This is a genomic window from Spongiimicrobium sp. 3-5 (genome assembly GCF_046557915.1).
GTDB lineage: Bacteria > Bacteroidota > Bacteroidia > Flavobacteriales > Flavobacteriaceae > JBHEBG01.
Map to the genome: position 1 here is coordinate 453,365 of NZ_JBHEBG010000001.1, position 115,343 is coordinate 568,707.

The 115,343-nt window shown below is 40.5% G+C and carries 97 protein-coding genes and 1 tRNA gene (1 of these 98 cut by a window edge); 50 read left to right on the plus strand and 48 right to left on the minus strand.

Features of this window, described 5'->3' with window-relative positions:
* Positions 1-559: 559 nt before the first annotated feature.
* Positions 560-1,168: a superoxide dismutase gene (locus ACEQ81_RS02125; protein WP_411029193.1), complete on the minus strand. Its 609-nt coding sequence runs from the start codon at positions 1,166-1,168 to the stop codon at positions 560-562.
* A gap of 120 nt (positions 1,169-1,288) precedes the next feature.
* On the opposite strand from ACEQ81_RS02125, the gene ACEQ81_RS02130 reads away from it, so the two are divergent.
* The 4 genes from ACEQ81_RS02130 (at position 1,289) to ACEQ81_RS02145 (ending at position 9,883) form a co-directional block, all read left to right on the plus strand.
* On the plus strand, positions 1,289-4,402 hold the full coding sequence (locus ACEQ81_RS02130) for a UvrD-helicase domain-containing protein (protein ID WP_411029194.1): 3,114 nt from the start codon (positions 1,289-1,291) through the stop codon (positions 4,400-4,402).
* 13 nt (positions 4,403-4,415) lie between these two features.
* Positions 4,416-5,609: a glycine C-acetyltransferase gene (kbl, locus tag ACEQ81_RS02135; protein ID WP_411029195.1), complete on the plus strand. Its 1,194-nt coding sequence runs from the start codon at positions 4,416-4,418 to the stop codon at positions 5,607-5,609.
* 113 nt (positions 5,610-5,722) lie between these two features.
* Positions 5,723-7,093: an OmpA family protein gene (locus ACEQ81_RS02140; RefSeq protein WP_411029196.1), complete on the plus strand. Its 1,371-nt coding sequence runs from the start codon at positions 5,723-5,725 to the stop codon at positions 7,091-7,093.
* Between the two features lie 63 nt (positions 7,094-7,156).
* The gene (locus ACEQ81_RS02145) at positions 7,157-9,883 is read left to right on the plus strand and encodes a PD-(D/E)XK nuclease family protein (RefSeq protein ID WP_411029197.1); all 2,727 of its coding nucleotides are present in this window, start codon (positions 7,157-7,159) and stop codon (positions 9,881-9,883) included.
* Between the two features lie 2 nt (positions 9,884-9,885).
* Here ACEQ81_RS02145 and ACEQ81_RS02150 read toward each other — a convergent pair whose 3' ends face one another.
* A complete protein-coding gene (locus tag ACEQ81_RS02150) occupies positions 9,886-10,596 on the minus strand; it encodes an SDR family oxidoreductase (RefSeq protein WP_411029198.1) in 711 nt (236 codons plus the stop codon).
* Between the two features lie 130 nt (positions 10,597-10,726).
* Here ACEQ81_RS02150 and ACEQ81_RS02155 point away from each other — a divergent pair.
* The 3 genes from ACEQ81_RS02155 (at position 10,727) to ACEQ81_RS02165 (ending at position 14,053) form a co-directional block, all read left to right on the plus strand.
* Positions 10,727-10,800: transfer RNA gene (locus ACEQ81_RS02155), tRNA-Ala, on the plus strand.
* Between the two features lie 591 nt (positions 10,801-11,391).
* Entirely contained in the window at positions 11,392-12,909 is a 1,518-nt protein-coding gene (locus ACEQ81_RS02160; protein ID WP_411029199.1) for a M20/M25/M40 family metallo-hydrolase, read from the plus strand.
* Positions 12,902-14,053: a DUF819 family protein gene (locus ACEQ81_RS02165; RefSeq protein WP_411029200.1), complete on the plus strand. Its 1,152-nt coding sequence runs from the start codon at positions 12,902-12,904 to the stop codon at positions 14,051-14,053. Before ACEQ81_RS02160 ends, ACEQ81_RS02165 begins: the two co-directional genes overlap by 8 nt.
* Positions 14,054-14,116: 63 nt before the next feature.
* Here ACEQ81_RS02165 and ACEQ81_RS02170 read toward each other — a convergent pair whose 3' ends face one another.
* From ACEQ81_RS02170 to ACEQ81_RS02195, 6 genes are all read right to left on the minus strand, one after another.
* Positions 14,117-14,530 carry a VOC family protein gene (locus ACEQ81_RS02170; RefSeq protein ID WP_411029201.1) on the minus strand — a complete coding sequence of 138 codons (414 nt, stop codon included), beginning with the start codon at positions 14,528-14,530 and terminating at the stop codon, positions 14,117-14,119.
* Between the two features lie 563 nt (positions 14,531-15,093).
* A complete protein-coding gene (locus ACEQ81_RS02175) occupies positions 15,094-15,393 on the minus strand; it encodes a hypothetical protein (RefSeq protein WP_411029202.1) in 300 nt (99 codons plus the stop codon).
* A 2-nt stretch (positions 15,394-15,395) separates the two neighbouring features.
* Positions 15,396-16,370 (minus strand): deoxyhypusine synthase family protein, encoded by a 975-nt coding sequence (locus ACEQ81_RS02180; RefSeq protein WP_411030361.1) that lies wholly within the window; start codon positions 16,368-16,370, stop codon positions 15,396-15,398.
* Positions 16,360-17,298: an agmatinase gene (gene speB / locus ACEQ81_RS02185; protein ID WP_411029203.1), complete on the minus strand. Its 939-nt coding sequence runs from the start codon at positions 17,296-17,298 to the stop codon at positions 16,360-16,362. The genes ACEQ81_RS02180 and speB overlap by 11 nt, the downstream gene beginning before the upstream one ends.
* A 12-nt stretch (positions 17,299-17,310) precedes the next feature.
* Complete coding sequence (locus ACEQ81_RS02190; RefSeq protein ID WP_411029204.1) at positions 17,311-18,762, minus strand: arginine decarboxylase; 1,452 nt, start codon at positions 18,760-18,762, stop codon at positions 17,311-17,313.
* Positions 18,763-19,502: 740 nt separating this feature from the next.
* Entirely contained in the window at positions 19,503-19,712 is a 210-nt protein-coding gene (locus ACEQ81_RS02195; RefSeq protein ID WP_411029205.1) for a hypothetical protein, read from the minus strand.
* Positions 19,713-19,861: 149 nt separating this feature from the next.
* On the opposite strand from ACEQ81_RS02195, the gene ACEQ81_RS02200 reads away from it, so the two are divergent.
* Positions 19,862-20,281 carry a DUF3995 domain-containing protein gene (locus ACEQ81_RS02200; RefSeq protein ID WP_411029206.1) on the plus strand — a complete coding sequence of 140 codons (420 nt, stop codon included), beginning with the start codon at positions 19,862-19,864 and terminating at the stop codon, positions 20,279-20,281.
* Positions 20,282-20,479: 198 nt separating this feature from the next.
* The gene (locus ACEQ81_RS02205; RefSeq protein ID WP_411029207.1) at positions 20,480-21,793 is read left to right on the plus strand and encodes an amidohydrolase; all 1,314 of its coding nucleotides are present in this window, start codon (positions 20,480-20,482) and stop codon (positions 21,791-21,793) included.
* Positions 21,794-21,882: 89 nt separating this feature from the next.
* Here the strand turns inward: ACEQ81_RS02205 and ACEQ81_RS02210 are convergent, their stop codons facing one another.
* The gene (locus tag ACEQ81_RS02210; protein ID WP_411029208.1) at positions 21,883-22,683 is read right to left on the minus strand and encodes a universal stress protein; all 801 of its coding nucleotides are present in this window, start codon (positions 22,681-22,683) and stop codon (positions 21,883-21,885) included.
* Between the two features lie 55 nt (positions 22,684-22,738).
* Here ACEQ81_RS02210 and ACEQ81_RS02215 point away from each other — a divergent pair, with 55 nt between their 5' ends.
* The 6 genes from ACEQ81_RS02215 (at position 22,739) to ACEQ81_RS02240 (ending at position 27,379) form a co-directional block, all read left to right on the plus strand.
* The gene (locus ACEQ81_RS02215) at positions 22,739-23,239 is read left to right on the plus strand and encodes a GNAT family N-acetyltransferase (protein WP_411029209.1); all 501 of its coding nucleotides are present in this window, start codon (positions 22,739-22,741) and stop codon (positions 23,237-23,239) included.
* Positions 23,240-23,250: 11 nt separating this feature from the next.
* Positions 23,251-24,585, plus strand: coding sequence for an MATE family efflux transporter (locus ACEQ81_RS02220; RefSeq protein ID WP_411029210.1), 1,335 nt, complete (start codon positions 23,251-23,253; stop codon positions 24,583-24,585).
* A 21-nt stretch (positions 24,586-24,606) separates the two neighbouring features.
* Positions 24,607-25,374: an enoyl-CoA hydratase/isomerase family protein gene (locus ACEQ81_RS02225; protein ID WP_411029211.1), complete on the plus strand. Its 768-nt coding sequence runs from the start codon at positions 24,607-24,609 to the stop codon at positions 25,372-25,374.
* 237 nt (positions 25,375-25,611) lie between these two features.
* The gene (locus ACEQ81_RS02230; protein WP_411029212.1) at positions 25,612-26,037 is read left to right on the plus strand and encodes a hypothetical protein; all 426 of its coding nucleotides are present in this window, start codon (positions 25,612-25,614) and stop codon (positions 26,035-26,037) included.
* 67 nt (positions 26,038-26,104) lie between these two features.
* The gene (locus tag ACEQ81_RS02235) at positions 26,105-26,554 is read left to right on the plus strand and encodes a 6-pyruvoyl trahydropterin synthase family protein (protein WP_411029213.1); all 450 of its coding nucleotides are present in this window, start codon (positions 26,105-26,107) and stop codon (positions 26,552-26,554) included.
* Between the two features lie 57 nt (positions 26,555-26,611).
* Complete coding sequence (locus tag ACEQ81_RS02240) at positions 26,612-27,379, plus strand: UDP-2,3-diacylglucosamine diphosphatase (protein ID WP_411029214.1); 768 nt, start codon at positions 26,612-26,614, stop codon at positions 27,377-27,379.
* Here ACEQ81_RS02240 and ACEQ81_RS02245 read toward each other — a convergent pair.
* The 3 genes from ACEQ81_RS02245 to ACEQ81_RS02255 are packed head-to-tail and all read right to left on the minus strand — an operon-like array spanning position 27,376 to position 29,207.
* Positions 27,376-27,732, minus strand: coding sequence for a hypothetical protein (locus ACEQ81_RS02245; protein ID WP_411029215.1), 357 nt, complete (start codon positions 27,730-27,732; stop codon positions 27,376-27,378). The genes ACEQ81_RS02240 and ACEQ81_RS02245 overlap by 4 nt on opposite strands.
* A gap of 1 nt (position 27,733) precedes the next feature.
* On the minus strand, positions 27,734-28,297 hold the full coding sequence (locus ACEQ81_RS02250; RefSeq protein ID WP_411029216.1) for an FMN-binding protein: 564 nt from the start codon (positions 28,295-28,297) through the stop codon (positions 27,734-27,736).
* Positions 28,281-29,207, minus strand: coding sequence for a DUF6607 family protein (locus ACEQ81_RS02255; protein WP_411029217.1), 927 nt, complete (start codon positions 29,205-29,207; stop codon positions 28,281-28,283). The genes ACEQ81_RS02250 and ACEQ81_RS02255 overlap by 17 nt, the downstream gene beginning before the upstream one ends.
* 101 nt (positions 29,208-29,308) lie before the next feature.
* On the opposite strand from ACEQ81_RS02255, the gene ACEQ81_RS02260 reads away from it, so the two are divergent.
* Entirely contained in the window at positions 29,309-31,402 is a 2,094-nt protein-coding gene (locus ACEQ81_RS02260; protein WP_411029218.1) for a TonB-dependent receptor plug domain-containing protein, read from the plus strand.
* Between the two features lie 10 nt (positions 31,403-31,412).
* Positions 31,413-32,045 carry an HmuY family protein gene (locus tag ACEQ81_RS02265; RefSeq protein WP_411029219.1) on the plus strand — a complete coding sequence of 211 codons (633 nt, stop codon included), beginning with the start codon at positions 31,413-31,415 and terminating at the stop codon, positions 32,043-32,045.
* Between the two features lie 108 nt (positions 32,046-32,153).
* On the opposite strand, the gene recJ is transcribed toward ACEQ81_RS02265, so the two are convergent.
* On the minus strand, positions 32,154-33,848 hold the full coding sequence (recJ, locus tag ACEQ81_RS02270) for a single-stranded-DNA-specific exonuclease RecJ (protein ID WP_411029220.1): 1,695 nt from the start codon (positions 33,846-33,848) through the stop codon (positions 32,154-32,156).
* A gap of 12 nt (positions 33,849-33,860) precedes the next feature.
* A complete protein-coding gene (locus tag ACEQ81_RS02275; RefSeq protein ID WP_411029221.1) occupies positions 33,861-34,283 on the minus strand; it encodes an OsmC family protein in 423 nt (140 codons plus the stop codon).
* Positions 34,284-34,346: 63 nt separating this feature from the next.
* Here ACEQ81_RS02275 and ACEQ81_RS02280 point away from each other — a divergent pair, with 63 nt between their 5' ends.
* Together ACEQ81_RS02280 and ade are read left to right on the plus strand one after the other, a co-directional pair.
* Positions 34,347-34,937: a carboxymuconolactone decarboxylase family protein gene (locus ACEQ81_RS02280; RefSeq protein WP_411029222.1), complete on the plus strand. Its 591-nt coding sequence runs from the start codon at positions 34,347-34,349 to the stop codon at positions 34,935-34,937.
* A complete protein-coding gene (ade, locus tag ACEQ81_RS02285) occupies positions 34,938-36,560 on the plus strand; it encodes an adenine deaminase (protein ID WP_411029223.1) in 1,623 nt (540 codons plus the stop codon).
* A gap of 14 nt (positions 36,561-36,574) precedes the next feature.
* Here the strand turns inward: ade and ACEQ81_RS02290 are convergent, their stop codons facing one another.
* From ACEQ81_RS02290 to ACEQ81_RS02305, 4 genes are read right to left on the minus strand one after another with little or no spacing between them, the layout of a single operon-like run.
* Positions 36,575-37,153 (minus strand): uracil-DNA glycosylase family protein, encoded by a 579-nt coding sequence (locus ACEQ81_RS02290; protein WP_411029224.1) that lies wholly within the window; start codon positions 37,151-37,153, stop codon positions 36,575-36,577.
* Positions 37,150-37,824 (minus strand): 16S rRNA (cytidine(1402)-2'-O)-methyltransferase, encoded by a 675-nt coding sequence (gene rsmI, locus ACEQ81_RS02295; RefSeq protein ID WP_411029225.1) that lies wholly within the window; start codon positions 37,822-37,824, stop codon positions 37,150-37,152. Before rsmI ends, ACEQ81_RS02290 begins: the two co-directional genes overlap by 4 nt.
* Positions 37,825-37,833: 9 nt before the next feature.
* A complete protein-coding gene (locus ACEQ81_RS02300) occupies positions 37,834-38,190 on the minus strand; it encodes a DoxX family protein (protein ID WP_411029226.1) in 357 nt (118 codons plus the stop codon).
* 52 nt (positions 38,191-38,242) lie between these two features.
* The gene (locus ACEQ81_RS02305; protein WP_411029227.1) at positions 38,243-38,929 is read right to left on the minus strand and encodes a hypothetical protein; all 687 of its coding nucleotides are present in this window, start codon (positions 38,927-38,929) and stop codon (positions 38,243-38,245) included.
* A 111-nt stretch (positions 38,930-39,040) separates the two neighbouring features.
* Here ACEQ81_RS02305 and ACEQ81_RS02310 point away from each other — a divergent pair, with 111 nt between their 5' ends.
* The 7 genes from ACEQ81_RS02310 to arfB all read left to right on the plus strand — a co-directional run bounded on the left by ACEQ81_RS02310 (position 39,041) and on the right by arfB (position 44,273).
* A complete protein-coding gene (locus ACEQ81_RS02310) occupies positions 39,041-39,685 on the plus strand; it encodes a thymidine kinase (RefSeq protein ID WP_411029228.1) in 645 nt (214 codons plus the stop codon).
* Positions 39,678-40,781 carry an alanine racemase gene (alr, locus tag ACEQ81_RS02315; RefSeq protein ID WP_411029229.1) on the plus strand — a complete coding sequence of 368 codons (1,104 nt, stop codon included), beginning with the start codon at positions 39,678-39,680 and terminating at the stop codon, positions 40,779-40,781. The genes ACEQ81_RS02310 and alr overlap by 8 nt, the downstream gene beginning before the upstream one ends.
* A 101-nt stretch (positions 40,782-40,882) precedes the next feature.
* Positions 40,883-41,287: a large conductance mechanosensitive channel protein MscL gene (gene mscL / locus ACEQ81_RS02320; RefSeq protein ID WP_411029230.1), complete on the plus strand. Its 405-nt coding sequence runs from the start codon at positions 40,883-40,885 to the stop codon at positions 41,285-41,287.
* Positions 41,288-41,478: 191 nt separating this feature from the next.
* Positions 41,479-42,468, plus strand: coding sequence for an aspartate-semialdehyde dehydrogenase (locus ACEQ81_RS02325; RefSeq protein ID WP_411029231.1), 990 nt, complete (start codon positions 41,479-41,481; stop codon positions 42,466-42,468).
* 6 nt (positions 42,469-42,474) lie between these two features.
* A complete protein-coding gene (locus ACEQ81_RS02330; protein ID WP_411029232.1) occupies positions 42,475-42,777 on the plus strand; it encodes an antibiotic biosynthesis monooxygenase in 303 nt (100 codons plus the stop codon).
* 114 nt (positions 42,778-42,891) lie between these two features.
* Positions 42,892-43,863 carry an ABC transporter ATP-binding protein gene (locus ACEQ81_RS02335; RefSeq protein ID WP_411029233.1) on the plus strand — a complete coding sequence of 324 codons (972 nt, stop codon included), beginning with the start codon at positions 42,892-42,894 and terminating at the stop codon, positions 43,861-43,863.
* Positions 43,864-43,868: 5 nt separating this feature from the next.
* A complete protein-coding gene (gene arfB / locus ACEQ81_RS02340; protein ID WP_411029234.1) occupies positions 43,869-44,273 on the plus strand; it encodes an alternative ribosome rescue aminoacyl-tRNA hydrolase ArfB in 405 nt (134 codons plus the stop codon).
* A gap of 5 nt (positions 44,274-44,278) precedes the next feature.
* Here the strand turns inward: arfB and ACEQ81_RS02345 are convergent, their stop codons facing one another.
* The 4 genes from ACEQ81_RS02345 to ACEQ81_RS02360 all read right to left on the minus strand — a co-directional run bounded on the left by ACEQ81_RS02345 (position 44,279) and on the right by ACEQ81_RS02360 (position 48,394).
* Positions 44,279-44,695 (minus strand): 3-oxoacyl-ACP synthase, encoded by a 417-nt coding sequence (locus ACEQ81_RS02345; RefSeq protein ID WP_411029235.1) that lies wholly within the window; start codon positions 44,693-44,695, stop codon positions 44,279-44,281.
* Between the two features lie 121 nt (positions 44,696-44,816).
* On the minus strand, positions 44,817-45,473 hold the full coding sequence (locus ACEQ81_RS02350; protein WP_411029236.1) for a hypothetical protein: 657 nt from the start codon (positions 45,471-45,473) through the stop codon (positions 44,817-44,819).
* 205 nt (positions 45,474-45,678) lie between these two features.
* On the minus strand, positions 45,679-47,031 hold the full coding sequence (locus ACEQ81_RS02355; RefSeq protein WP_411029237.1) for a sensor histidine kinase: 1,353 nt from the start codon (positions 47,029-47,031) through the stop codon (positions 45,679-45,681).
* The gene (locus ACEQ81_RS02360) at positions 47,021-48,394 is read right to left on the minus strand and encodes a sigma-54-dependent transcriptional regulator (protein WP_411029238.1); all 1,374 of its coding nucleotides are present in this window, start codon (positions 48,392-48,394) and stop codon (positions 47,021-47,023) included. The genes ACEQ81_RS02355 and ACEQ81_RS02360 overlap by 11 nt, the downstream gene beginning before the upstream one ends.
* A 202-nt stretch (positions 48,395-48,596) precedes the next feature.
* Between ACEQ81_RS02360 and ACEQ81_RS02365 the strand changes: the two genes are divergently transcribed.
* The 7 genes from ACEQ81_RS02365 (at position 48,597) to ACEQ81_RS02395 (ending at position 60,027) form a co-directional block, all read left to right on the plus strand.
* On the plus strand, positions 48,597-49,934 hold the full coding sequence (locus tag ACEQ81_RS02365; protein ID WP_411029239.1) for a TolC family protein: 1,338 nt from the start codon (positions 48,597-48,599) through the stop codon (positions 49,932-49,934).
* A gap of 16 nt (positions 49,935-49,950) precedes the next feature.
* Positions 49,951-51,201: an efflux RND transporter periplasmic adaptor subunit gene (locus ACEQ81_RS02370; protein WP_411029240.1), complete on the plus strand. Its 1,251-nt coding sequence runs from the start codon at positions 49,951-49,953 to the stop codon at positions 51,199-51,201.
* Between the two features lie 64 nt (positions 51,202-51,265).
* Positions 51,266-51,961, plus strand: coding sequence for an ABC transporter ATP-binding protein (locus tag ACEQ81_RS02375; RefSeq protein ID WP_411029241.1), 696 nt, complete (start codon positions 51,266-51,268; stop codon positions 51,959-51,961).
* Positions 51,962-51,996: 35 nt separating this feature from the next.
* Complete coding sequence (locus tag ACEQ81_RS02380) at positions 51,997-54,408, plus strand: ABC transporter permease (RefSeq protein ID WP_411029242.1); 2,412 nt, start codon at positions 51,997-51,999, stop codon at positions 54,406-54,408.
* A gap of 20 nt (positions 54,409-54,428) precedes the next feature.
* The gene (locus ACEQ81_RS02385) at positions 54,429-56,861 is read left to right on the plus strand and encodes an ABC transporter permease (protein ID WP_411029243.1); all 2,433 of its coding nucleotides are present in this window, start codon (positions 54,429-54,431) and stop codon (positions 56,859-56,861) included.
* Positions 56,862-56,890: 29 nt separating this feature from the next.
* Positions 56,891-59,320, plus strand: a complete 2,430-nt coding sequence (locus ACEQ81_RS02390) for an ABC transporter permease (RefSeq protein ID WP_411029244.1) — start codon at positions 56,891-56,893, stop codon at positions 59,318-59,320.
* 44 nt (positions 59,321-59,364) lie between these two features.
* Complete coding sequence (locus tag ACEQ81_RS02395) at positions 59,365-60,027, plus strand: ABC transporter ATP-binding protein (RefSeq protein ID WP_411029245.1); 663 nt, start codon at positions 59,365-59,367, stop codon at positions 60,025-60,027.
* Here ACEQ81_RS02395 and ACEQ81_RS02400 read toward each other — a convergent pair.
* The 7 genes from ACEQ81_RS02400 to pdxA form a co-directional block, all read right to left on the minus strand.
* A complete protein-coding gene (locus ACEQ81_RS02400; protein WP_411029246.1) occupies positions 60,024-61,136 on the minus strand; it encodes an NAD(P)/FAD-dependent oxidoreductase in 1,113 nt (370 codons plus the stop codon). The two genes, ACEQ81_RS02395 and ACEQ81_RS02400, sit on opposite strands and share 4 nt — an antisense overlap.
* Before the next feature lie 43 nt (positions 61,137-61,179).
* Positions 61,180-62,532 carry an acetyl-CoA carboxylase biotin carboxylase subunit gene (gene accC / locus ACEQ81_RS02405; RefSeq protein ID WP_411029247.1) on the minus strand — a complete coding sequence of 451 codons (1,353 nt, stop codon included), beginning with the start codon at positions 62,530-62,532 and terminating at the stop codon, positions 61,180-61,182.
* An 83-nt stretch (positions 62,533-62,615) separates the two neighbouring features.
* Positions 62,616-63,107, minus strand: a complete 492-nt coding sequence (accB, locus tag ACEQ81_RS02410; RefSeq protein WP_411029248.1) for an acetyl-CoA carboxylase biotin carboxyl carrier protein — start codon at positions 63,105-63,107, stop codon at positions 62,616-62,618.
* A gap of 28 nt (positions 63,108-63,135) precedes the next feature.
* On the minus strand, positions 63,136-64,131 hold the full coding sequence (locus ACEQ81_RS02415; protein WP_411029249.1) for a beta-ketoacyl-ACP synthase III: 996 nt from the start codon (positions 64,129-64,131) through the stop codon (positions 63,136-63,138).
* Positions 64,132-64,305: 174 nt separating this feature from the next.
* On the minus strand, positions 64,306-64,503 hold the full coding sequence (gene rpmF / locus ACEQ81_RS02420; RefSeq protein WP_411029250.1) for a 50S ribosomal protein L32: 198 nt from the start codon (positions 64,501-64,503) through the stop codon (positions 64,306-64,308).
* Between the two features lie 8 nt (positions 64,504-64,511).
* On the minus strand, positions 64,512-65,042 hold the full coding sequence (locus ACEQ81_RS02425; protein ID WP_411029251.1) for a YceD family protein: 531 nt from the start codon (positions 65,040-65,042) through the stop codon (positions 64,512-64,514).
* Positions 65,043-65,193: 151 nt separating this feature from the next.
* A complete protein-coding gene (pdxA, locus tag ACEQ81_RS02430) occupies positions 65,194-66,240 on the minus strand; it encodes a 4-hydroxythreonine-4-phosphate dehydrogenase PdxA (protein ID WP_411029252.1) in 1,047 nt (348 codons plus the stop codon).
* 51 nt (positions 66,241-66,291) lie between these two features.
* Between pdxA and ACEQ81_RS02435 the strand changes: the two genes are divergently transcribed.
* Positions 66,292-66,885 carry a riboflavin synthase gene (locus ACEQ81_RS02435; protein WP_411029253.1) on the plus strand — a complete coding sequence of 198 codons (594 nt, stop codon included), beginning with the start codon at positions 66,292-66,294 and terminating at the stop codon, positions 66,883-66,885.
* Positions 66,886-66,900: 15 nt separating this feature from the next.
* On the opposite strand, the gene ACEQ81_RS02440 is transcribed toward ACEQ81_RS02435, so the two are convergent.
* Entirely contained in the window at positions 66,901-67,989 is a 1,089-nt protein-coding gene (locus ACEQ81_RS02440) for an acyltransferase family protein (RefSeq protein ID WP_411029254.1), read from the minus strand.
* A 4-nt stretch (positions 67,990-67,993) separates the two neighbouring features.
* Positions 67,994-69,805, minus strand: coding sequence for a sodium:solute symporter family protein (locus ACEQ81_RS02445; RefSeq protein WP_411029255.1), 1,812 nt, complete (start codon positions 69,803-69,805; stop codon positions 67,994-67,996).
* A gap of 76 nt (positions 69,806-69,881) precedes the next feature.
* On the opposite strand from ACEQ81_RS02445, the gene ACEQ81_RS02450 reads away from it, so the two are divergent.
* Positions 69,882-70,637, plus strand: a complete 756-nt coding sequence (locus ACEQ81_RS02450) for a sulfite exporter TauE/SafE family protein (protein WP_411029256.1) — start codon at positions 69,882-69,884, stop codon at positions 70,635-70,637.
* Positions 70,638-70,645: 8 nt separating this feature from the next.
* Here ACEQ81_RS02450 and ACEQ81_RS02455 read toward each other — a convergent pair whose 3' ends face one another.
* The gene (locus ACEQ81_RS02455) at positions 70,646-71,377 is read right to left on the minus strand and encodes a phosphatase PAP2 family protein (protein ID WP_411029257.1); all 732 of its coding nucleotides are present in this window, start codon (positions 71,375-71,377) and stop codon (positions 70,646-70,648) included.
* 372 nt (positions 71,378-71,749) lie between these two features.
* Here ACEQ81_RS02455 and ACEQ81_RS02460 point away from each other — a divergent pair, with 372 nt between their 5' ends.
* Positions 71,750-72,130 (plus strand): Dabb family protein, encoded by a 381-nt coding sequence (locus tag ACEQ81_RS02460; protein WP_411029258.1) that lies wholly within the window; start codon positions 71,750-71,752, stop codon positions 72,128-72,130.
* Positions 72,131-72,156: 26 nt separating this feature from the next.
* Here the strand turns inward: ACEQ81_RS02460 and ACEQ81_RS02465 are convergent, their stop codons facing one another.
* Entirely contained in the window at positions 72,157-73,197 is a 1,041-nt protein-coding gene (locus tag ACEQ81_RS02465; RefSeq protein ID WP_411029259.1) for a helix-turn-helix domain-containing protein, read from the minus strand.
* Between the two features lie 94 nt (positions 73,198-73,291).
* Here ACEQ81_RS02465 and ACEQ81_RS02470 point away from each other — a divergent pair, with 94 nt between their 5' ends.
* Together ACEQ81_RS02470 and ACEQ81_RS02475 are read left to right on the plus strand one after the other, a co-directional pair.
* The gene (locus ACEQ81_RS02470) at positions 73,292-73,999 is read left to right on the plus strand and encodes a hypothetical protein (protein WP_411029260.1); all 708 of its coding nucleotides are present in this window, start codon (positions 73,292-73,294) and stop codon (positions 73,997-73,999) included.
* A 26-nt stretch (positions 74,000-74,025) separates the two neighbouring features.
* Entirely contained in the window at positions 74,026-74,721 is a 696-nt protein-coding gene (locus tag ACEQ81_RS02475; RefSeq protein WP_411029261.1) for a hypothetical protein, read from the plus strand.
* 7 nt (positions 74,722-74,728) lie between these two features.
* Here ACEQ81_RS02475 and ACEQ81_RS02480 read toward each other — a convergent pair whose 3' ends face one another.
* On the minus strand, positions 74,729-75,484 hold the full coding sequence (locus tag ACEQ81_RS02480; RefSeq protein WP_411029262.1) for a DeoR/GlpR family DNA-binding transcription regulator: 756 nt from the start codon (positions 75,482-75,484) through the stop codon (positions 74,729-74,731).
* A 194-nt stretch (positions 75,485-75,678) separates the two neighbouring features.
* On the opposite strand from ACEQ81_RS02480, the gene ACEQ81_RS02485 reads away from it, so the two are divergent.
* From ACEQ81_RS02485 to murQ, 5 genes are all read left to right on the plus strand, one after another.
* Entirely contained in the window at positions 75,679-78,765 is a 3,087-nt protein-coding gene (locus tag ACEQ81_RS02485) for a SusC/RagA family TonB-linked outer membrane protein (protein ID WP_411029263.1), read from the plus strand.
* Between the two features lie 9 nt (positions 78,766-78,774).
* On the plus strand, positions 78,775-80,082 hold the full coding sequence (locus ACEQ81_RS02490; protein WP_411029264.1) for a RagB/SusD family nutrient uptake outer membrane protein: 1,308 nt from the start codon (positions 78,775-78,777) through the stop codon (positions 80,080-80,082).
* A 124-nt stretch (positions 80,083-80,206) separates the two neighbouring features.
* Positions 80,207-81,394 (plus strand): DUF1343 domain-containing protein, encoded by a 1,188-nt coding sequence (locus tag ACEQ81_RS02495; protein WP_411029265.1) that lies wholly within the window; start codon positions 80,207-80,209, stop codon positions 81,392-81,394.
* Between the two features lie 38 nt (positions 81,395-81,432).
* The gene (locus ACEQ81_RS02500; RefSeq protein WP_411029266.1) at positions 81,433-82,884 is read left to right on the plus strand and encodes a sodium:solute symporter; all 1,452 of its coding nucleotides are present in this window, start codon (positions 81,433-81,435) and stop codon (positions 82,882-82,884) included.
* Positions 82,885-83,712 (plus strand): N-acetylmuramic acid 6-phosphate etherase, encoded by an 828-nt coding sequence (murQ, locus tag ACEQ81_RS02505; RefSeq protein WP_411029267.1) that lies wholly within the window; start codon positions 82,885-82,887, stop codon positions 83,710-83,712. It abuts the gene before it with no gap.
* 18 nt (positions 83,713-83,730) lie between these two features.
* Here the strand turns inward: murQ and uxuA are convergent, their stop codons facing one another.
* The 5 genes from uxuA to ACEQ81_RS02530 all read right to left on the minus strand — a co-directional run bounded on the left by uxuA (position 83,731) and on the right by ACEQ81_RS02530 (position 89,774).
* Positions 83,731-84,912 (minus strand): mannonate dehydratase, encoded by a 1,182-nt coding sequence (gene uxuA, locus ACEQ81_RS02510; RefSeq protein WP_411030362.1) that lies wholly within the window; start codon positions 84,910-84,912, stop codon positions 83,731-83,733.
* A gap of 30 nt (positions 84,913-84,942) precedes the next feature.
* Positions 84,943-85,764 (minus strand): SDR family oxidoreductase, encoded by an 822-nt coding sequence (locus ACEQ81_RS02515; protein WP_411029268.1) that lies wholly within the window; start codon positions 85,762-85,764, stop codon positions 84,943-84,945.
* Between the two features lie 103 nt (positions 85,765-85,867).
* Entirely contained in the window at positions 85,868-87,043 is a 1,176-nt protein-coding gene (locus tag ACEQ81_RS02520; RefSeq protein WP_411029269.1) for a Gfo/Idh/MocA family protein, read from the minus strand.
* A gap of 10 nt (positions 87,044-87,053) precedes the next feature.
* Positions 87,054-88,382: a Gfo/Idh/MocA family protein gene (locus tag ACEQ81_RS02525; protein ID WP_411029270.1), complete on the minus strand. Its 1,329-nt coding sequence runs from the start codon at positions 88,380-88,382 to the stop codon at positions 87,054-87,056.
* Between the two features lie 3 nt (positions 88,383-88,385).
* Positions 88,386-89,774 (minus strand): DUF1080 domain-containing protein, encoded by a 1,389-nt coding sequence (locus ACEQ81_RS02530; RefSeq protein WP_411029271.1) that lies wholly within the window; start codon positions 89,772-89,774, stop codon positions 88,386-88,388.
* Positions 89,775-89,987: 213 nt separating this feature from the next.
* Between ACEQ81_RS02530 and ACEQ81_RS02535 the strand changes: the two genes are divergently transcribed.
* Complete coding sequence (locus ACEQ81_RS02535; RefSeq protein WP_411029272.1) at positions 89,988-91,028, plus strand: substrate-binding domain-containing protein; 1,041 nt, start codon at positions 89,988-89,990, stop codon at positions 91,026-91,028.
* Between the two features lie 290 nt (positions 91,029-91,318).
* Here ACEQ81_RS02535 and ACEQ81_RS02540 read toward each other — a convergent pair whose 3' ends face one another.
* The gene (locus ACEQ81_RS02540; protein WP_411029273.1) at positions 91,319-92,566 is read right to left on the minus strand and encodes an OmpP1/FadL family transporter; all 1,248 of its coding nucleotides are present in this window, start codon (positions 92,564-92,566) and stop codon (positions 91,319-91,321) included.
* The gene (locus tag ACEQ81_RS02545) at positions 92,559-93,902 is read right to left on the minus strand and encodes a DUF4270 family protein (RefSeq protein WP_411029274.1); all 1,344 of its coding nucleotides are present in this window, start codon (positions 93,900-93,902) and stop codon (positions 92,559-92,561) included. Before ACEQ81_RS02545 ends, ACEQ81_RS02540 begins: the two co-directional genes overlap by 8 nt.
* 237 nt (positions 93,903-94,139) lie before the next feature.
* Here ACEQ81_RS02545 and ACEQ81_RS02550 point away from each other — a divergent pair, with 237 nt between their 5' ends.
* From ACEQ81_RS02550 to ACEQ81_RS02565, 4 genes are all read left to right on the plus strand, one after another.
* Positions 94,140-95,135, plus strand: coding sequence for a Kelch repeat-containing protein (locus ACEQ81_RS02550; protein WP_411029275.1), 996 nt, complete (start codon positions 94,140-94,142; stop codon positions 95,133-95,135).
* Between the two features lie 75 nt (positions 95,136-95,210).
* Positions 95,211-95,555, plus strand: coding sequence for a DUF4907 domain-containing protein (locus ACEQ81_RS02555; protein ID WP_411029276.1), 345 nt, complete (start codon positions 95,211-95,213; stop codon positions 95,553-95,555).
* 7 nt (positions 95,556-95,562) lie between these two features.
* Positions 95,563-96,585, plus strand: a complete 1,023-nt coding sequence (locus tag ACEQ81_RS02560; protein ID WP_411029277.1) for a sensor histidine kinase — start codon at positions 95,563-95,565, stop codon at positions 96,583-96,585.
* 10 nt (positions 96,586-96,595) lie between these two features.
* On the plus strand, positions 96,596-97,321 hold the full coding sequence (locus ACEQ81_RS02565) for a LytR/AlgR family response regulator transcription factor (protein ID WP_411029278.1): 726 nt from the start codon (positions 96,596-96,598) through the stop codon (positions 97,319-97,321).
* Positions 97,322-97,337: 16 nt separating this feature from the next.
* Here the strand turns inward: ACEQ81_RS02565 and ACEQ81_RS02570 are convergent, their stop codons facing one another.
* The 7 genes from ACEQ81_RS02570 to ACEQ81_RS02600 form a co-directional block, all read right to left on the minus strand.
* Positions 97,338-98,648, minus strand: coding sequence for a saccharopine dehydrogenase C-terminal domain-containing protein (locus tag ACEQ81_RS02570; protein ID WP_411029279.1), 1,311 nt, complete (start codon positions 98,646-98,648; stop codon positions 97,338-97,340).
* 30 nt (positions 98,649-98,678) lie between these two features.
* Complete coding sequence (locus ACEQ81_RS02575; RefSeq protein ID WP_411029280.1) at positions 98,679-102,008, minus strand: VCBS repeat-containing protein; 3,330 nt, start codon at positions 102,006-102,008, stop codon at positions 98,679-98,681.
* 33 nt (positions 102,009-102,041) lie between these two features.
* Complete coding sequence (locus ACEQ81_RS02580; RefSeq protein WP_411029281.1) at positions 102,042-104,318, minus strand: TIM-barrel domain-containing protein; 2,277 nt, start codon at positions 104,316-104,318, stop codon at positions 102,042-102,044.
* A 165-nt stretch (positions 104,319-104,483) separates the two neighbouring features.
* Positions 104,484-106,004, minus strand: coding sequence for a RagB/SusD family nutrient uptake outer membrane protein (locus ACEQ81_RS02585; RefSeq protein ID WP_411029282.1), 1,521 nt, complete (start codon positions 106,002-106,004; stop codon positions 104,484-104,486).
* Positions 106,005-106,033: 29 nt separating this feature from the next.
* Positions 106,034-109,417 carry a SusC/RagA family TonB-linked outer membrane protein gene (locus tag ACEQ81_RS02590; RefSeq protein WP_411029283.1) on the minus strand — a complete coding sequence of 1,128 codons (3,384 nt, stop codon included), beginning with the start codon at positions 109,415-109,417 and terminating at the stop codon, positions 106,034-106,036.
* A 106-nt stretch (positions 109,418-109,523) separates the two neighbouring features.
* Positions 109,524-110,660 carry a FecR family protein gene (locus tag ACEQ81_RS02595; protein WP_411029284.1) on the minus strand — a complete coding sequence of 379 codons (1,137 nt, stop codon included), beginning with the start codon at positions 110,658-110,660 and terminating at the stop codon, positions 109,524-109,526.
* Between the two features lie 118 nt (positions 110,661-110,778).
* A complete protein-coding gene (locus tag ACEQ81_RS02600) occupies positions 110,779-111,360 on the minus strand; it encodes an RNA polymerase sigma factor (RefSeq protein ID WP_411029285.1) in 582 nt (193 codons plus the stop codon).
* Positions 111,361-111,586: 226 nt separating this feature from the next.
* Between ACEQ81_RS02600 and ACEQ81_RS02605 the strand changes: the two genes are divergently transcribed.
* On the plus strand, positions 111,587-113,629 hold the full coding sequence (locus ACEQ81_RS02605) for an MGH1-like glycoside hydrolase domain-containing protein (RefSeq protein ID WP_411029286.1): 2,043 nt from the start codon (positions 111,587-111,589) through the stop codon (positions 113,627-113,629).
* A 1-nt stretch (position 113,630) separates the two neighbouring features.
* Positions 113,631-115,343, plus strand: the 5' portion of a protein-coding gene (locus ACEQ81_RS02610; protein ID WP_411029287.1) for an aminotransferase class III-fold pyridoxal phosphate-dependent enzyme. 1,329 nt of this gene lie beyond the right edge of the window; 1,713 of the gene's 3,042 nt are visible here — the first part of the coding sequence; it begins with the start codon at positions 113,631-113,633; its stop codon lies beyond the right edge, outside the window.

Sequence of the window (115,343 nt, forward strand, 5' to 3'; positions counted from 1 at the left end):
ACTTACATTTGGAGGACCATAGCATAAGTAGGTTAAGTTCATGGTAAGATTTGGGGAAAAAAGGTGGAGTTATGCTCCACCTTTTTGTTTTTGGTCATTTCCCGAACTCTAGTTTTATGCCTTTTCTTCGAGTTTGCATTTCGTCCGATTATATAGGCGTTGAACTAAAACCTTTTTCCCCGCACACACTTTAACTTACATTTGGAGGACCATAGCATAAGTAGGTTAAGTTCATGGTAAGATTTGGGGAAAAAAGGTGGAGTTATGCTCCGCCTTTTTTATTGCTGAAAATCAAGTCTTTAACATGGTTTATTAGTTTTTAAAAGCAAAAACCAAAGAAGTATTCCTTCTTTAAACCCTAAAATTTTTCAAAATTTCTTTTTTATTTCCCACAATACCAGTAATTTAGTATCGCCATAGCATAAGTAGGTTAAGTTTATGGTAAGATTTGGGACGAAAAGGGTGGAGACTTCTCCGCCCTTTTCTATTTATTAATCCCAGTGCAAAAAAAAACCATCCTGATTTAACAAGATGGTTCTTTGATCGTTAGAAGGAAAGATTATTTGTTGGCAGCATAAAGCGCCGATACCTTATCCCAATTTATTACATTAAAAAACGCATTGATATAATCGGGCCTCCTGTTTTGGTAATTCAAATAATAAGCATGTTCCCATACATCCAATCCCAAAATAGGAAAACCTCCGCAACCGGTATTTGGCATTAATGAATTATCTTGATTAGGTGTAGAGCAAATTTCTACACCTCCGCCTTTATGCACACACAACCAAGCCCATCCGGAACCAAATCGGGTAGCCGCTGCATTGGCAAAGGCATCTTTAAAGCCATCATACGAACCGAAAGCGTCGTTAATGGCACTGGCAAGATCCCCGGAAGGATCTCCTCCTCCATTTGGCGACATAATCTCCCAGAACAGTGCATGGTTATAAAATCCGCCACCGTTGTTGCGTACGGCACCATTGGCCATGTCCAGGTTCTTTAAAATATCTTCTATGGACTTACCCTCAAGATCCGTTCCGGCTATGGCGGCATTCAGTTTTGTGGTATATCCGTTGTGGTGCTTTGTATGATGAATTTCCATGGTCCTTGCATCTATGTTAGGCTCCAAGGCGTTGTAGTCATATGGTAATTTAGGTAGTTCAAAAGCCATAATATAATTGTGTTTTAAGTTAATTATTCTCGTTTCCCAAATTTAAGGTTTTAAGAAACAAATTACATAAATTATTTGTTAAGAACTCCGCTAGATTGTGTATTTTGCAAATAAAACCAGGTGCAAGAGGCCTCATATAGAATCTACAATGCTTCGGCCGGTTCGGGCAAGACATTTACTCTTGTAAAGCAATATTTAAAGATTGTTCTTTCTTCACATTCCTATAAAGGTTTTCAACAAATATTAGCCATCACCTTTACCAATAAAGCCGTTAATGAAATGAAGCAGCGTATTTTAGATAGCCTGTTTCTTTTTGGCAATATTGAAGATCTGGAGCATGCCCCGGACATGTTCATGGACATTTCCAAGGAATTGCATTTAGCTCCCCCAACATTACGGCAAAGAGCCAAAAGAACCCTAAAGGAAATTCTTCACAATTATGCCTTCTTCGATGTTTCTACCATCGATAAATTTACACACAGGCTCATAAGGACCTTTGCCAAAGACTTAAAACTGTCGCAGAATTTTGAGGTGGCCCTAGATACAGATCTGCTGCTAGAGGAAGCAGTGGCAAGCTTAATAAGCAAAGTGGGCAAGGACAATCAGATGACCGATGTACTCCTAAATTTTGCCCTTGCCAAAATTGATGATGACAAGAGTTGGGACATTGCCTATGATCTTAATAAAATTGGCAAACTACTGTTCAATGAGAACCATTCGGCGCATCTTAAAATTTTGGCCAATAAAAGTATCGCCGATTTCCTAGGCCTTAAGCAGCTTGTCCTCGATAAAAAAAAGAAGCTTCAACATAAAGCAATTGAACAGGCCAGAACAGCCGAAACACTAATACAAGAGTATGGATTAAATGCATCGGACTTTCCACGGCAAACGCTCCCCAATCATTTTAAAAAAATTTCAGAGGGTTTGTTAGACCCGGCAAAGCTTTACAACAACAAATTAGAGCAGAGTTTATTGGAAGGCACCATCGTAAAATCGGGTGTTGTTTCGCCATCAACAGATTTCACCTCTAAAATCCAGATGTTGTTCCTAGCGCTTAAAGGTTTAATCTATGAGATATCGTTTTTGGAAAACGTTCACGGGAACATTATACCACTTACCGTTTTAAATTCTATTCAAAAAGAATTGAACACTATCTCACAAGATCGTAATTTGCTTCCTATTTCGTCCTTTAATACCCTTATATCGAACGAAATTAAAGATCAGCCGGCGCCTTTTATATATGAACGCCTGGGGGAAAAGTACCGACATTATTTCATTGACGAATTTCAGGATACTTCCGAAATGCAATGGAACAATTTGATCCCTTTAATTGGAAACGCCCTAGAAAGTGAAAACGAACAAGGAAAGCGTGGCTCACTTTTGCTCGTAGGTGACGTTAAGCAAGCCATTTACCGATGGCGTGGTGGCAAGGCGGAGCAGCTTTTAAACCTCATAAATTCAGAAACAAATCCCTTCGTGGTCTCACCCACAACATACAACTTACCTTCCAATTATAGGAGCTACGATGAGATTATTACATTTAACAATGGTTTTTTTACCGCCACCAGTCCTTTTCTTGGCAGTGCCATTTACAGCAGCCTATTTAAGCAAGGAAACATGCAAAAGACCAATCATAAAAAGGGTGGTCTTGTACAACTTTTGTTTGTTGAGGAAGAAGCGGAAAAAAATGAAGATGAGCAGTACTGCAACAGCGTATTGTCCATACTAAACGAGGTGCTGGAAAAGAGCTATAACTTTAAGGACATTTGTATCCTTACAAGAAAAAGGAAGCATGGGGTAATTCTGGCAGATTTTTTAATGCAGCACAATATTCCAGTAATTTCATCAGAAACCTTGCTGCTCCAAGGTAGTCCAAAAGTAGCCTTCCTTATTAACTTACTAAGACATACCATACAGCCCGAAGATGTGGAAATTATTTATGACATCCTCTACTTTCTTGCCATTGAAACGGATCATAGACATGTCTTTATTAAAAAAAACATAGACAATCTAAACACCTTGTTATGGCAAGAGTATGGTTTTGATCTGGATTATTTGAAGCATTCCTCGCCTTATGATGGTTTGGAATATAGTATAAAACAGTTTCGGTTAGCCCAAGATTCCGATGCCTACCTTACCTTTTTATTGGATGTTGTTTTAGAAGTAGAACAAAAAGAAGGCACAGGAGTATCGCAGTTTTTAAGTTATTGGGAAAGGAAAAAGGAAGTTCTAGGTATTACCGCCAACGAAAAAACCAATGCCATTCATATCATGACGGTACACAAGGCCAAGGGCTTGGAATTTCCCATCGTACTATTCCCTTATGCCAATTCTAACATTTATGAAGAGATTGAACCCAAGCTGTGGCTTCCTGTTCCTCAGGAAACCTTTAAAGGGTTCAAGGAGGTTTTAATAAATAAGAAAAAGGAGGTAATTCATTATAACCAACCTGCAAAAGACATATTTGACGCGGAACAACATAATCTGGAGTTAGATGCCTTTAACCTTTTATATGTAGCACTTACGAGGGCTGTTAATGGCCTTTACATTATTACAAAGAAAGACCTGACGGCCCAAAAAGAGCCTAAAACAAATTACTATTCCGGCATTTTTATAAAATACCTAATCGGTAACGGGCAGTGGGAAGACCACAAACTTAAATACACCTTTGGTTCTTTGGATGAGAAGGTCATGGATAGGGCATTGCACCATAAACAGGAAACTATTTTGTACCGATACTCATCAAAGGACCGTCCTAGTTTTAATATCCTAACCACTTCGGGCATACTATGGGGTTCTGATAGGGAAGAAGCCATTTATAAGGGTAATGTTATCCATTTCTTAATGGAATTGATATTTACCATACACGATGTGGACCACGCAATGGAAACCCTAATTCGCAGTGGTGACATAGCCGACAATGAAATAGGGCCCTTAAGAGCAAAAATCCTGGGCATAATTAACCACCCCAAACTTATATCCTATTATAAGGAAGGGAACTTAGTTAAGAATGAAACGGACATTATTACCGAAAATGGGGTAATTTTACGCCCCGATAGGATAGTGATCAACAAAAACATGGCCACTATCATAGATTATAAAACAGGCAAAGAGAGTTTGGCACACAAGGGGCAACTTTTAGCATATGCCGAAGCATTGGAGAACATGGGTTACGTTGTTGCACATAAGATCATTGTTTATATCGGCGATCAGATCACCCCAAGATTTATATAAAACCAATAATAATATGTACGGTAAAATTGAAAAGCACTTACAACAAGAATTAAAAGATATTGAAGAAGCGGGGCTTTATAAAAAGGAACGCATTATAACTGGCGCACAAGGGGCGGTAATCAAAATTTCCTCTGGGGAAGAGGTGATAAATTTTTGCGCCAACAACTATTTGGGGCTTTCATCGCACCCAGAATTGATACAAGCGGCAAAAGATGCCATGGATTCCCATGGTTTTGGTATGTCATCAGTACGTTTTATTTGTGGCACCCAGGATATACACAAGCAACTAGAGCAAAAAATAGCGGATTTTTATGGTACTGAAGATACCATTCTATATGCCGCGGCATTTGACGCCAATGGTGGGGTCTTTGAGCCTTTGTTAGGTCCGGATGACGCAATTATCTCAGATTCCCTTAACCATGCCTCCATAATTGACGGGGTGCGGTTGTGCAAAGCCAAAAGGTATCGGTATGCCAACAGCGATATGGAAGATTTAGAAAATCAGCTTAAAAAAGCCAATGGGGAGAACGCACGGTTTAAGATTGTAGTTACGGATGGCGTCTTTTCCATGGATGGGTTACTGGCCCCTTTAGATAAAATTTGCGATTTGGCCGAAAAATATGATGCCTTGGTTATGGTAGACGAGTGCCATGCAGCGGGGTTTATTGGCCAAACAGGCAGGGGTACCCTGGAAGATAAGGGGGTGCTCGGCAGGGTTGACATTATAACCGGAACGTTGGGCAAGGCCCTGGGCGGAGCCATGGGAGGCTATACTACAGGTAAAAAGGAAATTATAGAAATCCTTAGACAACGTTCTAGACCTTATCTATTCTCCAATTCCCTGGCCCCGGCCATCGTGGGAGCCTCTATTAAGGTATTCGAAATGCTGGATAAGGATACTTCTTTACGAGATAAGCTCAATTTTAACACTAATTATTTCAAAAAAGGCATGAAAGAGGCTGGATTCGATATTATAAATGGCGACTCGGCAATAGTCCCAGTAATGTTGTACGATGCCAAACTATCGCAACAAATGGCCGATATGTTATTGGAGAAAGGAATTTATGTTATTGGTTTCTTCTTCCCCGTGGTACCAAAGGACAAAGCGAGGATAAGGGTTCAGCTTTCCGCCGCTCACGAAATTGAACATTTAGACCAAGCTATTGAAGCTTTTAAAGAGGTAGGCAAGAGATTAAAAGTCGTTTAAAAGCTACTTTTTCCATATGAAATGCATGAAAAAAAATAAGAAATTGATTTTGTTAATAATTTTTAACAACTTACATTTGCGACTAATAAACACTTAAACTTAAAATTTTGAACATGAAACAGCTTAGCAAATTATTAGTTATTATCCTACTGGTCGTAGGTTTTAATAACATACAAGCACAAGACGAAAACAACCCCTGGCAGATTGCTTTCGGTGTTAACGCAATAGACGTTTTCCCAACAGGCGACGATGAGGCCTTGGCCAATTTTGGATTTGAAACAGGAAGCCTTGGCAGTGAGTTCTTCAATGTAAGTGATCACTGGAACATACTTCCATCTGTTTCTTATGTTTCCGTATCCAAATATGTAGGAGGCGGATTTTCCGTTGGAGCAAGAGGTTCTTTGAATAGAATTGAAAACTTGGGAGATGTTAGCGTTGACGATTTGTCTCATTATGCTGTAGATGGTACTATTAAATATAATTTCCTAAAGAACACCACAATTGATCCATTTGTTGAAATTGGTGGTGGTTATACTTGGGTAGAGGCAATTGGAGCCGGTACCGTAAACGGTGGCCTTGGTATTAACTTTTGGGTTTCCGAAAACATTGGTTTAACTGTACAGTCATCTTATAAGCACGCCTTTGAAGATTACTTGGTTAAGCATTTTCAGCATTTAGCTGGTGTTACTATCAAATTCGGTGGAACCGATACTGACGGTGATGGTATCTACGACAAGGACGATGCTTGTCCAGAAGTTGCTGGTTTAGAAGCTTTCAATGGTTGTCCAGATTCTGATGGTGATGGTATCGAAGATGGTAAGGACGATTGTCCTAACGAAGCCGGTTCTAAAGAAATGAACGGTTGTCCTGATGCTGACGGTGATGGTATCGCTGATAAAGATGATGCTTGTCCTAACGAAGCTGGTTTAGCTGCTTTGGCTGGATGTCCTGATGCTGATGGTGACGGAGTTGCCGATAAAGATGATGAGTGTCCTAGTGAAGCAGGTCCTGCTGAGAACAAAGGATGCCCATGGCCAGATAAAGACGGTGATGGTGTATTGGACAAAGACGATCAATGTCCAGATGTAGCAGGTACTGTTGCTAACAACGGTTGCCCAGAAGTTACTGAAGAAGTTCAAAAACAATTGAACGATTACGCAAGAACTATCTTGTTCGATACTGGTAAGTCTTCAATTAAAGCTGAGTCTACTTCTGTAATGGTAGATATCATTCAGATATTGAACGAATATCCTACTGCTAAGTTCACAGTTGAAGGTCATACTGATAGTGTAGGTAGTTCTAAACTAAACCAATCTTTATCTGAATCAAGAGCGAATGCCGTAAGGGATTTCTTGATCGAAAAAGGAATTGGAGCTGATAGATTAACTTCTATTGGATACGGTGAGGACAAACCTATCGCTACCAATAATACAAGAGCTGGTAGAACCCAAAACAGAAGGGTTGAAATCAACTTGATCAAATAATAAGATCAATAAAACAATAGTAAAAAAAGCTCTGCAAATGCAGAGCTTTTTTTATTTTTAGACATGCAAAGTTTTCTAGAAGACGTTATAAAAGAAATATCCCAAAAACATAGCTCCCTAGAAAATATGGTTTTTTTGCTACCCAATAAAAGGGCCGGAACCTTTCTTAGGAACAGTATCGCCAAAAGCCAAAAAAAAACACAATTCTCCCCAGATATATTAAGCATTGAAACCTTTGTTGAAAAAATATCAGGTTTAGCCTATGCCTCTAACACCCAACAGCTTTTTGAACTCTATAATGCTTATTTAAACACTGAGGAAAAGGAAAAAGATAGTTTTGCCACCTTTTCCAAATGGGGACAGACATTATTACAAGATTTTAACGAAATAGATCGTTTTCTTGTCGACACCACAAAGCTTTTCTCACATCTTTCGGCTATTCAGGAAATAAACCATTGGTATCTTCAAAAAGAACGCACACAGCTCATAGAGGACCATATTCGCTTCTGGAACAACCTAGAATCGTTGTACCAAGAATTTAACAACAACCTATTAGTCCAAGGTTTGGGACATCAAGGACAGATATACCGAAAAGCTTGCAGTACTATTGAAACCTATTTGGAGGCCAACACTTCCAAAAAACATATCTTCATTGGTTTCAATGCTTTGAACGCTGCGGAAACTTACATTATCAAAAAAGTCCTCTCCACTTCCGATGCCGAGATCTATTGGGATATAGACCCTTGCTTTATCGCTGACCCCATACATGATGCCGGATATTTTATCAGAAAACATCTAAAGTGGAGTTATTATACCACAAATTCTCCAAAGGGTTTAAAGACAAATTACCGTACCAAAAAGAACATTCAAATTATTGGAGTGCCAAAAAATGTTTCCCAAGCCAATTACGTAGGTAACCTTTTAGGAGAATTGGATCAGAAAGACCACAACCAATTAAAAAATACTGCGGTTGTACTTGGAGACGAAACATTGCTCAACCCCATTTTAAATGCTATTCCAAAGGAAATAAACAGCGTTAACATTACCATGGGCTATCCGTTGGATAAAACTCCCTTGGCAAATTTATTCTTGGAATACATAGATCTTTATCTAGGTAAAGAACAACAAGGCTGGTTTTATAAAGAACTAATCTCTTTTTTGAACAATTCCTATGTTCAAATTTTATTAACGGATGGTACGTGCAATAATGCCACTTTGCTTGCAAAAAGAATAAGGGAAAGAAACTGGACATATATTGATCCTGAAAAATTAGAAATAATTGGCGGGGACGCAGGGAATATAATAAGCCAGTTATTCTTTAAAGAAGCGCCTTCTACATTATTGTTATTGGAAAAAATTACTGAAATTATTTCCGGTTTGCGGGCAAAATTTCAAGAAACGAAAAATACACTGGGATTGGAATATTTGTACCGGTTTTACAACCTATTCAATCAAATTAAAGCCCTTGTCCCAAAATATCCCTTTTTGAATGACATACGATCACTCCAAAATCTCTTCAAGCAATTATTAACATCGGAAACATTGGATTTTAGAGGAGAGCCATTACAGGGCCTTCAGATCATGGGTATGCTAGAAAGCAGAAACCTAGATTTTGAAACGGTAATCCTCACTTCCATAAATGAAGGCATACTTCCGTCGGGTAAGTCCAATAACTCCTTTATTCCTTTCGATATAAAGTTGGGCTTTCAGATGCCTACCTATAAAGAAAAAGATGCGGTTTACACTTATCATTTTTATAGATTGCTTCAACGAGCCAAGAACATTTACATTTTGTATAACACCGAGCCCGATGTATTGGAAGGTGGGGAAAAAAGTAGGTTGATTATGCAATTGCTCACCGATGAGGATAATACCGCCCAGATTACTGAAATACTTGCCGCCCCATTAACAAGACCCACGATTAAGGCACCCCAAATCGTTGCCAAAGACCCGGAGTTGGTGCAAGCAATCAAATCTCTGATGGGCAATGGTGTATCTCCTACTTCTCTCACTAATTACATCCGCAACCCTATCGATTTCTATAAAAAACACATTTTGAGGATAAGAGAATCTTTGGATGTTGAGGAAACCGTTGCAGCCAATACCTTGGGCACCATTGTACACGATGTTCTAGAACAGTTGTATACCCCTCTGGTGGGCCAATATTTAACTTCTGATAATTTAAAAGCCTTGAAGGTTGACCTCAATACCGTTATAAGGCATCATTTTTCCAAAAACTATTCCGACGGTGATATCTCCAAAGGCAAAAATCTGATTGCCTATAATGTGGTGCTGCGCTACGTAGAAAATTTCATCGATTCAGAGATTAGGGCTACGGAAAAGGCTAAAATTAAAATTTTAGCCCTGGAAAAAAGTTTAGAGGCCATATTGACTATTCCAAACCTAAACTTTCCGATACGCCTAAAAGGTAAATTAGACCGTATAGATGAAGTAGATGGTATTGTTAGGATAATCGACTATAAAACAGGTTCCGTGCTCCCATCGCAGGTAAAAATAAATACATGGGAAACCCTTATAAAAGATTATAACAAAAGTAAAGCCTTTCAATTGCTATGTTATGCCCTGCTATATACTAAGGGAGAAAACACCGGCACGTTCGAAGCGGGAATCATTTCCATTAAAAATCCGGGTAAAGGACTCTTTAAATTTAGCCATGGCAAAAGTACGCTGATAGACCCAGTGATATTATCTAACTTCCATGAAGCGCTAAACGTATTGATTACCGAGATTTGCAATCCGGAAATTGCCTTTGCCGAAAAGGAAGTATAGTATTACTTTTTATCGGGTCTGCTAGGCCTTACCTCAATCTTGCTTGGCAATGTCCGTGGATGCATTCTTAAAAGGTCTGTCACCAGTTCACCAATATCTTCGGGTTGTATTTTCCAAGCATCTTTTTCGGACGGCTCATTATTATTGAAATGTGTAGCAACGGAACCTGGCATTATGGTAGAAACCTTAATATCGTATTTACGCAAATCTAGCATAGCCGCTTGGGTAAATCCGACTACGCCAAATTTTGTGGCGTTATACCCGGCTCCGGAAGCAAAGAAATTGGTGCCTGCCAAACTTGCTATCGTTATGTAATACCCTTTACGCTGCTTTAAAGCGGTTAAGGAAGCTTTAAGGCTGTAGAAAACACCATCTAGGTTAACCCGCATCATTTGTTGCCAATCGGCCTCTGAAAGCTCGTCTACAGGTGCAAAATGCCCCACCCCGGCATTGGCCACAACTACGTCTAACTGTCCCCATTTATCCATTATCTTTTGAACCGCGGTCTTCTCATCATTGAGCTTAGTAACATCGGAAACCACGCCCAGTACATTGTCGCCCCCATCCAATCTTTTCACGGCATCTTCCACGGTATCCAAACTTCTACCGCTAATTGCCACTTTCATTCCTGTTTGTAGCAACTTTAGGGCAACCCCATAGCCAATACCTTTGGTACCCCCCGTAATATATCCTACTTTGTTTTTTATCTGCATTGCTTTTTTTGGTGAAATTAAAATTATGTTGGTGGATGGGGAAAAAATGGGCGTTATTGTTTTCTTAAAAGAAAAGGAATGTTACATTTTGATACTTTCCCAAAAAGTATTTCCTTTGGGCTTCCTAAGAGGGGGATTAGCTCAGCTGGCTAGAGCGCTTGCCTGGCAGGCAAGAGGTCACCGGTTCGACTCCGGTATTCTCCACTCAGTAAACACAGGCCTTCACAAATGTGAAGGCTTTTTTTGTTTTACAAAATGCACAGTTTGTGCACACTTTTAAAATTTCTTTGGACTTTAACATAATTGTTTCAAAACAAGCTCTTTTAAATCAAATAATAACGGTTTTAGGATTGGGTAAATTTTTGGAAAAATAAAAAGAAGCTTGAATCTATGTTGCGAAAATCTCATCGGCATCCTTAAAATTTTTGAACTCCAACATATGTCCATTGAGATCTTGGGGCAAAAACGAAAGATGTTCTTCTTTTTTACTTTGCATAAATGTCGCTTTGTAGTGACTTCCAAATCTATTTGGAATAGCCTTGTATAAAGCTTGTCCCTATTCTATCTACATAGAATTCTTGGTTTCTTCAATTTTCTTACAGGGCAATGCTAGGTAAAACTTGGCGTTCATAATTGTCTTTGCTTTTTTGTTTTCTTACATTGTTCCTAAAATATACATATATGGCCATCCGATTTGATTTATCCATAGAGTCAATTGCTTTCTTCCAATTCAATCAAAATACTGTTTTGAACTTATGTTTTTCTTTCAATTCAAAGATTTAATAAATTTCGTAGATGAAAAAAGCAATAGTATTCCTTATCTCTCTAATATTCTCAATGAGCTTTGGGCAAAGTTTGAAAAGGGAAAAAATTCATCAGTTTGCAGATGAATATTTCGTGGAAGGCATGTTTACGTTAAAAGAGTTTTTGCAACTTCCCAACATTGGATCGAATCCCGATAATATTAACTTAAATCTGTCTTGGTGCGAAAATGCACTTAAAGCTTTAGATTTTAAGATTGAACTGTTGACTTCTGAGGGAGTAAAACATTTACTTGCCGAAAAAACATATCAGAAAAAGGCTCCAACAGTGCTGTTTTACCTTCAGATTGACGGACAGCCTGTAGATTCCTCCAAGTGGAATCAGAAAAACCCATTTGATGCCGTAATAAAAGAATGTGTTGGAGGCGAATGTATCGGTTTATCATGGGAAAAGCTGACTAAAGACTTTGATCCAGATTGGAAGGTTTTTGCTAGATCGGCATCGGATTCCAAAGGACCTGCAATAGCATTTTTACAAACCTTAAGGATTCTTAAGGAGAAGAACATAAATCCTGGTTTTAATATTAAGGTCATCATGGATTTTCAGGAGGAATTGGGTTCACCAACCCTACCTGCACTCGTAAGGAATAATAGGAACGAATTAAGTGCGGATGCGATTTTAATTATGGATGGCACCCGACCACCGAACAATCTTCCAACCCTCACTTTTGGAGCACGGGGTATAGCGACCATGAGGTTAACTGTTTATGGAGCCTATAAAAACTTACATTCTGGTCAATATGGGAACTACGCCCCAAATCCTGTTTTTAGCTTATCAAGGCTATTGGGATCAATGAAAGATGAAGAGGGACGTGTTTTAATTCCCGGTTATTATGATGGCATAAAGCTCATGGGCGACCAAAAGGCCCTGATTAATTCTGTTCCTCAAAATGAAGAAGAATTATTGATGACTTTGGGAATAGCCAAAAGCGAAGCCATTGGAGAAACCTATCAAGAAGCGCTTCAATTTCCTTCGCTGAACGTAAGAGGCTTGAGAGCCGCTTGGGTGGAGAATGAAGTGCGCACCATCATTCCTTCTGAAGCTTTAGCCGAAATAGATATGCGACTAGTTCCCGAAACACCTGCGGAACGACAAATTCAGCTATTGACCAATTTTATAGAATCAAAAGGATTTTACGTTCTTGAAGGAGAACCTTCAGAGGCAGAGCGCCGAAAATATCCAAAACTAATTAAAATCGAATCCCGAATTGGTTCCCGGCCGTTTAGAACTCCACTGGATTCCCAGCTTGGAAATTGGCTAGGGTTGGCCATGACCCGTGTTTTTGGTGAAGGTAACTTTATCCGCATGCAATCCACAGGGGGTTCTCAGCCCATTGCCCCTTTTATTTCTGAACTGGGTATCCCTGCCATTTCGGTACGAATTCCCAATCCCGATAACAACATCCACGCTCCCAATGAAAATCTACGTTTAGGGAATTTCCATGAAGGATTAAAAATGTGCTTGGGTATCTTAACGCAGAAATATGAGTAACATAAGCTTATTGTGGACTGCGACCCCAGTAGTACTGGTCACTGTTTTGTTCGTCCTTTGGATTGGCAAAGTAAATAATAGATGGGTAAAGTTGGTACTTGATTGGTTTCCCGCAATCCTCTTTGCCTATGTACTGCCTGCCGCATTCACGCATATTTCAGGTATTGACCTATCAAAGGTCCTTCTCCACAACCTGAGCAAATCATGGATTATTCCTTTTGCCATTCTCACGGTGATGAGCGCTTTGCACTTAAAGCAGCTTAAAATTGTTGGGGTAAAACCGATTATCGTTTTTGGAGTGGGGTCTTTGGTGATTGCAACTCTACCCGTATTGTTGGTCATTTTTTTTGGGGTTTTCAATGAATCGAATACTGTTCTCTTTATCGCAGAAGGATATTGGAAGGGACTTGTGCCTATTGTAGGTGGCTGGATTGGTGGTAGCACCAGTCAATTAGTTTTAAAGGAACTAGCGGAAACACCTGAAGCACTATTCCTTTCCATTTTGGTGCTGGATAATATTTTGGTCAATATCTGGACGATATTAATGTTTCAATTTATCAAAAGAAGCAACCGCCTTAACGAGTTATGGGGCATTGATTCTAACTTTCCTATCGTTGAGACACCCCAATATTCTGGAAACAACCAACTGTGGGTGGTAAACATTTTAACGGTTGGCACTATTTTGTTAATAATGTTTTTGACTTCTTTTGTTTCGATGTCTTTCTTGGCCAATGTAGTTGTTTTATCAATAGTTGGGTTGGTCTTGGGAAATATTATGCCAATCTGGAACCATAAACTGGTATTAAAGATAGCCGGTTTTTCCATAGTATTAATTATGTCCATTTTAGGTTTAAAACTGAATTTTGACAGTCTATCCCTTCCAGTAATTCTGATTGTTTTGGTGGTGCTTTGGCTCGCACTTCATTTTTTGGCCATGATACTTACTGCACGCCTACTTAAAATCAATATGGCTTGGGTTGCCATTGGGAGTATGGCCAATCTTGGCGGGATTTCCACTGCTCCAGCAGTAACTTCAGCCTACAAAAAAGAGTTAATGCCACACGCCATTGTCTTGGCCATTTTGAGCATGGTAACAGGAACTGGCTGGGGAATGCTAACCATTTTTCTGTTCAGATTACTTTGAATGCGAATTGCTTAGCCTATAAACTGTTACGACTTATGAAACACATGTTCGTTTTGGTTAACTTCAAGTTGTAAAAATATCATCCCCAACCTTGAAGCTCTTAAATTCCAGCATATATCCATTTGGATCCTGGACGAAGAAAGAAAGATGTTCTCCTTTTTTATCTTGCATAAAAGTGGCCTCGGTTGTCACTTCCAAATCCATTTGAAAAAGACGGGTATACAGTTTGCCCCAAAAATCTACCGGGACAATAACTCCAAAATGGAAAGATGGCAATATGTAATCGTCCAACTTGTAATTCTTAAAGTCGAATGTGAATTCTCCGGCTTGCGTAAAGGTCAGCTGGTTACCGAACAAGTTAACGTCCAACCATTTTTGAGTATTCCGTCCTAAACTTGCCCCTATAATATCTACATAAAAAAATTTGGTTTCTTCGATTTCTATACAGGGCAATGCGAGATGAAACTTGGCGTTCATAATTTTCTTTGTTTTTTTCTTTTCTTCCTATGTTCTTGAAATATGCCTTTATGGCCATACGATCTGATTTATGCATGAACTCAATTACTTTCTTCCAATTTAACCAAAGTACCGTTTCGAATTTATGTTTTTCCAAGACCTAGATTTTTTATGGCTTTAAAATGGCATAATAGCAATTTTTGTTTACGATTTCAGTATCCGTTCGTTTAATATGCGACTGGTAAAATTAAATCTGTTCTTTAATCGGTTTCAGTGCTATTTCTTCACCTGTTTCCCTAACAAGGGCTTCTTCTTCGGTTTCTTTCCGCTTTTTTTACCCCTCCGGGCAATGTATATCTAATGGGTTTGGTCTGCCAACCTTTTTAAGTACCATAACCTTAGTTCCACTAACAGCCAATAATCTTGAATTTTTTTCATAATCCTCGTTAGTTGAAAGGAGGCATGAAGAATATCTCGCCCCAAAGGTTTGAGTTAGTTAACCAAATTGTGGTTTGCAATGATATAACCCTTATATTCCTCATCATTTCGTCAATTTCCGTATCTGTCCCTTTTAGTTCAACAACTTATTCCTCTTCAAAATCTTTAGACTCATTAATATCAATTTCACCTTCATCAGATTCATCGACATCATATTCTTCCATGGCGGCTGTAAGTCGCTTGCTCACTTTTACCAAGTACATTGTATCATCAGTTGTGACTTCAACACATTCAACCCACTCTCCTTGAGCATTGCGGAAGCCGATGATATCCTCGCCCCCATACCCATCAGGATATCTTTCTACCAACAAATCCAGCAAGTGAGCGTTGAGTTTTTTATAATCTACAATTACTCTTTTCATATTTCCTGACATACCTTTTTTCATAATTACATATTCAACAAATAGGCAAAAACCAACGGGGCAACGATTGTGGCATCACTTTCTATAATGAATTTTGGAGTACCTATATCCAGTTTTCCCCATGTTATCTTTTCGTTTGGCACAGCTCCGGAGTAAGAGCCATAGCTGGTAGTTGAATCGCTTATCTGGCAGAAGTAACTCCAAAATGGAGTACCAACTTCTTCCAAGTCTTGATATAGCATTGGCACAACGCAAATAGGGAAATCCCCTGCTATACCACCTCCGATCTGAAAAAACCCAATACCATTTTCGCTATTGTTCTTGTACCAATCCGCCAAGAAGGTCATGTACTCAATTCCAGATTTCATGGTGCTTGCCTTGAGCTCGCCTTTGATGACATAACTGGCAAAAATATTCCCCATGGTACTGTCTTCCCATCCGGGAACTACCATGGGCAAATTGGCCTGGGCAGCGGCAAACATCCATGAATCTCGAATATCTATTTCATAATGTTCCTCTAAAACACCGGACAACAACAATCGGTACATGAACTCGTGCGGAAATAAACGTTCCCCATTTTCATCGGCTTGTTTCCATATGTTATGGATATGCTTCTGCAAACGGCGAAACGCTTCTTCCTCAGGGATGCACGTATCGGTAACCCGGTTGAGTCCTCTTTCGAGTAAATCCCATTCATCCTGTGGGGTCAAATCCCTATAATGAGGAACCCTTTTGTAATGGGAGTGGGCCACCAGATTCATAATATCCTCCTCCAAATTAGCCCCAGTGCATGATATGATATGAACTTTTTCAGAGCGGATCATATCCGAAAAAATCTTGCCGAGCTCTGCCGTACTCATTGCTCCGGCCAATGACACCAACATTTTGGAACCTCGTTCCAATTGTGCTTCATATCCTTTTGCTGCATCTACTAAAGACGCTGCATTGAAGTGCAAAAAATGTTTCTCTAAAAACTGGGAAATTTCCCCTTTACTGTTCATCATATTGCTCACCGTTCCTTTCAAATTTTTCAAAATTGTTGGGTTGCTCATATTCATCCTCTATTTCTTCCATGTTCCGTTTGAATTTGTAGCTCAGCATTTTATAGTAAAGCTTTGCGGCCAAAAAATCTGAGGATTTCTCCTTTTTATTGGGACAGAGTTCCACTATATCAAAGCCAACTACATTGCATTCCTCAAAAATCCGTTTTAGAAATTCAAGGGTTTCGTACCAAAAAAGTCCCCCCGGCTCCGGTGTTCCTGTTGATGGAAGAATTGAAGGGTCCAGAGCATCCAAATCGAAAGTGATATAAACATTGTCCGTCATCAAATCTAAAACATTGTCCATCCAATAGTCATCAGTGGCCATTTCATGGGCGAAAAACACATTCTGTCTGTTCATTACCGATAGTTCTAAACTGTCCATACTGCGAATGCCTACTTGCACTAAATTTGCAGTCTGGGAGGTTTCGTACATGGCACATGCATGGTTACATCTGGAACCGTTGTACTCTTCCCTTAAATCTGCATGTGCGTCTATCTGTAATACCGTTAAGTTCATATATGATTCGTTGAACGCCCTAATGGCACCTATGGAAACGGAATGCTCCCCGCCAATCATGGTGACCATTTTTCCTCGGTTGATAAAATCTTTTACCTCCTTATGCACAGTATTGACCATGTTTTCCGGTGAATCGAACCCATCCAAGGTCTCGGTCAAATAAATTCCTTCCTGATACACTTCGCTATCCGTTTCAATATCGTAGAGCTCCATATTTTCTGAAGCTTCCAAAAATGCTTCTGGGCCTTTATCGGCTCCTTTTCCCCAAGTGCTAGTGCCATCGTAAGCCACCGGGATCAACACCACTTTGGACTTTTCCACGGATGCGTACTCCTCGGGTATTCCAGCATAGGTTCTTGTTAGTTTCATCTTAATTATAGTTTATGGTTGATAGACCATTTTTTTGTTTCTTAAAACTTTGGGTTCTGAAACCTTCGGTTTGCCATAGCCCAAAATGGAAAGAAAGTCTCCAGCGGTCTGCTGTTCGGCAAAAAGACGGGTCTTTAGGTTTCCTTCATCATCTTTATTGATCAAAATATGTTTGGGCTGGGGAATCAAACAATGTTGTAAACCACCAAAACCACCTATGGTCTCTTGGTAGGCTCCTGTATTGAAAAAACCTACATATAATGGCCGTTCCTTTTTGAACTTGGGAAGGTAGATGGCGTTCATATGCTGCTCCGAATTGTAATAATCGTCACTATCGCAGGTGAGTCCTCCCAATAGCACTCGCTCATATTCCTCGTTCCATCTATTGACGGCCAGCATAATGAACTTTTTGCTAATGGCCCATGCATCGGGAATAGTGGTTATGAACGAGGAGTCGATCATATTCCATTTTTCACGGTCGTTCTGTTGTTTTTGATAAACTACCTGATAAATGGCACCGCCACTCTCGCCAACCGTAAAACTGCCAAACTCGGTGAAGATATCCGGAACCTCAACATTTGCTTCCCTGCAAGCTTGATTGATTTGGTTAACGATCTCGTCCACCATATACTCGTAATCATAATCAAATGCCAATGAGTTTTTTATGGGGAAGCCTCCACCAATATTCAAGCTATCTAGTGTTGGGCATATTTTTTTTAAATTGATGTATACCCTTAGGCACTTTAAAAGCTCGTTCCAATAGTAGGCGGTGTCCCGTATACCGGTATTGATGAAAAAGTGGAGCATTTTAAGCTCAACCTTTGGATTGTCCTTAATGGCCTGCACATAGAAAGGAACAATGTTTTTATATCCGATGCCCAGCCTTGAGGTATAAAACTCAAATTTGGGTTCCTCTTCAGAGGCAATACGGATTCCCACCTTAAAGTTCTCATGAATTTCATCCCCAAGTAGATTGAGTTCTTCAAAATTATCAATGATGGGGATGCAGTTTTTGTGGCCATTATTTATGAATCGGGCAATTTTATCAACATATTCATCCCTTTTGAAACCGTTGCATAGCACATAGGTCGAATCTGAAATCTTGCCTTCAGCCTTTAAGTGTTCCACAATGTCAATATCGAATGTTGAGGAAGTCTCAATATGGATCTTGTTCTTGAGCGCTTCGTTAAGAACATGCTCAAAATGCGAACTCTTGGTGCAATAGCTATAGTGATAAGTTCCAGCATAGTGATGTTTACGGATTGCTGTCGCGAACCACTTTTTGGTTCGTTGGATATTCTCGGATATTTTTGGGAGATAGGTGAACTTAAGGGGTGATCCATAATGGTTAGTCAAAGCCATGAGGTCAATCCCGTGAAAGTGTAAATTATTTTCCGCAAGTTGAAACTCCTTTTGTGGAAAATCATAGGTCTGTTCTATCAAATCGATGTATTTGGTCTTCATCTGTATTTCGCATTAATAAAAAAGTGATTAAGGGTTGTGGAAATTGACCAATCTCAAATACGGAATACAAAAAACCTGTCCGGCGTAGAACTAAAAACTCGCAGATACAAACTACGATAAGAAGAAAACATTTCGGAAGTCAGCCCTATTATTCGGTGTCCTATCCCTAAGACGGCTTTTTGGGTAGACTTCTTTATCCCCATAAGCCCGAACTCGAAAAAAGTTTTCAAAACAAAAGGCAATGCGTCCGATTAAGTGGACTCATTTATTTAATGGTAAACATAATAAAAATTTCAATTCAAAAACTTTTCCTAAAAAAGAAACTTTATCGAGCTAGAATCATTTTTGAGGCCTTAAAACCGGCATTTTATGAAACTTTTAACTTTGGTAAGTGGTGCACTTTTTGAGAGTGTCCCACTCGCTATTATATTTTAATAGTTACGTTCATTCGTTGTTCATAGGACAGTTTGATAGGGCAAACGAATTATTCTTGGCCTAATATCATACACCCTTAACGCAATGGGATACAATTCTGAAATTGTATTTTTGGATGATTTTCGCGTGTCTAAAATGAGTCTAACTTTTGCCAATTTTGATGCTTTATTTACATCAAGTTAGGAATAAAAATGCACAGTTTGTGCACACTATTTGTTGAAATCAGATGATATTGAATGATTTCAAATTTTATGAAAAATGGCGTAACACACTGAAAAACAAACAAATAAAATTATTTTTTGATTTTAAAAGAATGCTGATTCGGAAACTGGCAGGCAAGAGGTCACCGGTTCGACTCCGGTATTCTCCACTAGTATCAATAAGGCTTCAAGAGTTTTTAACTTTTGAAGCTTTTTTAATTTACGTAAAATCGCGTAAGAATTACACTCCTCTTTTTGTCCATCGCCGTCCATTGGTTTTGTACTCTTAGACTTAAAACAAAGTTCCTTTCCCATTATTTATGACAGAAAACTAGCAAAAGGCACAACCATCAACTATATTTATGACTCATGAGCTGAGATGATGGTCACCCAGGGAGGAACGCCATACAACGCCGTAAACAAAGCCCATTTGACATCTATTTTGGGGCAACCAACGGAAAATTATGATTTTATCAATTTTATTAAGCTTAATACTAATTGGACTTGGATTAATTCATTTCAATTGGGTCTTTGGAGGAAAATTTGGTTTTTCAGAATCACTACCCACCAAGGAAAACGGAGAAAGAGTGTTGAATCCGAAAAAAATTGATAGTGCGATAGTTGGAATTGGACTAACCGCATTCGGGATTTTTTATGTACTAAAATCTGGACTTATTGAATACCATTTGCCTGAATGGATTATGAAATACGGGGGTTGGATAATACCAATAATATTTATTTTACGAGCAATAGGAGAGTTTAAATATGTAGGGTTTTTTAAAAGCGTAAAGAAAACTGAATTCGGAAAATTGGACACCAAATTCTTTTCGCCTTTATGTTTGATAATTGGAATATTTGGAATGATAATTCAACTCATGAAATAAAACCCAATGCTAAGAAAGCGTTTAAAACATTGCTAATAAGTAATAAAAATAGGCTCTGGGTTAATTCGAAAAACTAGTGTTTTTTACACGCCACCTTTAATACACAAGACAATTATGTTCAAATTGGAAGCGCTCAATCCAAAAACACAAAATTAAGGGTAACCTAATTTTTAACTAAACAACCAAAAAAGAATTAAAATGAAAAAAATGTACCTATTACTTGTATTAAGCTTTCTTTTAAATCATACAATTTCAAATGCCCAATCAAATGAAATCCAAAACGAAATTCAAACTAAAGTAAAAGGGATTGAGCAGAAGGTGATAGATTGGCGAAGGGATATTCATCAAAACCCTGAATTAGGTAATCGCGAAGTTCGAACGGCAGCTATGGTGGCGAAGCATTTGGAATCTCTTGGCATGGAAGTAATAACCAATGTTGGTATAACTGGTGTCATCGGGGTTCTTAAAGGTAGTCTCCCTGGCCCTGTAATAGCTTTACGAGCAGACATGGATGCATTACCCGTCTTAGAAAGAACTCCTGTTCCTTTTGCTTCCAAAGTGAAGACCGTTTACGATGGAAAAGAAACCAGCGTTATGCATGCTTGTGGTCACGATTCTCATGTGGCAATTCTAATGGGTGTTGCAGAAATTTTGTCTGGAATGCAAAAGGATTTAAAAGGAACCGTTAAATTTATTTTTCAACCTGCTGAAGAAGGAGCCCCGAAAGGGGAAGAAGGTGGCGCCGAACTCATGGTTAAAGAAGGGGCATTAAAAAATCCAAATGTTGATGTTATTTTCGGACTTCATATCAATGCACAAGTCGAGGTCGGAAAAATCACCTATCGCCCTGGAGGTATGTTTGCAGGAGTTGGCGACTTGAAGATTACGGTAAAAGGGAAGTCGTCACATGGTGCAGAGCCCTGGTTTTCGGTTGATCCGATTGTGACCTCTGCTCAAATTATAAACAATCTTCAAACCATAATGAGCCGTAATGTAGAAATTACACGAAATGCCGCCGTGGTTACTATTGGTTCAATACATGGCGGTAACCGTTCCAACATAATTCCCGAACAAGTGGAGATGCTCGGTACGGTAAGGACATTAAGTGATGCAGATGAAAAATTGATTTTTAACCGCATTCGTCAAATAGCAACTAAAACAGCTGAAGCAAACGGAGCTGAAGCCATTGTGGAACTGCCCTATTCATCGCATTACCCAGTTACATACAATAACCTCGACCTTACAGCAAAAATGTTACCATCCTTAGAGAAATCCGCCGGCATGTCAAATGTTATCCTGGTACCCGCAGAAACCGGAGCCGAAGATTTTTCGTTTTTTGCCAATGAAGTCCCGGGTTTTTATTTTTATATAGGCGGATTACCAAAAGGACAAGATCCTAAAACCTCTGCGCCGCATCACACTCCTGACTTTTTCCTTGACGAAAGTGGATTTATTTTAGGTGTTAATGCAATGGTTAATTTAGTAGCTGATTATATGGAAATTGGTAAGTAATGACCAATGAAATCTGGTCGGTAAGAGGTCATCGGTTCTATCCGGGTATTCTCCACAAAAAAGGCTCGCAATTGCGAGCCTTTTCGTATTTAGCCTTTCTTAACCCTGCATAGCACTAAGACCGGTATGGGCGCAAAGAATTCGGACTTAAGTACCGTATTCTTTTCCCATAGTTTTTTGAAAAATCCGCGTTTTCTCCTAAAGACACAAAGCAAATCGGGGTGTTGCGCCTGAAAGTGTTCTAGAACACCCAAATAAGTGGTAGGGTTTTCAGTAATCGTAAGTTGTTCGCTTATGTCCATTAAGGCCGTACTTACCTTTAAATCATCGTCAGAATAGCCAGGAGTCTTTACCAACAACAAATTTACTTTTGCCTTAAATTTCTCCTGTACTGCAATTAAGGGATTCAGTATTTTCTTTTTCTTTAATATTCCTGACTTAAAAGCCGTAAGGATAGTCTTATACGGCTTAAAAGTAGCTCCTTTTGGTACAATCAAGGTAGGTATATTGGCCTGCTTCATTATACGCCCTGAAGTATTTCCCAAATAAAGCTCTTCTTGTATATCATTGCTTTTAGGAGCTATCAAAATTAAATCTATACCTAAAGCCTTGTCTATCTCCTCCAAGCCATCTATTAAATCCCCATTGTAGGTCGCAATCTTAATATCTACCTTCTTTTGGTCTACCTTACCTATAATCTCCTTTAATCGTTCTTTACTATTTTCAGTTACCTTTTCCGTAATATTCGTTAGCCCGCCTGCCCTTGTCATTACACTAAATACGTCCATAACGTATACTTGTGACTCAAATTGGGATGCAAAATCCACCGCGTACTGCAAGGTTTCGTGAGCTGCCGGTGAAGTGCCGATAGGAACCAAAATATTTTTCATCTATTCAGAATTACGATTTATACTATAAATTTACGATTAAATTGTACTCAATACCATGATCAGACATGCAAAGATATCGGAAATAAACGATATTCTGAACTTAACCAAGGCCTGCGCAGCAAATATGATAGAAAAAGGGATCTACCAATGGAACGAACATTACCCTTCCAAAGCCGCTTTTGAAACCGATATTGAAAGAAACGAGCTCTATGTTTTGGAACTAAATGCTGTGATTGAGGGCATCATAGTAATTTCAACCTTAATGGATAAAGAATACGAGCCCGTAGCATGGCTTACCCCCAATAAGGACAATATCTATATCCATAGGTTGGGAATACATCCCAAAATTCAGGGTAAGGGATACGCACAACAACTAATGGATTTTGCCGAAAAATATGCTAAAACCAATGATTTTGTTTCCGTACGTTTAGATACCTTTAGTCAAAATAAAAGAAATCAGAAATTCTATGAAACAAGAGGTTATAAAAAATTGGGTGATATCCACTTTCCAAAGCAAAGCCATTTTCCTTTTCACTGTTATGAATTAGTATTTTAACCTCGCTCTATTTGAAAACTGTTGTAAGTTTTAATACCATAAACAACCTTGCTATCCCTGCTACTATTGCCGGGATTGCAGAACCCTTATTATCTATTACCGATACTGCCATAGTTGGTAATATTCCCAAGGATAGTCTAGAGTCATTGGCAGCCGCTGGTATTGTGGGTTCTTTTTTATCTATGCTGATATGGATTTTGGGGCAGACACGTAGTTCTATTTCGGCCATCATTTCTCAATATCTGGGGGCCGGAAGATTGGATGAAGTGAAAGCACTACCGGCCCAGGCAATTTTCTTTAATATTCTACTGAGTATCGTTATCTTACTTTCTACAGTATTTATAGTCGAAGATATTTTTAGATTATTAGAAGCATCCGGGAAAATATTGGAACTGTGCATTTCGTATTACGGTATTAGGGTATGGGGATTTCCGCTTACTCTTTTCACCTTTGCCATTTTTGGAATATTCCGAGGTCTGCAAAACACCTTCTGGCCCATGTTGATCGCAATAATCGGGGCACTCCTCAATGTAGTGCTAGATATTGTCTTGGTTTATGGTATCGAAGGATTTATTGACGCCATGTATTTGGAAGGTGCTGCTTGGGCCAGTCTTATTTCACAGGGAGTCATGGCCATTATGGCATTTGTTATGTTGGTTATAAAAACAGATATAAGCTTAAAATTAAGGTTTCCCTTACATCCAGAACTTGGTCGTTTAGTGGTTATGAGTTTAAACCTTTTTGTAAGAGCCCTGGCCCTTAATGCTGCCTTGGTATTGGCGGTAAGAGAGGCTACCGCTTTGGGGGATAAATATATCGGGGCCCATACAATCGCCATAAACCTATGGCTCTTTGCCGCCTTCTTTATAGATGGATATGGTGCGGCGGGTAACATCATGGGCGGCAGGCTGCTGGGAGCCAAGGATTATACCGAGCTTTGGAGGTTAGCTAAGAAAATTATACAGTACGGCCTTGTGGTGAGCTTGGCCCTGGTTGCTTGCGGGTTTACTTTCTACAGGCCCATTGGACGGATTTTCTCTAACGAGGTTATAGTTTTGGAAACCTTCTATAGCATATTCTTCATACTTATTCTAGGATTACCCATGAACACCATCGCCTTTGTTTTCGACGGATTGTTCAAAGGTCTTGGTGAAATGAAATACCTTAGGAATGTATTACTTTCCGCCACTTTTTTAGGGTTTATCCCAACATTGTATATTGGCATATCCCTAGGATGGGGTTTTTATGCCATATGGATAGCCTTTACCGTTTGGATGGTAGTAAGGGGTTGGGCCCTTGTTTGGAAATTCAGAAGAAAGTTTCGCCCACTTGTGCAAAACGCTTAATTTTGAAATAAACACATTCGCATGTCCACCGATCGTTCCAACGGAAGTCTTTATGTAAACATTCAGAAGAACATTGCCAAGGTAGAATTTGGTCATCCGGCCAGCAATTCGTTTACAGCAGAGCTCTTAGATAGATTAACCAGGGAATTGCAAAAGCTTTCCGATAATGATGGGATATCCATTATTGTATTGCAGTCGGAAGGTGATAGGGCTTTCTGTGCCGGGGCTTCGTTTGATGAATTGGTCGCTATTTCAACCTTGGAAGAGGGTAAGGCTTTCTTTTCTGGATTTGCCAACCTCATCAATGCCATGCGCAATTGCAAAAAACCTATTATTGGGCGCGTTCAGGGGAAAGCCGTAGGAGGGGGTGTTGGACTTATTTCTGCCTGCGATTATGTCCTTGCCACAGAAGCTGCAGCAATAAGACTTTCAGAGCTAACTATAGGTATTGCTCCCTTGGTAATTGCTCCGGCTGTTGAGCGAAAAATTGGAAAGGCGGGCTTTTCCGAACTGTCGCTTTCGCCCACGGAATGGAAAAGCGCCTATTGGGCCCAAGAAAAGGGCCTCTTCTCTAAAGTCTATGAAACCACAAAACAACTAGACAAAGAGGTTCATTTCTTCTCCGAAAAATTGGCCTCCTACAACCCAGAAGCTTTACAAGCAATGAAAAAGATACTATGGGAAACCACCGGCCATTGGGATAAGTTACTAACGGAGCGCGCCGAAATCTCTGGGAGACTTGCACTCTCCCCTGCTACAAAAAAAGCTTTGGCAACCTTCAAGAAATAGACAATAACAGCCATATTTTACCGTTTTCCCTTAAACTTCTTTTTATGGATATACTTTCCTTTTTAAACGGCGATCTGGTTTTTCCACTCCTAGCTCTTTTTGTAGTGGTTGTTTATTTTATAAATAGAATAAACAATAGAAGGAAATTTAAACGATAGGCAATCTTCTTTTAACACTTTAAAGCGCAACGATGTTTAAAAAAAACATCTGTTGGTAAAATATCCAAATCCTTATATTATGCGCAAAATTTTGTTCCTAGTTACCTTAGTCCTTTTTCTCCATAATTGTTCTGACGATGATTCTCCATTACCGAACAATTGCCAAAACATTGCATGTACTGAAATCTTTATTTCTTTTCATGTCAGCGTTAAGGATTCCGATGACGAAGCGGTAGCTCTAGATCAATTTAAGGTAACCGATGTGAACAGTGGTGAAGATCTGACCCGCCTTTTTGATGAGGCCACATTAGCCATGTTCAAAGCAGAGGGCAGGTATCCCTTATATGATGATCTATACCTACAAGGGCATGAGAATACCACAAGGGAAATTAGATTTATGGGTACCATCAATGACGAAGAGGTTGTAAATGAAACCTATGTAGTAGCCGCAGATTGCTGCCATGTAAGCTTGGTTTCTGGAAATCTGAGTCCCGTTATTAACTAAAAAAGTTCATTAAATCCACTATGCCCAACCTGCAATTATGACTACCTTTGCGTCATAAAAGACGTGAATGGGCAATATTAGGATTACCAAACAATTTACCTTCGAAACCGGCCATGCACTATATGGGTACGATGGCAAATGTAGAAATGTCCATGGGCATAGTTACAAGCTTTCGGTAACGGTGATAGGCAAGCCTATTACGGATACATCGCATGTAAAATTAGGGATGGTCATCGATTTTGGGGACCTAAAGACCATTGTAAAGGAAGAAATTGTAAATCCTTTTGACCATGCAACGGTCTTTAATAAAAATACCCCTCATGTAGAATTGGCCAAGGAACTCATGGACAGGGGACACAAGGTTATTTTAGCGGATTACCAACCCACCAGTGAGAACATGGTGATAGATTTTGCTTCTAAAATTACCGCTCGTCTTCCCAAAAACATCAAACTACATTCTTTAAGGTTACGAGAAACCGAGACGGCTTTTGCCGAATGGTATGCAACAGACAACTAAGGTTCCGACAAAACATGCGGGCATACGCTTTTTTGCTTTTCCTTATATTTACATTCCATGAAAACCATTAGTATTTCCGACGGAAAAAAAATATACTTTGCCAGTGACAATCACTTGGGAGCACCAACCACATCTGCGAGTTTGCCCAGGGAGAAAAAATTTGTGGCGTGGCTAGATACTATTAAGAAAGATGCCGAGGCCATTTTTTTGATGGGAGATCTTTTTGATTTTTGGTTTGAGTATAAGACTGTAGTTCCCAAAGGGTTTACACGTACTTTGGGTAAATTGGCAGAGCTCTCGGATGCTGGTATTTCTATACATTACTTTGTGGGTAACCACGATCTTTGGATGAACGGATATTTTGAGGAGGAGCTTAATATTCCTGTTTATCATAGCCCGCAGCAATATACATTTAATAACACTTCCTTTTTTATAGGCCATGGCGATGGGTTGGGCCCGGGCGACAAGGGATACAAACGTATGAAAAAACTGTTCACCAACCCTTTCGCTAAATGGTTGTTTAAATGGTTGCACCCGGATTTGGGCGTACGCCTGGCACAATATTTCTCCGTAAAGAACAAATTGATCTCTGGAGATTCCGATATCAAATTTTTAGGTGAGGACAAAGAATGGTTGGTACAATATGCCAAACGAAAGCTAGAGAAACGACATTACGACTATTTTGTCTTTGGGCATAGGCACCTTCCCTTGGAAATTGCGCTTAACAGCTCATCTACATATATAAATTTAGGAGATTGGATTGAATATTTTACATACGCCGCCTTTGATGGTCAAAAACTGAGTTTGGAAAAATTTGAAGGCTAGCCTTTAAACAATCCTCCCAGCAAGTTATCCAAATCCAATTGAAACAAGGTCCCTTCCACAAGATCGGAAATAGCATTTAATTCTTTTTGATTTATTGCCAAGGTAACCTGTGGTGCAGGGGTCTCTAGGAGCAATGCACGGCACGATTCATTGCTGGCGCAGTCTTTGCACAGCGAATTGTTGTTCTTGGTGCATTTGATATTTTTGGAAAACTGAATCAACTCTTTTTTGGATAGCAACAATCCGGTATCCCTAAAAACGATCTGAATTTTTTTCATATCCTTTAAGGAAGCTCTTTTCCATTGAAAGGCTACGCCAAAGCCATTGGTATAAATTGGGTTTATGTCTTGCATGTCATAGAATTTTTAATTTGTTCTTAAGGCTCAGGGTTTTTATACTTTTAAGTAAATCTACAATGGCATTCGTCATACTACTTGCTGATATGGTAGCTCCGGCAATAGCGTCGATCTCCGTTCCGTATGCCAAGGTGTTTTCTGGAGTAAGCCCTATGAATTGTTTTAGCCAGCGCTGACTCCCAATCTGTTGACCATAATTTTCGCGATAAATCAATACTTTCGATTTTTTTATGGTCCAATCCTGAGTGAATAGAACAATATAATCGAACATACGCTTCATACTCTCCGCTTCACCCAAATAAACAAACCCTATCAGCCTTTGCTCTTTACGAATTGCGAACAGATTATCGCCCCCAAACTCCGAGGGCGTTATCTTATTCATTTTTGCGGACACCACAACCGGTTTAAGTGTAAAGTGCTCTGTTTCGTAGGCAACAGCTATGGCATTATCCATTTTTTGTTGAATTCTGGGAGAGATTTGTGCCGCAATCCCCGAATAGTAAAGAATGGCCATTACCAAAACGGCCATCCTTATATGAATTGTGTTATTTCCCCGCTGCATCGGCTTCCGATTTGTCCATAATGAACTTCCTAATTAATGCGGTGATATCTTTTTGTTGGGCATGCCCTTTGTCCATGGCATAAAAATGCCGGTACAAAGGTTTGTCATCCAAGACTTTTCTTAGGGTAAGATTTCCCTCTAGGCCATATACCTCATCCCAGGAGTTACGTACCATTTCCCAAAACGCTTTGTTTTCTTTCCACCACGTTTTGGCCAAGGCACATTTGTCATCGCTCACCTTTTTATAACTATTAAACCCTTTTTCTTGGGCCAACAGCACATCTTCTTGTCCGTCTTTGCGGATGACCTTATCATTGTCTTGTTCGTGCAGCCATCCAAAATCGGTAATCTCGTGCCTGTTGCCACGAAACATTACATTATAATCTTTTCGCTTTGTATACTCTCGCCTTGGAAGAGGGGAATCTGATTTGTTTTCCCAATAGTGCTTACCATCGGCATGTATCCAAGTTGCAGAACCTGCATATCTAGGGCTATCGTCTACCTGAAATACTTTTTGGGTCCATTGCCCGGCCACTTGCTCTTCAGGAAGGGTACCAAACTTCCAATTGTTGTCCTTGTCATAATGGAAAACCTTGTTATCTTCATAGGTCCAATCTTGGCGCCAGTGTTTTATAACCACGGTATCGTGTACCAAGAGTAGATGCTGAATGGAAAGTTTGTTGTTTTGGTCTTCAATCAATTCTGCCCACTCCAAAGCTACAGCGGTATAATCATGATGTTTTTCATAGTCAATTTCCGGGGCAAAAGTTTCGGTATACTTAAATTCTACCTCAAAACATCCGCACATCGCCTTAATGGCATTAATGTCTTCCTCTTTTTTATCCTTTGGAGCCTGTCCGGCAAGGTACAGTCCCGAGAATAGCATACTTAAAATAATCGTTTTCTTCATTATGATAGGTTTATGTGTTAAATGAAATCTTTGACAAAAATATTATTTTTATTTAGATCAAATATAAATAAGATCTATATATTTGTCAAAAATTATTAGGAATGAATCTAAATAATGTCTTGGCCGCCATATTCATTGGCTTAGCCCTTACCCTAACCAGGGGTCAAGAAAATCTAGAAGCCCAAGATGCTTCTACTATTTTGGATTTAGAAGAGGTAATTGTTACCGCTACACGTACAGAACGTCAATTATCCTCACTTCCACTGCCTGTTACCCTGATCTCCAAAAAACAATTGCAAAAGACCGGAGTAATACGTTTAGATGAAATCTTAAATGAACAAACCGGAATTATTACAGTAGCGGATGAAAGTGGATTTGAAGGTATTCAAATGCAAGGTATTGCATCGGACTATATTCTTATTTTAATAGATGGTGTTCCCTTGGTGGGGAGGTCTTCCGGAAATTTTGACCTCAGTCGCCTTACCGTGGGCAACATCAAACAAATAGAGGTGGTTAAAGGGCCTTCGTCTAGCCTTTACGGTTCCGAAGCCTTGGGCGGGGTAGTCAATATCATTACCGAAACACCCAAGGATTCTTCATTAGCTGGGGAGGTATCCTATAGATTGGCATCCTTCAATACCCACGATGCCAATATCAATATCAAACAAAAGAAAAACCAATTTGGGTATTCACTTTTTGCCAACACCTTGGCGAGCGACGGTTATGATCTTCGGCCCGATGTGGAAGGGCAAACCGTGAATCCTTTTAACAACTATACGCTCAATGGTCAGGTTGTTTACGATTTTGATGAAAGTCTAAAACTATTCTCTTCAGCAAGATACTACTACCAAAACCAAGATGCGGTCTTAGCGGTGGATGAAGAGGTCTTTGAAGGCAGTAGCGATATAAACGAGTTTAATGCCCACCTTAGGGCAGATCATTATGCCAGTAAAAAACTGAACTTCCAATACGAATTCTATTATACCAAATACAAAGCCTCCGAACTTTTGGAAAGCCCAATTTCTGAGGACGTATTTAGCCAAAGTGAATTTGACCAAGACCTTCTGCGACCAGAAATAAGGGCCTCTTATACCATAAAACCAAACCACGTCATTACCACAGGTCTTGGGTATAACCATGAAAATTTAGACCGTACTTTTTTTGATGAACAAATTACCTTCAACTCCCAATATGTCTATGCGCAATACGATTTTTATCCTTTTGAGAAGTTGAACGTCATCCTTGGCGCCCGATTTGACAACCACAGCGAATACCAATCCCAGTTCAGTCCTAAATTTTCCGCAAACTACTCCCTAAGTTCGGCCATTTCCGTTAAGGGTTCCGTTGGTTATGGTTTTAAGGCACCCGACTTCCGTCAACTGTATTTTGATTTTACAAACTCGGCTGTAGGGTATACCGTACTTGGTTACAACGTAGCAGTAGAAAAGATCCAAGAATTGGATGCCCAGGGTCAGCTTTCCGATATTCTTTTTACACCCTCGGCCCTAGAAGAACCTTTAAAACCAGAAAGTTCGGTAGGTTACAACTTTGGTCTTGCCTATAATCGGGGAAAGTTAAAAACCGAATTGAATTTCTTTCGGAACGATTTTGAAAACCTTATCGACACTCGGATCATAGCGAGAAAAACCAACGGGCAAAATGTATTCAGCTATACCAATTTCAGTAAAATATACACTACAGGATTGGAAGTTAACACCCAGTATAAAATTGATGAGAGATTAACTTTTTCTGGTGGTTATCAGCTGTTGTTTGCCAAGGACAAAGAGCAAAAAGAAGCTTTGGAGGAGGGAACGGTTTTTGCTCGCGACCCGCAGACCTTGCAAACCATTGCACTAGATAATTCGGATTATTTCGGTCTAGTAAACAGGTCTCGGCACACGGCCAACTTTAAAATTTTCTATGATGTCCCCAACTGGAAAGCCAATATTAACCTCCGCATAAACTACAGAAGTAAATATGGTCTTTTTGATAGTAACGGCAACGGTATTCTAGATGATTTTGACACTTCTTTCGTAGATGGTTACGCCCTTACCAATATTGCTTTGAACAAAACTTTCTACAACAATTACACCGTTCAATTAGGAGCCAATAACCTCTTCGATTATACGGATAACGAAAACATTCCCAGTCTTGCCGGGATACAGGCATTTGTTAAACTAAATATTCAATTTTAAATCTATTATCATGAAACCATCAGTATCTTTTTTTGCACTTTTATTGGCCTTCATTCTCATGATTGGCTGTAGTAGTGATGACGACAACGAGATTGTATTAACCCCAGTACAAAGTAAAACCGCATCCAATATACCAGCGCCACTAATAGGTGGACAGGGCGAGCCCGAAACTGGGCCGTTCACCAAATTCAGTTTTGCTACCGGAACTGTAACCGACAGCGATACCGCTTGGGATATCGCATTTCGTGGAACTACCATAGCAGTCAACGGCGGAACAGTAACCGGTACTGATGATGAACCTGTTAGAAATGGTAATGCCGGAGCCTCGGTAGAGACCGGAACTTTTGCCAGTATAACAAGTGCAGATGGTATTAGTTTTGACACGGATGCGGATACGGCCTTTGCCATTCCTACAGGAAGTGATAACGGCTGGTACAACTATAATTTTATGACCAACGTAGTTAGCCCTATCCCAGGACGTGTTTTAGTGATACGTACCTATGATGGCAAATACGCCAAAGTAGAAATCTTAAGTTACTACAGAGATGCCCCTGCAACACCAGATCCTGATGTGGACGAATATCGGGTCTATACCTTTAATTATGTATATAACCCTAATGCAGGTGAAACTTCTTTGGAGTAATCAAAAATCAGAGTTGAGGTTAGTTAGTTTTAGGGTCCATCGGGTTTCTACCTTTTGGGCCCTATTTTTTTCGGTGTTTCTTTTCGAGATAGTAGTATATCTCCTTTGCTAAGCCTCCCGCAAATCGCGCAATTTTAATTGAAGACTTACATTCCCTTGCCATTCATTTTCATCAATAGAAAATGCAGCGTTGAATTTTTTACGATGGGTTACCATTGGAAGTTTTTCTCCTAACCCAAATCCAATTCCTCCAATGGGTGCACTACCATTTTGTACGGCCGAAAGTTTTAAATGCTTTTGATCTTCTCCTACTCCCTTGGCATAACCCGTATCCGAAAGATCTTCGGTCATGAAGATTGGGGTCATGTTTCCCGGACCAAAGGGTTCAAATTGCTTAAGGATCCGCATCAGTTTTGGTGTAATCTGCTTAAGGTTAATGGCAGCATCGATTACAATTTCACGCGTCAATAAATTAGGGTCTATGGTCTGGGAGACCACTTTTTCAAACTGTTCCTTAAACTCGTCATATTTTGTTTCCAGAAGTGTTAGTCCGGCGGCATATTTATGTCCACCAAACTGTTCAATACAATCTGCACAGCCTTGCAGTGCGTTGTATACATCAAAGCCCTTTACAGATCTTGCGGAGGCAGCAAGTTTATCGCCACTTTTTGTAAATACCAAGGTAGGGCGGTAATACGTATCGGTAAGTCTGGAAGCAACAATACCGATAACACCTTTGTGCCAAGTATCTTTGTAGACCACAGAGGTAAACCGGTCTTCCTCATTATTTTTACGTATCTGCTCTAGTGCTTCCAGGGTAATTTCTTGATCTAGACCCCGTCGATCTGTATTAAATGCCTCAATAGCGGCAGCAAATTCCTTTGCTCTCTCCAAATCGGTTTCCTTAAGCAGGTCTACCGCGTGCTGGCCATGTTTCATACGCCCTGCTGCATTTATCCTAGGTGCAATAATAAATACTACATCGGTAATGGTAAGTGTTTTCTTTTTTATCTGGTCGATTATGGCTTTGAACCCAATACGCGGATTGGAGTTGATAAGCTGCAGTCCATAATACGCCAATATTCTGTTCTCTCCTGTAATAGGCACTATATCTGCCCCAATGGCGGTGGCCACCAAGTCTAGGTAAGGAACTAAATCTTGCACTGTTTCACCACTTTTGGAGCCAAGTGCCTGAATGAGCTTAAACCCTACACCACATCCGCAAAGTTCATCATAGGGGTAATTACAATCGTCCCTTTTAGGATCCAATACGGCTACTGCATTTGGTATCTGGCTTCCCGGACGGTGGTGATCACAGATAATAAAATCGATATTTTTCTCTTTGGCGTAGGTAACCTTATCAAGAGCCTTAATTCCACAGTCCAGCGCAATGATCAAGGAAAAATCATTGTCATCGGCAAAATCGATTCCTGCATACGAAATGCCATACCCCTCTTCATACCTGTCCGGAATGTATGTGGATACATTGGGATAACGCCTTAAGAGATAGGATGATACCAAGGCAACAGCAGTAGTGCCATCCACATCGTAATCGCCATAAATCAATATATTTTCGTTATCGGTAATGGCCTGTTCAATCCTGGCCACAGCAAGATCCATGTCTTTCATTAGAAAGGGATCGTGCAAATCCTCTAGTTCTGGTCTAAAGAATTTTCTGGCTTCCCCATAATTGGTGATACCGCGTTGCAAGAGAAGTTCGGCAACCAAGGGTTCTACTTTTAAAGCCTCTATCAGGGTTTGTTTTTTAGTAGGGTCGGATTTGGGTTTTATTGTCCAGCGCATAGGTGTTATCGCCTATTTATGATGAAAAATGGTTTTAATCTCCAAGTCGGCAAATCTTCGGAACATTTCTGCCACGCCACAGTACTTTTCCATAGACAGATCTACGGCCTTTTGTAGTTTTCCTTCTTTTAGATTGCTGCCATGAAAATGGTATTCAATAGTAACTGCATCGTAGTATTTAGGATGTTCCTCAGTTAAATTTGCAATGGTTTCAATTTGAAATTCACCAACCTCTAATTTCATTTTTTTTATGAGCGAAGCTACATCCAGTCCAGAACAACCAGCAAGTGAGGACAGCATCATTGCCTTGGGGCGCAATCCATTGCTCTCGCCCCCATTTTCAGGGCCTGCATCCATTTTTATTGTAAGTCCGGATGGGTTGTTGCTTTCGAAGGCCATATTGCCCAACCATTTGGTAGTGATATGATTTGTCATGACGAAGTTTTTTTGTTTCTTGTGACTTTCAAAAGTACGACAAAACGAACTAAATTTATATATATGGCATTAGTAAAACCTCTAGACCCCAACCACGATTCTGAGACCAAAGAATTGGCAGAATTTTTTAATGAAACCCTGGGGTTTTGTCCCAATTCTGTACTTACCATGCAGCACAGACCTGCAATATCCAAGGCATTTATAAACCTCAATAAGGCTGTAATGGCCAATGAAGGCAGAGTAAGTTCGGCATTAAAACGTATGATCGCATGGGTAAGCAGTAATTCTACCGGTTGCCGTTACTGTCAGGCACATGCCATACGGGCAGCAGAACGTTACGGTGCAGAGCAAGAGCAATTGGATAATATCTGGGAATACCGCACACATTCGGCTTTTTCAGAAGCTGAACGGGCCGCCCTAGACTTTTCACTACAGGCCTCACAAGTACCCAACGGTGTTGATGCCGACATAAAAGAACGGCTTTACCAACATTGGGATGAAGGCGAAATTGTAGAAATGTTGGGCGTAATTTCCCTTTTTGGGTACCTTAACAGATGGAACGATTCCATGGGTACTTCCATTGAGGATGGAGCTGTGGAAAGTGGGGAACAATACCTAGGTAAGCACGGTTGGGAAAAAGGGAAACACCAATAAATGAAGAAAGTTCTAGGGCAGCTGGTCGATATTATCAATAGACGCATTTTTTCTGCGGAAATTACTGTACAGCATGATAAAATTGTCTCCGTTGTCCCCAAAGAACACCAAACACAAAATTACATCCTTCCGGGTTTTGTAGACGCCCATATCCATATAGAAAGTTCCATGTTGGTGCCTTCGGAATTTGCACGTTTGGCCGTAATGCATGGCACGGTAGGCACGGTTTCCGATCCACATGAAATAGCGAATGTTCTTGGTGTGGAAGGGGTAAACTATATGATCCAAAACGGTAAAGAAGTTCCTTTTAAATTCCATTTTGGTGCTCCCTCCTGTGTGCCGGCCACCCAATTTGAAACCGCAGGCGCCCAAATAGATGCTGAAGATATTAAAGCAATGTTGGCGTCGTCCGATATTTACTATTTGGCTGAAATGATGAACTATCCTGGGGTTTTGTTTGATGATGAGGAAGTCTACAAAAAAATAGCCTGGGCAAAACACTATCAGAAACCTATTGATGGGCACGCGCCAGGTCTTCGTGGGGCCGATGCCAAAAAATACGTTTCAGCGGGGATAAGTACGGACCATGAATGTTTTAGCTTAGAAGAAGCACAGGAAAAACTTGCCCTAGGGATGAAGGTGATTATACGAGAAGGTAGTGCTGCCAAAAATTTTGAGGCACTGATCGACCTACTTCCAGATAATTTTGAAAACATGATGTTCTGTTCGGATGACAAACATCCGGACGATCTAATCCTAGGGCATATCAACCAGCTATGTGCTAGAGCGGTTGCCAAGGGTATCGATGTTTTTAAAGTGTTACAGGCCGCTTGTATAAACCCTGTTGAACACTATGGATTGGAGGTTGGTTTATTAAAAGAAGGGGATGCGGCCGATTTTATAGTGGTAGAAGACCTTAAGGATTTTCGGGTCTTGCAAACCTATATCGCTGGGCAATTGGTTACCGAAAATGGTGTCTCATTTATAAATCCGGTGCCTTTTAAAAAACCAAACAATTTCAACATTTCCCCAAAAAAAGTATCGGACTTTTACCTAAAGTCCCGATCAGAAAAAATCAGGGTAATAAATGCCTTGGATGGGGAACTTATTACTCAGGAATCAGTGGCCCTGGCATTAGTGGAAAATAGTGGTTTAATCTCCAACGTAAATGATGATATCCTTAAAATAGTGGTTGTAAACCGATATTACGAAACCCCGCCCGCTATAGCCTTTATAAAGAATTTTGGTCTAAAAGAAGGAGCTATTGCAAGCTCCGTTGCCCACGATTCGCATAATATTATTGCCGTAGGTACTGCGGACGAAGCCCTATGCCAAGCAATTAATCTGGTAATTGAAAACCAAGGGGGCATTTGTGCCGTAAAAGACTCGGAAGCCAAAAGTTTGGCTTTACCAGTAGCTGGTATTATGAGTGATCTAGATGGTTGGGAAACAGGCAAGCGCTATCAGGAAATAGATGCTATGGCCAAAGCTTTGGGCAGTACCTTAAAGGCACCTTTTATGACCCTTTCTTTTATGGCCCTATTGGTAATCCCTGATCTAAAACTTTCGGACAAGGGTCTTTTTAGTGGAAAGGACTTTTCTTTTGTGAATTTGGAAGTGTAATCAATATTGCCTTGCTAATCAGTTTTTAAGATAGCTACAACCCTTTCCTGTAATTTAGGGATTACCTCTTCATTAAACCAAGGGTTTTTGGTAAGCCAAAACCGATTTCTAGGCGAAGGGTGGGGCAATGGAATATACTTAGGCGCATATTCCTCATAAGCCCTTACGGTCTCCGTAAGATTCTTTTTTAGGGTTCCTTTTAAGTAATAGTTTTGGGCATAGATACCTATTAAAACTATCAGTTTTAGATTGGGCATACTATCCCAAAGTTGTTGATGCCATAAGGGGGCACACTCTTGTCTGGGGGGTAGGTCGCCCGATTTTCCTTTCCCTGGATAGCAAAAACCCATAGGAACCAGCGCTATTTTGGTTTCATCATAGAATTCCTCGTCCGTAACCTTTAACCATTTGCGCAATTGTCTGCCACTGGGATCATCCCAAGGCACACCTGTTTCATGAACCTTGGTACCTGGGGCTTGCCCAATTATAATAATCTTGGCATTGGGGTGTGCAGCCACTATTGGTCTTGGACCTAAGGGCAAATGTTCTTTACAGACCTCGCAGGCCCGTATTTCTGTCAGTAATTTTTTCATTTTTGTTTCCCCGCTACCACGATTACGATTTCTCCTTTAGGGGGTTTTTCCAAATAGTGCTGCAAAACCTCTGTAGCCGTTCCCCTAATGGTTTCTTCATACAGTTTGGTAAGTTCCCTAGATACGGAAACGGGCCTATCCGCCCCAAAAAATTCAACAAATTGTGTCAATGTCTTTATCAATTTATGGGGAGATTCATAGAATATTAAGGTTCTGGGTTCCTCTGCCAATAGTTGTAGTCGTGTTTGCCTCCCTTTCTTTACAGGTAAAAACCCTTCAAAAACAAATTTATCATTGGGAAACCCGCTGTTGACCAGTGCCGGGACAAAAGCCGTGGCCCCGGGTAAACATTCCACTTCAATACCATTTTGCACACAAGCACGGGTTAGGAGAAAGCCCGGGTCGGAAATTGCCGGAGTGCCTGCATCGGAAATTAAAGCAATGTCATCGCCTCCCAGAAGTCTTTTTACAATACCATCCAAGGCCCTATGCTCATTGTGCATATGATGGCTTTGCATAGGGGTACCAATCTCATAATGTTGCAGTAATTTTCCACTGGTTCGTGTATCTTCGGCTAATATTAAGTCTACTTCTTTAAGTACTTTAATGGCCCGTAGGGTAATATCTTCCATATTACCTATTGGGGTTGGAACAATATAAAGTTTAGCCATTTTTTAATATTAGTACCGTACCTGCTTGTACGTAAAATAGGAACCTAAGACACTCAATAGCACCAATATGGCAAAAAGATACCCGGTGCCGTCAGAGATATAATGGGCAAAAAATGCAAGTAAGGTGTTGAAGAAGAAACCGGCATAGGCCCATTCACTTAACCATTTGGAAAAATTACCCCAAATAGCCACCAAACCCAATATCTTGGCCGTTGCCAAGGGGTAAATGATATAAGTTGGATATCCAAAATGCTCAAAATACCCAGCTACTGCCTCATTGTGGAAAAGGTAGTTGTATACCGAAAATAACATGATGGCCGTTAGCAATCCTGTAGCGACCCAATAAACGATTTTTTGGAAACTCATATTTGTTGGTTGGTTTAGATTCTTTACGTCTACAAGGTGGTAATCCCGGGTTTTAAGAAAACTTTCGGGCTATCAAGGCCATAAAACGAAGCTCATACGCCTCTTTTCCCTGCCAGTTGTTATAATCTGGCTTAACCATATTCTCAACAAACGCAACAGATCGCTCTTGGGTGTCTATCGTATTCAATTGAGAAATTACTCTATTGTAATCTTCAGAACTGTCATTAAAAAGATGCTTCACAAACGCCAACCTATCGTTTAGACCAACAGAAATATCATTAACGGCACTATCGTTTAATGATTTGCCCTTAACTGATTCATTAGTTCCATTTAGGGTATCCGGAGCGGTTTGCTCCATATCATTCTTCATTAGGTCTGGCTTTGCTATAAATTCTGCAAATACCTTTTCGGCCTCCGCTGCCGTAGGCATTTCGGAAACCATATCCTTTATGGTATCTATCCCTGGAGTAATAATATCCTCATCGTGCGGATTGTTTTCCGGAACCGAGGTGTTGGCATCCATAACCGCATTCGCCATTTTTTCAAATTTGGCGGCAACCGCATTTTTGGAAACGTCAATTTCTATATCATTAAGTTTCTCATCGATATACTTAAGCACCGCCAATTTCTCATACAAGGCCTTGGCAGCCTCATAAAGAGAGTCTATATCCTTCATTCCGCGAGAGGTGATAATGTCCGTGGATAACCGCGTTAATTCCTCTTTCAATTTTCTTTTCATCAACTAAAACTTTTATTTTCTCTTTTCTAGAAAAGTCTATCTTTCTTTATTAATTTTAAACTTCCTTAATATAGAACGAAAAAACCCGTTATTTTCGTCTAAAATTACAAAATGTTTCTCGAAAATACTGTTAATCATAAAGAACAATTCGGTTGGATAGAAGTTATCTGCGGGTCTATGTTCTCTGGCAAGACCGAGGAACTGATCAGAAGATTGAAGCGGGCTAAATTCGCCAAACAGAAAGTAGAGATTTTTAAACCTATAGTGGATACCCGTTACCGCGAGGACATGGTGGTGTCCCATGACGATAATGAAATACGCTCCACTCCAGTACCGGCATCAACCAATATTAGGCTTTTAGCAGACGGTTGCGATGTTGTGGGCATCGATGAGGCCCAATTTTTTGATGATGAAATCGTGGCAGTCTGCAATGATTTGGCAAACAAGGGTATACGGGTGGTGGTAGCAGGGCTCGATATGGATTTTAAAGGCAACCCTTTTGGTCCCATGCCGGCATTAATGGCCACGGCAGAATACGTAACCAAGGTGCATGCCATTTGCACCCGCACCGGAAACTTGGCCAACTACAGCTTTAGAAAATCCAATAACGATAATTTGGTCCTGATCGGGGAAACCGAGGAATACGAGCCGCTAAGCAGAGCTGCATTCTTTAAAGCTATGTTGCGTGAAAAAATTGTGCATATGGAGGTTAATGACGAAGAAGTTGTTGGAAACAAAAAGGACGCCAATGCCTAAAGCAACCGAAACTGTTCTGGAAATTGATCTAAGTGCCCTTTCCCACAATTTTAAATATTTAAAATCCCGATTAGACCCCAACACCAAATTTTTGGCCGTTGTAAAGGCTTTTGCTTACGGCAGTGATGCCATAAAAATTGCAGAAAAGCTGGTAGCACTTGGAGTAGATTATTTTGCTGTAGCCTATGCCAATGAAGGCGTTGCGCTAAGAAACGCAGGCATTACCACGCCTATTCTTGTTCTACACCCGCAACCCGTTAATTTTAATTCGATCATAGCACACGGTTTAGAACCTAGTCTGTATTCACCAAAAGTATTGCGGTTTTTTTTGGAAACTGCCGTAAAAAAAAGAAAAGAAGCATATCCCGTGCATCTTAAATTCAATACCGGATTAAACAGGTTGGGGTTTGGGGAAAATGATGTGGATTACATTATAGAGCAACTAGCGGACAATGCAGCCATCAAAGTAAAATCTGTCTTTTCGCACTTGGCGGCTTCTGAGGATATCAGGGAAAAGGCCTTTACCCAAAATCAAATTGCGGTCTTTAAAAAAATCACGGAAGATTTACAAGACAAACTTGGTTATGTCCCATTCAGACATGTTCTGAATACATCTGGAATTATTAATTATCCCGAAGCTCAATTTGAAATGGTGCGCAGTGGCATTGGGTTATATGGTTTTGGCAACGATGCCGCAATTGACATGGAGCTAAGGCCCGTTGCCGCATTGAAAACGGTAATATCACAACTCCATAAAATAGCACCTAACGAAAGTGTTGGGTACAATAGGGCATTTAGTGCTAAAAAACCAAGGGTAACGGCCACACTTCCTTTGGGCCATGCAGATGGTATAGGAAGGCACTTTGGAAACGGCAAAGCATATGTAAGCGTAAAAGGCAAACAAGCACCAATTGTTGGTAATGTCTGCATGGATATGATCATGATAGATGTTACGGACATCGATTGCCAGGCTGGTGATGAGGTCGTTATTTTTGGACAGGACCCTAGTGCAGAAACCTTTGCTTCCTTCGCAGATACCATATCTTATGAATTACTTACCGGGATTTCGCAACGTGTAAAACGAGTGCTAATCTAGACAGATATGGTTAATTAACATTTTGTTAAGAAATCTTTTTTTTGATTATATTGCATCCTAGTGCACATCAACTAAATCATTAACTATTAAAACCCTAAGAGATGTTAAAAGAATTTAAGAATTTTATTATGACGGGCAATGTCATTGAATTTGCCGTGGCCGTCATCATGGCCGGTGCCGTTGGACTGGTAGTGAACGGATTTGTTTCGGACATTGTTATGCCAGTTGTAGGTCATTTTGCAGGTGGGATGGATTTCGCCAACCTTAAGGTGGTACTTACTGAAGCTGCCGGTACAGAAGGATCCGAAGGCTACGTTGCCGAAAATGCAATACGATGGGGCGCCTGGGTGAACACAATCGTAAACTTGATCATTGTAGGCTTTGTAATGTTTATTATCGTAAAGGCATACAACAAAACAAAAACGCCTCCTGCTCCTCCAGCACCCTCTGGACCAAGTCAGGAAGAACTATTGGCGGAAATAAGAGATTTGCTTAAAAAACAATAGGAATTAAGCGGAAGTAGTTTCCGTGCAGACCGCTGCACTACATAATTATTTTAAAACCGTTGATCGGCCAATCGCAGTTAGATCAACGGTTGTTTTATTTGTAACAAATTGTTATATTTTAATTATTCCTGTTCTTCGTACTTGCCCAATGATTTCTATTGAATTACATTTGTGCTTTAAATTCTGAACTAATGAAAGTAGCAGTTGTAGGAGCCACTGGGATGGTGGGAGAAGTAATGTTGAAGGTATTGGCCGAACGTAATTTTCCGATTTCGGAATTGTTATTGGTGGCCTCTGAACGATCCGTTGGTAAAACCATGTCTTATCGGGGATCCGAATATACAATTATTGGACTGGCAGACGCTGTAGCGGCACAGCCTGATTTGGCCATATTTTCGGCAGGAGGCGATACTTCCTTGGAATGGGCCCCAAAGTTTGCGGCCGTTGGTACCACCGTAGTAGACAATTCTTCGGCATGGCGCATGGATCCTGATAAAAAATTGGTGGTTCCGGAAATTAATGCTTCCACACTTACCAAAGAAGATAAGATTATTGCCAACCCCAATTGTTCCACAATTCAACTGGTTATGGCCCTTAACCCATTACATCTTAAATATAAGATGAAACGTGTGGTAATTTCTACCTACCAGTCTGTTTCCGGTACTGGGGTGAAAGCTGTAAAACAATTGGAAAACGAAATGGCCGGTGTACAAGGGGAAATGGCCTATCCCTACCCTATAAATAGAAATGCCTTGCCCCATTGCGATGTGTTTTTAGAGAACGGGTATACCAAAGAAGAAATGAAATTGGCCCGTGAGCCGCAAAAAATATTGGATGATCGCACCTTTTCCGTAAGTGCCACCGCCGTACGAATCCCTACTGCCGGAGGGCATTCCGAATCGGTAAACGTGGAGTTCGAAAATGACTTCGAGCTTAGTGATGTACGCAAATTGCTTAGCGATACTCCGGGTATTGTGGTACAGGACAATCCCGATACCAATACCTACCCCATGCCCATTTATGCACATGACAAAGACGATGTTTTTGTAGGTAGAATACGGCGAGATGAGACCCAAAGAAATACACTCAACCTTTGGATCGTATCCGATAACCTTAGAAAAGGAGCAGCTACCAACGCTGTACAGATAGCGGAATATTTAAGGGAAAACAACTTGGTCTAAACCATTATGATAGCAAGGATTTGGCATGGGAAGACCAGCAAGCAAAACTATGATGCCTATACCGTTTTATTGAAAAAACTGGCCATTCCAGATTATAAAAAGACAATAGGTTTTAGAGGTTTACGTTTTTTGAGGCATCTAGAAAATAACGAAGGCCATTTTACGCTTATTACCTACTGGGAAAATCTGGAAGTAATAAAGAATTTTGCAGGGGATGATTATACAAAGGCCAAGTATTATCCCGAAGACCAGAACTTCCTCCTAGAGTTTGAGGAACACGTGCAGCATATGGAAGTTTTCGCATCCTAACTATCGGATAAATTCATAGACATATATTTCTAGTATTTAATCAATATTTTAATCCAAAATCCGTTTCTAATAGAGATGGATTTTTTTATCCCAAACAAAATCGGAAGTAATTATATGTTACAAATAGCTAATGTCTCCTTTGCCTATGATGAAGCACCGGTCCTTGCAGATATTAGCTTTGAAGTTGGTAAGGGCGAACACTTGTCCATAATTGGCGAAAGCGGATGTGGAAAGAGCACCTTGCTAAAAATTGTATATGGACTTTTGCATATAAATGTAGGTGAGGTGTTTTGGAACGAAACACGGGTGATGGGGCCCTTGTACAGCCTTGTCCCTGGAGAACCTTATATGAAGTACCTTTCCCAAGACTTTGATTTAATGCCATTTACTACGGTACGGGAGAACGTAAGTCAATATCTATCCGTTTTTGATCTTGAAGAAATGGAAAGGCGTACCCAAGAGCTTCTAAAAATGATAGAAATGGAGGCTTTTGCCAATACCAAAGTGAAAAATTTAAGCGGTGGGCAACAACAGCGCGTGGCTCTTGCCAGAGTGTTGGCCCAAGAACCCGAAATACTTTTATTAGACGAACCTTTTAGCCATATCGATAATTTTAGAAAGAACGGTCTGCGCAGAAAGCTATTCGCTTATTTAAAAAAGCAAGGCATTACTTGTTTAACTGCTACCCATGATTATAATGATGTATTACCCTTTGCAGACCGGGTAATTGTGCTTAAAGATCAGCATATCATTGCAGACGAACCCACAACAGCGCTATACCAGAACCCAAAAAGCCTATACATTGCTTCCTTATTTGGAGAAGCCAATGAGATTCCCGTAAATATTGTAAAGTCCTATGCGGATACAAAGAGACGGATTATTGTTTACGCCCATGAGTTTAAAGTTTCGCAAACATCCGGACTCTCGGTAACAGTAAAAAAATGCTATCCCATGGGAAGCCATTTTTTGGTTGAAGGTTGTTCCGAAGATCAGACCATATATTTTAATTCTTCATTACATTTGGATTCCGAGGCAGAAGTGTTTCTAAACATATCTTTGGAAACCATAAACAAAAGACTGGTATAAGCATTTTGGACAAAGCACTCATAGAACAGGAATTGCGGTTTAAGGCCGTTCGCAGCAGTGGTGCGGGAGGGCAACACGTAAACAAGGTGGCTACCAAGGTAATGTTGACCTTTGATCTTAATAGCTCCATGGCGCTATCCGATGAAGAAAAAGTACGCTTGCAGGAGAAATTGGGTCAGCGTTTAACAAAGGAAGGTTTGCTAATTATGCATGGCGATACCACAAGGAGTCAGCATAAAAATAAAGAACTGGTAGTGAAGCGTTTTTTGGAGGTTATTGAGAATGTGCTGAAAGTCCCAAAAAAAAGAAGAAAAACAAAACCTTCCAAATCGGCCATCGAAAAGCGCTTGAAAGCGAAACAAAAAACTTCGGAAAAAAAATTGGGTAGAAAAAAGACGGATTTGGACTAACGTAATTAAACAATTTTCAAGATTACCCCTTCGTTCCCATTAAAAACAAAAGTATCCTTTTCGGATTTGCCCAAAAGCACCTTTGCCATAGGTGTATTTACAGAAATACAATAAACCGATAGCTCATTTTCGATATAATTCCCCGCAGATATAGCTATAAAATAATTGGCATTATTGGTAAGTACCAAACTTCCCGGACCCACAGTGTTCCCTTCCCTATCCAACGCTGTTTTATGCAGTACATGCTTTATTTTTTCGGCCGCCGCCAACTGCTGCCCAAACTTCTCGCGCTCTAACTGCAACATGGCACGTCCGGTTTCGTGTTTGTCCCCAGCGCTGCTTTTGGTCTCCGAACCTAGGGCTTGTACTATTTCTTCCATTTGGCCCTTAATTCCCATAATTCTGTCATCAACAAATTTCATGCAAAATGCAAACAGCTTTTCTTTAAGCACTTTATTACCCATTCAACAAAAATACGGGAATTGAAGCATAGCCAAGTTTAAGTAATCGAAGAATTATGGGTTAAAATGTATGCCTTTCTATTTAGTTCTTGGCCTCCGAATTAAAATGATAGAGGTCCGCCAGTTTGTAGACTAAAAAGTTGATTATAGTATCATCCGTTTCACCATCCAACCACATGGTAAAGACCTCTTTTGTGTTTTCCTCCTTAAAAAAATCCAGATCATTAGACCTGTTTGGGCTAAAAATATTCCAAGACCTAAGGCCCTCCAACATTTCCCTATGCGCATGATATCTTTTTGTGGCCAATGCCAAATCGCCCTTTAAATCTTTAGTGTTCTTCTTAAACCCCTGTTGTTTTTCCAACTTAAGTCGCTCATAGGTTTCCCTAAGCCTGTCATCGGCATTTTCTGCTTGGGCGATTATCTTAAAATATGCTCTAGAGACCAAGAAGTGGTATTTTTCCAAGAAAAGTATATTTTTAGTAGAGGTCGGCATCTCTTCCTCTAGAGGGACAACCTCATCCGCAGTGCTGGAATACAGGCTAATGTCTTCTGCCAAATCGTTTTCTTTGGTGTTTTGAAGTGAATTAAACCACGCTTCGGATTTTATGGTTTCCTTCCAGATTTTACGGTATTCGCGTTTAAAGTTTGTAGTGGGAGCCGCACAACTTGCTATTAAAAAAAGTAACGGCAAAGCCATAGCGGTAATTACAATATAGCAATGTCCATCCCTTTTCATAATAGTGTTAATCGTTAGTCTTTGCGCAAAACCTTTAGCCCGCAATAAGCAAGAATATTTGGTTCATTCTGCATAATCTAACAAGAAACGACTATAATTATAAAAGGAGAAACTAACTCCATCAGCCGTTTGTTTTTTCCGTTCAACAAACAAATTTTGGAGTAACACCGGTTAGAATCTTAGGAAAGGAAAAACTCATTTTGTCTTAATCGAAGACCATTGTAAATGTTGTTTCCTTGTTGGGGAGCGACCTCACCTTTAAATTTCCACCGTGCAAACGAATAATCTGCCTAGATAAGCTAAGACCTATTCCGGTACCAGAATTTTTGGTGGTAAAAAAGGGAACGAAAATCTCATCGATCAATTCTGGGGGTATTCCTGGACCATTATCGCTAATGGCTATAAAACTCTTTCCATGATTATCTCTTGATGCCAATACCTTAATACGGGCATCAGCGGTATTGGAAAGTGATTGCAGGGCATTTTTGCTAAGATTAATGAGTACCTGCATAAGTTGCTTCTCATCTACATACAACTCTAGTTCCTTTGGAGCCACCTCAACATCAAAAGAAACGGTTTCCGAAAGACCATCTTGGGTTAGAAAAACCTTCACCTTTTCTAGCAACTTAAAGGCTGAGACCAATTCTTTATCTGGCGCTGGGATGCTCAGGAAACTCCTATAAGATTGCACAAAACTCATAAGGTTACCCCCTTGCTCCCTAATTACCTGAAGCCCTTTGGTTGTGCTTGTAATATCGGTCTCTGCCAAATCCTTTTTTGCCACCAAGCCTTCTCCTTTTTTGAAATATTTTAAGATAGATTCCGAAATAGAGGTAATGGGTGCAATGGTATTCATTATTTCATGTGTAAGTACCCGTATAAGGCGTACCCAAGAATCGGTTTCTTTTTCCTCCAATTCTTTATGAATATCCTGGACAACCACCAGCAACAAAGGTTCACCATCTAATTTTAACGCCGTGGCCTTTAAGGCAAGTTGGGTTTTTTCGCGTTCATTGGTTAGTTGAAAAAGCTTATTGTCAAAAGGACGTAGTTGCGCAAAAAGGCTATACAACTTCTCGTCTACCTGTCCAAGTTGTTTTATATGATTAAGCGGTTTATGATTTAAAAGCTTTTCCACAGTGGGATTGGCATAAAGAATATGGCCTTTCTCATTGTAGGTAAGAATACCTATGTTTGCTTGCTTTAAAATTTCCTGATAGTACTGTTCCCTGGTCTGTAACTTTAAATGCACTTCTTGGATAAGTCCGTTTACCCGGTTGAGGCTATGATTTAATTCTTTAAATGATTTTATCGACACTTTCTCAGGAAACCTGAGGGTAAAATCCTCATTCCGAATGGCATTAAAAAAATAGGCAATCTTAAGGTTGGTGCTGTTAATATAGGTAATCAACAGGTACGCTTGTAGTACCAGTATAAATGCCAAAAACGACATTAAAAAATACCTTTCCCAAAACAGGGCATAAGCTACTCCCAAAGAAGTAAGGGTTATTAGGATTACCCTAAAAATAAGTTGGATGTAAAAATTTCTACTTGCCATTTACACCCATTTTCTTTATTTTATTATAAAGTGTTTGCCTAGTGATACCAAGTTGTTCCGCTGCGGCACTATAATTACCATCGTGTTTGCTTAGCGCATTGGTTATCATAAGCTGTTCCATCTCGCTTAAGGTGGCCGGGCCGGTATCCATTGGGGTTATGCTCTTGGGGTTCAACAGAAAATCGGCTGGTTTCAAAACATTTCCCTCGCATAAGATAACCGCTCTTTCTACCGTATGTTGTAGCTCTCTAATGTTTCCTGGCCAAGTGTATGCCATTAATCGCTCTTGTGCCAAGTTGTTTATTCTCAGTCCTTGTTTATCATATTTTTGAGAGAACCGCTTTAGGTAAAAATCGGCCAAAATCAATATATCACCTTCGCGTTCGCGTAGGGCGGGCATGGATATATGTATGGTATTTATCCTATACAATAGATCCTCCCTAAAGAGACCCTCTGCTACCATTTGGTCCAAATTACAATTGGTGGCACATACCAATCTAATATTAACGGGGATGGGGGTATTAGAGCCTACACGTACTACAACCCTATTTTGAATAGCGGATAACAATTTTGCCTGCGTTTGCAAGGAAAGGTTCCCAATTTCATCCAAAAACAATGTGCCTCCATGAGCGGCTTCAAACTTACCCGCACGATCTTCCTTTGCATCGGTGAACGCACCCTTTAAATGCCCAAAAAGTTCACTTTCAAATAAGGTTTCGGAAATAGATCCCATGTCCACAGCTATAAAAATCTCGTCTTTCCTTTTAGACATTCTATGTACTTCCCGGGCAATAAGTTCCTTGCCCGTACCATTTTCTCCGGTTATTAGCACATTTACATCTGTCTTTGCCACTTTTCGGGTTAAATTTAGGACAGACGATAGTGCTTTTGAGTTACCTACAATGTAATTCTTGTCCTGATTTATAACCTGCTTTAAGTTGCTTTCTTTCTGCTTTAGTAGCCTTATTTCCTTTTGTGATTTCCGCAGCTTATAGGCCGATTTAACCGTGACTAAAAGTTTCTCATTGTTCCAGGGTTTAAGAATAAAGTCGCTGGCCCCTTCCTTTAGGGCAACTACTGCAAGGTCTATTGCACCATAAGCAGTCATCATAATTACCGAGGTATGCGGTGCTTTTTTCTTTATTTCCTTAAGCCAAAAAAGTCCTTCATTCCCTGTATTGACCCCTGCGGAAAAATTCATGTCCAGTAACACAATATCAAAGCTGGCCAAATTAGGGAAAGAAGAAATTTGATTGGGGTTAGAAATTGTTTGCACTCCGCTATATTCGTGCTGCATCAGAATTTCCAGAGCGCTTAGTACACTTTTGTTGTCATCAACTATTAAAATCTTACCATCTGTCATTGTTCCTCAATTATATAACCAGGTTTAAAGCTACTAATCACACATCAGTTTTTCAAAAAAGTGTAAAATAATTTTACGCTTTTTGTATAACTATTTGACACTCTGAATCTCATTACAAAAAAATATCCATTTACATCATTGATTATAAGCAGGTTATGTTTTTGGCACAAGAGTAGCTAAGCTTATGGCATAGTATTCTAATATGATTAATAAAAATTACATTTTCTTCTTTTGGCTGTTGTTTTCAGGATCTTTGATTGCACAGGAAAACTGGTCGTTGGACGATTGCGTTGCCTACGCCATAGAGCATAATCTACAACTAAAAGAATTTAAGTACAATGCCGATTCTGGCAAGGAAACTTATAGGCAATCTGTTAGAAACCTCTTGCCGGGCCTAAGTGGGTCTTCGGATTACAATATACGTTTTGGTAGATCTATAGATCCTAACAATAATGATATTGTTAATACCGAGTTCTTTTCTAACAATTACTCTTTGGACGCTTCCGTAGATCTTTTCCAAGGGTTCCAAAAACTAAATGCTATTAGAGCGTCCAAGTTTCTTTATAAAGCATCCATGGAAGATGTTTTGCAGCAAAAGTACCTATTGGCCTTTCGGGTTATGTCCGCATTTTACAACATTAGGTTTTTTGAAGGCCTAAAGGCAATCTCCGATGAACAAGTGGCCATCTCCCAAGCCAACTACAACTTGGTGAAAAAACAAATAGAATTGGGGCTAATGGCCGGCGCAGATCTATATGAAGCAGAGTCTTCATTGCTTACGGATAAGCTGGCGGCCACTCAAAATGAAAATCAACTAGCTGCTGCCCGTCTTAGTTTAGCCCAGGAGATGAATCTGGAAGATGTAGACAACATTTCGTTGAGAACCACCTTGGATGAAGTAGCCCAAGAGGCTCAGCCAATGGATGTAGACTCCGTTTACAATACGGCAAAAGGCTTTATCCCTCTAATAAAGGCAGAACAATTAAGGGTCCAAGCGGCCCAAAAGAACTTGGCGGTCTCTAGGGGAAGGCTGTACCCTTCATTATCGGTCTTCGCAGGCTTTGGAACTGGATATTTTGAAACCAATGTGGACGATTTCGGAGAAGTTATTCCCTATCGCACGCAAATATCCGATAACATATCAAAAATTGTTGGTATTTCCTTAACCGTGCCTATCAGTAGTGGATGGTCTTTGAGGTCTGGAATAAAACAACAAAAAATAGCACAGCTACGTGCAAAGAACAATCTAGACATTCAAGAGCAAGAGCTCTATCAACTAATACAACAACTGGTACAGGAGAATAAAGCACTAATTGTAGAATATGAGCAGGGTATACAACGTGTGGCGGCACAGGACCTTGCCTTTAGCATAGCACAAAAAAGATATGAAAAAGGCTTAATAAACGCCTTGGATCTAAATACGGCAAAAAATTTAGCAGCTAACGCAAAGAACGAAAATCTCTTGGTTAGTATTCGTTTAAAAGTGAACGAAAGCACGCTTGCCTTTTATAGGGGATTGCCAATCTTTAATATTAATTAGCAAGAATTACAGTAAAATGGATATACAATTAGAAAAGAAAAAAGGGTTAAGGCCAAAACATTATGGTTACATCGCCATTGGGTTGATTTTGCTCTTCGCCGGTTACAAAATGGTGTTCGGTAATTCGGTTACTACATTTAGGACCGAAAAGGACAAACTATCCATTAGTGAGGTTGTGGAGGGCAAATTTGACGATTACATCACCATAAATGGCAACGTTGCCCCGATTACCACTATTTATATGGATGCTTATGAAGGGGGCCGAGTTACGGAAAAACTCATTGAGGAAGGTGCCATGGTAAAAAAGGGCGATATTATCCTAAAACTCGAAAACAGTGGTCTTTACGAACAAATTTTGGCGAGTGAAAGTAATTTGGCCCTAAAACAAAACGATTTGCGTTCTACCAAGCTAACCTTCGATTCTAGACAGGTAGAGGGCAAAAAAGACTTGGTAAGTGCCGTATACAACCTCCAAAGATTGGAAAGGAACTATGAGCAAAACAAGGCATTGTATGAAGACGAACTAATCTCTAAGGAAACATTTCTATTATCCAAGGAAAATTATGAACTCTCCAAAAAACAGCACGAGATCATTAAACTACAAACCGAGCAAGACGATGCGCTGCGCCGTACCTCACTTTCTGGTTTGGATAGCGATTTAGTGCGTATGCAAAAAACTCTTTCCATGGTCTATGAGCGGTTAGACCACCTAAACGTACGTGCCCCAGCCGATGGCCAGTTGGGTTTTTTGGATGCCGAAATAGGCCAGAATATTTCCCAGGGACAGCGTATTGGGCAATTAAACGTACTTACAGATTATAAAATTGAAGCTGCCATTGACGAGCATTACATAGATCGGGTAATACGAGACCTAACCGCTTCTTTAGAGCGCAACGAAACCGAGTACATTTTAAGATTACGCAAGGTATACCCAGAAGTAAGAAATGGCAGGTTTAAAGTTGATCTTGTTTTTAAGGCTCAAAAACCCGAAACCATACGCACGGGGCAGAGTTACAACATAAAGCTTCAGTTAGGCGAGTCTAGCGATGCCCTTTTGCTTCCAAAAGGAAGTTTTTTCCAAAGCACCGGAGGACAATGGGTATTTGTAATAGACCCTTCGGGCGACTTTGCCCTGCGCAGATCTATTCGCATTGGGAAACAGAATTCCAGGTTTTACGAAGTTTTAGACGGCTTGGCCCCTGGAGAACAAGTGCTAACCTCCAATTATGATAGCTTTGGAGAGGCCGAAAAAATAGTATTGAAATAAGGATATTAATAATCAATCAAACTTCAACCGGTCCACAGTCCGAAGAAGTAAATTAATAAGCACAATGATACAGATACAAGAATTAAAAAAGAGTTTTAGAACAGAAGAAGTGGAAACCTTGGCTCTTAACCAGGTTGACCTAAAGGTTGCCGAGGGCGAATTTGTTGCCATTATGGGCCCATCGGGATGTGGAAAATCTACACTTTTGAACATTATTGGAATGTTAGACAATCCTACGGCGGGTAGTTACCAATTTGGCGGCCATGAGGTAGGTGGCTTAAAGGAAAGCCAACGCACCCAATTGCGCAAAGGCAACCTGGGCTTTGTTTTCCAAAGTTTTAACCTTATCGATGAGCTTACCGTATACGAAAATGTAGAGCTCCCCCTCATTTATCTTAAAATGAAAAAGAGCGAACGCAAGGAAAAGGTGCGAAAGGTTTTAGAACGAATGAAAATTGCCCACAGGGAAAAACACTTTCCACAACAACTCTCTGGGGGACAACAACAACGTGTTGCCATTTCTAGAGCTGTAGTTACCAATCCAAAACTAATTTTAGCAGATGAACCTACTGGGAACTTGGATTCCAAAAACGGAATTGAAGTTATGAATCTGCTTACAGAACTCAATCAGGAAGGAACCACCATTGTAATGGTTACACATTCTGATCGCGACTCGCACTACGCGCATAGGGTAATCAATCTTTTTGACGGACAAGTTGTAACGGAAAGTCAAAATAGGGCTATAGGCGCAAGTGTATAAAACCATTGGGGTTTATTCATAATCAAAAATCAATCATGCTAAAAAATCATTTAAAAATCGCTTGGAGAAATCTGCTCAGAAACAAGGTATATTCCAGTCTCAATATTGGGGGGCTGGCTATTGGTATCGTAGCCTGTCTACTTATATTACAATACGTGGCTTTTGAACTTAGTTATGAGGATTTCCATGTTAATAAAGAGCATGTTTATCGAATTCAACAAGACCGATATGATAATGGTAAACTCTCTACGCAATGGGCAGCTGGTGCTTTTGCTGTTGGCAATCATTTTAAGGAAGCCATACCAGAAATAGAAGAATACGTTAAGGTAGTACCGGCCGGGGACATCGTAGTTGAGGTAAACAATGCCCCTTTGAGAATTGAAAAAGTATTTTTTACACAAACCTCTTTTTTTGATATTTTTTCATATCCTTTGATAGATGGTGAAATTGGAACCGTACTGGACGAACCTAATACGGCCGCCATTTCTGAAACAACGGCATTACAAATATTCGGGACAAAAGACGTAATTGGCAAGACCCTTAAGATCAGTGGGGACGTAGATTATAAGATTACCGGGGTATTTAGCGATATGCCTGCCAACACACAATTAAAACCCAACTTTTTAGCCTCGTACGCCACATTTCTAAATTTTCAAGAAAGAAACGATCCGGAAAACGCCTGGGCCTGGGATGGCTGTCTGTCCTATGTGCGGTTAGGAAAAAATGCAGATCCCAGAAGGGTAGAGGAAAAGTTTATTCCTATTGTGGAAGAACAGGTAGGGGAGTTTTTGGAAAGATTTAACTCCTCTGTTACTTACAATTTACAGCCTATAACGGATATACATCTTCACTCCAATTATATGGAGGAACCTGAGCCTAATGGAGACGCCAAAACGGTATATTTGCTCTTGGCGATCGCCTTTTTCATTATTGCAATTGCGTGGGTAAATTATATTAATCTTGCAACAGCACGGGCTATAGGCCGTGCCAAAGAGGTAGGTATACGCAAATCTGTAGGTTCGCAACGCGGACAGCTTATTGTGCAGTTCTTTTTTGAGTCGGCCATGTTCAATGCCCTAGCGTTGGTCTTGGCCCTTATCATTATGCTTCTGGTATTACCTTTTTTTAATCAGCTTTCGGGCCAGCCCGTATCTTACGAGCTGCTTACAAAGGGAAGTTTTTGGTTGGGGCTTTCTTTACTCTTCGTTATTGGGGTAATCCTATCGGGTTTTTATCCAGCTCTTGTGCTCTCCCGTTTTAAACCGGCCGAGGTGCTCAAGGGAAAGATGGTAAGCACAAAGCAAGGCTCGCTTTTACGAAAATCTCTGGTGGTCCTTCAGTTTACAGCTTCCCTATTCTTATTAATAGGTTCTTTAGTGGTATATCAACAAATACAATTTATGCGTAGCCAATCTTTGGGAATCGATATTGATCGGACTATAGTTGTAAAGCCACCTATTGTTTCAGATTCCACTTTCCTAACACAGAAGAAGGCACTTAAAGCGTCCTTGTTGCAATATCCTTCCATAAGTAAGGTAGCGGTATCTTCTATGGTACCGGGCCAAGGAGAAGGACATAATGCAGGGGGAATAAGGCTTATTGGCGAAGACGAGTCCAAACAAAAGCAATACCGTTTTTTACGGGTAGACCACGATTTTGTAGATTTCTTTGGTATGAAAATGATAGCAGGCCGTACTTTTTCCGAAGATTTTGGCGCGGATGAAGAGACCGTTATCTTTAATCGTGCCGGGGTAAACCATTTGGGTTTCGACAATCCTGAAGATGCCATTGGCAAACAAATAGAGTTTTGGGGAGATCAATGTACTATTGTAGGTGTTGTGGAAAACTTTCATCAACAGTCATTGCACACCGCGTTTGATCCAATGATCCTTAGGCTTGTTCCTTCGGTTTACGGACATTTCTCCATAAAATCGGGCATCAATAATATTGCGCAGACCATAACCCAAATAGAAAGTGAGTGGGATACCTTTTTCCCAGGAAACACCTTTGAGTATTTTTTTCTTGACGACCGTTTCAACGAGCAATACAAAGCCGACCATAGATTTGGACAGGTTTTCGGATTATTTACGGTGCTTGCCATTTTCGTAGCTTGTTTGGGATTATTTGGTTTAGCTTCCTTTACCTCTCTTCAACGCACAAAGGAAATAGGGATTAGAAAAGTATTGGGTGCAACGGTTAAAAGCATCCTAAAACTATTGTACAAAGAGTTTGCACTTTTACTGATCCTTTCCTTTCTAATAACCATACCTCTTGCCTGGTTTATGGCCAAAAATTGGTTGCAAGGCTATGCCTTTAGCATACCCATGCACTGGTCTTTCTTTGTTTGGCCGTTTATTACCATTGTGGTAGTTGCCTGGTTAACCGTTAGTTTTCAATCTATTAAAGCTTCCTTGGCCAATCCTGTAAAGAGTTTACGCACTGAATAAATCATCAAAAACGAACGATCATGTTTAAAAATCACTTAAAAATAGCCTGGCGAAGTCTTAAAAAGCAGCCCTTCTTTACTTTCCTAAACACTTTTGGCCTAGCCGTTGGTATTGCAGGAAGCTTGTTAATTTCTCTTTACATCTATGATGAGCTTAGTTTTGACTCCATGTTTGCGGATGCAGACCGCATTCACAGGATAAATGCCGATGCTAAATTTGGAGGTGCGGCTGAAGAGCTTGCGGAAGTTTCTGAGCCAATGGCCTATACCTTGGAAAGGGATTATGAGCAGGTAGAACTTGCCACCCGTATAATGAGCCTAGGCAGTATGCTGATAAAAAAGAGCGATGCGCCCATGAACGTTAAAGAAACGGCCACCGCCTATGCAGATTCTACTTTTTTTAAAATGTTTGGCCTAGACCTCCTGGAAGGTGACCCAAAAACAGCTTTGAAAGAACGCAACACCTTGGTTTTAACCAAAACCGCGGCCGCTAAACATTTTGGGACACAAGAAGCATTGGGCCAAACCTTGTTATTGAACAATAACGACACTTACACTGTAACCGGGGTAATGGAAGATATGCCCAGGAACAGCATTTTCCGAGAATACAGTGTTTTTATGGCAATGGCCGGTTTTGATGATCCCCAAAAAGGTGCATGGGGTAGCCACAACTATACCACTTTTATTAAAATGATACCGAGTGCAAGCATAGCAGATTTTCAGGCTCCGCTGCAGTCCATAATGGGAACCTATCTGATTCCTTGGGCACAAGCGTTTTATCCTGGTATTACGGAGGAACAATTTATCGCCTCTGGCAACTACCTAAACTATAGCACCATCCCCCTAAAGGATATTCATTTGCATTCCGAGAGAAAAGCGGAGCTAAGTGTCAATGGAAGCATTCAAAACGTATATATCCTTTCCTTTATTGCCGCTTTCTTAATTGTATTGGCAAGCGTAAATTTTATGAACCTTTCTACCGCGCATTCATTAAAAAGAGCAAAAGAAGTAGGTATCCGAAAAACATTGGGCTCTAACAAATCGGTGCTGATAAGTCAATTTCTAACAGAATCTGGCCTTATTTCATTTGTTTCCCTATTATTGGCACTGGTTATTTCCATGGCAGTATTACCCCTTTTCAACAATGTCGCCGGCAAAACCGTTGCCATACCATTCACCAATCCGTTTTTCTGGTTGATTTTAATTGCTTCCACAGCTTTGTTGGCCCTTTTTTCAGGAGCGTATCCAGCCTTCTTCATGTCAAATTTTACTCCAGTCAAAGTCTTAAAAGGAGTGGGGAAAACCAATGTTGGGGGCGGCAACATTAGAAATTCCTTGGTTATCTTTCAATTTGCCATTTCGGTATTCTTGGTTGTAAGCACATTGGTAGTCTATCAACAGCTACAATTCATTCAGACCAAAGACCTGGGCTTTACCAAAGATCAGGTCCTTGTGGTAGATGATGTTTATGGTGCCGGAAACCAGGTACAGTCTTTTAAGGAAGAAGTGCTTCAACTTGGTCAGGTGAAAAACGCTTCGTTGAGTGCTTTTTTACCTACACCTTCCAATAGAAGTAGCAGTACCTTTTTTAAAGAGGGGGCCATGGACCAGGAGCAAGCATTGAATATGGAAAATTGGAGGGTAGATCACGATTATGCGTCTACCCTAAATCTAGAAATTATAGAAGGAAGGGATTTTGACCGCCAGCGCAACACGGATTCTACCGCAATCTTACTGAATGAATCTGCGGTAGCCGTTTTAGGGGTACAACCAAAAGAGGTCTTGGGAATGCGAATATCTTCTGATTTGGGGTCACAAAATGCCACTTTTTCCACAGTTATCGGTGTAATTAAAAACTTCCATTTTCAATCCTTGCGCGAAGATATTGGAGCTCTTGCAATTTCTTTGGGTAGCAGCACAAGCTCCTTGGCCATAAAACTAAGTGGTGGTAATATTCCTGGCGCAGTATCCGGCATTGAGGCCATTTGGAACAAAATAGCACCCGGACAGCCTTTCAATTACTATTTTATGGACGAATCTTTCAACAACACCTATCAGGCAGAGCGTAGGTTGGGACAGATCTTTATCATATTCACTGTCTTGTCTATATTAATAGCTTGTTTGGGACTCTTTGGATTGGCTGCTTTTAATGCCGAAAAACGTACTAAGGAAATAGGTATCAGAAAAGTTTTAGGAGCCAGCATTGGCCAGATCACCTATAGGTTGTCTTTCGATTTCTTAAAGCTGGTCGGTATCGCCATTTTAGTTTCCTTACCCTTAGGATGGTATGCCATGAATAGATGGTTAGAAGATTTCTCCTATAGAATAGAGGTAAGTTGGTGGGTATTGATAACCGCAGCTTTTTTGGCTGTACTTATCTCAATCCTAACCGTTAGTTATCAGAGTATTAAGGCGGCCATTGCCAGCCCGGTGAAAAGTTTGCGTACAGAGTAGCACATAAACAGGTATAAAATTGAAAACCAATGTTTAAAAATCACCTTAAAATAGCATTACGCAGTATTAAAAAAGAACGTTTGTTCGCTTTTATAAAAATCGGTGGATTTGCAATAGGTATTGGGGTATGTTTACTTATAGCTCTTTTTATTAGGGACGAGTTAAGCTATGATACCCACTATAAAAACCAGGATAGCGTTTTCAGGGTATTGTTTCAAACTACTTTTAAAGGAACAACGGGTAACGATGTGCATTTTCCTGCTCCATTTGCCCGAGCTTTAAAAGCAGATATTCCCGAAATAGAAAAATCGGGCAGGTTTCTACATAATGAATTGTTCGGAACCGGAAGTAAGGAAATCCGTTTGGAGGGCGATTCACAAAATACCTTTGAAAATGGTTTTATCTATGCTGATAATGAGTTGCTCCAAATTTTGGAGACCAAATTTTTGTATGGCGATGCAAGAGAAGCATTAACGGAGCCTGCCACCTTGGTAATTTCCAAAGAAAAGGCAGATAAATTCTTTCCTGCCGGAAATGCCCTAGGCCAGACGGTAATTTTGGATAACGATATCTCAAAACCGTTTAAAATAACAGGGGTGTTAGAAGACAATCTTCCCAACTCCCATTTTAATTATGATTTTATAATGAGTTCGGAAGGCCGGGATTTTTATCCTGGGGAAGACGACAATTGGCGTGCCCAAAACTATTACACCTATGTACAGCTCAAAAAGCAGGCACGCGCTGAAGATGTAGAGAAAAAAATGCATTCCATTATAGAAGATTATCTACTTCCTGTTGCTTTGGAAGCGGGTTATGTAGAAGCTGAGGAAGTTTATAAAACTGCCAAATACCACTTACAGCCTGTAGGGGATGTCTATCTAAAATCTAGCGGTATATTCGACTCCATACAATACGGCGATATCCTTTTTGTTTGGCTTTTTGGGGCTATTGCAATTTTCATACTCGTACTTGCCTGTATAAACTTTATTAATTTATCAACGGCCAAATCTGCCAACAGAGCTAAAGAAGTGGGCTTGCGAAAAACGGTTGGTGCATTTAGAACAAACCTAGTTTCCCAGTTTTTAACAGAATCTGTTCTGTTCAGTGTGGTTTCCTTTATTTTGGGGTTGTTTCTGGCTTGGGCTCTACTCCCTTACTTTAATACAATAGCCAATAAATCCTTAACTCTCCCTTGGCAAACGTGGTGGTTTTTACCGATAATTCTAATCTCCGCATTAACCATTGGCGTTCTTGCCGGACTCTACCCTGCATTTTACCTATCGGGATTTAGACCCATCAATGTTCTACGCGGAAAATTAAGCATAGGAAGTAAGAGCGGAAAATTAAGAAGCTCCTTGGTTGTTTTTCAGTTTACCACTTCTGTGATTTTAATCATAGGCACCTTGGTCATCTACAAACAGATGGATTTCATTGTAAATAAAAAGCTGGGATATGAAAAGGATAAGGTATTGCTTGTGCAAGGGGCCAGTACCTTAAACGATAAAACACAATCCTTTAAAGAGCAATTATTACTGGTGCCCGGTGTTACGGGGGCTTCGGTAAGCGATTATCTGCCAGTGGAGGGTACCAAAAGGAATGGAAATACTTTTTGGGAAAACGGTATGGAAAGAGAGGCCATCGGTGTTCCGGGCCAACGTTGGTTGGTAGATCACGATTATATAAAAACCTTGGGCATGCGCATGGTGAGTGGAAGGGATTTTTCCAAGGATATTGCGTCCGATTCCACAGAAGCAGCTATTATCAATGCTAAAATGGCCAAAAACTTTGGGTTCGAAAATCCCTTAGGAAAAAAAATAACTAACAGTAGGGGTAATTGGACCATAATAGGTGTGGTAGAAGACTTTCATTTTTATTCCTTGAAGCAAGATATAGAACCTTTGGTCCTAAACGTTGGCAATAGTGCCAATACCATATCGGTAAAACTCAATAATTTAAACAATGGTGATACACTAAAGGCTATTGCCGGCCTATGGGAAAATCTGGTACCAAACCAGTCTTTTCGGTATTCTTTTTTGGCCCAAGATTTTCTTTTGATGCATCAAGATGTTAAACAAATGGGAGATTTGCTAACCAGTTTTGCACTTTTTGCACTTTTGGTGGCATGTCTTGGGTTATTTGCCCTCTCTGCTTTTACTGCGGAACAAAGAAGAAAGGAAATTAGTATAAGAATGGTTTTGGGAGCTTCCTTTAAGAATATTTATCAATTGCTATCTGTAAATTTTCTAAAGCTCGTTGCCATTTCAATCCTCATTGCAACTCCCATTGGATGGTATCTAATGAACCGATGGCTTCAAGATTTTGCCTATCCGGTTGGTTTGGGGTGGGATATTTTTCTGCTTGCAGGTATGGTTGCCTTAATTATTGCAATTCTTACCATAAGCTACCAGTCTGTGGCTGCGGCGCTCATTAAGCCACTAAACAGTCTGCGTTCGGAATAAAATAGAAATAGGCTCCAAAAGGGTCATCAAAAAAAATAGACATTATGCTTTTAAAACTAAATAGTATCTACAAATGGGTAAATTCTGGAGGGCAAAGGATTTTTCTGCTTAAAGACATAAACCTAAGTGTGGAAGAGGGCGAGTTTATCTCTGTTATGGGGCCTTCGGGATCTGGGAAATCTACTTTGCTCAATGTTATTGGAATGTTGGATGGTTTTGATGAGGGAGAATACCATTTTCTGGATAAGTCCGTACATGCAATAAAAGAAAAACGCCGTGCCGCATTGTATAAAGAGTATATTGGTTTTGTTTTTCAGGCATATCATTTGATCGATGAATTAACGGTGAAGGAAAATTTGGAAATGCCCTTATTGTACAAAAAATACAAAGGCACAGAACGAAAGGCTATGGTTGCCGATATGTTGGATCGATTTAACATCGTAGGCAAAAAAGATCTTTTTCCTTCGCAATTAAGTGGCGGACAGCAGCAGTTGGTAGGTATCGCAAGGGCATTGATAGGAAATCCGAAGCTTATTCTGGCCGATGAACCAACTGGCAATCTTAATTCACAGCAGGGAGAGGAAATCATGGATTTGTTTAAGCAGCTCAACAATGATGGGGTTACCATCATCCAAGTTACCCACTCGGAAAAGAATGCATCCTACGGTTCTCGAATTGTTAATTTGCTCGATGGAAGAAGTGTCTAGAGTAAGTCTGCCAGCTCCTTGCCAACAAGGCTACCGATGGCGACACCCATACCGCCCATACGTACACCACAAAAGGTATTGTCCGACATTTGCCGTACAATCGGTTTTTTTTGTTGGCCGATTCCCATAATACCGCTCCATCGCTGGTCTATTTCAAAAGCCATATCAGGTAATATAACTTGTTCCAATAAACGTTCTAGCTGGTTTTGGATTTTTTCGGTTTCCTTAAACTCTGTAGTTTCTTCACCTTTAAAATCTAAATTTCGGCCACCTCCAAAAAGAATTCTGTTATGGATATTTCTGAAATAGTAATATCCTTGGTCTAAATGGAATGTGCCCTTTATATGTAGATTCTCTATGGGTTTCGTTATCAATACTTGGGCCCTTGCCGGTTTAACCTTTTTTCCCAACCATTTTGATGCAAATCCATTGGTGGCAATGAATAATTTGCCACTTTTAAATTCGAATTTGTCTGTTTTTATCGCTACTTGACCGTCAATCTCACAATAGGTCTCTACATTTATGGCATTAAGCACCCCAATGTCATTATTTCTTACTTTGTTCAGCAGGCTCACCATCATTTTTCCTGTGTCTATCTGCGATTCAAAGGAGTTGGTAACATAGTTGTGTTGAATACCCTTAAACCTGAAGGTATTTGGGTGAGTGTTGAACGCCTTTTTTCCAAAAACCGATTGCAGCATAAGGTTAACCTCTTCCATGTTGGCCAGGCAATGTTGGTAAAGTTCCTCATGGTGTTCCAAGAACAATTCATGTCCGCCGTGATTCTGAAAATCCATTTCGCTATCCCCAAGATTGTTGCGGAGTAACTGAATACCGTCCCATCGCTTTTTTACCAGGCTTATAACATCTTCCGGGCTATGTTCTTTTAAGTCCGACAATATTTCTGAAATACTTCCAAAACATGCAAATCCCGCATTTTTTGTACTTGCCCCTTGTGGCAAGATTCCTTTTTCCAGCACCAGTATTTTTGCCTTGGGAAATCGCTTTCTTAGGTTAAGGGCACAATTTAGTCCTACGATTCCACTACCTATAACAGTAAAATCGATATGGGATAACCATGTCTTATATTCCCAATAACTTAGATTCATCCTTAGTCATAAAAAACTCCGACAAAAGCCGGAGTTGATAAAATTATTCTTGTGGTTTAGGATCCATTTCAAAATCTTCCATAAACTTAGTGGTGTAATTGCCTGCTAAATAATCTGGATGATCCATTAATTGTCTATGAAACGGAATGGTAGTATGGATACCTTCTATCACAAACTCGTCCAAGGCACGTTTCATTTTGTTTATCGCTTCTTCCCTTGTTTGCGCGGTGGTAATCAACTTTGCAATCATGGAATCATAATTGGGTGGTATGGTATAACCACTATAAACATGTGTGTCTAAACGTATCCCATGCCCTCCTGGGGTATGTAAGGTGGTTATTTTACCAGGAGATGGTCTAAAGTCGTTGTACGGGTCCTCGGCATTTATTCTACACTCTATAGAATGTAATTTAGGGACGTAGTTTTTTCCGGATATAGGAACTCCGCCAGCAACAAGAATTTGCTCTCGGATTAGGTCATAATCTATAACCTGTTCGGTAATCGGATGCTCTACCTGTATACGGGTGTTCATTTCCATAAAGTAGAAGTTTCTGTGTTTATCCACCAAAAATTCTACAGTACCTGCCCCTTCATATTTAATATATTCTGCGGCTTTAACAGCAGCATTGCCCATATCTGTCCTGAGTTTGTCTGTCATAAAGGGAGACGGGGTTTCCTCAGTAAGTTTCTGGTGGCGTCTTTGTACGGAACAATCCCTTTCAGAAAGATGGCAGGCTTTACCATATTGGTCGCCTACGATCTGAATTTCTATATGTCTGGGTTCTTCTATAAGTTTTTCCATGTACATAGCGCCATTGCCAAATGCCGCAGAAGCTTCTTGCACCGCACTATCGTAAAGGTCTTCCATTTCCTCTTCCTTCCAAACGGCTCGCATTCCTTTGCCTCCACCCCCTGCAGTTGCTTTTATCATAACGGGGTAGCCCATTTTGGACGCTGTTTTTTTTGCATCTGCAACAGACTTTAATAGGCCGTCGGATCCTGGTACTACCGGTACTCCGGCCTTCTTCATGGTCTCTTTGGCCGTGGCCTTATCGCCCATCTTATCAATATGTTCGCCAGAGGCCCCAATGAATTTGATATCGTGTTCAGCGCAGATTTTGGAGAACTTGGAATTTTCGGATAGGAAACCGTAACCAGGATGTATGGCATCTGCATTGGTTATTTCGGCTGCGGCAATAATATTGGGTATTTTTAGATAGGACTCGCTACTTGCGGCAGGCCCAATACAAACAGCTTCATCCGCAAAGCGTACATGAAGGCTTTCCTCATCTGCTTTGGAATAGACCGCTACCGTTTTTATCCCCATTTCCCTACATGTCCTTATAATCCGCAGTGAAATTTCGCCCCTATTTGCAATAAGTATTTTTTTAAACATAACAGCTACAAATTTTTAATCTCCAAGTAATGTTGATTGAACTTTGGAGACTTTGCCGATTGCTATCGGGATTGTGACTTAATCTATGATGGATCTACCAAAAACAATGGTTGATCAAACTCTACCGGAGAGGAATCTTCTACCAAGATCTTTACGATCTTACCTGAAACCTCCGACTCTATGTCGTTAAAAAGTTTCATTGCTTCTATTACACAAAGAACATCGCCTTGTCCAATAGTATCCCCAACCTCTACAAATGCAGGTTTATCCGGACCTGCCTTTCTATAAAACGTACCAATTATTGGCGATTTAATGGTAATGTATTTGGAATCGTCTTCTTGGGCAGCAGCAGGGGCCGCCTGTGCTTCAACGGTTTCCGCAGGTGCCGAAGCCGGTTGTGGTGTTGCTGGTGCGGCCAGGATAGGTGCTTGTTGCACATAGGTAGGAGCGTCAGAGGAAGGCCCTACTGCTCCTGTGCGTATTGTTATCTTAATGTCCTCCATTTCTAGCTTCACTTCGCTAGCACCTGATTTTGCCACAAACTTTATTAGGCTTTGAATCTCTTTAATATCCATGGAATTCTATTTAGTAATGTTGATTAGTTTATGAATTATATGCCCATTTTAAGTATATGGACCCCCAAGTAAACCCGCCGCCAAAAGCTGCAAATACCAAGTTATCGCCTTTTTTTAATTGGCTCTCATAATCATCTAGTAACAATGGTAGTGTGGCGGAGGTTGTGTTTCCATATTTCTGAATGTTTATCATCACTTTATCCGGATCTAATCCCATTCTGCTTGCTGTGGCATCTATTATTCTTTTATTTGCCTGATGGGGCACCAACCAATTTACATCGTCGTGGCTAAGGTTATTGCGCTCCATTATTTTGGCGGCAACTCCGGCCATATTGGAGACGGCAAATTTAAACACCGATTTACCATCTTGATAAACGTAGTGTTGTTTGTTTTTAACGGTCTCCTGCGAAGCTGGAAGTATGGATCCACCGGCATCCATCTTTAGGAATTCCCTTCCGATACCGTCCGATCTTAAAAATTCGTCTTGCAATCCCATACCTTCTTCATTGGGTTCAAAAAGAATTGCTCCTGCCCCGTCACCGAAAATAATACAAGTGGCCCTATCGGCATAATCTATAATAGAGGACATTTTATCCGCTCCGATAAGGAGTACTTTTTTATAACGCCCAGACTCTATATATCTGGCCGCGGTAGACATTCCAAACAGAAATCCGGAACAGGCTGCTTGCAAATCATAGGAAAAAGCATTTACCGCACCTATTTCGGAGGCTGTATAGGCAGCAGTTGCGGCTACCAATAAATCTGGAGTTGCTGTGGCAACAAGCACCAAATCAATCTCCTTTGGGTCAATATTCTTTTTTGCTATGAGGTCTCTAGCCGCCCTTATGGCCATATAAGAAGTTCCTTGTCCTTCTTCTTTTAAAATTCTTCTTTCCTTTATACCTGTTCTAGAGGTTATCCATTCATCGTTGGTCTCTACCATGGTCTCCAACATTTTATTGGTCAACACAAAGTCCGGGACGTAAGCTCCTACAGCTGTAATTGCTGCTGTTATTTTGCTCATACTTAAATTGCTTTTTGCTAAAAACCTTTAAAAATGCTTCAAAACTGGTGAAAAATAGTGATTTTTTGCGACTTTTTGTTTTAAATCCTACGGTTTCTCCAATTTGAGTGAACTCCATAAAAAAACTCCCAACCTTTAGAAGTGGGAGTCCGTAAATACTAATTATTGTCGCAATTATGCAACCGCATCCTCGGTTTGATCTATCAAAACTTGTCCGCGATAGTATAATTTACCCTCGTGCCAATGTGCCCTGTGATACAAATGCATCTCCCCTGTTGTAGGATCTTTTGCGAGTGTAGGGGCAACGGCCTTATAATGTGTTCTTCTTTTGTCTCTCCTAGTTCTGGAAATTTTTCTTTTTGGATGTGCCATTATGAAACCTATTTATCCGTTAATAATTTTTTTAATGCGTCCCATCTGGGATCGGTATTTCCTTTATTGTCTTTTGTCTCTTTTGGTAACAACTCCTCTAGTTTTTCTAAGGCTTCGGATTGTAATGTCCCATCCAAAACTCCCGGGTGAACCCTTTTCGATGGAACCGCCAGCACCAACATTTCGTAAACGTACTGCGCAATGTTCACCTGATGTTCACCATGGGGAAGAATCAATATTTCATCGTCCTCATCATTGTATTCATCACCAAATTTTATTACCAATTCTAGATCGGCCTCAATCTTTTGGTCATACGGTTCGCTGGTAACATCACAATTAACGTTTACCGTTCCATCAGCATGTAAGACCAGTTCCATCATGGTGCTCATCTTGTTCAGCGAAACCTGCAATGCTACGTTAGCATCGTTGAACTCTTCGTACTCAAAAGATTTAAAGAACTTGTTTTCAATCTTATAATCAAACTGGTGCTTTCCTTGTTTCAATCCCGAAAAAGGAATTGTAAATTCCTTATGCTCCATAATACCCAACACTAGTTTACTATATGCGCCTCTATCAAAGGCGGGTGCAAAGATATCACTATTTTGGTAAAACCCAAGAATAAAGAACGAAATATATTTTTGGCCAATGACCTATAATTTAGCGTCTTCCGCTATGAATTAAATAGACGGATCATCGTTTAATCCGTTGTTTTTGTAAAGGACTTTTTGTTAGCTCCTGATATTCCAATCTGTTCTTATAAATATGTAGGGCAGCGAACACTGCTTCTTTAAAAGAACTATGGTCCGCTTTCCCCTTACCCGCTATTTCATAGGCAGTTCCATGATCTGGAGAGGTCCGCACCTTACTAAGGCCAGCAGTGTAGTTTACTCCTTTGCCAAAAGATAAAGTTTTAAAAGGTATAAGTCCCTGATCGTGATATGCGGCCAAGATCGCATCGAAATTTTTATATGTATCAGATCCGAAAAAGCTATCGGCGGAGTAAGGACCAAAAACCATTTGGCCAGCAGCTGATGACGCTTTCAGCACAGGTTTTAATACCTCATCATCTTCTTTGCCAATAATTCCATTATCTCCGCTATGGGGATTAATGCCCAAGAGTGCAATTTTTGGTTTACGTATCCCGAAATCCATTTTCAGGGACTTTTCGATAATGTCTATCTTTTTTCTGATCAATTCCGGGGTTATCGCCTCGGAAACATCTTTTACCGGCACATGATCCGTAAGCAATCCAACACGTAAGGTATCCGCAACCATAAACATAAGGCTGTCACCCGGTAACTCCTGCGCCAGATAATCTGTATGCCCGGGAAATTTAAAGCTATCGGAATGGATGTTGTTTTTATTGATGGGAGCTGTTACCAAAACATCGATCTCATCTTCTTTTAATGCCTTTACTGCCGCCTTTAAAGAAATAATAGCATATTTGCCTGCTTCTTCCGTAGCTTGACCAAATATGATTTGCGGAATTTCTTTCCAAACATTTACTACATTTAATTTACCATCCACAGCTTTGGAGGCTTCCTGGATTCCATGATAGTTTATAGGTATTCCCAGTTCTTTTTTTTGAAAGGAAATAGTTTTGTTGGAGGCAAATATAACGGGTGTGCAAAAATCTAGCATCCTAATATCTTCAAAGGTTTTTAGCACCACCTCACAGCCTATGCCGTTTAAATCTCCAATGGATATTCCCAATTTAATTTTTCTGCTTTCCTGCATGGTTTGTTATCCCTAAATTTACACGGTAAAACTACTTAATTTAAATGACACATGTTTACAGGAATTATTGAAACTTTGGGGCAAGTACATGGATTGGAGAGGGAAGGTGGCAATCTCCATATTTCTATTAATTCGTCCATTACACAAACCCTAAAAATAGATCAAAGTGTTGCCCATAATGGGGTTTGTTTAACGGTGGTTGCCCTTGATGGTGAAAATTATACGGTTACCGCCATTGAGGAAACCTTGGAAAAGACCAATCTTAATCATCTTAAAGTTGGTGATAGCGTTAATCTGGAAAGGGCGATGGTTCTCGGAACCCGATTGGATGGGCATCTTGTGCAGGGCCATGTAGACCAGACCGCTATCTGCACATCTGTAGAAAAAAAAGATGGCAGCTGGGAGTTCTCTTTTAAATACGATTCCTCATTAAACAATGTTACCATAGAAAAAGGTTCCATTACCATTGATGGCACCAGTTTAACAGTTGTAAACTCTGGCAAGGACAGTTTTAGTGTGGCAATCATCCCGTATACTTATGAACATACCAGGTTTGGAACCTACGATAAGGGGACCGTGGTAAATTTAGAATTTGATGTTATTGGGAAGTATGTGGCCAAATTGATTGAAGTTAGGGGACTTTAATTTTTGGCCCGTTTTCTATACTTTGATAAATATCTTCCTCTTGTACAGCACGTAGGCCAACAATAGATAAAAACTAACTACCGTTAACCCATATAATAGGGAAGACAGCTCTGGCACAAAAAAATCCTGGACATAAATGGATTTAAACAACCATTCGTGTAATGAAATACCGTTGCCAACTTTTATATAGATGAAGAGTTTTGTAATGAAACTGCTTAAGAAATAAATAGTTATGGCATTGGCTCCGACGTATTTAAAAATACTTCCAAATTTAAGGCCTTTAACATCTGTAAGATAATAAACGATAGCCAATACAATGTTGGCCCACCCTGCTGTGACCAAAACAAAACTACTGGTCCACAATGCCTTGTTGATCGGGAATATCCAATCCCATAGGTGCCCCAGAACCACAAATGAAATACCCATACCGGCCAACAAGATTTCTTTTTTCCTTTTTTGTGAAATTAAGATAAGGCCCGTAAATATCCCTAGTAGGGACGATGCAATCGCAGGTAGGGTGCTTAGTAATCCTTCCGGATCATAATCTGCCTTGTACGAATGACTTCCGAAAACCTTTACATCAATATAATTTGCCCAATTATTTGGTGCCCGCTCAAAGGTAGGGGCTTCACCATTTAGGGGTATAAAGCCCATCCATATCCAATACCCCAATAATATAGCAATGCAAATACCCAAAAGTGTTTTCCAATTAAAATTAATAAACAGTAGAGAGGCAAAGAAAAAGACCACTCCTATGCGCTGAAGCACTCCGGGAAACCGAATATCCGCAAAATTTTTAAAGAAGGGAAAGTAAATGGTAAAAGAGCCCAAGAATAGCCCAAGGCCTATTAACTTTAAACTCCGTACCAAAATCTTTTTATAGGTGCCAGAATTTGGCGTTTTGTTGTTATAAGCAAAGACTATTGACGTTCCTACGATAAACAAAAAGAAGGGGAACACCAGATCCGTTGGGGTGTATCCGTGCCATGATGCATGTAATAAAGGCGCATATACATTAGACCATGTTCCGGGTGTATTTACCAAAATCATTAAAGCAATGGTAAGACCTCTAAATAGGTCTACGGATATAATCCTCTCTTTCATTAATCTATAATAAATTATCTTTTAACTTGTTCCAAGTCTTTATCAGCAACAGTCCTGAAATTATTGAAACTCCTGTTAATATAAGTGCGCCGGTGGTTCTGCCATAAATCCAATATCCTGTGGCAAACATGAGGGAGTAAATCAGAACAACGCCCAAAAGCATAGCGGTAATGCCAGAAGGCACGCTCCATTTCTCATTGGGTTGTACAATTTCGTCATTATCGGCTTTTGCCTCCTCCAATACCTTTGACCAACCGGGCCCTCCGGGTTGAATTTTTCGATAGAAACTTCTAAGTACCTCTTTTGTTTCGGATTGGGTCATATAAGTGGCCGTCAACCAGATTATGGTAGTAACCACCATTACAAAAGGGAGTTCTGCCCAATCTGGCAACAAGCCGGTTTCGGTATTAAAAAGAAACGTCCTTAAAGAAGTGGTTTCTAAAAGTATGGCCAAGATTCCAGAAGAAAACATAGCGGTAATCTCACTCCAAGAATTGATGCGCCACCAAAACCATCTTAAAATAAAAATCAATCCTGTACCCGCCCCAAATGACAATAGGAGGTTAAATATTCCCATGGCATTCTGCATGGCCAAGGCCAAAAATGCACTCAAAATCATTAAAACTACGGTAGAGAGCCTGCCAACGTTCACCATCTGTTTTTCAGTAGCGTTAGGGTTTACCTGTTGTTTGTAAAAATCATAGACAATATAGGAAGACCCCCAGTTCAACTGAGTGGATATTGTGCTCATATATGCCGCCATTAAGGAAGCCAAGACTATTCCCAATAATCCGCTTGGCAATTTGGTAAGCATGGCTGAATAGGCCAGATCGTGACCCAGCTTGTCTGCCGGAACATTTGGGAAGGCTTCTGAAATACTTGCTATATCTGGATAGACAACTAAAGAGGCCAGGGCCACCAAAATCCATGGCCAAGGACGTAACGCATAGTGCATAATGTTAAAAAAGAAGGTAGCGCCAATTGCGTGGTTTTCATTTTTTGCCGCCAACATCCGCTGGGCAATATAACCACCGCCACCAGGTTCTCCGCCAGGATACCAGGAGCTCCACCATTGTACCGCCAAAGGAATGATTAGAATTGTGATCATAGCCTTTGTATCACTGAATTCGGGTAAAATATTGAGTTTGCCCTTAACGTTTTCATTGTCAATAATGGCCTGTATTCCTCCTACTTCCGGGATATTCACTAAATAATACGCAGCACCTATGGCTCCGCCCATAGCAACAAAAAACAACAAAAAATCGGTATAGACCACACCTTTAAATCCTCCCAAGGCGCTAAAGATAACCGTTATCAAGCCCGCACCTACCACGGTTTCCCAAGGCTGCAGTCCCAACATAATTCCACCTATCTTAATAGCGGCCAATGTAACCGCAGACATAGTTATCACATTATATATCACCCCCAAATAAACGGCTCTGAACTTCCTCAAAAACTTTGCTGGTGCCCCCCCGTAGCGAAGCTCGTAAAACTCAAGATCGGTATTTACATTAGATTTCCTCCATAGTTTGGCATAGACAAAAACCGTCAACATCCCTGTCAACAAAAAGCACCACCAACCCCAGTTCCCGGACACTCCTTTTGTTCTAACAAAATCCGTTACCAGATTAGGCGTATCCGTTGAAAAAGTAGTTGCGACCATGGAAAGCCCCAATAACCACCAAGGCATGGTTCTTCCAGAAAGAAAATATTCTGAGGAGCTTTTTCCCGATTTCTTGGAAACATAAACCCCAATCCCTAAAACGATTGAGAAGAATACGATAATAAAGCTGTAATCTAGCGTACTGAGTTCCATAGTATGGATGTTGGTTAATCGCTAAAGATAAAATTTTTTAAGATACATTTGTCCCTGCTTATCCAAATTATCACAAATGGAACTGCCCTCGGATATTAACATAACAATGGTGTCTTGGCTTATGGCCTTTACCGCAGCTTTCGTTATTGGGGTCTCCAAGTCTGGTATAAAGGGTATTGCCATTATCATTGTAACTTTAATGGCCTTGGCTTTTGGTGCCAAGAGATCTACAGGTCTTATAGTGCCCATGTTGATTGCAGGCGACATTTTTGCCGTTACTTACTACAACCGGCATACACAGTGGAAGTACATTGTACGCTTCCTTCCATGGATGATGTTAGGCGTATTGATAGGTGTCCTCATTGGAAAAGATTTGCCCGAAAAAACCTTTAAACTGGGAATGGCTTATATTATTTTGGGCAGTGTTGTAATGATGTATTGGTGGGATAGGAGACCGTCCAAAACGGTTCCTACCCATTGGGTCTTTGCGGGTTTTATGGGTGTAATGGCCGGTATTACCACCATGATCGGTAACTTGGCCGGAGCCTTCTCCAATATCTTCTTTTTGGCTATGCGTTTGCCCAAAAACCAATTTATTGGTACCGCTGCCTGGCTGTTTCTTTTCATAAATCTGTTTAAACTGCCTTTCCATATTTTTGTTTGGGAGACCATTACACCTGAAACCTTGGTGATAAATCTAAAATTACTCCCGGGAATAGTACTAGGGCTCATCGCCGGAGTAAAACTTGTAAAGGTGATACAAGAAGACTTTTATAGAAAAATGATACTGGTCCTTACCGCATTGGGTGCCGTACTCATTTTGTTGCGCTAGCAGATCCGTTAAAACCGTTTTGAAAAATAGAGGCCAACGCCGTTCTCATTGTACGTTGGTAAGAAGTAAGTGTTCTTAGACTTTTTAAAGGGGTTCCAAGCAATTAAATAATCGAAATGATAGACCAATTTGGTGACCAAAATCCCAATACCTGCCCCAGCCAGTACATCGGATAGCCAATGTTTATTGTTCATCATCCGAAGTGCTCCTGTGGCTCCGGCAAAAAAATATCCGCTTTGCGCCAAAAAAGGACTGGACTCGTTAAACTCCTCATACAAAACGGCAGCCGTGGCAAATGCATGTGAGGTATGCCCCGATGGGAAAGCCTTTGCATTAAAATCGTTAGGACGTACTTTGTGTATGTTTCTTTTAAGCCCCGTAGTAATTAGCTGTGTAATGGCCGAGGAGAGTATCAGGTTCTTTGTTTGATCAAACCAATGGTTCTTGGCCTTTAGACCGGCAATGTCGGCAATATACAATTGCGCTATTGGTGCAAACCGAGTGTAATCGTCCAAAGAAGAGCTAAAATTATTTCCTGCTGTACTCCTTACTTCTTTTTGGAAGTTTTTCTCAAAAACACTATCGGAAATTAAAATCCCGGAGACAATTAATGAAACGGGTAGAATGCTCTGTGATAGCAAGGTCTTCTTTTCTCCATTTTCTACATAAGTTCTGCTTCCTCCCTGTCCATGACAATACAGACATATAAAAAACATAAAAGCAACATTGGGGAATTTCATTTGGTAATGGTTGGAGCTTGGTTGTTGGTTTATTCGCCAAGGACAAACTTCTTTTCAAAAGCTTATAGTTAAAGATTTCTTTGTCTTTATTCTTAAGGCCAACTATTTTAAAAGTGCCCTAAACAGATTCTTTCAGAAAGCAAGTTTGCCAGTGTATTAACAATAACGCATTTTCGGTGCTGTTTCGTATTTTATTTCTCATTAGATTGTTAAAATAATTGCCTAATTATCAGTTTATAGCTCTTTTCCGAAACTGTTGCTATTTGTTCTGGTTCTGTTTGCCGAAGGGTTAAACCTTCAAGTATTTTTGAAAGCTTTATTCATAATTCCTTAGTTTAGGGATAAATTACCAGTACTTAAATTTTTTTCACAATGAAATTAAGCTTATCGGTTCCTATATTATTATTGATTGCGTTTGCCCAAACATCACAGATGACAGCGCAGGATACCAGTGCGAGCGACAGTCTTTTTGTGCACGCGTTGCTTTATAAATGGTCCGACAACCTATCCTTGGATAAAAAAAATGACTTTCTAAATCTATTTAAGGGACTGCCAAAAAAAATAGACGGTCTGCAAAATGTAGGTATAATGGATGTCAGCAGTTCAAAGGACGGATTTGATAATTTGTTGGTCTTGCGGTTTACTTCCATAGAAGCCCTAAATCGTTATCAAGGACATCCCGACCACCATTTAATAGATAGTATTGGCCCAACGGTATTAAAACAATACAATTATTTTCGATATTGGGAATAGCCTGGTTTTTTCACTAGGCAATCGCTTTAAGCACTCTGAACCACCTTTTCGCGAAATTCTGCAGGGGTAATACCATTGTATTTTTTAAAATTATTGTAAAATACGGATAAGCTGTTGAACCCGCTTTCAAAAGCAATGGCTTCAATACTGATATCCTTACATTTCTCATCGGCAAGCATTGTCTTGGAATGTTCAATTCTTGCAGAGTTCAATAGTTCTGGGAAGCTTTGTTTTAGTCCTGCATTTATGGCGTTGGACAACACATGCCTGCGCACACCCACACTTTTTGCGAAAACTCCTAGGGTAAAATCATTTTTAAGATATAGTTTCTCTTTTAATAGTATTAGGCTGGCCTTTTCAGCAACGGAATTTAGATCCACGGTTGCATCATTATTTAAGGCGAAGGGTTGAATGACCCCTTTATAATTTAGCATCGCTGAAAAACTAATCCCAAAAAACACCAATACTATGCCAAGGGTGACCCCTATATATAACTCCTTATCTGTAGTGAAAGCCTGTATTAAAAACCCCACCCATATGACAGCTATTGCAAGTAAAAGTTGCAAGGACCATTCCTTTCTTGCTTTTTGCAAGATGATCTCTCCAGTTATCCGTTCTTGATACAATTTTATAGCGAAAACAAAATATCCCAGCAAATGTACCAGGCTAACCAAATAAGCAAAATAGATACCCTGCCCCGTTAGCCATGGAATGGACGCAATAAGGAAGGCGGCTGGCAAAAAGTGGTAAAGACCAATTTTAGTCTTCCTAATTTTAGATCGGATATAAAACCATACCAGCGGTCCAATGGCAAGCATTCCCACAATACCTATAACGGTAAGGGTGTCCCCATATTGGGGGAACAAAATATAAATTACGGATTTGCTAATGCGCATTGCAAACGCTAAAAGAAGTAAGGCCAATAACCTACCGCTTGTTCTTAACCTTGCGGATTTACTGGTTCCAAATAGAAAATATCCCGAAAAGAACAAGCTATTACCGATCAGCAGGGCGCTTAACATTACCATCAAATGCGAGTAGTCCATCCTTAAATTGGTTGTTTTCAATTTACACTTCTAAAGTACTGCTATTTTAAAAAATGGTAGTACTAGTTTGCAAATTAGGAATCACCTATTTGGGCAAACAAGTACATTTAGCATAATGAAATTACATCTAAAAAAACAATGTTGCTTCTTTTTGGTGTTGTTATGTTATGGTTGGATCCAAAGTCAACCCAACGATTCCAAAGCCACAAAATTAGTGGACGAACTACTTTTAAGCATGGGAGGAAAAGACTTATGGGCAAACACCCAGTCATTGCATCTAACAGAAAGATTATGGTCCAATCAGGTATCTGAGGAAATAAGACAAGAGGTATGGCGAAATCTTAAGACCCCCGCCACTAGAATACACATGAGCAGCCTTAGCTTTGATCGCACTAGGGCTTGGGACACCATACAGGGATGGGGTGTTTTGGAGACAGGCAAGTTTTATAAGTTCGATGTGGAACGTGTAAAGAACGAAGTGCTTTCTTGGGAACGCGATCTTTATACCATCTGTAGCAAACTTGCACAGCAAGATCCGGAAATTGTTGCCAAAATAAAGGGCGAAACTAGTATTGAAATATACGATAGCCAAAAAGGTCTGTTATGCACCATAGAATTAAGCAGTAGCGGAGCCCCTATTAAATGGACCCCTAAGGATGCAGAGCTGGGCGATAGTTTTATATACGGTCCGTTAAAACAATTTGGTGCGTATTGGATGCCTAAGTGGTGGACAACGGACAACGGACATTGGCAATTTGAATTTGTTTCCGTAAGTGGGAGTTTTGATCTCCCCAAGATTTCCTTTAGTCCATCAAAAGAATAAGACCATATATCAAAAGAAAAAACAAGATGATAAAAAAAACGATTATTTGGGTAAGTCTAGGCCTTACATTGGGCAGCTACGCACAGGAGAAATCATCCGCTAACGAAAGGCCCAAGGAAATTGAGCAACTGTTGGAAGCGGTAGGTGGCCAAGAAGCCTGGGCCGAAGCCAAGGGGTTCCACATGTTGGAAATAGCGCATTTTGGTTCATTAAAACATCCCCTTATCAGGGAATATTGGGTAGATTTTGAAAAACCGAGAATCAAGGAGTCCACGCAAGGTATTTTGCGCAGACAAGTACAAGCATTGAATGTAGATAGTGGTTGGACGGATCGAGAGGACCAGGAGTTAAAAACATGGAGTACTTCCACAGTTGGTCAATGGAACTCTTTCTGGCCCGGTATTCCGACGCGTATTTTTCATTTAATCGCAAAAAAAGATCCTGGTTTAACCTATAATGTATATGAGGATAGAATCGATTTTTTTGTTGAGGGCAATTTTGCAGTATGGATTGCTACTGATGTTAATGGCAACCCTTTGGCCTATGGGAGATCTAAAAATCACTTGGAAACCCATTTTCTGGGAGAAATTTTACCCTATGGACCCGTGAATTTATGGAAAGATGCCTCCGAACCCGGGGGACAATGGAAAGTAGTTATGGTAGATTATGAATTATTGTCGGATATGTCCGAAGTCTCCTATGACCTTTCTCCCAAAGAATAGGTGCTACCTAGAGTAATTTAATATTCTTTTCGCGGTATTTGTTTAATTCCGGGGCATTGGGGTCTAATTCCGTAACCAAGGTGTCTATAACGCCTATGTCCCCTATTTTATATCGGTTAGAAGTGTTTAACTTTTCAGAAATAGTAAGGGATACAAGCCTGGTCGATGCCTTGATCATGGCCTTCTTCATCTGTGCTATTTCCCAATCTACTTCGGTGATGCCCTTTTCCAAATCTAAATAGCCTGTCCCCAAAAAACAAACATCGGCCTTTATCTCCGACAAAATATTGATGGCACTACCACCTGTGGCCAACTGCGATCCTCTAGACAATTTTCCACCAATAAGATAAACATCGTACTTACTGGAGGTGGTATTGAGCAACTCAATGGCCATGGGTAAACTAGGTGTAAAAAAAGTAAGGTTCATTTTTTTGGGAAGCAGTTTTGCAAACTCCAAATTGGTAGACCCTCCGGTGATAAGGACCACATCACCTTTCTTCAACAAGGAAATTCCTTTTTGGGCAATAATGGATTTGTGTGCGTGTTCATAGACTTCCCTAGTACGGTCTGTATAGATATTGAAACCGTTTGAAACAGCACCTCCATGTACTTTTCTCAATTTCTTGGATTCATCCAGTTCCACAACATCCCTACGAACAGTGTCCATGGAAACATTTAAAATACTTGCCAAATCAGTCAATAGTACCCTATTGTGAATATGGACTTCGTTAAGGATGATCTGAAGTCGGTTTTTCTTGTCCAAAGTAAATGTCTTATGCTATATACAATATTATGAAAAAAAGATTTCACTTCTTGCAATATATTATAGCAATTATAAGGTAAAATGTTAAAAATTGTGGCAAAAAATAGATTTTGCAATGTTTTCTTGCAATAAAAAGTTGCAAAAAATAAAATATAACTATAAGTTTGTTTCCTAAACTCTCAATACTCACTATTATGAAAAGAACACTTTTTTTACTACCAACCTTTTTGATAGTGCTTTTTGCCCAAGGCCTTTTTGGGCAATCAGTGACCATATCAGGAACGGTGACCGGGGATGACGGACCACCACTTCCAGGGGCCACTATTCTCATTAAGGGATCGGCTACCGGAGGCGTTTCGGATTTCGATGGTAATTTCAGTATTTCCACTACGGATACTACTGGAAAGACGTTAGTTATCAGTTATCTCGGTTACAAAACCGCAGAGGTAGCCCTTACGGGTGGAGACCAAACAGTTACCGTATCATTAGGCGTTGATTCCAACGCCCTGGATGAGGTAATCATTGTAGGTTCATCCATAACGCAGTCCAGAAAAAAACTGGGGAATGCCATTACCACGGTAAAATCCGCAACTTTGGTGAAAGCTGCTCCTGTTAATGTAACTACATCTTTACAAGGAAAGGTGCCAGGTGCACAAATTACCCAGAACTCGGGTGATCCTGCAGGTGGTTTTTCCATACGATTAAGAGGTCCAAGTACCATTCAAGGGTCTTCGGAACCCCTTTATGTGATCGATGGTGTAATTACAAGTAATCTTACCACCAACGTAACCAATTTAAACGTCAGCGCTGGGGATGCCCAACCTGGGCAGAACAGAATGGTAGATTTTAACCCTAACGACATAGAAAATATAAATATATTGAACGGTTCGGCCGCTGCCGCAATCTATGGGTCGCGGGCATCCAACGGAGTAGTTGTGATCACTACAAAAAAAGGACGGAATTTTGAAGATGGCCCCGAGCTATTCTTTAAGACCACATTCAATGTAAATACCATACGCAAAAAGCTAGACCTTAACCTTAGGGGTGAAGAATTTGAAACTGTTCCCGACGGTGCCTTAGCAGGTAGGTTATGGCCCATTTTTGGTTTTGATCCCGTGGAAAATACGGCAACACCATTTTTGTTTTTATCTTCGGACAAGTTTTCTACCACAAGATATGATTATCAGGACGATATTTTCCATACCGGTTTTGGAACGGACAACTTCTTTTCTATACGGGATGGTAATGAAAAAATGAGCTACTTTGGATCAGTGGGGTACCTAAACAATGAGGGTATCATAAAGAATACAAAATACCAACGTTTTTCCGCCAGGTTAAACTTTAACCACCAGTTGGCCGATTGGATATCCTATGACCTTGGATTATTCTTCTCTAGTGGAAAATCTGATGAAAAGCCAGACGGCAACGTATTTTGGAGTCCCATAAATTCGGTAAATATTACCAACAACACTTTTGATCTGTCTCAAAGGGATGCCAATGGAAACCTACTGGCGGTAGAAAGATCTAGGGTAAACCCATTGACCATTATCGAAGAATTTGATATTACCCAAGAAGTAAATCACTTTGTGCCAAGTTTGCACGTTAAGATAAACCCGATCGAAGGACTTACCATTGATCAAATATTGGGTGTGGATACCTACAACCAAAAAGGAAACATTTTTATTCCGGTATATCCTTATGAAAATGTTAACCCTGCCTATTTCAATGATGGTTATATTGGCAGTTCCGAGGCAAAGGTATTTAACTGGAACTACGATATTAACGCGGTCTATGACATTGACATTTCTGAAACTCTTAATTCCAGAACAACAGCAGGCTATAGTTTTCAATCCAGTGATTTGGAGTTCGATGCTTCTCAAGGTAGGGCGTTGGATGCTTCCAACGTTCCGGCTACGGAATTACAAAGTTTCCCCGTGGATTCTAAGCTTCAGATCTTTGGTGTTTTTCTTCAAGAAACACTCTCTTACAGTGATAAACTGTTCCTTACATTGGCAGGCCGTATAGATGGTGCCACCAATTTTGATGTGGACAATCGGACAAATTTTTATCCAAAAGTCTCTGGCTCCTACGTGCTCTCCAACGAACCCTTCTGGAATACGGAAGGCTTCTTAAATTCTGCAAGAATAAGAGCTTCTTATGGAGAAGCAGGTAACCTAACCGCCATATCTCCTTTTGCCAGATTTGGAAGCTTCAATCCAAACGATTTCCTAGGATCCTCCACTTTGCAACAAAGTGGTAGTCTGGGGAATGATGATTTGGCCGTAGAAAGAATGAAGGAATTTGAAATAGGTACAGACCTCAGCTTTTTTAACAATAGGGCGTCTATCCTATTTACCTATTACAATCAAAATATAGAAGATCTAATAGTAGATCGTGTTCTTGCCCCTTCAGTTGGTGGTGCAAGTAGAATAGAGAATGTAGGTGCCATGGAAAATAACGGTATCGAGTTTTACGCTAGGGTTACCCCAGTGAAAACCGAAGATATCACTTGGGATCTTAATTTCAACTTTAGCAGAAACCGAAATAAAGTAACAGAGACCAATGTTGGCGATGTTTCCATTGCCACGGTTTCCGGAGCAAGTCCGGTTGTTAGGGAAGGGGAGCCTTTAGGAGTCTTCCAAGGAACCTATTTTGCAACCGATGACAACGGCGAACTAATCTTGACCGGCCCTTCTACTACTGGCGTGGCACAAGGTGTTCCACAAGTAGAGCGAGGAAACCTAGATACGGGAGAGCCTATGCGAGATGCCAATGGCCAACCCACCGGAGATGTACTAAGAAGGGTAATAGGTGACCCAAATCCTGATTATATTTTAGGTGTAGGAACGGATTTTACCTATAAAAACTTCTCTTTTTCCATGTTATGGGAAGCAGTACAAGGTTTTGATGTTTTTGATGCGGACAAGAGAACTCGCCAAGGTGTGGGTCTTGGAAGACTTGCCGAACAAGAATTAACAGGGGAACTGCCCAGGGGTTATATTGCAGGTATTTATCCTATAGAGGCATTTAGGATAGAAGATGGTTCTTTTGTTAAATTAAGGGAGGTTGCGCTAACCTACCAGTTTCCTTCTCTCTTCAATGATACCTTAAAAAATGTAACCATATCACTTATTGGAAGAAACCTATTTTCTATTGACGACTTTTTCAGTTACGATCCGGAAACCAATGCTGGTGGACAATCTAACCTTTTAAGAGCTGTTAATTTTGGAAACGTTCCTATTCCAAGCACTTTTGCTTTATCAGTAAGCACTAACTTCTAAAATACAATCATGAAAAAAATAATAAAAATAGTTGCACTTGGTATCTTTATGATGCACATATCTGCCTGTGACAAAGTGTTTTTGGATCCCAATTCCACTTTAGAACCAGACCTAGTTGGCAATACGCCCAACCTCATTAGACTTATAAATGGGGTACAGCAGCGGTGGAGTACAGATCGAAGTGGTATTCTGTATACAAAGACACATCTTTCTGGCCTTAATACAGGTGAATTAAGATTACTGAACCCGGGTAACGGGGCAGAGAACGAGATTCTTCTTGGCGGTAACAATATAAACGGTGGTAATGACATATTGAAAAATATTTGGACCAACGCCATGTTAACCCGCAAAGAAGCAACTACTGTAATTACCTTGGCGGACAGTGACGGAGTGGATGCCTCTACGGCAAATTCACTAAAAGCTTATTCGCTGTTTTACAGGGCTTTGGCTCACGGTACATTGGTAGAGTTTTTTGAAAGTATCCCTTTGGAGATCATTGATAATGCATCTTTTGTAGACCGTGTAGCGGTTTTACAAAATGCCATTGCGGATCTACAAGAAGCACAAGGTTACATAAGTTCCGGTCTATCATCCGAAGTCACTTCAGGAGTTTTTAGCTCTGTTGACTTAGGGAATTCCGTGAACGCCTTATTGGCCAGGTTCAATCTAATGGCAGGTAATTATGATGCTGCCATTACTGCTGCAAATGCAGTAGATTTAAGTGTGCAATCGGTCTGGGAATTTGATGCAGCAGTTCCAAATCCATTGGCCTTTTGGTTTGAATCACAAAACGTTACACAGGCAAGGGATCTAACCTTTGGCCTACCCGACGATTTGCTGCCCGATACTGATGATGAAAGAATTCCCTTTTACATTACGGCGGAAGATTTTACCGTTCCAAACCCCGATTTTCAGATTGTAGGGTTCTACGTGGATGATCTAGACGACATTCCCGTTTATCTGCCAGGTGAAATGCTTTTGATAAAAGCGGAGGCCTATGCCAGAAATAATGATTTGGTCAATGCCGTTACCGAATTAAATAATGTGCTTACCAAAACATCCGCAACAGATGCTTTTGGTTTGGGGGCCAATCTTCCCGCATATGCCGGCGCATTGACACAACAGGCCATTTTGGATGAAATCTATAAAAACAGGCGTGTAGAATTGTACTTAACAGGGGCTGCCCTAGAAGATAGTAGAAGGTTTGGTAGACCGGGGCCAACAGAAGCCGATGCAGAAAGAAACAGAAATTTTTATCCCTATCCTAATGATGAAAGGGACAATAACACCAACACTCCGGCAAACCCTTCAACATAAATTTAGGGTGCTGTCTACAAAAAGTTTGAGTTAGTTTTAGTTTTAGTTTGAGTAAGTGAATGCGTTCTGGGCAACAATACTGTTGCCCCGAGTGCAGCACTCATACATTAAACGAATAGACCATATGACAAGAGTAGCAACAGGGTTGGACATATTGTTTGAAGACCACGATTTAAAAAGCAAGTATCCGGGAAATGTTGCTTTACTGTGCCATAATGCTTCAGTAAATGCAGCATGCACACACGCTGCATTTAAGTTTAAGGAAATCTTTGGCCCAAAATTCATCAAAATGTTTGGGCCTCAGCATGGGTTTTCTACAGATGCACAGGATAATATGATCGAAACAGACCATACCATCCATCCCTTTTTCAATATTCCTGTATATTCTCTTTACTCCGAAACACGCGTGCCAGATGATGATATGTTGGCAGACATAGACCATTTTTTTATCGACTTGCAAGATATAGGGTGCAGAATGTATACTTATGTTTATACGCTTACCCTTCTTTTGGAAAAATGTGCGGACAAGGATATTGAACTAATTGTATTGGACCGGCCCAATCCCGTAAACGGTATAGACCTTGAAGGCAATACTTTGGATTTGGAATTTGAATCTTTTATAGGCCGCCATCCATTACCCGTAAGGCACGGTCTTACCATTGGCGAATTGGCACTTATGCATCAGGAATTCTGGGCAAAATCCAAAGCAAACATGAAGGTTGTACAAATGAAGCATTGGAAACGCGAAATGTACTTTGAAGACACCAAATTACCTTGGCTCTTACCTTCACCCAATATTGCAAGAGCCCAAAGCGCACTTACTTTTCCCGGCATGGTGCTTTTTGAGGGGACTATTTTGAGCGAAGGTCGAGGTACCGTGCAGCCTTTAGAGGTAGTTGGACATCCAAAAATTAAACCCTTTGCTTTTTACGCTACCCATTTAAAAGACGTGATAAAAAATTCCGATTTACAGGGGTTTGCTTTACGTCCTATGACCTTTCTTCCCACCTTCCATAAATATTCAGACTGGGTCTGCGGCGGGTTCCAGCTACATATAACTGATAGAAGTATCTGCAAGCCATGGAGAATTGGCCAACTTTTACTTAGGGAGTTGTACCGCTATTTGGAAGGCGATTTTAAGTGGATAGATCCTCCCTATGAATATAATTATACCCATATGCCGATAGATATCCTTAATGGCACCGACAAACTAAGATATTGGGTAGAAGGTAACGAACCCCTAGAAGCTTTAAACGATTTTGAACAGTTGGATGCCTATAAAATGCAACTCAATACAGTAAAGCTGTATTAGACTGCACGTTTCTTGGCTAAAACATAAACAATAACAATTTGAGCCCAATACTGGTCTTTTCGGTAATCGCAATCTATTTTGTCATCCTTATGGTAATCTCTTATTTTACCTCAAAAGGTAGGAGCGACGAATCATATTTTACCGGAGACCGGCAGTCACCCTGGTTTTTGGTTGCCTTTGGTATGGTCGGTGCCGGACTCTCTGGTGTCACCTTCGTTTCCGTGCCGGGGATGGTCTCTAATAATAGTTTCTACTTCTACCAATTTATACTGGGCAACGTTGTAGGTTATCTATTTATTACTTTCATTTTAATACCACTTTATTATAAATTAAAACTGGTATCCATCTACGGCTATTTAGAAGATAGGTTCGGGACCAAAACGTACAAAACCGGATCTTTGTTCTTTCTTGTCTCACAATCCTTTGGTGCTGCACTGCGTTTGCTACTTGCGGCCAAGATTCTTCAATTTGCATTTTTCGATGCATTGGGGGTTCCATTTTTTGTAACGGTAATCATTATCTTAGCCCTTGTATGGTTATACACCAACAAATCTGGTATTAAAACCATTGTTTGGACAGACACCATGCAGACCATTTTCCTAATATCTGGTGCAGTCATCACAATTTATTCCATTACAGTATCGCTAGACCTTTCAATGTCCGAAGCTGTTCGGCAAGTTACAAGCCATAAGTACTTTGAGGTTTTTAACTGGGAAGGCAAGTCTAACAATAACTTTTATAAGCAGTTTGTAGCCGGTATTTTAATCGCCGTTGCCATGATGGGGCTAGATCAGAACATGATGCAAAAAACACTTACCTGCAAAAATCGTTGGGATGCTCAAAAAAATACGCTTACCTATAGTATGATCTTGGCAATAACACAGTTTCTTTTCTTAGGGCTGGGAATATTGCTGTATATCTATGCCGAAAACCATAACATTTCATTGCCCATAGGCGAAAACGGACAGTTTTTGGATACGGACACCTTATTTCCAAATCTGGCCCTGAACCATTTAGGGGTTCTGGCCGGTGTTAGTTTCCTCTTAGGAATAATTGCAGCCTCATTTTCTAGTGTAGATTCTGCATTAACGGCATTAACAACCTCGTTTACTTATGATTTTCTAGACATTTCCCGAAAATCGAGCTCGGAAAAGAAAGCCCTGAAAAATAAAGTGTTGGTTGGGTTCTCGTTTATTGTCTTTACCATCATTATGCTGTTTCAGAATAGCCGTGGTGATGTCATATCCTTAATCTTTAACGTAGCAGGTTACACCTACGGACCGCTCCTAGGGCTATATCTGTTTGGTATGTTTTCCAAGATAAATATCAAGGACAAGTTTGTGCCATTGGTATGTTTATTGGCTCCTCTGGTAACATATGCTTTAAGCGTTTACTTTAAAGAGACTTACCAATTTGATTTCGGATTCATAAACATAGCGGTCAATGCAGTACTTACGATAATAGGTCTAATAATCATCAAAAGAAAATAAATGGCTTTTTCAAAACCAACCACAGAACAGTCATCTAGATATGACGATCTGGAAAAAATGACAACTATAGAATTATTGACCAACATTAACAATGAGGACAAAAATGTGCCCCTAGCTTTGGAAAAGGCTATTCCGAATATTCAAAAATTTGTAGATATTACCGTATCCAGAATGAAAGAAGGGGGAAGGTTGTTCTATCTGGGAGCCGGCACCAGTGGCAGATTGGGCGTGCTAGATGCTTCGGAATGTCCTCCAACATTTGGTGTTTCCAGTGATTGGATCATTGGATTAATAGCCGGTGGAGACATAGCCTTACGTAGAGCGGTAGAAAATGCCGAGGACGACCCGGAACAGGCTTGGAAAGATCTTCTAGAATTTGGGATAAACCAAAAAGACGTGTTGTTGGGAATAGCCGCTTCGGGCACTACACCTTACGTAATCGGTGGGCTAAAAATGGCCAAGCAACACTCGGTAGTTACAGGTGGTATTTCTTGCAACGAGAACTCTCCCTTGACCCAGGAAGCCGACTTTCCCATTGAGCTGATCGTAGGCCCAGAATTTGTTACCGGAAGTACAAGGATGAAGGCCGGAACTTCACAAAAACTGGCTTTGAACATGATTTCTACCGCAGTGATGATAAAGTTGGGCAGGGTACTTGGCAATAAAATGGTAGACATGCAATTATCCAATAAAAAATTAACGGATAGAGGCGTTAAAATGCTAATGGAAGAGCTTCAAATAGAGGAGGAAATTGCAAAAAAATTATTGTCCAAGCACAAAAATGTACGGGAAATATTGGATATTTTCAGAACAAAACTTGGTCAATAATCAATATTTTATATCCGCTTAAGCATTTAAACTTTTTAAAATCCCAACCTCCAAACCTCTCAATTCTGCCAACCCCCTCAATCTACCTATTCCGGAATAGCCCGGATTTGTTTTTTTGTGAAGGTCGTCTAGCATTTGATGTCCGTGATCTGGCCGCATTGGAATTGCAGCATCTTTTCTTCCTTCCGATACTCTTTTTTGCTGCTCTATAAGCACTTCCTTTACTATGCTGTACATATCTACATCACCTTCCAAATGGTTGGCTTCATAAAAGTTTCCTTGTGCATCGCGTAGTGTACTCCTTAAGTGTAAAAAATGTACCCTATCTGCAAAGCGCCTGAAAATTTGGACAAGGTTATTATCTTCCCTTACCCCCAAAGAACCTGTGCAAAAAGTAATTCCGTTGGCCCTATAGGGTACTTTTTCAAAGATATGGGCGTAATCTTCCTCGGTACTCACCACTCTAGGCAATCCCAAGATGGGGAAAGGAGGATCATCTGGATGAATACACATTAGAACATTATTTTGGTTGGCCGTAGGGATTATTTCCTCTAAAAATTTTACTAGATGGGTTCTAAACAGGTTTGCATCAATATGGTTGTACGTATCTAGAATTTCCTGAAATTGGTTTAGGGCATATCCCTCCTCGGCACCAGGCAATCCGGCAATTATACTTTTTACAAGCTTTGTTTTTTGTGATTCGGTAAGCGTTTCAAAGTACTCTTTGGCCGCTTTTTGTTGCGATTTAGAATAGCTACTTTGAGCTTTTGGTCTTTTTAAAAGGTATATTTCAAAGGCTGCAAATTCCGTAACGTCAAAACGAAGTGCCTTAGAACCGTCGGCTACCTCAAAGTCTAGCGAGGTCCGGGTCCAATCCAACACCGGCATAAAATTGTAGCAGACCACATGTATACCACATTTTGCCAAGTTCTGAATACTTGTCTTGTAGTTGGCAATATAAGTCTCGAACATTCCGGTTCTCGTTTTAATTGCTTCATGTACCGGTACACTTTCAACCACGGACCATTTTAGGCCGCTATCTTCTATTTCTTTTTTGCGCTTATTAATTTCGGCTACCGTCCATATTTCTCCATTGGGAATATGGTGCAGGGCGGTAACAATACCTGTTGCCCCAGCTTGCTTTATATCGCTTAGCGAAACCGGATCCTTGGGCCCGTACCACCTCCATGTTTGTTCCATTTTCATTTTCAAAATAACTATTTGTAATTTTTATACTCCGCTAAATGCGCTGAATCCACCATCAATGGGCACTATGGCACCCGTAACAAAGGAGGAGGCGTCACTAATGAGCCAATGCACGGCTCCGTTTAGTTCGTCAGAATTTCCAAAACGTTTCATTGGTGTGTTGCTAATAATTGTACGTCCCCTTTCTGTATAGCTTCCGTCCGGGTTGGTCAATAATGATTTATTTTGATTGCCTATAAAGAACCCGGGAGCTATGGCATTGACCCGGATACTCCCATCAAATTTAATGGCCATTTCGGTAGCCATCCATTTAGTAAAATTCTCTATTGCCGCCTTTGAAGCCGAATAGCCCACAACCCTGGTAATTGCTTGGGAGGCCGCCATTGAAGAAACGTTGATGATACATCCCTTGCCGTTATGGGCAATGGCCTCTCCGAAAACCAATGAGGGCAATACCGTGCCGTCTAGATTTAACTCTGAAACTTTTCTAAAATCTCCCATATTAAGGTCAAAAACTGTTTGATCTTCCCTTATAGTAGCTCCTGGGACATTGCCTCCGGCGGCATTGATAAGCACATCTATCTTGCCCCATCTTTTCAAGATTTGGGCTTTTGCATTTTCCATATCATTTTTGTCCAACACGCTTCCAGATATACCAATAATGTCCGAACTAATCGGGGTTAGTTCCTGCAGTCTTTTCTCTACGCTTGCAGGTCGCCGTCCAAGTACTGCTATCTTAACCCCAAAAGATGCAAGATAGGTAGCCATACTACCTCCTAAAACGCCAGTGCCTCCGGTAATTACAATTACCTTTTCCGAAATGTTGAATAGGTCTGTTTTACCCATTTACCCTATTTTCTTTATAACTCGAAATCTCAAGGTTTGTATTTGCCAATTGCGAGTAAGTTTATGACTGAGTTGGCAATTAAAATTTGCCCCGTGATTACAATTATCCTTTGTAAATTATTTTATCGTTGTACATGGCGTCTAAACCCATTTGTACCGCATTGGAAACCTTGGCGCCAGAAATTGCATCCGATGCCGGGCGCGTGTTGTTAATGATATTGTCTTTAAAATCAATCAAGGCTTGCTTGCTGGGATCTGCATGATCTACTTCTATGGGAATACCTTTGCCCTGATCCCACTTTACCGTGGCACCCGCTACGCCATCCACTTCTCCCAATTCCTTTTCATAACTCCCTTCGGGGTAAAACCAAGCCTTTGTATAATCTAAAATAATAGTGCCTTTATCGCCCATCACTTTAATTTTATAATCGTCCTTGGCATTGCTGGTTAGGCAAGAGAATTTTGCTTTTACCCCTTTAGGATAACTATAAATAAGATGGATATTATCGTAGGTTTCCCGACCATCTTTCCAGTAATCTATGCCTCCTACTCCCATTACCTTATCGGGAACAGCCTCTAACACCCAGTTGACAAAGTCTATTTGATGTGAACACAATTCTGCCACTAAACCTCCCGAAAATTCCCTGTACATCCTCCAATTGATAAGTTTTTCCAACTTGGGATCTGGCACTTGTCTTCGCCAGTTGCCATTTCTGTTCCACTGGCAATCAAAGGCCGTTATCTTTCCTATTTTTCCGCTTTTGATTAATGCTACTACATGGGTGTATAATCTTGAACTATGGTATTGATGGCCAGTCTGAAAAATATTTTTTGAGGCCGCGACCCGATCTACTAATTTTTGTGTGTCGCCATAACCTTTGGCCATGGTTTTTTCGCAGAAGACATGTTTGTTTGCGTCCAAAGCCGCTATAGCTATCTCCGAATGTGTGTTAAAAGGTGTGGCTACCAAAACTGCGTCTATATCGGAGTTATCCAACAACGCTTTGTAGTCTTTATACCCTTTGGCCTTATTGTTTGTTTTGCCCAGCCCATTTTCCAATCTAAACGGTATTATATCGCAGCACGCAATAATGTTCAGCTGCTTTATCTGATTTATTAGAGGGATTAATCCGCTTCCTCTGTCACCAGTACCGATAATTCCTAGGTTGATAGGGTCGTTATTGCCAAAGGGCTGCCACATTGCACCGAAGGACACTGAAGGAATAACGGCCGTTGCAGAGGCCATTCCACTTTTGATCATAAAATCCCTTCGTTTCATAGATTGTCCATTATAGTTTTGGCTCCCACCCGTCTTGGTATTCTCGTTTCCAACCTTTCATAGCCTTGTCGTTGTGCAACACTTTTCCGGTAGTTGAGTCAATGTTTAAGGTTTCCCCTGCATCTTGTGCCATATTACCAAGGTGGCAAAGCATTGTAGAAATGCTGGCATCCTTAATATCGGCATGTAAAGATTTGTCTTCCCTAATGGCATCAAAAAAATTGGCTACATGTGACACATCCAAACTACCATCTCCCCTTGTATTTGTTGTTGCACTAACAGCCTGCTCAAACTCAAATTTAATAGGTGTCCCATCTAAGGCATATAATTTATAAAAATTTCTGCTTAATTCTATTATTCCTTTGCTGCCGTAAATTGTGGCGCCTCGTCCGGGTTGCCTGGGTTGTATTACTCCCCGGCTATGCCCTGTCCAAGTTATGAATTTATTGTTATCGAACTTATAAGTCACCTGTTGGTTGTCTGGAAATTCCCAATCGTCCTGATAGGTATATTTTCCACCAAAAGAAGTAACGCTCTTAGGTAAATCTACCCCTAAGGCCCAACGACAGATATCTATTTCGTGCGTGCCGTTGTTATGTATTTCCCCAGTTCCCCAGTTCCTAAACCAATGCCAGTTGTAAGGGTGTACGTTATCTTTATAGTCCTTTCTTGGTGCCGGGCCCTGCCATAATTCCCAATCCAAGGTTTTGGGAACCTCAACCTTATTACCGATACCTATAGACCCACGGTTGTTGGAATAATACGCTTCTCCTTTATAAACCTCACCAATAATGCCTTCTCTTATTTCTTTGACTCCCAAAATTGAGGTTCTTGCGGATCTTTGCTGATTACCCATCTGTACTTTTTTATTGTACTTTTTCTGGGCAGCTACCAACAACTGGTTTTCATGAGGGTTGTGACTACACGGCTTTTCTACGTAAACGTGTTTCCCCGCCTGCAAGGCTAAAATGGCCATTGGCGCATGCCAATGTTCCGGGGTGGCTATAAAAACGGCATCTACATCCTTATCCTCCAATATTTTTCTAAAATCCTTTTCTACTTTAGGGACATAACCAATGTTCTCCTGGCACCATACATTATGAGCCTCAATAATGGTATCGTCCACATCACAATTATAGAGAATTTTTGCATTCTTATCTTGGTGAATGGCTATTACGTGCGATTTTGCCCTACTTCTAACACCAATGACCGCTACATTTAAATGATCGTTTGCGCCTATAATTCTTCCGTATCCCATGCTTGGCAATACCATGCCCCCCATACTTAATGCAACAGTGCCTGCACTGGTCTTTTTAATAAAATTCCTTCTTGTTGTCATTGGTTATTCTTTTATAATTGATTTTATCTTGATATTTTTAAAGGAAACCCTATCTCCATGATCTTGCAGTAGGATATGACCTTTATTTCCCTCGCCAAAATTTGGCCATTTGGCATATTTACTTTCGGATACCAACTTTAGATAGTCTTCACTCTTTCGTTCGTATTCTAGCACCTTCATACCGTTTAACCAATGTTCTACATGATTATCCTTGGAAACAATATGGGCACTGTTCCATTCCCCTACCGGATTCATCGGTTTGTTGGGGTTGGCCATAATTAAATCATAAAGTGATGCAACTGTTCTGCTCCCGTCATGATTTCCCAATTTAGCATCGGGGTGTACCGCGTCGTCCAATATCTGATATTCCAACCCTATGGAAGAACCTGGGCCTTTATTGAGATCGGTGTCCACATAATATTTAATGCCGCTATTGGCGCCTTTGGTAATTTTAAAATCGACCTTAAGTTCAAAATCCCCAAACAATTCTTTGGTGACAATATCCCCTCCTGCTGTGGATTCTTCGCCTCCCGAAGATAAAACAGTAAGTTCTCCCTGGGTAATTTCCCAACCCTGCTCAGGAAATTCGTCCAATTTGGCACCTCGCCAACCCGCTATGGTTTCTCCATCCCACAATAATTGCCAGCCATTTTTCTTTTCATCTATGGTTAACTTGTTTTTAGTAACTATAGGGGTTAGCGGCGATTTTCTTGAGTATTTGGACAGCTCCCCAGTTAGTATTCTAATATTTTTCCAAATGATTTCCGTGCCTTCTTTTTTATCTTCTCCGATACTATGCACCTGCAAACCAATAAACCCGCTAGCCGTCTTATCATCTATTAAAAATGCTGCTGGCACTTGGTTGATCCAGGTTTTTATAGTGTCTCCTATGGCTTCTATCCGATAATGGTTCCACTCGTTCTGCTTAAACGCTTTTTGTGCTTCCTGATTATCCGTCAAAGGGTTTAGCCAACCTCTTCTAGACTCATCATAAATGCCCGCGCTCCATGCCCGTTCCGAAGGATCTATTTCTACTTGATAGCCATGTACCCTTCCATCCAAATAATGGGGTAGGCTATTGCTGCGTATTTGAATTCCCGAATTCATTGTGGAGTCTACCTTGTAATCTAGCTCCAAAATAAAATCCCCATACATTTTATTAGAGCACAGAAAAGTGTTGGGAGTATTCTTTATTGTTTTACCAACTATGCTGTTATTTCTTATTTCATATGGGGCATTACCCCCTTTTACAGACCACCCATTAAAGGTCTTGCCGTCAAATAGCGTCTCCCATGGCGTCTCGTCTTTCTTTGTTTCCATACAGCTAGTCAAAATAAACAGGAAAAGTAATGCCTGTATTTTGCTAGTGCCCATCCGTGTTCTTAGCTTCATTTATGCCCAATTTTAGTTATAAATTTTATTTAAAGATGTTTAGCCCATTTCTCAGGGCCAACAAATATGAAAAAGCCCCGTAAATATTATATCGTGTGCGTACACAAAACTAAAAAATATTTTCTATTAAATGGTGTTTATTCATTTAATTATGAATAATTCGTGTGCGTACACTAAAACTTTTATATTTATAATATCGAAACAGGATTGAGCGTGAAAACAATTAAAGATATCGCAGAAGAGGCACAAGTGTCCACAGGTACTATAGACCGGGTGCTTCATAACAGGGGCGGTGTTTCCAAAAAGACCGAAGAGAAAGTAAAACGGATCCTTAAAAAGAATGATTTTAAAATTAACGCTATTGGCAGGTCCCTGGCATTGAACAAAACAATTAAGATTGCCACTTTGATTCCAGAATTTGATTCCGAGAATGTTTTTTGGAAAGCTCCTCTACAAGGAATAAACAAAGCACAGGAGGAGGTGGGCATCTTTGGGGTAGCGGTGCAAAACTTTCCTTTTGATCAATTTATGATATCATCTTACCAAAAACAGTTTGAAGCGCTGCTGGCCACCGAACCGGATGGCGTTGTAATTGTACCGACCTTTCAAATGGAAACCCGTCAAATTGTATCAGAACTTGAAGAAAAAGGTATCCCCTATATTTTTTTCAATATAGATTTAGAAGGTTTTAACAACATCTCCTTTATTGGACAAGACTCTTATATGAGTGGTTATTTGGCCGGAAAACTGATGTGCTTATGTATAAATCCCCGTGCTTCCGTGCTAATTATACAGACAAGGGCCAATATAGACAACAACCATTCTTTTTCTAAGCGAATTGCGGGTTTTGCGGATTACTTTTCGGAAAACAAGCTTGACATAAACTGTATAAAAGCCAATATTATTAATCTAAACAATGCGAATGAAGTAATGGAAAAGCTAAGGTCTATCCTTACCAAAAACCCTAGCATAAAAGGAATTTTTGTGCCCAGCAGCAGAGTTTCAATATTTGCAAAAGCCCTGCAGCAAATGGATAAAAATGGATTATCGCTCATTGGCTTCGATGGCACCGAGCAAAATGTAAACCATTTAAAAGCCGGGGAAGTAGCTTTTCTTATTTCTCAAAAACCCTATGAGCAAGGTTATAATGCCATAAAAGTAATGACAGGGTACCTTACCGAAAAAAAACTTCCGGCATCTAAAATTTATTCTCCAATGGAAATCTTGACCAAGGAAAACGTTTCTTATACTTAGAAATTTTTTTTCTAATTTAGGCCCCCGAAACGCTATGTTCTTCGTTGCTTTTTTTAACGATTTCCGTCATGGATATACCCAACTTCTTTAATTCCTCAAGTATAGGGGCGTAAATCGATTTTTGAACTGGGATTTGAACCTCCTTCACATCAATCCTTACCTAAACGATCCTTTTTAAGATAAAGCTATTTCGGTAACCTTACTCCGCGCAAGCTAAATGAACATGGCTTAACGAAAAGAAAAACCAAACAATTAGGTAGCTTTTTTACCTCACGAGAAATTCTTCCTGTTCAGTTGATCTTTCGTTTTTTGAACCACAAATCTTCCAGGCTCAGGTTTAAAGTTATCATATGGTAATTTTCCTGGATCAGGACATTTTGAATTTGTCCTCTGGAACCGTAACCATACGACAGATTAAGTAACGAATTGGTTCCTGCTCTCATAGGAATACCTATCCCCGTAGTAAAGCCAAAACCATCTATTTTTGTATCGCCGATATCCAAATATCCGTTGTCGTAGTTAAAACCCGCCCTATAACGGATTCGATCTTTATATTTAAAGCTTTTGGCATCTTTTAAGTATTCTAGGCCAATGGCATAAATATCCTGATCGGCATAGTCCCCTATATTTTCCTGCTGTCCTGTAGCGTTCCAATAGTTCTTTTTATAATCTGCGCTGACCGTCCACGAATCATAGAGTTTGGCACTTATCCCAAAGCCTAGTTCCAAGGGCATCTCAAAATTGGCCGCTTCATCACTCTCATTGTCTTCCACAGTAGTATCCAGATCAAACAAGCTTTTGACCACAGTGCGCTCTAGAGTCCCCCCCAAACTTGAAGGCAATTGTATTGTACTACCGATCGTAACATTTTTTAAAAGGTCGTATTGCATACCAAAGCCCAACCGCAGGCCATTGTAATTGGTAGTTTCCGTAGATTGAAATGTGCTGTTGCCCAATTCAAAGGATTCGTCTTCCGAAATACTTCCGAACAAAAGGGAGGCACTGAATCCTAGTCTTAGTCCATCTATAACTTCATAGCCAAGGTTTATTCGAAGGTCGTTCAATCCTCCCAGACCGCTTACGTTGCTCTCGAACGTTTGTTCAGATCCTTCAACATTGCTTCGAATACCAATAAGGGAATACCCTACATTGCTATATGGCACCATGGTAACGCCAGCTCCCAATCCCTCCGAAATGCGAAATGCTATTGCCAGATTAGAGAAGTTAAGATTTTGCTTTGTCTCACCATTGGCAGAATTACTATAGCTGTTATATTCTCCCTTAAGACCAACGTCATAGAAAAACGAGTTCGCCGGAATCAATGCATAGTTCGCCGGATTTAAATTGTTGATCTCTGTATGGGTCTTCAACCCAATACCGGTATGGCCCAATCCATTTGATTTTCCGATTCCTGTTTGGTTAATAACGCCCAAACCGTACAAGGAGTAGGGAGAGCTTGTCAACGCTTCGGCCTGCGCCAATCCGCTAAGTACGTTAAATATTAAACCGGTAAAAAGCAACAATGGTCTTTTATTCATCTTCATCATAAATAGCGTAAAGCAATTCTAAAGTGGTTTTATATTGGGTGCGGTCATCCCCGTTCAGTACAAAGCGATCTACCGTGGCGTCGTAATCTTCTGGTAATAGAATAAGCGCCTCTCCTGTATCTCTTTCTGCCAGAAACAACTTTTCTATATAGCTACCCAAAGGCACTTCATAGTAAATGTCATTGAACTCCTGGTTCTCCCTATTTAATAACGCTATTACGGGGACTTGCTGACCAATGAACAACTGTGCCGTTAAAATGTTGTTTTGGTCTACGATGAAAACTGACAAGCTGTCCTTTAATTTAAGTTCATCACCGTATGTTTGGGGCGCAGGGCTTATTTTCAATATGGCATCCAAAATGGCCCCATCACCCGGAATATCATATATTTTCTTAATGTGGGGGAATTGAATACGAGTAGCGATTCCTATACCGGATTGAATATAACTTTGGTTTTCCGAATCCGCACTCATCAGATTTATTTCCTGGTCCGTAAGAAGATTTAGGTATTCGTTGGGCTCTTCAGCGGTAACCCGATTAAAGAAAGGCAATGGTGATCCAGTGATGCTTATATCAATGTCCAGGTATTCTTGCACTCGTTCATTCTCTTCCGGAGTGCTGAAATAAAGGCGCACGTAGCTTTTTGACGATGAGGTGGAGAATCCTATTATGGCACCATCGTCCGCTTCGTCCGGTTGAACCGTTATTCCCTTAAAATATTCCCTAAATTCATCATCACTGTTGATTGTTTTGTTCTGCAACCTTGTAAAGAATTCCATACCAAGGTCATCGGAGAGTTTAATCGTTAGGGAATCCGTCCCCAAAGGTCTTGGGGTGAAGGTCAGCATTCCTAAATCCTCGGTTTTATAAGATACAACGCTGGTGTTGAAAAAATCTTCTCCACTAGGGGGCCTAAGTCTTTGATCAAGTTGCTTAACATGAATGGTATTGGATTGTAGCGTATCGTTGTAAAAATATCTGTCGAACCCTAAACCAAGTACAATACTGTCGTACTCCGCCTCCGCATCAATACTATATTCAGAAGGCAACAATTCCATGTAACTTTCGCAGCGCACCGTGCCAAAAACGGGATCGGTATATTTTCCCACCAACATTCTTAAGGACCGGGAGGTTATGATGCTATCAAACTTCATGGTAGATGTGGCCACCGTTAGCGTATCTATAAACACCAACCTAATATTGCTATCGGTAAACGTGTCCCCTGCCTCAAAATTAGAATCATTGAGGTCTTCTTCACTACAGGAAAGAAGTGCGATGATTATGGACATTGCCAAAAGAGGCCACCATAGTTGTAAGTTAGTTTTCATCTTCAGTTGTTTTGAGGCAAAAGTAGAACGCAAATACAGGCATCTACACGGGAATAGACCAATGCGGATTCTTTTAAGACCAACCCAAAAATTTTCACGACTAAAATTTAAACAGCGTTCGTAGATCAAAACGGCCCATTGATACGTTAAAAGCCCTGTTTGATATATTTAGTTTCTACTGTGGTAAGATGAACCATAGTTTCGGGGAAAATTTAAATCATATCAACAACTATAAATATGAAACGGATTACAGACAACTTAAAAATTGTATCGCTTATTGGCACGTCGCTTTTGTTCATGACCGGTTGCTCTAGCGATGAAGAAGATGAAGATCTGGGCAACTGGATCAATAGATCGGTGTTCGATGGTAGCCCCCGGAGCAGTATTTCGGGTTTTACGATAGACAATTTTGGATATATCGGAACGGGTTATGATGGGGACGATTATCTTGTTTCAACCTGGTCATATGATATAGATGGTGATTTCTGGTCCCAAAAGGCGGATTTTCCCGGAACACCTAGAAACGCAGCGGTAGGTTTTGAAGTAAACGGCAAAGGATATATTGGATCTGGTTATGATGGCGTGGACGAATTGAACGACTTTTATTCCTATGATCCCACCCAAAACACCTGGACGGAAATAACACCCTGCCCTGCTTCTCCACGAAGAAATGCCATAGCTTTTGGTATTAACGGATTTGGATATTTTGGTACGGGCTTCGATGGTGAAAACGATCGTAAGGATTTTTGGAGGTACGACCCCGCTTCGGACACTTGGACAGAGTTGATGGGTTTTGGCGGAAACAAAAGGCGAGCCGCTACTACCTTTATACTCGATAACAAAGTATACTTGGGAACAGGGGTTTCCAACGGCACTTATTTGGATGATTTTTGGGTATTTGACCCTTCCTCCGAAAGTTGGACAAAATTATTGGATTTGGATGATGACGACGATTATCAGATTGTTAGAAGTAATGCCGTAGGTTTTGCCCTTAACGGATATGGTTATATTGCTTGTGGCGAACGAAGTGGCCCTACAAATTCTGTTTGGGAGTATGACCCGGCGACCGACACATGGGAGGCTAAAACCGGTTTTGAAGGGGCCACCCGGCAAGATGCCATCGCATTTGCCAGCACCTCCAAGGCATTTGTAGGGCTCGGGAGGACCGGCAGCCTATATCTGGACGATCTGGACGAATTTTTTCCGTTTAGCGAGTACGATGAAGAAGACTAATGGGTTTTTTAATTGATGCTTTTATTGTGCGAATGGGGCTTTTGTAAAAGAAGGCCCCTTTCCAAAAAAACAGCTATGAAATCGATACAAAAGACAAGCGCAATTCTAATATTGATTACCTTAATCCTTATTGGAATGCTTTATCTCTGGGAGAAAGAGGGTCGTCATCCAGAATCAACAATAGTAACCAATATCATTAAAGTCAATAATGGCTATGGCTACCAAATTTTAAATGGGGACAGCCTACTTATCGAACAGAAGTATATTCCCGCAGCAGTAGGAATTCGACATTTTGTATCCCGCAAGGATGCACAATTGGTGGCCGAGTTAGTAAAATATAAACTGCTGAAAGGCAAAAGTCCGGCAATATCGGCCCAAGAACTCAACGATCTAAATATTACTATCTTGATGCCTCAATAGCTTAATAATGGTAACTTTTCAGAAATCCGTAGTGCAGTTATTGATCCATATCTTTTTTTGGTCTTTGTTCTATGCGCTATGGCTCTATCCTGCAATGTTACAGTTAAGGGTCTTACCTACAGATCTGGTGGCAAGATTATTGACAGCCACGGTTTTGTTTTACATCAATTTCTTTTATTTGGTCCCAAAATTATTAATGAAAAAAAGTATTAGCCATTACCTCTTGGTATCGGTTTTGCTGATCATACTTATAACATTTGCGATAAATATATCGGTTTCTCCAACCTTTCCGGAAGCTCCCCACATTAGAAGGCCGTTTGGGGGAAAGAACCTTTGGTATATGCGCCTCTTCATTTCCATGGTCGTTATGGCCATTCCTTATACAATTGGCACATTGCTTAGAATATATATGGAATGGAAAAAAAATGAAAACCTCAGAAAAATAGTAGAAAACGAAAAAGTATATTCGGAGTTGCAGTTTTTAAAAACCCAATTAAATCCACACTTTTTGTTCAATTCCCTTAATGCAATATATGCCCTTTCCGTTAAGAAGTCCCCGGATACTTCACAAGCTATCGTAAATCTGTCGGAGCTAATGCGCTATATGCTATACGAAGCGGATAAAGATGTGGTGCCATTGGCCAAGGAACTGGAGTATATCAAGAGCTATGTGCAATTACAGCGGTTAAGGCTTTCGGACAGTGAAAATGTAACCCTAAATATTTCCGGGCAGGAAAAAGACAAGACAATACCTCCCTTGCTTTTTATTTCCTTCATTGAGAATGCTTTTAAATATGGCACGGATTACGAAGGCAAAACAGACGTTAAAATAAACCTTTTCATAAGTAATGAGTCTATTCATATAACAGTGGTAAACAAAGTGGGGGTATATAAAGAGCCCTCGAAAAATTCTGGGGTAGGTCTAAAAAATGTTAGGAACCGATTGGAGTTATTATATCCGTTCGCCCATGAGTTGATCGTAAAAAATGATGAGAAAACCTACTCAGTAGATTTAACCTTACGACAATAAAACCAAGCCTATGAAATGTATAATTATTGACGATGAGCCCTTGGCTATAGAAGTATTGGAAGATTTTTGCGGGAAAGTTGATTTCATGACCGTGGTAGGAACCTTTACAAATCCCTTGGAAGCCATTGGGATAATAAAAGAAAAAAAGGTCGATCTTATCTTCTGCGATATTGAAATGCCGCAAATCAGCGGTTTAGATTTTATCCGTTCACTGGACAATAGGCCGTTGTTTATTTTTACCACCGCCTATTCTCAATATGCTGTGGAGGGATTTGACCTAAATGCGGCCGATTACCTGGTGAAACCTATCCCGTATAACCGTTTTATAAAGGCAGTATCCCGGGCCAAGGAACTCTGTACCCATAAAGAGCGACAAGTAGAGGCCAATGTTTTTTCCTCGGTTGGGGAATCCAATGATGCCCAAAAATACATTTTTGTAAAAGCGGAATACGAGAGCATCAAAATTAATTTAGACGATATTGAATATATACAAGGTCTTAAAGACTATTTAAAAATTCATATCGCCAATAAGAACAGTACCATCCTTACCCTTATGAGTTTTAAGGAAATGCTGGACAGGCTTCCCGTAAATCAGTTCTTACGGGTTCATAAATCTTATATCGTCAATGTTGAGTATATAAAAACAGTACAACGAAACAGAATTGTGATCAATGACATTCGCATCCCTATCGGGGAAAGTTACAAGGCGCATTTCTTTTCCATTTTGGGCCTATAGAAAGTTCTTTTTTACCTTAATTTTCTATGGTCTCCATCATGGATATACCCAATTTCTTCAATTCGGCGAGAATAGGGGTATAGATAGTTTTTTTAATCGGGATTTGGACCCCTTTCTCATTAATTTTTCCTTCCAGGATCATCTTTACGCCAATAGCAGCTGGCAATGCCACCGTACGGGCTATGGCAGTATAGTCTTGGTTCCCGTAATTTAGCATTCTGGAAACAATGTTTTCCTTTTGGCCGTTTGCCCGGGTAACGCGAAAAGTATGTTGCATAAGAACCATATCCCTTTCCGAATCTTCCATCATCATTTTATGCACCATTAAATCGGAGGTTAGGTCAAATGCCGAGCCTTGTTCTAGATGAACAGGGCCTGCATCCAACACCCCCAACCATTCGATAGCTTTTAATCCTTGGTGTTCATCATCAATATTAAACCTTTCCTTAATATCCTCCTTTAAAGTATGGGCATTGAGGTTGTTTAACTCGGCGGTGACCTGCGCAAATGTTTTCCCTTTAAGGTTCAACTGGCCATAGTCCGTTAATTTTAATGCTTTAAGAAGATCTAGCGCTTCGCACCAGTTTTCATATCGAAAAGTCCCCCTGTACATTGTAGTAACTTCAGGGATTCCATAGAGATCTATATAGGCAAGCGAATCGCGATTGGGATAAACGTACATGCTTTCGACCTCGGGAAAATCTATCATTAATGGATCCTTGAATAAATCTGTCGTGTCCAAGTTTACCACTTTTCCATTTTTTAAGAACTGTGCCCCATTGTTGCTTGCCATAACCACGCCTTTCGGAGACCAAGAAAATTTATATCGAAATGGGTTGTTAGATGCCTCCGGGGCACAAAGCGCACCGCACAAAGAATAAAACTCATCAATTTTACCCTCCTCCGCATGTACCCTGTCTATAATCTCCATTGCCGTCATATGGTCATATCCGGGATCTACGCCCAACTCATTTAAAATAAGGATTCCGGCATTTTTAGCGGAAGTGTTCAATTCAGCCATTTCCTGGGAAACATAAGAGGTTGTAAGCATGTTCTTTTTATGGGCAATGCATTTTTCTGCAATGGCCACATGGTAGGTATATGGGAGCAGGCTTACGATAATATCGTGCTCCTTTATGAGCTGATCCAGAATATCGATTTCATCCATGGTCCAAGAAATGGCCTCACCATTTGTATATCCTTTCAAAACCTTTTCCGCCTTTTCTTTTGTGCGACTGGCCAAGGTTACTGCATAATTATTGTCCAGTAAATAATGGGCCATGGGTTTAACTACCATTCCGGCACCTAAAATCAGGATTTTTTTCATCGTGTAATTTGGATTGTGACTCTTTTAGAACTAGTGGATTGATAAAGCAATTAGCTTTAAATCATTGTCGTTTCTTGCGACCAAAATGGCGGTGTCCCCATTTGGCCCTAATGTTATTGAACGTATCTTTTTAACATCACCGTCCAGGGCAAAACCGCTTTCGCCATAGCTGGCAGGGGTAAACTGTGCGTTGCCGTTTCCTTTTAAAAGCATTCCAATACTGGCATCGCTTCTTGGGGTTTCTACTTCAGATTGATATAAATTACCCGCCACAAGAATATCCTTAAAACCATTACCATCGAAATCGTCCACATAAATATCATTAATTGCGGAGGTTTGGGCCTCATTGGGTAAAATGTGAAGTGTAAATGTACCGTGCCCTAAATTTTCCAAATATACGGAGGCGAATATATTGGCCTGCAAGTGCAAGGCTTCTTGCAGCTTTTCCCGGCCGTAGACCTGGACCAGATTAGCGGATCCAAAACTGTCGTAGGTTGGGAACTTTTTCTTTAAAAAAGGCATTTGTTGCGAAGAGCATTCCCTGCCGCGCAGTGGGAAGAGATCTCCCTGGTTGTAATAGCCAAGTACAATATCATTTGTGCCATTATCATCAAAATCAGTGGAATATACCTCAAACGGCTCCTCGGCAGAGGCCTTGTATTTGTAATTTAGCCCAAGATTACCAATAATATAATCCATATCGCCATCGTTATCCATATCTTCTTCCTCAATGCTGTTCCACCAACCTTGCGTTTCGGACAATATGGACGGGTCATTTATTAAAGTTCCATTCTGGTTTCTAAAAAACACTATTTTGGTCCATTCCCCTACCACAATCAAATCCGTTTGTCCGTCCGTATCAAAATCTGTCCAAAGTGCATCGGTGACCATGCCCAAATCCTCCATTTCTGGGGCCTTAGTATCTGTAACATCCGTATAAATGCCGTTTACGTTCTCCAACAATCGACTGGATTCTGAATGTGGATATTTTTGAGGAAAGAGCCTACTTCCAACAAAAAGATCTAAATCGCCATCCTTGTCAAAATCAAAAGGCTTTACACAGCTTCCGCTTAAATTCAATTTAGGCAATCTTTTATTTTCTCTAGTGAAGACCCCATTGTTGTTAATGTACAATCGATCTCTATATTGCAAGTGATTTGTTGGCCATTCGTTACCGCCACTGACTACGTACAAATCCAAATCCTTGTCATTGTCCACATCTAAAAACACAGCGTCCACATCCTCATATTCTTTATCGTTGTGCCAAGTTATGAGATTGGTAGAAACAAAAGACCTATCCCTGTTTTGTAAATAAAGTGCCGCAGGAAATCCTTTTGCCCCGCCGACAAAAAAGTCTTCCAGCCCGTCGTTGTTTACATCGCCCACAGCCAAAGCCGGGCCAAATTGGGACATTTTATGGGGCAGCAAGCTTTCTTTTTTAAAATCGTCAAAATGGTTCTCCTCATGCTTATGAGAAATGCTCCAGTCTTTTGTAATGTCCTTAAATGTATGGCGATTAGCCTCCTTAGGCATTACCTTGGGAGCGATAGCATTCTTGTAATCCACCAATAACCTTTGATTGGCCGCAACATTGTTCAACGACTGCATTTTACCATCGGGCCAAATGATCTTTATGGTTTTGGCCATGACCAGAGTATCCAACCCTACATGTAAGATAGGTGCCACTGCCGACTGATAGCCGCGTGTTGGATAGTTTTCAACGTATTGGGAACTGTTTTCCGCTTGGACCTCAACTCGTACCCCAACCCCAAACGGGTTTTTAGAACTTCCTTTAAACCAAAATTGCAGGTAGTTCTTTTTGGTATTGTTTTTTAAAACGGTTGCTTCCTCATCAACATTATTTATGATCAGGTCTAAGTCCCCATCGTTGTCCAAATCCCCATAGGCAGCACCATTGGAAAAGGTGTTTTTTGAGATTCCCCACGCTTTGCCGGTATTTGTAAACGTTAGGTCGCCATTATTCTTAAAAAAATAATTCTTAGTCTTTCTCTGTGGTGTTTTCCGCACCAATTCTTCTATGACCTTTGGAATTTTTTCGCCATTTTTTTGGGCTTCCTCAAGACGCTCTAGTTTGTACTTTCTAAAATCGTTGTTTCTGAAATCTCGCTTTAATCCGTTGGTAACGACAATATCTTTAAGCCCATCGTTATCGAAATCACCAAAAAGCGGACCCCAGCTCCAATCGGTATTGGATACGCCCGCTAGATGTGCAATATCACCAAAAGTGCCATTTCCATGATTCATTTGTAGTGCATTGAACATATACTGATAATGAAACCCATGGTCCACAGCATGGTTAAATGCCTGGGGGTCCATACCACTCATACTGGTCTTAATACCATAATTATCTTCCGCTACCATGTCCAAGGACATTATATCTAAAAGGCCGTCATTATTGAAATCTGCCATATCGGTCCCCATGGAAAAATTAGAGGTATGGGGGATAGCAGTTTTCAATTGCTCTGAAAAGGTGCCATCACCATTGTTATAGTATAAATAATCCTGTTCCACATAATCATTGGCCACGTAAATATCTGGCCACCCGTCTTGGTTTAGATCGCCGACAGACACCCCCAGCCCAAAACCTAGGGAATTACCGATTATCCCTGATTCTTTTGAAACATTGACAAATTTGCCAGAATCGTTCCGATACAATCGGTCCCCGGACAGCTCATTTTCTTCTTCCTTAAAATTCTCTGGGTTGTTGGTATTGATGGGCGTTACGTTGTGGTTTAACAGAAACATATCCAAATCGCCGTCCTTATCATAGTCAAAAAATGAGGCCTGGGTACTGTACCCCGAAAAATTAAGGTTGTATGCTTGGGCAACTTCGGTGAAGGTGCCATTTTTATTGTTCAGAAATAAAAGGTTCTCCCTGTTTTGAGCTTTTCCTTTCCCGGATTTACAAACGTAGATGTCTAACCAACCATCGGCATTTACATCGGCCATGGTTGTTCCTGTGGTCCATCCAAATGTACCTTTTACTCCGGCCTTCTCCGTAATATCCTCAAACTGAAAATCACCCTTGTTCCTATAGAGTTTATTGTCCTTAAGATTTGAGGTAAGGTAAATGTCTGCCAATCCGTCATTATCAATATCCCCTATTGCCACCCCGCCCCCATTGTAAAAATACTCGTAGACCATACTGTTCATGGCACTACTCTCCGGTATTTCATTTACAAAATGGATTCCGCTCTGGGAAGAAGGGACATCCGTGAACAACACGGTGTTCTCCACTTCTTCATTTTTGGGCATAGTTATAGTTTCGTCTTTGCACGATATAGCAAAAAGACAACAACTTACCCCATACAATGCTAAAATCTTAATTCCTTTCCTCATATTCCAATCGGTCTGCTCCTATGGCGGGCAATCTCACTTAAAAGTAATCGTTGAGTGTGTATTCAACGGTAGATCTATGGATATTTCTTTAAAAAAAGTTTCGTTTGCCAATTCTGTGGCATCGATTCGGGAAACAACTCCAAAGGGCACTGTATTACCATTGACAACTGCTGAGCCGTATTTATTTAAAGGATCTAATACCCTAAGCTTCCATGTTCTATTCTTTAGTTTGTTGTTGAACTGACCTGTGGCAGGACCTATTTGAAGTATTAATTGGTTGTCTTCCCCAGGTTGTTGCTTAACTGTAGTTTTGGAATATTCTCCTTTTTGATAGTTAATAGAACGTCCATCGTCTTCATAAATAACTATTTCTTCTGTTTTTCCAGGATATAGTTCCAACCATAATGTGCTCTCTTGCTCTCCTGGGACTATCCAATTTCGCTCTTTTCCATAACTTAATATGGCCCCTTCGGGCACAAACAGTGGCAGTTTATCAGGATCGCTTACATCATATTTCAAGACTTGCCCTCCGTCGTACTTGGTTTTGGACCAATAGTCGTACCAACCATGTCCCCGCGGTAGGTAGACCGAATGCACGTTTACATCATCATAGACCGGTGCTACCAGCAAGGATTGGCCAAACATATATTGATACGGCCACTGGTTTTTGTTGCAAGAGTTATCTTGGCCGTACTGCAACAGCATGGGCCTTGTTATGGGCATTCCCTCTAGATAGTTCTCATACGCCAAGGAATAAATGTAGGGTAGAAGTCGATACCTTAATTTTCTGTGGCGTCTAATACTTTTTTCCGCTGTATATTCATTTTCCCCTGCGGACCTGTCCGCATTGTCCTGGGTTTTGGACTTAACCAAACTGCGTTCTATAACAATGCGTTCTTTCCATTGATTTATGTCGGAGCTTACCGACCATGGTTTTAGGTTATGCGATCGTGATACCCCCAAAAAATCAACAAACTGGTTCATACGGGCTTGGATCAACGGGGTTTTACCGTATACATCCCAGGTAAGGTAAGACATTGCTTTCATGGCACCATGTGTGTTGGTAATGGCGTTTATTTGCCATTTCATCTCGGACCACGTAAAATCCGAATCTCCTACCCATCGGAAAGGATAACGCCGCTGCCCTATCATGGCGTTTACTGGCAATTGTGTAAGTTCTCCACCCCATGGATTGGTTTCTTGCATTCTCCGGCATCCTAAAAACATTACTCTATTATCATCACTGATATAGTTTTGTGTGCCGTTCCATATCTCGGCATCCGTAATATTATTTCTTCGGGTATCTTGCCATGTTCCAACAATCCCCATATCCAATTTTTCCTTGTATTTTTTCCACCAGATATCTTCATCTACCAAGGTTTCCGTCCATCCATGGTTTACCCTGTTTGGGTGATTGGGTGCATTGTGGTGAATTAGCATTAAACCATAATTTTGTTGTTTTAGGGAATCTATCATTTCTGGAGGCGACAAGGGCTGCGTATAATTTACCGACCAGTCCAAACTGCCACCCCATGTTATTTCCTTATCTCCCTTACATGCATCGCCCCAGCCAAAATCTAGAATAAGATTATCACAGGGAATATCCTTGCTTCTAAACTTAAGGGCTACATCCATAAAGTCTTGTTGATTTCCGGAACAACTGAGATGTTGGGTCTGAAAAAACCCATATGCCTTTCTTGGAAGTAAAGGTTCTGGTCCTATCAGGGTATTAACCTGTTTAAATAGGGCATTATAATCCGGTCCGTAGACAAAGTACTTATCCGAAATTAAATCGTCTTCTATGAAGGTTTCGGAATAGTTCTTAGTTTTAGGATTGTAGAACCAATGCGTATATCTACTGTTGAGGTTTGTTTCGTTAAAAGCACTGGCATTGTCAAAAACAGCATAGCCATCCTTAAACATTCCGTTGATAGGGCCATCGGAGGGATAAATTTTTTCCGAAGCTTTGGAGAAAATTGTCCATTCCAAATTTTTTTTATCTATGTGCAGCGAAATATCAGAGCTTTCTACGATGTATGAACCGTGGTCTTCCCTTAGTTCGCACGTTACTTTTTCCCAAGGTTCCAGATGACCATTTAAAAATGGTATTTCGTATTTTTTTGGGAATTTAACGCTGTCAAGCTTCGATATCCGAAACCTGAACATGGTAGGTGTGTAAAATGAAATCTCTACGGAATCACTTATATAAATTTTAGTGGAATAGGCATCGTATTTTATACGGTCGACATTTTTCCTGTCCGAACACGATAGAGCAAGAACTCCAATGAGTACGGTGCTTGTTAAAATCAAAGTTGCTTTTTTAAAAGGAATCATTGTATTGATTATTGTCGATGGTATAACACGCCGGTGCATTTTAAGCAACGGCCCAAGAATAAAAAATACCCAAAGAATAAAAAACGGTCATCTTTGGGTATCGTAGAAAAACTAACTCAAACTAACTATTTTCATTTGATCTTACCATCCCGGATTCTGATTAAGGTTTTGATTAATGTTCAGCTCCTGTAATGGTATTGGAAACAAAATGTGCTTATCTTGAAAATTCTCGGCAAAGGGTTTGCCATGATCTTGCAATGTTGTTTTGATAGATTCGGTTGCGGTACTTCCCTTTTGCCATCTGTACAGATCAAACCAGCGTATTCCATATTCCATTGCCAGCTCAACCGGTCGCTCGTGATGACGGATCTGCGTACGCAAGGCATCCTGGGCCATTGCCCCCAGGGGTGCCGCCCCTCCACGTTCTCTTACTTTGTTTATCTCTATGATAGCTTCGTTGGTTTTTCCGTTTTCGTTCAAGGCTTCCGCATACATTAATAGCACGTCGGCAAAACGGATCAACACTAGGTTGGTTCCGTTGTAAAAATTAGTATCCTGATTGAAAGCGTATTTTTTAAAATATTTTGGGTGATTCAATTCTGAAGCAACCTCGCTATAGGGTCTCACCGCCTCATCACCCCTACTGTACATTTCCGAATTGGGGTCATCAAAGAAAATACTTTCATATACCCGCTCGCTTATATTACCGCCACCATCAACATCTGTCTTCATCTCGTCTACCAACCATTGCGATGGGTAAAACAATTCCCATCCTCCAAAGGCATATGGAGAAACTTGAAAATTAAATACTTGGCGTTCATCATTATCGCCGGTTCTGTCTCCAGAAAACTGTATTTCAAAAACACTCTCCGGCCCATTTTCAGAACTTCCATTAAAGTTATCCTCGTAGTTGGGAAGTAGTGAATAGTCCATGCCAACTACTTCGGCAAATTTTGCTTCGGCCTCCGTCCATTTTTCCTGAAACAAATAGACTTTCCCAAGCAAAGCCTTGGCGGAACCTGTTGTTGCTCTTCCTATCCATTCCGAAGAATGACTGGCCAACATATTGCCTTCAGCCTCTTTGAGATCCGTTTCTATTTGTGCCCAAATTTCCGCTGGCGCGGCCTGAGCAGGAAAAAGGTTTTCCGGATTGGTATCAAAGGTGGTCACTAGAGGGACATTCTCAAATGCAGTAACAAGCCAAAAATAATTCAACGCTCTTAAGAATTTTGCTTCTGCAACGATTACATTACGATCTGCTTCTGATACGGCCTCTATCTCGGGAACGTTCTGTATTACCTGATTTGCTCTCCCGATGCCCGTATAACAGGCTTGCCAAATATTAAACGGACCGCTTTCTTCCGTGGTATTGTTGAAACTAGCCGTAGCTCTGCTATATGTTTCCGCAGTATTATTGGTTACATCATCTGCACGATACGTCTTTGCAGTATATATTTCCTCAAAAAAAGCCCATTTACTTCCGGTGGCACTATGCATTGCCGCATAAGTTGCCGTTAGCGCTTGGAGAGCATGTTGGTCTGTCTTCCAAAAACTAGATTCAGACAAATCTTCTTTATTTGGAACTTCAACAAAATCATCGCTACAGGAAGATAAGAGTCCCATAACTAAAAATATCAATATTAAATAGCTGTTTTTTTTCATGGTTAATATTATTAAAATTAAACGTTAGGCTACATGGAAAGGCTTATCCCCAATACGAATGATCTTGTTAAGGGGTAAAAGCCCCTATCAACACCTCTGGTAAAAGTACCACCGTTTCCTAGCCCGGGATCAAAACCGGAATAGTCCGTAATTGTGAACAGGTTATTTGCCGTAACATACAGTCTGGCCTTTGAAATAAAGGTTTCGCCAATGGCCGATTCTGGTAATGTATAGCCTATCTGAAGATTCTTCAGCCTTAAATACGCGCCATCTTCCAAGAAATAATTGGAAGGACGAATGTTGTTGTTTGGATCACCGAAAACATTTCTAGGAATGTTACTTCCGGTATTACTCGTGGACCAGGCATTTAGCAGATCTGAAGACATATTATTGCGGTCTGATCTATAAAGCCACATTCTAACACCGTTGTATATTTCGTTACCGCTTACCCCCTGAAAAAATAAGCTTAGATCAAAATTCTTATACTCGGCATTGAACGTTAGTCCGTATTCTACCTTAGGTAGGCCACTGCCAAAAAAACGTTTATCGTCATCTCCAAGAACCCCATCTCCATTAGTGTCCACAAACCTAAGATCTCCAGGAGCCGCATCGGGCTGTACACCGTGGGCATCAACTTCTGCCTGACTCTGGAAAATACCATCGGCCTCAAAAAGATAGAACCTTCCTACTTCCCCACCCACTTCCGTGCGTGTTGTTGGAAAATTGTTAAATTCGATAAAGCCATCGGTAAAAGCTTCATCGGCAATTCCCAATTGGGTGATTTTGTTCTTTGATCCACTAAAATTGGCAGTAACATCAAAAGTAAAATCTCCCTCGTTCTTACTATAGGATGCAGAAACTTCCCATCCTTTATTTTCCATATTGCCCCCGTTCGTTAACGGAAAAATTGTAATCCCCGAACTTGCAGGAATCGGCACGTTCACTAACATTCCGTCTGTTTCTGACGTAAAATAATCAAAGGACAATCTAAATCTGTTCTCCAAAAGACCAAGGTCTACACCAAAATTGGTAGTACTCGTTTCCTCCCATTGAATATCCGGAGTAGGGAGTTCTGTACTTACAGCTCCTACAATTATATTTTGAATAGGATCTCCGCCAAAAGGATTGTTTAAAGGGAACAACCCAGTGTCCTCATTTCGTCCGGACCCTATTCTCGTTAAGAAAAGGTGATTCCCAATTAGTTGATTCCCCAGAATACCGTAGCTGAAACGCGGTTTAAGCTGACTTATAAAATCTGAGTTGAAGAAGTTCTCATTATGCACGGCCCAACCCAGGGATACCGAATAAAATGTTCCGTACTTATTGTCCGTGGCAAAGCGGGAAGATCCATCGCGCCGTATACTTCCCTGTATGTAATACCGGTTGGCATAGTTGTATGTTAAACGCCCAAACAAGGATTGCAGCGTGCTTGTATTATTAAAACCTCCCAAAGATTGTTCGCCAATTCCTGCAGAAAGTGCTTCGAGCTGATCCGAAGATAGTTCCGTGTTCTTACCTTCTATAGATCTAAAATGACTTTCTTCCTGAGAAACACCAAGCAAAACCTCTATATCGTGTTCCCCAAAAGTATTGCGGTAGTTCAGCATATTGTTCAATGTCCATTCATTGGTACGCGATCTTCGTTCAAACAAGGAAGGCTCGTCATTATTGGACTGTGCTCCAAAATTATAAATGGGTACAAACTCAAAATTATGTCTGTTTTCTATATTGGCCCCATACTGAAATTGATACTTGAGTCCTTCAAATAATTGAAGTTCCGCTGCGATATTGAACTGAAAATAATCGTCTTGGTTTTTGTCATTGATTATGGATTGCAATCCCACAGGGTTCTCCGAGCCCAATTCTGGAGGAGGCGTTGCAAAACCGTTTGAGGAGTTCGGATCAAAAACTGTTTTATGCGGTAATTGCGTGTAAACATTTAACAATGATGAAAAACCGGCATTACCGCCTTCAAGGCGTTCAAAAAAGTTTTCCCTGTTCTTTCTAGAAAAGCCTATGCCCGGTGAAAGTTTTAGACGGTCGTTAAACAGTTTAATGTCCATATTCAATCGGGTGTTTATCCTATTGTAATCGGTGTTAAGAATAGTTCCCGTATTTGAATAATATCCTCCCGAAAAAAAGTAGTTCATATTCTCCGTACCACCAGATATACCAACATCATGTTTCTGTTCAAAACCATTTTTAATATAGGCATCCGCCCAATCCGTATCCGCGTACTGCGTTCCGTTGGTTAAATAAGGTGCGGGGGTCTCTCCGGCATTAGCGAAGGATTCTAACTTTATTTGATTGTGCTGATCCCTATTGGCCACACTAACATCATTGGTTATAGCATGGGTGCTTACGAAGGAGTTAATGGTTACCTTAGGCGCTCCGGAACGTCCCCTTTTTGTAGTAACGATAACAACTCCATTGGAAGCTCTGGAGCCATAAATTGTAGCGGCAGAGGCATCTTTTAGTATACTTATGTTTTGAATATCGGCAGGGTTAACGTAAGACAAATCCCCGGGTATACCATCTATAACAAAAAGTGGGTTGTTGTCTCCAATGGTTCCAAGGCCCCTGATCCTAATAACTGGATCACTTCCGGGAACACCACTGGCAATGGCAACGTTTAAACCGGCAACCTGTCCTTGCATGGCGGTGGCAATATCGGCAGTGGGGATCTTTTGGATCTCCTCAACATCAACGGAAGTAATGGCCGCAGTCAGCTCTGCTTTTCTCTGGGTACCATAACCCACAAGAACAACCTCTTCCAGACCTTGCGCGTCCTCAACCAAGGTTACATTGATTGTACTTTGGTCTCCCACTATGATTTCCTTGGTTAAAAAGCCCAGATATCTATATACTAAAATATCTTCAGGTCCGGAAACCTCAATAGAATAGTTGCCGTCAAAATCGGATAGAGTTCCTTTGGAAGGATCATCCTTCAACGTAATGGAGGCACCTGCCAGAGGGATTCCATTAGAATCGTACAATACACCAGATACTTGCTGCTGCATATTTGGTTTCGGGATTGTTTTTTTCTTAACGTTCTTTCGTAGTAAAATAGAGCCGTTGTCGTCAAAATCTAAACTAAAGTCCCCATACGAAAGACTTTGCTTTAAAAGGTCATTTGCCCTTATTCTTCCTTTTTTCAATCGAACCGTTGGCGCATCGAGGAACAAGTCGGATCTATAAATGAAGGTGTAATCCGTTTGTTTTCTAATTAGGTCGAACACCTGTTCTACTGTAACTTCTTGATCAGAATCTACATCAATCCTTAGATTTTGCGAGAACCCATTACTGGTTGTAAAACCAAAAGTTGCTAGACAAAAAAGGAATATTGTAGTTCTCATAAGAGCAATTCCTATTCTCCTCCAATATAGAGGAGAACCGTTTAATTTAGTTTTCATAAATTTGTTCTTTGGTTAGTTAAGTTTTTAATTAATTAAATGTACACGGGGATGGGTTGTTTAAATTGTCCAGGTCTAAACCCCATTCCCTTTTTTTCCAATAAATTCACTTCATAATTACTGTTTTTCCATATATTTCAAATTTAGCTTCGTTCGTATTTTCAATTATTTTTAAAATTTCTTCTATACTCCGTTCCCTGTTAAAAACGCCATTGAAGGTTACTTCGTCCACTACAGTGTTCTCCCCGATTTCCACATCTATATCATACCATCTGGATAGCACGGTCATAATATCTCGAAGAGATTTGTTTTTAAAGCTAAACAGACCATTTTTCCAGGAAATCTCGTCATATACATCTACTTCGGTAATGCTTACCTCGTTTGTGATTCTATTGATCTTGGATTGTTGACTAGGGCTTAATTCGTTTTCATTTCCGCCGTTATCTATGCGCACACTGCCTTCCACAAGGGTAGTCGTTATCATTGCATCCTCTTTATAAGCCTTTACATTGAATTCTGTGCCCAAAACCTCTAAGTCTTGATTATAGCTAGAAACTACAAAGTTAGATCCGTTGTGTTCCGAGCTGGGAGAGACGTCAAAATAGGCTTCGCCATATAATAATTCTACCCTTCTAGAAGAAGTGTCGAACACTACAGGATACTTCAGCTTAGAGTCGGAATTTAACCAAACTTCTGTACCGTCCGAAAGTTTAATATGAAACTCCCCTCCTCTTGGGACGGTTAGGTAATTGTAAACAACTTCTTTGGCCTTAGGCTTTGCATTTGTTTCGTAAATAAGCGCCTTACCATTGCTTTTTAAGTTGGAGCTCTGATAAGCTTTCCCCTCTTCCAAGGCAACTTCGGACCCATCTTCCAATGTAAGCACCGCTTTGTTGGAGCCGGGTACAATTTCCGTTTTTTGGGTGGTAACCATTGTTTCTGTAGGGCTTGCATTCTCCCCGACCGAGTTTGTGTAATAGAACACTGCAACCGCCAATGCGATGGAAGCTGCTACCGCATACTTCCAATATGGTATGGAAACCCTTTTCTTTTCAATCCTCTTTTCTATAACCGACCAGCCTTTTTCTATGTCGACCAACTCCGGATCCTGACCATAATTCTTTTTAACGTTGGTAAAAAATTGCTTGTGTTTATCAGATTCGTTGTACCATTGGTCAAAGATTATTTCTTCCTCCGGGGTTAGGCTATTGTTAAGTTTTTTGACGACTATTTTAAAGTCCATGCGAATTTATAGTTAAGGTATTTATACTATAAAGACAACAAAAACCGTAAAATGGGTGACAAAAAAAGAAAAAAAACAAAATCACAGCTGCGATTTGCTTACACGGGTGCTCGGAAAATTATAATAGTTCTAGGATAAGAAGTGTACAGATGAAACTCTTCTCTATTTTAACTTTGGCTCTTTTTAACTGAATTTTGACCGTGTTTATAGAGATATCCATCTCATCGGCAATTTCATTGTATCTGCAATTGTTAAAATACCTAAGTTGAAAAACCTTCTTCATTTTTGGCGGAAACGTATCCACTACTTTAATAAGTTTTTGGTACATAACGTTTTGTTCTTCCTCTGCAAAAGAGTCAACCTCATTTTGAGAGACCAAAACGGCGTTAAGATCTAGATAGTTGCCTTTATCGGTTATTTTGAGCGATTTAAGATGATTTAGGGCCTTGTTTCTGGTCATTGAATACAAATAAGCCTTTAGAGAAGTGTTGATGTGAATGTCCGATGCCCGCTCCCACAAATGGATAAATACATCCTGTACCATATCCTCAGCAGATGCCATATCAAAAAGAAAGGCGCTGGCATAGATCACCAATTCTTCATAATAGAGATCATAAATTTTTCGAAAGGCATAACGATTTCGCCTTTTTATTTCGTCGAATGTAAAATTGGAATCCAAGGCTATAAGATATCTGAACAAATTTAGGAAAAGAAATTAATTCATATTCCTCTCCAAATTTTGAGGGAATTGCACTACTGGTTGTGTGTGCCATATTTTTTTTTATATTAGTCGCGTCCAAATGGGTCTCAACATTTCGTTGACCCAAATACACTTCATTTTTAGGTTTTCCTATTGTTAGGCACGGTTGGCATTCTACCCTGCTTACATTCTTTCCTTTTTGGCCAAACTAAAATTTACAGCCGCCATGAAATATGGATCTTTTTATTTGCTGCTTGTGATATCCTTGTCTGCCTCTTTTTGCAAACCTGTTGAAAACGAGCATAAAAATGCAAAAACCAACGCCTATTTACAGTATGATCAGGAGACAAAAAATATCTTGGATTATAAGGTAACGCCTAAAAATATATCCGATAGAAGTGGTCTAATGTTTTCGGACCAAGGAGCATGGTTTGCCTATGGACTCCCAGAAAGCGGGAAAATATCCGACGGATTTTCTGGTCCTTTTCTAATGACACAGCAAAATGGTGTTTGGAGTAGCCCCTGTTTATCCCAACTTCTACTATTTGGGGGCAACGGGCCTAATGTTCCAAACGTCACGGCAAAACCTCAACTTAAACAGGCGGGATATCCTAGTCATTTGGAAAGGGCCTATAAGGACAAACAGATCTCAATTGAACAAAAACTTGTGTTTCTTTCTGGGCATACCGCCATACAGAAAACTGTTATTACCAATCTTTCTTCACACAGCCAGGAAATTAATCCGGTAATTCAAGGTAAAATAAATGATATAGGAATTAAATTTTCAAATTCGGCTGATCGGATTAAGCTTACCTCGGTCAACAGCAATGCTATAGGCTACATTGGGGCACTCAGTAAAATTGAAAGCACAGAAATCTCCGATAATGGTACGTTTTATAGTATTGTGCTTCCAAAAATATCTTTGAAGCCCAATGCTTCCGAAGAAATAATTATTTCACAAACTTTCATCTTTCCGGAATACTCATGGGAAAAAGAAAAACAGCTAATAGCCAAAGCCGATTTTGATTCTATTCTAAATACCCGAAAAACTGAAAAGGCGGGGCAATGGAGTGCGCTATTAAAAAAAAGAAAAGCAACATTCAAAGAAGAAGGCTATGGCCAACTTTTGGCCAAAGCGCAACTTACCTTGCAAAACAATTGGCGAATAGCAGCTGGGGAACTTAAGCACCAAGGTCTTTTTCCAAGTTATCATTATGAGTGGTTCCATGGGTTTTGGTCTTGGGATTCTTGGAAACATGCGGTTGGGCTTTCTTATTACGACCTTCCTCTGGCAAAAGATCAAATAAGGGCGATGTTCGATTTTCAGGATGAAAGTGGGTTCATTGTAGATTGCGTATACAGGGACACCACAATAGAAGCACATAATTACAGGGATACCAAGCCGCCGTTGGCCGCATGGGCCGTGGCGAAGATAGCCGAGAAAGAGGGTGCCCTGGATTTTATTGAGGAAATGTATCCAAAGCTGAAAAAATATCACAATTGGTGGTACACTAATCGGGACCACGATAAAGATGGCCTTTGCGAATTTGGGTCTACGGACGGTACACTTATTGCGGCCAAATGGGAAAGCGGGATGGACAATGCCATTCGTTTCGATAATTCCAAAATAGTAAAGAATTCTGCCAAAGCTTATTCCTTAAATCAAGAAAGTGTAGATCTTAATGCCTACCTATTCGCAGAGAAAATATATCTCGCTTTTTTGGCTGAAAAATTGCAACTTTGGAATGATGCTGCAACCTACATAGATAGTGCATCTATTTTAAAGGAACGTATCCAAAATCAATTCTATGACCAGGAAGACGGATGGTTCTACGATACAAATTTGGAAGGCACATCTTTCATAAAAGGAACAGGTAGCGAAGGCTGGACAGCCCTTTGGGCAAATGCCGCCACACAACAACAAGCCGAGATGGTTAAGAATCAGATGATGGATACAAAAAAGTTCTATTCCAAAGTGCCTTTTCAGACCATGTCCATGGACCATCCCAAATTTGACCCTTTGGAAGGGTATTGGCGCGGCCCAAATTGGTTGGATCAGGCATATTTTGGCGTAAAAGCCTTGCGTAACTATGGCTTTGATCAGGAGGCCGACAAGGCCACCGTACAAATTTTACAAGGGGCCGAAGGCCTTATGGAGCAAGGTAAGTCTATCCGGGAAAACTATCATCCAATAACCGGAAAAGGCCTTTATGCAAAAAACTTTAGTTGGAGTGCAGCACATATTATTATGTTACTAACAGTGGATTAAAATGAAATACGAGGCTTTAAAAATAAGTGAAGATCTAGCTGAAAATATTCTTTTCCAATGCTTCAAAATCAAAGGAAGTGCAACCTCGCTTCCTGGAGAAATAGATTTTAATTTTAGGATCAAAACGAAAAAGGATGGAGATTACGTTTTAAAAATTTCGCGCCCCGATGAAGATAAAAGCTATCTCGATTTTCAGCAGCAAATCCTTGAACATGTTGAAAAAAATGGGCATGACATAATTATCGCCCCAAAAGTAATACGGGATAAAAACGGAATGGGGGTTTCCCAAATTACGGATAGTTTTGGCGAAAAAAGGAATGTACGGCTATTAACCTGGGTGTCCGGAAGACTCTGGAGCAATGTTAATCCAATATTGGACAGTCTGCTTTTTAGTCTAGGAGAGCATTGTGCATTGCTGACCAAAATCCTTCAGGGATTTGACCATCCTTTGGCGCATCGGAAATTTGATTGGGACACGGCCCAATCCGTTTGGACAAAAGACCACCTTCATCTATTTCAAGGAGAGCAAAAAGAGATTATAATACATTTTCAGAATGGCTTTGAGCACCATAAAACTGCCTATGACAAGTTGCGGAAAGGGGTGGTGCACAACGATGCCAATGACAATAATATTGTTGTATCCGAAGATTTGATACATCCAAAGGTAATGGCGGTAATTGATTTTGGTGATGCCATCCACACGCAAATTATTAACGATTTGGCCATTGCATGTGCCTATGCTATAATGAATTGCAATGATCCCTTGGAAGCAGTGTTACCCATCATAAAGGGGTACCATTCTTGTTTTCCTTTGGAAGAACAGGAATTGGCCCATTTGTATAACGCCATTGGAATGCGTCTCGTAGTGTCGATAACCAAATCGGCCATAAACAAAATTGAGGATCCAGACAACCAATACCTGCTTGTAAGCGAAAAGCCCGCCTGGGAACTGCTGAAAAAGTGGCGTACTCTTCATCAAGATTTTGCGCATCACTGTTTTAGGCAAGCATGTGGGTTTTCTGCCCATCCTTCCGAGGCCAGTTATCTGAAATGGGCAGCCCAAAGTAGTTTTGGCCTTTCCGAATTGTTTCCTACTATTGGCAAGGATCAAATACTGCCCTTAGATCTAAGTGTATCCAGTACATGGGTAGGCCATGAACAAGACTTCAATGATTTGGATGTTTTTCAATTTAAAATTGACAAGTTGCAAAAGCAGTGGCCCGATAAAATAATAGCCGGCGGATATATGGAGCCACGGGCGCTGTACACATCCACTGCGTATGACAAGGTAGGTAACCTTGGGCCAGAGAGCAGAACCGTTCATTTAGGAATCGACTTTTGGTTGCCCCAAAACACTGCGGTGCACGCTTTATTGGACGGTGAGGTAGTAATTGCCGTAAACGATGCTGGCGACAAGGAGTACGGTGGGTTGGTAGTTTTAAGGCATCAAATTAACAATCTTAAGTTTTATTCACTTTATGGCCACTTGTCCGTTGCAAGTGTTGCAAGGCTCAAGGTTGGAGATACTATAGACAAAGGAGGCCTTATCGCCTTCCTTGGCAATCGTTATGAAAACGGAAATTGGGCTCCCCATCTTCATTTTCAAACAATGCTTTCTCTGTACGGTCATACCTTGGATTATCCCGGAGTTGCATATCCCAAACAAATAGATGTCTGGAAAAGTGTTTGTCCCGATCCCAATCTGCTGTTCAAA

Coding starts and splice junctions, on each gene's coding strand:
- ACEQ81_RS02560 (WP_411029277.1), top strand. CDS start 95,563: ATGGTAACTTTTCAGAAATCCGTAGTGCAGTTATTGATCCATATCTTT.
- ACEQ81_RS02180 (WP_411030361.1), bottom strand. CDS start 16,370: ATGAACAGTAAAGGGGAAATTTCCCAGTTTTTAGAGAAACATTTTTTG.
- ACEQ81_RS02300 (WP_411029226.1), bottom strand. CDS start 38,190: ATGAGTTTCCAAAAAATCGTTTATTGGGTCGCTACAGGATTGCTAACG.
- ACEQ81_RS02275 (WP_411029221.1), bottom strand. CDS start 34,283: ATGACAAATCATATCACTACCAAATGGTTGGGCAATATGGCCTTCGAA.
- ACEQ81_RS02290 (WP_411029224.1), bottom strand. CDS start 37,153: ATGAAAAAATTACTGACAGAAATACGGGCCTGCGAGGTCTGTAAAGAA.
- ACEQ81_RS02310 (WP_411029228.1), top strand. CDS start 39,041: ATGTTTCTCGAAAATACTGTTAATCATAAAGAACAATTCGGTTGGATA.
- ACEQ81_RS02355 (WP_411029237.1), bottom strand. CDS start 47,031: ATGGCAAGTAGAAATTTTTACATCCAACTTATTTTTAGGGTAATCCTA.
- kbl (WP_411029195.1), top strand. CDS start 4,416: ATGTACGGTAAAATTGAAAAGCACTTACAACAAGAATTAAAAGATATT.
- ACEQ81_RS02175 (WP_411029202.1), bottom strand. CDS start 15,393: ATGAAAAAAGGTATGTCAGGAAATATGAAAAGAGTAATTGTAGATTAT.
- ACEQ81_RS02445 (WP_411029255.1), bottom strand. CDS start 69,805: ATGGAACTCAGTACGCTAGATTACAGCTTTATTATCGTATTCTTCTCA.
- ACEQ81_RS02375 (WP_411029241.1), top strand. CDS start 51,266: ATGATACAGATACAAGAATTAAAAAAGAGTTTTAGAACAGAAGAAGTG.
- ACEQ81_RS02215 (WP_411029209.1), top strand. CDS start 22,739: ATGATCAGACATGCAAAGATATCGGAAATAAACGATATTCTGAACTTA.
- ACEQ81_RS02475 (WP_411029261.1), top strand. CDS start 74,026: ATGATAAAAAAAACGATTATTTGGGTAAGTCTAGGCCTTACATTGGGC.
- ACEQ81_RS02520 (WP_411029269.1), bottom strand. CDS start 87,043: ATGAAACGAAGGGATTTTATGATCAAAAGTGGAATGGCCTCTGCAACG.
- ACEQ81_RS02140 (WP_411029196.1), top strand. CDS start 5,723: ATGAAACAGCTTAGCAAATTATTAGTTATTATCCTACTGGTCGTAGGT.
- speB (WP_411029203.1), bottom strand. CDS start 17,298: ATGAAACTAACAAGAACCTATGCTGGAATACCCGAGGAGTACGCATCC.
- ACEQ81_RS02370 (WP_411029240.1), top strand. CDS start 49,951: ATGGATATACAATTAGAAAAGAAAAAAGGGTTAAGGCCAAAACATTAT.
- recJ (WP_411029220.1), bottom strand. CDS start 33,848: ATGCGCTGGACAATAAAACCCAAATCCGACCCTACTAAAAAACAAACC.
- ACEQ81_RS02255 (WP_411029217.1), bottom strand. CDS start 29,207: ATGAAGAAAACGATTATTTTAAGTATGCTATTCTCGGGACTGTACCTT.
- ACEQ81_RS02570 (WP_411029279.1), bottom strand. CDS start 98,648: ATGAAAAAAATCCTGATTTTAGGTGCCGGAATGGTAGTTAAACCCATG.
- ACEQ81_RS02440 (WP_411029254.1), bottom strand. CDS start 67,989: ATGAAAGAGAGGATTATATCCGTAGACCTATTTAGAGGTCTTACCATT.
- ACEQ81_RS02550 (WP_411029275.1), top strand. CDS start 94,140: ATGAAACGGATTACAGACAACTTAAAAATTGTATCGCTTATTGGCACG.
- ACEQ81_RS02170 (WP_411029201.1), bottom strand. CDS start 14,530: ATGAACGCCAAGTTTCATCTCGCATTGCCCTGTATAGAAATCGAAGAA.
- ACEQ81_RS02415 (WP_411029249.1), bottom strand. CDS start 64,131: ATGAGCAAAATAACAGCAGCAATTACAGCTGTAGGAGCTTACGTCCCG.
- ACEQ81_RS02125 (WP_411029193.1), bottom strand. CDS start 1,168: ATGGCTTTTGAACTACCTAAATTACCATATGACTACAACGCCTTGGAG.
- ACEQ81_RS02585 (WP_411029282.1), bottom strand. CDS start 106,004: ATGAAAAAAAACAGCTATTTAATATTGATATTTTTAGTTATGGGACTC.
- ACEQ81_RS02360 (WP_411029238.1), bottom strand. CDS start 48,394: ATGACAGATGGTAAGATTTTAATAGTTGATGACAACAAAAGTGTACTA.
- uxuA (WP_411030362.1), bottom strand. CDS start 84,912: ATGGAACAAACATGGAGGTGGTACGGGCCCAAGGATCCGGTTTCGCTA.
- ACEQ81_RS02165 (WP_411029200.1), top strand. CDS start 12,902: ATGAGTAACATAAGCTTATTGTGGACTGCGACCCCAGTAGTACTGGTC.
- ACEQ81_RS02605 (WP_411029286.1), top strand. CDS start 111,587: ATGAAATATGGATCTTTTTATTTGCTGCTTGTGATATCCTTGTCTGCC.
- ACEQ81_RS02225 (WP_411029211.1), top strand. CDS start 24,607: ATGTCCACCGATCGTTCCAACGGAAGTCTTTATGTAAACATTCAGAAG.
- ACEQ81_RS02245 (WP_411029215.1), bottom strand. CDS start 27,732: ATGCAAGACATAAACCCAATTTATACCAATGGCTTTGGCGTAGCCTTT.
- ACEQ81_RS02525 (WP_411029270.1), bottom strand. CDS start 88,382: ATGACAACAAGAAGGAATTTTATTAAAAAGACCAGTGCAGGCACTGTT.
- ACEQ81_RS02575 (WP_411029280.1), bottom strand. CDS start 102,008: ATGAGGAAAGGAATTAAGATTTTAGCATTGTATGGGGTAAGTTGTTGT.
- ACEQ81_RS02450 (WP_411029256.1), top strand. CDS start 69,882: ATGGAACTGCCCTCGGATATTAACATAACAATGGTGTCTTGGCTTATG.
- ACEQ81_RS02380 (WP_411029242.1), top strand. CDS start 51,997: ATGCTAAAAAATCATTTAAAAATCGCTTGGAGAAATCTGCTCAGAAAC.
- ACEQ81_RS02190 (WP_411029204.1), bottom strand. CDS start 18,762: ATGAAGACCAAATACATCGATTTGATAGAACAGACCTATGATTTTCCA.
- pdxA (WP_411029252.1), bottom strand. CDS start 66,240: ATGCAGGAAAGCAGAAAAATTAAATTGGGAATATCCATTGGAGATTTA.
- ACEQ81_RS02250 (WP_411029216.1), bottom strand. CDS start 28,297: ATGCAGCGGGGAAATAACACAATTCATATAAGGATGGCCGTTTTGGTA.
- ACEQ81_RS02470 (WP_411029260.1), top strand. CDS start 73,292: ATGAAATTACATCTAAAAAAACAATGTTGCTTCTTTTTGGTGTTGTTA.
- mscL (WP_411029230.1), top strand. CDS start 40,883: ATGTTAAAAGAATTTAAGAATTTTATTATGACGGGCAATGTCATTGAA.
- ade (WP_411029223.1), top strand. CDS start 34,938: ATGAAGAAAGTTCTAGGGCAGCTGGTCGATATTATCAATAGACGCATT.
- ACEQ81_RS02305 (WP_411029227.1), bottom strand. CDS start 38,929: ATGAAAAGAAAATTGAAAGAGGAATTAACGCGGTTATCCACGGACATT.
- ACEQ81_RS02350 (WP_411029236.1), bottom strand. CDS start 45,473: ATGAAAAGGGATGGACATTGCTATATTGTAATTACCGCTATGGCTTTG.
- ACEQ81_RS02595 (WP_411029284.1), bottom strand. CDS start 110,660: ATGGACTTTAAAATAGTCGTCAAAAAACTTAACAATAGCCTAACCCCG.
- ACEQ81_RS02235 (WP_411029213.1), top strand. CDS start 26,105: ATGGGCAATATTAGGATTACCAAACAATTTACCTTCGAAACCGGCCAT.
- ACEQ81_RS02280 (WP_411029222.1), top strand. CDS start 34,347: ATGGCATTAGTAAAACCTCTAGACCCCAACCACGATTCTGAGACCAAA.
- accC (WP_411029247.1), bottom strand. CDS start 62,532: ATGTTTAAAAAAATACTTATTGCAAATAGGGGCGAAATTTCACTGCGG.
- ACEQ81_RS02530 (WP_411029271.1), bottom strand. CDS start 89,774: ATGAAGCTAAGAACACGGATGGGCACTAGCAAAATACAGGCATTACTT.
- ACEQ81_RS02205 (WP_411029207.1), top strand. CDS start 20,480: ATGAAAAAAATGTACCTATTACTTGTATTAAGCTTTCTTTTAAATCAT.
- ACEQ81_RS02385 (WP_411029243.1), top strand. CDS start 54,429: ATGTTTAAAAATCACTTAAAAATAGCCTGGCGAAGTCTTAAAAAGCAG.
- ACEQ81_RS02485 (WP_411029263.1), top strand. CDS start 75,679: ATGAAAAGAACACTTTTTTTACTACCAACCTTTTTGATAGTGCTTTTT.
- ACEQ81_RS02545 (WP_411029274.1), bottom strand. CDS start 93,902: ATGAAAACTAACTTACAACTATGGTGGCCTCTTTTGGCAATGTCCATA.
- ACEQ81_RS02345 (WP_411029235.1), bottom strand. CDS start 44,695: ATGAAATTTGTTGATGACAGAATTATGGGAATTAAGGGCCAAATGGAA.
- ACEQ81_RS02515 (WP_411029268.1), bottom strand. CDS start 85,764: ATGGGTAAAACAGACCTATTCAACATTTCGGAAAAGGTAATTGTAATT.
- ACEQ81_RS02240 (WP_411029214.1), top strand. CDS start 26,612: ATGAAAACCATTAGTATTTCCGACGGAAAAAAAATATACTTTGCCAGT.
- ACEQ81_RS02260 (WP_411029218.1), top strand. CDS start 29,309: ATGAATCTAAATAATGTCTTGGCCGCCATATTCATTGGCTTAGCCCTT.
- ACEQ81_RS02390 (WP_411029244.1), top strand. CDS start 56,891: ATGTTTAAAAATCACCTTAAAATAGCATTACGCAGTATTAAAAAAGAA.
- alr (WP_411029229.1), top strand. CDS start 39,678: ATGCCTAAAGCAACCGAAACTGTTCTGGAAATTGATCTAAGTGCCCTT.
- ACEQ81_RS02335 (WP_411029233.1), top strand. CDS start 42,892: ATGTTACAAATAGCTAATGTCTCCTTTGCCTATGATGAAGCACCGGTC.
- ACEQ81_RS02330 (WP_411029232.1), top strand. CDS start 42,475: ATGATAGCAAGGATTTGGCATGGGAAGACCAGCAAGCAAAACTATGAT.
- ACEQ81_RS02195 (WP_411029205.1), bottom strand. CDS start 19,712: ATGGGAAAGGAACTTTGTTTTAAGTCTAAGAGTACAAAACCAATGGAC.
- ACEQ81_RS02455 (WP_411029257.1), bottom strand. CDS start 71,377: ATGAAATTCCCCAATGTTGCTTTTATGTTTTTTATATGTCTGTATTGT.
- ACEQ81_RS02495 (WP_411029265.1), top strand. CDS start 80,207: ATGACAAGAGTAGCAACAGGGTTGGACATATTGTTTGAAGACCACGAT.
- ACEQ81_RS02425 (WP_411029251.1), bottom strand. CDS start 65,042: ATGGAGCATAAGGAATTTACAATTCCTTTTTCGGGATTGAAACAAGGA.
- ACEQ81_RS02145 (WP_411029197.1), top strand. CDS start 7,157: ATGCAAAGTTTTCTAGAAGACGTTATAAAAGAAATATCCCAAAAACAT.
- murQ (WP_411029267.1), top strand. CDS start 82,885: ATGGCTTTTTCAAAACCAACCACAGAACAGTCATCTAGATATGACGAT.
- ACEQ81_RS02365 (WP_411029239.1), top strand. CDS start 48,597: ATGATTAATAAAAATTACATTTTCTTCTTTTGGCTGTTGTTTTCAGGA.
- ACEQ81_RS02435 (WP_411029253.1), top strand. CDS start 66,292: ATGTTTACAGGAATTATTGAAACTTTGGGGCAAGTACATGGATTGGAG.
- rsmI (WP_411029225.1), bottom strand. CDS start 37,824: ATGGCTAAACTTTATATTGTTCCAACCCCAATAGGTAATATGGAAGAT.
- ACEQ81_RS02540 (WP_411029273.1), bottom strand. CDS start 92,566: ATGAATAAAAGACCATTGTTGCTTTTTACCGGTTTAATATTTAACGTA.
- ACEQ81_RS02555 (WP_411029276.1), top strand. CDS start 95,211: ATGAAATCGATACAAAAGACAAGCGCAATTCTAATATTGATTACCTTA.
- ACEQ81_RS02265 (WP_411029219.1), top strand. CDS start 31,413: ATGAAACCATCAGTATCTTTTTTTGCACTTTTATTGGCCTTCATTCTC.
- ACEQ81_RS02490 (WP_411029264.1), top strand. CDS start 78,775: ATGAAAAAAATAATAAAAATAGTTGCACTTGGTATCTTTATGATGCAC.
- ACEQ81_RS02230 (WP_411029212.1), top strand. CDS start 25,612: ATGCGCAAAATTTTGTTCCTAGTTACCTTAGTCCTTTTTCTCCATAAT.
- rpmF (WP_411029250.1), bottom strand. CDS start 64,503: ATGGCACATCCAAAAAGAAAAATTTCCAGAACTAGGAGAGACAAAAGA.
- ACEQ81_RS02395 (WP_411029245.1), top strand. CDS start 59,365: ATGCTTTTAAAACTAAATAGTATCTACAAATGGGTAAATTCTGGAGGG.
- ACEQ81_RS02400 (WP_411029246.1), bottom strand. CDS start 61,136: ATGAATCTAAGTTATTGGGAATATAAGACATGGTTATCCCATATCGAT.
- ACEQ81_RS02460 (WP_411029258.1), top strand. CDS start 71,750: ATGAAATTAAGCTTATCGGTTCCTATATTATTATTGATTGCGTTTGCC.
- ACEQ81_RS02160 (WP_411029199.1), top strand. CDS start 11,392: ATGAAAAAAGCAATAGTATTCCTTATCTCTCTAATATTCTCAATGAGC.
- ACEQ81_RS02565 (WP_411029278.1), top strand. CDS start 96,596: ATGAAATGTATAATTATTGACGATGAGCCCTTGGCTATAGAAGTATTG.
- accB (WP_411029248.1), bottom strand. CDS start 63,107: ATGGATATTAAAGAGATTCAAAGCCTAATAAAGTTTGTGGCAAAATCA.
- ACEQ81_RS02210 (WP_411029208.1), bottom strand. CDS start 22,683: ATGAAAAATATTTTGGTTCCTATCGGCACTTCACCGGCAGCTCACGAA.
- ACEQ81_RS02325 (WP_411029231.1), top strand. CDS start 41,479: ATGAAAGTAGCAGTTGTAGGAGCCACTGGGATGGTGGGAGAAGTAATG.
- ACEQ81_RS02150 (WP_411029198.1), bottom strand. CDS start 10,596: ATGCAGATAAAAAACAAAGTAGGATATATTACGGGGGGTACCAAAGGT.
- ACEQ81_RS02200 (WP_411029206.1), top strand. CDS start 19,862: ATGATTTTATCAATTTTATTAAGCTTAATACTAATTGGACTTGGATTA.
- ACEQ81_RS02590 (WP_411029283.1), bottom strand. CDS start 109,417: ATGAAAACTAAATTAAACGGTTCTCCTCTATATTGGAGGAGAATAGGA.